The sequence below is a fragment of the Pseudomonas sp. B12(2026) genome, from assembly GCF_057767015.1.
The window spans coordinates 5537148-5649596 of the sequence record NZ_CM173430.1 but is presented as its reverse complement, the minus strand read 5'-3'; the positions used below and the strand labels follow the sequence as shown (position 1 = coordinate 5649596).

At 67.0% G+C, this 112449-nt stretch carries 101 protein-coding genes (2 of these 101 running past the window's edge); 60 read left to right on the top strand and 41 right to left on the bottom strand.

Translation table 11 applies throughout. The features are described from left to right. Positions 1 to 107 carry the 5' end (the start) of an MmyB family transcriptional regulator gene (locus AC3B6A_RS26195; protein ID WP_488400016.1) on the bottom strand. The gene continues 682 nt to the left of window position 1, outside the view, so the window shows 107 of its 789 coding nt (coding positions 1–107); its start codon is at positions 105 to 107; its stop codon lies off the left edge, out of view. A gap of 130 nt (positions 108 to 237) precedes the next feature. On the opposite strand from AC3B6A_RS26195, the gene AC3B6A_RS26190 reads away from it, so the two are divergent. Next, the gene (locus AC3B6A_RS26190; RefSeq protein ID WP_488400015.1) at positions 238 to 639 is read left to right on the top strand and encodes a hypothetical protein; all 402 of its coding nucleotides are present in this window, start codon (positions 238 to 240) and stop codon (positions 637 to 639) included. 254 nt (positions 640 to 893) lie between these two features. Here the strand turns inward: AC3B6A_RS26190 and AC3B6A_RS26185 are convergent, their stop codons facing one another. Together AC3B6A_RS26185 and AC3B6A_RS26180 are read right to left on the bottom strand one after the other, a co-directional pair. Next, a complete protein-coding gene (locus tag AC3B6A_RS26185) occupies positions 894 to 1484 on the bottom strand; it encodes a 2-hydroxychromene-2-carboxylate isomerase (protein ID WP_488400014.1) in 591 nt (196 codons plus the stop codon). 34 nt (positions 1485 to 1518) lie between these two features. After that, entirely contained in the window at positions 1519 to 2247 is a 729-nt protein-coding gene (locus AC3B6A_RS26180; RefSeq protein WP_488400013.1) for an SDR family oxidoreductase, read from the bottom strand. Positions 2248 to 2349: 102 nt separating this feature from the next. Here AC3B6A_RS26180 and AC3B6A_RS26175 point away from each other — a divergent pair, with 102 nt between their 5' ends. Further along, positions 2350 to 2931: a TetR/AcrR family transcriptional regulator gene (locus tag AC3B6A_RS26175; RefSeq protein ID WP_488400012.1), complete on the top strand. Its 582-nt coding sequence runs from the start codon at positions 2350 to 2352 to the stop codon at positions 2929 to 2931. A gap of 189 nt (positions 2932 to 3120) precedes the next feature. Here AC3B6A_RS26175 and AC3B6A_RS26170 read toward each other — a convergent pair whose 3' ends face one another. From AC3B6A_RS26170 to AC3B6A_RS26145, 6 genes are all read right to left on the bottom strand, one after another. Continuing rightward, the gene (locus tag AC3B6A_RS26170; protein WP_488400011.1) at positions 3121 to 4110 is read right to left on the bottom strand and encodes a sulfate/molybdate ABC transporter ATP-binding protein; all 990 of its coding nucleotides are present in this window, start codon (positions 4108 to 4110) and stop codon (positions 3121 to 3123) included. 14 nt (positions 4111 to 4124) lie between these two features. Next, positions 4125 to 4997 carry a sulfate ABC transporter permease subunit CysW gene (gene cysW / locus AC3B6A_RS26165; RefSeq protein WP_488400010.1) on the bottom strand — a complete coding sequence of 291 codons (873 nt, stop codon included), beginning with the start codon at positions 4995 to 4997 and terminating at the stop codon, positions 4125 to 4127. Positions 4998 to 5007: 10 nt separating this feature from the next. Then, the gene (gene cysT / locus AC3B6A_RS26160; RefSeq protein ID WP_488400009.1) at positions 5008 to 5826 is read right to left on the bottom strand and encodes a sulfate ABC transporter permease subunit CysT; all 819 of its coding nucleotides are present in this window, start codon (positions 5824 to 5826) and stop codon (positions 5008 to 5010) included. A 347-nt stretch (positions 5827 to 6173) separates the two neighbouring features. Next, a complete protein-coding gene (locus AC3B6A_RS26155; protein WP_488400008.1) occupies positions 6174 to 7184 on the bottom strand; it encodes a sulfate ABC transporter substrate-binding protein in 1011 nt (336 codons plus the stop codon). A gap of 144 nt (positions 7185 to 7328) precedes the next feature. Further along, positions 7329 to 7511 carry a sulfur starvation response protein OscA gene (gene oscA / locus AC3B6A_RS26150; protein ID WP_488400007.1) on the bottom strand — a complete coding sequence of 61 codons (183 nt, stop codon included), beginning with the start codon at positions 7509 to 7511 and terminating at the stop codon, positions 7329 to 7331. A 141-nt stretch (positions 7512 to 7652) separates the two neighbouring features. After that, complete coding sequence (locus AC3B6A_RS26145) at positions 7653 to 9926, bottom strand: putative bifunctional diguanylate cyclase/phosphodiesterase (protein WP_488400006.1); 2274 nt, start codon at positions 9924 to 9926, stop codon at positions 7653 to 7655. A gap of 167 nt (positions 9927 to 10093) precedes the next feature. Between AC3B6A_RS26145 and desA the strand changes: the two genes are divergently transcribed. From desA to AC3B6A_RS26060, 17 genes are all read left to right on the top strand, one after another. Beyond that, positions 10094 to 11275 carry a delta-9 fatty acid desaturase DesA gene (desA, locus tag AC3B6A_RS26140; protein WP_488400005.1) on the top strand — a complete coding sequence of 394 codons (1182 nt, stop codon included), beginning with the start codon at positions 10094 to 10096 and terminating at the stop codon, positions 11273 to 11275. Between the two features lie 138 nt (positions 11276 to 11413). Next, on the top strand, positions 11414 to 12385 hold the full coding sequence (locus tag AC3B6A_RS26135; protein WP_488400004.1) for a GGDEF domain-containing protein: 972 nt from the start codon (positions 11414 to 11416) through the stop codon (positions 12383 to 12385). Positions 12386 to 12960: 575 nt separating this feature from the next. Then, positions 12961 to 13452 (top strand): hypothetical protein, encoded by a 492-nt coding sequence (locus AC3B6A_RS26130; protein ID WP_488400003.1) that lies wholly within the window; start codon positions 12961 to 12963, stop codon positions 13450 to 13452. Continuing rightward, the gene (locus AC3B6A_RS26125; protein ID WP_488400002.1) at positions 13445 to 14857 is read left to right on the top strand and encodes a hypothetical protein; all 1413 of its coding nucleotides are present in this window, start codon (positions 13445 to 13447) and stop codon (positions 14855 to 14857) included. The genes AC3B6A_RS26130 and AC3B6A_RS26125 overlap by 8 nt, the downstream gene beginning before the upstream one ends. Positions 14858 to 14912: 55 nt before the next feature. After that, the gene (locus AC3B6A_RS26120; RefSeq protein WP_488400000.1) at positions 14913 to 16007 is read left to right on the top strand and encodes a DegT/DnrJ/EryC1/StrS family aminotransferase; all 1095 of its coding nucleotides are present in this window, start codon (positions 14913 to 14915) and stop codon (positions 16005 to 16007) included. A 10-nt stretch (positions 16008 to 16017) separates the two neighbouring features. Continuing rightward, the gene (locus tag AC3B6A_RS26115; RefSeq protein ID WP_488399999.1) at positions 16018 to 17538 is read left to right on the top strand and encodes a lipopolysaccharide biosynthesis protein; all 1521 of its coding nucleotides are present in this window, start codon (positions 16018 to 16020) and stop codon (positions 17536 to 17538) included. Positions 17539 to 17540: 2 nt separating this feature from the next. Continuing rightward, a complete protein-coding gene (locus AC3B6A_RS26110) occupies positions 17541 to 18470 on the top strand; it encodes a glycosyltransferase family 2 protein (protein ID WP_488399998.1) in 930 nt (309 codons plus the stop codon). Positions 18471 to 18501: 31 nt separating this feature from the next. Continuing rightward, positions 18502 to 20715 (top strand): polysaccharide biosynthesis tyrosine autokinase, encoded by a 2214-nt coding sequence (locus AC3B6A_RS26105; protein ID WP_488399997.1) that lies wholly within the window; start codon positions 18502 to 18504, stop codon positions 20713 to 20715. A 167-nt stretch (positions 20716 to 20882) separates the two neighbouring features. Further along, positions 20883 to 21389: a transcription/translation regulatory transformer protein RfaH gene (gene rfaH / locus AC3B6A_RS26100; protein WP_488399996.1), complete on the top strand. Its 507-nt coding sequence runs from the start codon at positions 20883 to 20885 to the stop codon at positions 21387 to 21389. A gap of 33 nt (positions 21390 to 21422) precedes the next feature. Next, entirely contained in the window at positions 21423 to 22421 is a 999-nt protein-coding gene (locus AC3B6A_RS26095; protein ID WP_488399995.1) for a glycosyltransferase, read from the top strand. Continuing rightward, positions 22418 to 23653, top strand: coding sequence for a glycosyltransferase family 4 protein (locus AC3B6A_RS26090; RefSeq protein WP_488399994.1), 1236 nt, complete (start codon positions 22418 to 22420; stop codon positions 23651 to 23653). Before AC3B6A_RS26095 ends, AC3B6A_RS26090 begins: the two co-directional genes overlap by 4 nt. After that, entirely contained in the window at positions 23622 to 26243 is a 2622-nt protein-coding gene (locus AC3B6A_RS26085; protein WP_488399993.1) for a GH39 family glycosyl hydrolase, read from the top strand. Before AC3B6A_RS26090 ends, AC3B6A_RS26085 begins: the two co-directional genes overlap by 32 nt. 27 nt (positions 26244 to 26270) lie before the next feature. After that, positions 26271 to 27353, top strand: a complete 1083-nt coding sequence (locus AC3B6A_RS26080; protein ID WP_488399992.1) for a glycosyltransferase family 4 protein — start codon at positions 26271 to 26273, stop codon at positions 27351 to 27353. Positions 27354 to 27393: 40 nt separating this feature from the next. Continuing rightward, the gene (gene rfbA, locus AC3B6A_RS26075; RefSeq protein WP_488399991.1) at positions 27394 to 28269 is read left to right on the top strand and encodes a glucose-1-phosphate thymidylyltransferase RfbA; all 876 of its coding nucleotides are present in this window, start codon (positions 27394 to 27396) and stop codon (positions 28267 to 28269) included. Positions 28270 to 28359: 90 nt separating this feature from the next. Further along, a complete protein-coding gene (locus AC3B6A_RS26070; protein ID WP_488399990.1) occupies positions 28360 to 29760 on the top strand; it encodes an undecaprenyl-phosphate glucose phosphotransferase in 1401 nt (466 codons plus the stop codon). A 44-nt stretch (positions 29761 to 29804) separates the two neighbouring features. Then, positions 29805 to 30929: a polysaccharide biosynthesis/export family protein gene (locus tag AC3B6A_RS26065; protein WP_488399989.1), complete on the top strand. Its 1125-nt coding sequence runs from the start codon at positions 29805 to 29807 to the stop codon at positions 30927 to 30929. 1009 nt (positions 30930 to 31938) lie between these two features. Next, the gene (locus AC3B6A_RS26060) at positions 31939 to 33300 is read left to right on the top strand and encodes an OprD family porin (RefSeq protein WP_488399988.1); all 1362 of its coding nucleotides are present in this window, start codon (positions 31939 to 31941) and stop codon (positions 33298 to 33300) included. A 243-nt stretch (positions 33301 to 33543) separates the two neighbouring features. Here AC3B6A_RS26060 and aguA read toward each other — a convergent pair whose 3' ends face one another. The 5 genes from aguA to AC3B6A_RS26035 form a co-directional block, all read right to left on the bottom strand. Further along, on the bottom strand, positions 33544 to 34653 hold the full coding sequence (gene aguA, locus AC3B6A_RS26055; protein ID WP_488399987.1) for an agmatine deiminase: 1110 nt from the start codon (positions 34651 to 34653) through the stop codon (positions 33544 to 33546). 54 nt (positions 34654 to 34707) lie between these two features. Continuing rightward, the gene (gene aguB, locus AC3B6A_RS26050; protein WP_488399986.1) at positions 34708 to 35589 is read right to left on the bottom strand and encodes an N-carbamoylputrescine amidase; all 882 of its coding nucleotides are present in this window, start codon (positions 35587 to 35589) and stop codon (positions 34708 to 34710) included. Between the two features lie 211 nt (positions 35590 to 35800). Next, on the bottom strand, positions 35801 to 36436 hold the full coding sequence (locus AC3B6A_RS26045; RefSeq protein ID WP_488399985.1) for a TetR/AcrR family transcriptional regulator: 636 nt from the start codon (positions 36434 to 36436) through the stop codon (positions 35801 to 35803). A gap of 55 nt (positions 36437 to 36491) precedes the next feature. Continuing rightward, positions 36492 to 37556 (bottom strand): polyamine ABC transporter substrate-binding protein, encoded by a 1065-nt coding sequence (locus AC3B6A_RS26040; protein ID WP_488399984.1) that lies wholly within the window; start codon positions 37554 to 37556, stop codon positions 36492 to 36494. Positions 37557 to 37801: 245 nt separating this feature from the next. After that, positions 37802 to 39178 carry a glutamine synthetase family protein gene (locus AC3B6A_RS26035; protein WP_488399983.1) on the bottom strand — a complete coding sequence of 459 codons (1377 nt, stop codon included), beginning with the start codon at positions 39176 to 39178 and terminating at the stop codon, positions 37802 to 37804. A gap of 278 nt (positions 39179 to 39456) precedes the next feature. On the opposite strand from AC3B6A_RS26035, the gene AC3B6A_RS26030 reads away from it, so the two are divergent. The 8 genes from AC3B6A_RS26030 (at position 39457) to AC3B6A_RS25995 (ending at position 48658) form a co-directional block, all read left to right on the top strand. Then, entirely contained in the window at positions 39457 to 40209 is a 753-nt protein-coding gene (locus AC3B6A_RS26030) for a gamma-glutamyl-gamma-aminobutyrate hydrolase family protein (RefSeq protein WP_488399982.1), read from the top strand. Between the two features lie 40 nt (positions 40210 to 40249). Next, a complete protein-coding gene (locus tag AC3B6A_RS26025) occupies positions 40250 to 41608 on the top strand; it encodes a glutamine synthetase family protein (protein ID WP_488399981.1) in 1359 nt (452 codons plus the stop codon). A gap of 61 nt (positions 41609 to 41669) precedes the next feature. After that, a complete protein-coding gene (locus AC3B6A_RS26020) occupies positions 41670 to 43034 on the top strand; it encodes an aspartate aminotransferase family protein (RefSeq protein WP_488399980.1) in 1365 nt (454 codons plus the stop codon). A gap of 116 nt (positions 43035 to 43150) precedes the next feature. After that, a complete protein-coding gene (locus tag AC3B6A_RS26015) occupies positions 43151 to 44251 on the top strand; it encodes a polyamine ABC transporter substrate-binding protein (RefSeq protein ID WP_488399979.1) in 1101 nt (366 codons plus the stop codon). Between the two features lie 234 nt (positions 44252 to 44485). Beyond that, positions 44486 to 45568: a polyamine ABC transporter substrate-binding protein gene (locus tag AC3B6A_RS26010; RefSeq protein ID WP_488403721.1), complete on the top strand. Its 1083-nt coding sequence runs from the start codon at positions 44486 to 44488 to the stop codon at positions 45566 to 45568. A gap of 69 nt (positions 45569 to 45637) precedes the next feature. Beyond that, entirely contained in the window at positions 45638 to 46792 is a 1155-nt protein-coding gene (locus AC3B6A_RS26005) for an ABC transporter ATP-binding protein (RefSeq protein WP_488399978.1), read from the top strand. A gap of 26 nt (positions 46793 to 46818) precedes the next feature. After that, on the top strand, positions 46819 to 47700 hold the full coding sequence (locus AC3B6A_RS26000; RefSeq protein WP_488403719.1) for an ABC transporter permease subunit: 882 nt from the start codon (positions 46819 to 46821) through the stop codon (positions 47698 to 47700). 82 nt (positions 47701 to 47782) lie between these two features. Beyond that, a complete protein-coding gene (locus tag AC3B6A_RS25995; protein ID WP_488399977.1) occupies positions 47783 to 48658 on the top strand; it encodes an ABC transporter permease subunit in 876 nt (291 codons plus the stop codon). 406 nt (positions 48659 to 49064) lie between these two features. On the opposite strand, the gene AC3B6A_RS25990 is transcribed toward AC3B6A_RS25995, so the two are convergent. Continuing rightward, complete coding sequence (locus AC3B6A_RS25990) at positions 49065 to 51452, bottom strand: penicillin acylase family protein (protein ID WP_488399976.1); 2388 nt, start codon at positions 51450 to 51452, stop codon at positions 49065 to 49067. A gap of 121 nt (positions 51453 to 51573) precedes the next feature. On the opposite strand from AC3B6A_RS25990, the gene AC3B6A_RS25985 reads away from it, so the two are divergent. Beyond that, the gene (locus AC3B6A_RS25985; protein ID WP_488399975.1) at positions 51574 to 52626 is read left to right on the top strand and encodes an AraC family transcriptional regulator; all 1053 of its coding nucleotides are present in this window, start codon (positions 51574 to 51576) and stop codon (positions 52624 to 52626) included. Positions 52627 to 52776: 150 nt separating this feature from the next. Here AC3B6A_RS25985 and AC3B6A_RS25980 read toward each other — a convergent pair whose 3' ends face one another. Together AC3B6A_RS25980 and AC3B6A_RS25975 are read right to left on the bottom strand one after the other, a co-directional pair. Then, the gene (locus AC3B6A_RS25980) at positions 52777 to 53277 is read right to left on the bottom strand and encodes a transcriptional regulator (protein ID WP_488399974.1); all 501 of its coding nucleotides are present in this window, start codon (positions 53275 to 53277) and stop codon (positions 52777 to 52779) included. Between the two features lie 83 nt (positions 53278 to 53360). Beyond that, positions 53361 to 53939 (bottom strand): DUF6436 domain-containing protein, encoded by a 579-nt coding sequence (locus tag AC3B6A_RS25975; protein ID WP_488399973.1) that lies wholly within the window; start codon positions 53937 to 53939, stop codon positions 53361 to 53363. Positions 53940 to 54103: 164 nt separating this feature from the next. Between AC3B6A_RS25975 and bipL the strand changes: the two genes are divergently transcribed. Beyond that, entirely contained in the window at positions 54104 to 55042 is a 939-nt protein-coding gene (gene bipL / locus AC3B6A_RS25970; RefSeq protein ID WP_488399972.1) for a phospholipase BipL, read from the top strand. Positions 55043 to 55049: 7 nt separating this feature from the next. On the opposite strand, the gene AC3B6A_RS25965 is transcribed toward bipL, so the two are convergent. Further along, positions 55050 to 55790, bottom strand: coding sequence for a hypothetical protein (locus tag AC3B6A_RS25965; protein ID WP_488399971.1), 741 nt, complete (start codon positions 55788 to 55790; stop codon positions 55050 to 55052). Between the two features lie 100 nt (positions 55791 to 55890). On the opposite strand from AC3B6A_RS25965, the gene AC3B6A_RS25960 reads away from it, so the two are divergent. After that, positions 55891 to 56514, top strand: a complete 624-nt coding sequence (locus AC3B6A_RS25960) for a 2OG-Fe(II) oxygenase (protein WP_488399970.1) — start codon at positions 55891 to 55893, stop codon at positions 56512 to 56514. Positions 56515 to 56522: 8 nt separating this feature from the next. On the opposite strand, the gene AC3B6A_RS25955 is transcribed toward AC3B6A_RS25960, so the two are convergent. Further along, on the bottom strand, positions 56523 to 57071 hold the full coding sequence (locus tag AC3B6A_RS25955; protein ID WP_488399969.1) for a DUF6160 family protein: 549 nt from the start codon (positions 57069 to 57071) through the stop codon (positions 56523 to 56525). A 253-nt stretch (positions 57072 to 57324) separates the two neighbouring features. Between AC3B6A_RS25955 and AC3B6A_RS25950 the strand changes: the two genes are divergently transcribed. Both AC3B6A_RS25950 and AC3B6A_RS25945 read left to right on the top strand, forming a co-directional pair. Then, positions 57325 to 57819, top strand: a complete 495-nt coding sequence (locus AC3B6A_RS25950; protein ID WP_488399967.1) for a 2-thiouracil desulfurase family protein — start codon at positions 57325 to 57327, stop codon at positions 57817 to 57819. Between the two features lie 132 nt (positions 57820 to 57951). Further along, positions 57952 to 58383 (top strand): DUF4399 domain-containing protein, encoded by a 432-nt coding sequence (locus AC3B6A_RS25945; protein ID WP_488399966.1) that lies wholly within the window; start codon positions 57952 to 57954, stop codon positions 58381 to 58383. Between the two features lie 105 nt (positions 58384 to 58488). Here AC3B6A_RS25945 and serA read toward each other — a convergent pair whose 3' ends face one another. Continuing rightward, positions 58489 to 59718 (bottom strand): phosphoglycerate dehydrogenase, encoded by a 1230-nt coding sequence (gene serA, locus AC3B6A_RS25940; protein WP_488399965.1) that lies wholly within the window; start codon positions 59716 to 59718, stop codon positions 58489 to 58491. 186 nt (positions 59719 to 59904) lie between these two features. Between serA and AC3B6A_RS25935 the strand changes: the two genes are divergently transcribed. The 4 genes from AC3B6A_RS25935 (at position 59905) to AC3B6A_RS25920 (ending at position 63605) form a co-directional block, all read left to right on the top strand. Then, positions 59905 to 61299 (top strand): D-2-hydroxyglutarate dehydrogenase, encoded by a 1395-nt coding sequence (locus AC3B6A_RS25935; protein WP_488399964.1) that lies wholly within the window; start codon positions 59905 to 59907, stop codon positions 61297 to 61299. A gap of 148 nt (positions 61300 to 61447) precedes the next feature. After that, entirely contained in the window at positions 61448 to 62113 is a 666-nt protein-coding gene (locus AC3B6A_RS25930) for a fumarylacetoacetate hydrolase family protein (RefSeq protein WP_488399963.1), read from the top strand. 84 nt (positions 62114 to 62197) lie between these two features. Beyond that, positions 62198 to 63118, top strand: coding sequence for an SdiA-regulated domain-containing protein (locus tag AC3B6A_RS25925; protein ID WP_488399962.1), 921 nt, complete (start codon positions 62198 to 62200; stop codon positions 63116 to 63118). A 112-nt stretch (positions 63119 to 63230) separates the two neighbouring features. Next, on the top strand, positions 63231 to 63605 hold the full coding sequence (locus AC3B6A_RS25920; protein WP_488399961.1) for a NirD/YgiW/YdeI family stress tolerance protein: 375 nt from the start codon (positions 63231 to 63233) through the stop codon (positions 63603 to 63605). Between the two features lie 164 nt (positions 63606 to 63769). Here AC3B6A_RS25920 and AC3B6A_RS25915 read toward each other — a convergent pair whose 3' ends face one another. From AC3B6A_RS25915 to AC3B6A_RS25885, 7 genes are all read right to left on the bottom strand, one after another. Beyond that, positions 63770 to 64801 (bottom strand): histone deacetylase family protein, encoded by a 1032-nt coding sequence (locus AC3B6A_RS25915; protein WP_488399960.1) that lies wholly within the window; start codon positions 64799 to 64801, stop codon positions 63770 to 63772. Between the two features lie 87 nt (positions 64802 to 64888). Further along, positions 64889 to 66274 carry an APC family permease gene (locus AC3B6A_RS25910; protein ID WP_488399959.1) on the bottom strand — a complete coding sequence of 462 codons (1386 nt, stop codon included), beginning with the start codon at positions 66272 to 66274 and terminating at the stop codon, positions 64889 to 64891. A 397-nt stretch (positions 66275 to 66671) separates the two neighbouring features. Continuing rightward, positions 66672 to 67721 (bottom strand): ABC transporter substrate-binding protein, encoded by a 1050-nt coding sequence (locus tag AC3B6A_RS25905; protein WP_488399958.1) that lies wholly within the window; start codon positions 67719 to 67721, stop codon positions 66672 to 66674. 43 nt (positions 67722 to 67764) lie between these two features. Then, positions 67765 to 68553, bottom strand: a complete 789-nt coding sequence (locus tag AC3B6A_RS25900; RefSeq protein WP_488399957.1) for an ABC transporter permease — start codon at positions 68551 to 68553, stop codon at positions 67765 to 67767. Next, positions 68550 to 69464 carry an ABC transporter permease gene (locus AC3B6A_RS25895; RefSeq protein WP_488399956.1) on the bottom strand — a complete coding sequence of 305 codons (915 nt, stop codon included), beginning with the start codon at positions 69462 to 69464 and terminating at the stop codon, positions 68550 to 68552. Before AC3B6A_RS25895 ends, AC3B6A_RS25900 begins: the two co-directional genes overlap by 4 nt. Then, positions 69461 to 70510 (bottom strand): ABC transporter ATP-binding protein, encoded by a 1050-nt coding sequence (locus AC3B6A_RS25890; RefSeq protein ID WP_488399955.1) that lies wholly within the window; start codon positions 70508 to 70510, stop codon positions 69461 to 69463. Before AC3B6A_RS25890 ends, AC3B6A_RS25895 begins: the two co-directional genes overlap by 4 nt. Before the next feature lie 344 nt (positions 70511 to 70854). Then, positions 70855 to 71871 carry an AraC family transcriptional regulator gene (locus AC3B6A_RS25885; RefSeq protein WP_488399954.1) on the bottom strand — a complete coding sequence of 339 codons (1017 nt, stop codon included), beginning with the start codon at positions 71869 to 71871 and terminating at the stop codon, positions 70855 to 70857. A gap of 138 nt (positions 71872 to 72009) precedes the next feature. Here AC3B6A_RS25885 and AC3B6A_RS25880 point away from each other — a divergent pair, with 138 nt between their 5' ends. Together AC3B6A_RS25880 and AC3B6A_RS25875 are read left to right on the top strand one after the other, a co-directional pair. Further along, positions 72010 to 72945, top strand: coding sequence for an SdiA-regulated domain-containing protein (locus AC3B6A_RS25880; protein ID WP_488399953.1), 936 nt, complete (start codon positions 72010 to 72012; stop codon positions 72943 to 72945). 55 nt (positions 72946 to 73000) lie between these two features. Further along, positions 73001 to 73774, top strand: a complete 774-nt coding sequence (locus AC3B6A_RS25875) for a CatB-related O-acetyltransferase (RefSeq protein WP_488399952.1) — start codon at positions 73001 to 73003, stop codon at positions 73772 to 73774. Here AC3B6A_RS25875 and AC3B6A_RS25870 read toward each other — a convergent pair. After that, complete coding sequence (locus AC3B6A_RS25870) at positions 73738 to 74070, bottom strand: YegP family protein (RefSeq protein WP_488399951.1); 333 nt, start codon at positions 74068 to 74070, stop codon at positions 73738 to 73740. The genes AC3B6A_RS25875 and AC3B6A_RS25870 overlap by 37 nt on opposite strands. A 91-nt stretch (positions 74071 to 74161) precedes the next feature. Then, positions 74162 to 74833 (bottom strand): ribose-5-phosphate isomerase RpiA, encoded by a 672-nt coding sequence (rpiA, locus tag AC3B6A_RS25865; RefSeq protein ID WP_488399950.1) that lies wholly within the window; start codon positions 74831 to 74833, stop codon positions 74162 to 74164. A gap of 202 nt (positions 74834 to 75035) precedes the next feature. Between rpiA and ilvA the strand changes: the two genes are divergently transcribed. The 3 genes from ilvA to AC3B6A_RS25850 all read left to right on the top strand — a co-directional run bounded on the left by ilvA (position 75036) and on the right by AC3B6A_RS25850 (position 77570). Further along, positions 75036 to 76550, top strand: coding sequence for a threonine ammonia-lyase, biosynthetic (gene ilvA / locus AC3B6A_RS25860; protein ID WP_488399949.1), 1515 nt, complete (start codon positions 75036 to 75038; stop codon positions 76548 to 76550). Between the two features lie 74 nt (positions 76551 to 76624). Then, positions 76625 to 77092 (top strand): DUF2269 domain-containing protein, encoded by a 468-nt coding sequence (locus AC3B6A_RS25855; protein ID WP_488399948.1) that lies wholly within the window; start codon positions 76625 to 76627, stop codon positions 77090 to 77092. A gap of 10 nt (positions 77093 to 77102) precedes the next feature. After that, positions 77103 to 77570 (top strand): DUF2269 family protein, encoded by a 468-nt coding sequence (locus AC3B6A_RS25850; RefSeq protein ID WP_488399947.1) that lies wholly within the window; start codon positions 77103 to 77105, stop codon positions 77568 to 77570. A 4-nt stretch (positions 77571 to 77574) separates the two neighbouring features. Here the strand turns inward: AC3B6A_RS25850 and AC3B6A_RS25845 are convergent, their stop codons facing one another. Next, positions 77575 to 78231: a histidinol-phosphatase gene (locus AC3B6A_RS25845; RefSeq protein WP_488399946.1), complete on the bottom strand. Its 657-nt coding sequence runs from the start codon at positions 78229 to 78231 to the stop codon at positions 77575 to 77577. A gap of 147 nt (positions 78232 to 78378) precedes the next feature. On the opposite strand from AC3B6A_RS25845, the gene AC3B6A_RS25840 reads away from it, so the two are divergent. From AC3B6A_RS25840 to AC3B6A_RS25830, 3 genes are all read left to right on the top strand, one after another. Next, entirely contained in the window at positions 78379 to 78858 is a 480-nt protein-coding gene (locus AC3B6A_RS25840) for an RNA pyrophosphohydrolase (RefSeq protein ID WP_488399945.1), read from the top strand. 33 nt (positions 78859 to 78891) lie between these two features. After that, complete coding sequence (ptsP, locus tag AC3B6A_RS25835) at positions 78892 to 81171, top strand: phosphoenolpyruvate--protein phosphotransferase (RefSeq protein ID WP_488399944.1); 2280 nt, start codon at positions 78892 to 78894, stop codon at positions 81169 to 81171. An 82-nt stretch (positions 81172 to 81253) separates the two neighbouring features. Next, on the top strand, positions 81254 to 82279 hold the full coding sequence (locus AC3B6A_RS25830) for a GGDEF domain-containing protein (protein ID WP_488399943.1): 1026 nt from the start codon (positions 81254 to 81256) through the stop codon (positions 82277 to 82279). Here the strand turns inward: AC3B6A_RS25830 and AC3B6A_RS25825 are convergent. Further along, positions 82276 to 83022: an NRDE family protein gene (locus tag AC3B6A_RS25825; RefSeq protein WP_488399942.1), complete on the bottom strand. Its 747-nt coding sequence runs from the start codon at positions 83020 to 83022 to the stop codon at positions 82276 to 82278. The two genes, AC3B6A_RS25830 and AC3B6A_RS25825, sit on opposite strands and share 4 nt — an antisense overlap. Before the next feature lie 115 nt (positions 83023 to 83137). On the opposite strand from AC3B6A_RS25825, the gene AC3B6A_RS25820 reads away from it, so the two are divergent. After that, on the top strand, positions 83138 to 83920 hold the full coding sequence (locus AC3B6A_RS25820; RefSeq protein ID WP_488399941.1) for a sulfite exporter TauE/SafE family protein: 783 nt from the start codon (positions 83138 to 83140) through the stop codon (positions 83918 to 83920). A gap of 20 nt (positions 83921 to 83940) precedes the next feature. After that, on the top strand, positions 83941 to 84741 hold the full coding sequence (gene lgt, locus AC3B6A_RS25815; protein WP_488399940.1) for a prolipoprotein diacylglyceryl transferase: 801 nt from the start codon (positions 83941 to 83943) through the stop codon (positions 84739 to 84741). A gap of 181 nt (positions 84742 to 84922) precedes the next feature. On the opposite strand, the gene tfpB is transcribed toward lgt, so the two are convergent. Both tfpB and AC3B6A_RS25805 read right to left on the bottom strand, forming a co-directional pair. Continuing rightward, positions 84923 to 86707: a type IV pilus assembly ATPase TfpB gene (tfpB, locus tag AC3B6A_RS25810; protein ID WP_488399939.1), complete on the bottom strand. Its 1785-nt coding sequence runs from the start codon at positions 86705 to 86707 to the stop codon at positions 84923 to 84925. Positions 86708 to 86858: 151 nt separating this feature from the next. Further along, positions 86859 to 88223, bottom strand: coding sequence for a CYTH domain-containing protein (locus AC3B6A_RS25805; protein WP_488399938.1), 1365 nt, complete (start codon positions 88221 to 88223; stop codon positions 86859 to 86861). A gap of 171 nt (positions 88224 to 88394) precedes the next feature. Here AC3B6A_RS25805 and argE point away from each other — a divergent pair, with 171 nt between their 5' ends. Both argE and argA read left to right on the top strand, forming a co-directional pair. After that, positions 88395 to 89534, top strand: a complete 1140-nt coding sequence (gene argE, locus AC3B6A_RS25800) for an acetylornithine deacetylase (protein WP_488399937.1) — start codon at positions 88395 to 88397, stop codon at positions 89532 to 89534. 148 nt (positions 89535 to 89682) lie between these two features. After that, positions 89683 to 90981: an amino-acid N-acetyltransferase gene (gene argA / locus AC3B6A_RS25795; RefSeq protein WP_488399936.1), complete on the top strand. Its 1299-nt coding sequence runs from the start codon at positions 89683 to 89685 to the stop codon at positions 90979 to 90981. A 42-nt stretch (positions 90982 to 91023) separates the two neighbouring features. On the opposite strand, the gene gshA is transcribed toward argA, so the two are convergent. From gshA to AC3B6A_RS25780, 3 genes are all read right to left on the bottom strand, one after another. Continuing rightward, positions 91024 to 92610, bottom strand: a complete 1587-nt coding sequence (gene gshA / locus AC3B6A_RS25790) for a glutamate--cysteine ligase (protein WP_488399935.1) — start codon at positions 92608 to 92610, stop codon at positions 91024 to 91026. Between the two features lie 164 nt (positions 92611 to 92774). After that, a complete protein-coding gene (locus AC3B6A_RS25785) occupies positions 92775 to 93164 on the bottom strand; it encodes a PaaI family thioesterase (RefSeq protein WP_488399934.1) in 390 nt (129 codons plus the stop codon). A 10-nt stretch (positions 93165 to 93174) separates the two neighbouring features. Further along, on the bottom strand, positions 93175 to 95511 hold the full coding sequence (locus AC3B6A_RS25780) for a Tex family protein (protein WP_488399933.1): 2337 nt from the start codon (positions 95509 to 95511) through the stop codon (positions 93175 to 93177). 300 nt (positions 95512 to 95811) lie between these two features. Here AC3B6A_RS25780 and ompR point away from each other — a divergent pair, with 300 nt between their 5' ends. After that, positions 95812 to 96549, top strand: a complete 738-nt coding sequence (gene ompR / locus AC3B6A_RS25775; RefSeq protein ID WP_488399932.1) for an osmolarity response regulator transcription factor OmpR — start codon at positions 95812 to 95814, stop codon at positions 96547 to 96549. A gap of 93 nt (positions 96550 to 96642) precedes the next feature. Beyond that, complete coding sequence (locus tag AC3B6A_RS25770) at positions 96643 to 97962, top strand: ATP-binding protein (protein ID WP_488399931.1); 1320 nt, start codon at positions 96643 to 96645, stop codon at positions 97960 to 97962. Here AC3B6A_RS25770 and AC3B6A_RS25765 read toward each other — a convergent pair. From AC3B6A_RS25765 to rimB, 3 genes are all read right to left on the bottom strand, one after another. After that, positions 97956 to 98888, bottom strand: coding sequence for a S66 peptidase family protein (locus AC3B6A_RS25765; RefSeq protein WP_488399930.1), 933 nt, complete (start codon positions 98886 to 98888; stop codon positions 97956 to 97958). The two genes, AC3B6A_RS25770 and AC3B6A_RS25765, sit on opposite strands and share 7 nt — an antisense overlap. A gap of 191 nt (positions 98889 to 99079) precedes the next feature. Beyond that, positions 99080 to 99985, bottom strand: coding sequence for a 30S ribosomal protein S6--L-glutamate ligase (rimK, locus tag AC3B6A_RS25760; protein WP_488399929.1), 906 nt, complete (start codon positions 99983 to 99985; stop codon positions 99080 to 99082). After that, positions 99982 to 100458 (bottom strand): retropepsin-like aspartic endopeptidase RimB, encoded by a 477-nt coding sequence (gene rimB, locus AC3B6A_RS25755; RefSeq protein WP_488399928.1) that lies wholly within the window; start codon positions 100456 to 100458, stop codon positions 99982 to 99984. Before rimB ends, rimK begins: the two co-directional genes overlap by 4 nt. 100 nt (positions 100459 to 100558) lie before the next feature. Between rimB and hslR the strand changes: the two genes are divergently transcribed. Beyond that, positions 100559 to 100951: an Hsp15 family ribosome-associated heat shock protein gene (gene hslR, locus AC3B6A_RS25750; protein ID WP_488399927.1), complete on the top strand. Its 393-nt coding sequence runs from the start codon at positions 100559 to 100561 to the stop codon at positions 100949 to 100951. Between the two features lie 45 nt (positions 100952 to 100996). On the opposite strand, the gene AC3B6A_RS25745 is transcribed toward hslR, so the two are convergent. Beyond that, positions 100997 to 101797, bottom strand: coding sequence for a phosphatase PAP2 family protein (locus AC3B6A_RS25745; protein ID WP_488399926.1), 801 nt, complete (start codon positions 101795 to 101797; stop codon positions 100997 to 100999). Between the two features lie 120 nt (positions 101798 to 101917). Here AC3B6A_RS25745 and hslO point away from each other — a divergent pair, with 120 nt between their 5' ends. From hslO to AC3B6A_RS25715, 6 genes are all read left to right on the top strand, one after another. After that, complete coding sequence (gene hslO / locus AC3B6A_RS25740; protein WP_488399925.1) at positions 101918 to 102811, top strand: Hsp33 family molecular chaperone HslO; 894 nt, start codon at positions 101918 to 101920, stop codon at positions 102809 to 102811. A gap of 168 nt (positions 102812 to 102979) precedes the next feature. After that, positions 102980 to 104521, top strand: coding sequence for a phosphoenolpyruvate carboxykinase (locus tag AC3B6A_RS25735; protein WP_488399924.1), 1542 nt, complete (start codon positions 102980 to 102982; stop codon positions 104519 to 104521). A gap of 174 nt (positions 104522 to 104695) precedes the next feature. After that, positions 104696 to 106621, top strand: a complete 1926-nt coding sequence (locus AC3B6A_RS25730; RefSeq protein WP_488399923.1) for a RecQ family ATP-dependent DNA helicase — start codon at positions 104696 to 104698, stop codon at positions 106619 to 106621. 109 nt (positions 106622 to 106730) lie between these two features. After that, positions 106731 to 108230 carry a flavin-containing monooxygenase gene (locus AC3B6A_RS25725; protein WP_488399922.1) on the top strand — a complete coding sequence of 500 codons (1500 nt, stop codon included), beginning with the start codon at positions 106731 to 106733 and terminating at the stop codon, positions 108228 to 108230. A gap of 133 nt (positions 108231 to 108363) precedes the next feature. Continuing rightward, a complete protein-coding gene (locus AC3B6A_RS25720; RefSeq protein WP_488399921.1) occupies positions 108364 to 108966 on the top strand; it encodes a nitroreductase family protein in 603 nt (200 codons plus the stop codon). A gap of 176 nt (positions 108967 to 109142) precedes the next feature. After that, positions 109143 to 109361: a hypothetical protein gene (locus tag AC3B6A_RS25715; protein ID WP_488399920.1), complete on the top strand. Its 219-nt coding sequence runs from the start codon at positions 109143 to 109145 to the stop codon at positions 109359 to 109361. Here the strand turns inward: AC3B6A_RS25715 and AC3B6A_RS25710 are convergent. After that, the gene (locus AC3B6A_RS25710) at positions 109358 to 110677 is read right to left on the bottom strand and encodes a sigma-54 interaction domain-containing protein (RefSeq protein WP_488399919.1); all 1320 of its coding nucleotides are present in this window, start codon (positions 110675 to 110677) and stop codon (positions 109358 to 109360) included. The genes AC3B6A_RS25715 and AC3B6A_RS25710 overlap by 4 nt on opposite strands. Between AC3B6A_RS25710 and AC3B6A_RS25705 the strand changes: the two genes are divergently transcribed. The 3 genes in view from AC3B6A_RS25705 to AC3B6A_RS25695 are tightly spaced (at most 25 nt apart) and all read left to right on the top strand, a layout consistent with a single transcriptional unit that may run on beyond the window. After that, positions 110676 to 110966: a hypothetical protein gene (locus tag AC3B6A_RS25705; protein ID WP_488403757.1), complete on the top strand. Its 291-nt coding sequence runs from the start codon at positions 110676 to 110678 to the stop codon at positions 110964 to 110966. The genes AC3B6A_RS25710 and AC3B6A_RS25705 overlap by 2 nt on opposite strands. Further along, on the top strand, positions 110935 to 111057 hold the full coding sequence (locus AC3B6A_RS25700) for a hypothetical protein (RefSeq protein WP_488403718.1): 123 nt from the start codon (positions 110935 to 110937) through the stop codon (positions 111055 to 111057). The genes AC3B6A_RS25705 and AC3B6A_RS25700 overlap by 32 nt, the downstream gene beginning before the upstream one ends. A 25-nt stretch (positions 111058 to 111082) precedes the next feature. Next, positions 111083 to 112449, top strand: partial view of a cytochrome ubiquinol oxidase subunit I gene (locus AC3B6A_RS25695; RefSeq protein WP_488399918.1) — the 5' portion only. The gene runs 220 nt beyond the window's last position; 1367 of the gene's 1587 nt are visible here — the first part of the coding sequence; its start codon is at positions 111083 to 111085; its stop codon lies off the right edge, out of view.

Genomic DNA, 112449 nt, shown 5'->3' with positions numbered 1-112449 from the left:
TGGCGCGTGGAAATCTCCGCGTCGCAGGCGAGGTCGAGCTGGCTGAGTCGGCGGCGCTGGCGCCATTGGCGGAGCAGGGCGCCGACGGGGAGGCTGGGGCTGTTCATGGGAACGAACGATAGACCCGGGCTGGCGGCCCGGCCATTACCTGGCAGGTAATCGACCGGCCGCGCCGCCGGGCGGAACCTGTGGTCGTGCGCCGCCAATCGGCGGCGCCCCGCCGAAGGAGGATTCGCCATGACTCTGCTGCAACCGTCCCCGCTGCTTCGCCGCACCCTGCAGGCCGATGCCCTGGCCAGTGGCACCACTGGCCTGCTGATGGCGCTGGCCGCCTATCCCCTCGGCGAATTGCTGGGCGTGCCTTTCGTGCTGTTGCTGGTGGCCGGCATCGTGCTGCTGCCCTTCGCCCTGGTGCTGGCGTGGATGGCCAACCAGCCGGCGCTGTCGCGCGCCGGCGTGTGGGTGGTGATCGCCGCCAACCTGCTGTGGGTGATGGAAAGCCTGCTCCTGCTGGTCGGCGGCTGGGTGCAGCCGACCAGCCTGGGCTACGCCTTCATCATCGGCCAGGCGCTGGTGGTCGGGCTGCTCGCCGAGCTGGAATTCTTCGGCCTGCGCCGTTCCGCCGTCCTTGCCCTGTAATGGGCAAGTGGTTCGCGAGCAAGCTCGCTCCTGCAGGCCTGCGCCGGCGTGCTCTTCGTAGGAGCGAGCTTGCTCGCGAACATTCCCGGCACCGGCCTCTCCGGCAGCACCGCCGTTTGGGACAGGCATCTTTGTCGGATGGGCGCAGCGATACCCATGCGGTCGGTGCGCTGAATCGATGGGTATCGCTGCGCTCCACGCCATCCTACGCAAGTGGTCACCGGTGCGGCTGTAGGCGCTGCCCGCGAATCGCTTTACGCCAAGGCTTCGCGGACGAAATCCAGGCGGTCCTGGCCGAAGAACATCTCGTCGCCGACGAACATAGTCGGCGCCCCGAACATGCCACGCCTGATCGCCGCCTCGGTGTTGGCCTTCAGCGCGTCTTTCACCTCCTGCTCGGCGGTCAGCGCCAGCAGCGCCTGCGGATCGAAGCCCGCCGCGGCCAGCAGCGGACCGAGCACCGCCGGGTCGCCCAGGTTCAGCGCGTCCACCCACATGCCCTTGAACACGCAGGCCAGCAGCGCCTCGAAGCGCTCCGGCTGGCGCATCTGCACGCCGGTGGCGGCGCGCATCAGGGTCAGGGTGTTGATCGGGAAGTGCGGGTTCATCGTCAGCGGCACGCCATAGCGGCGGGCGAAGCGGGCGATGTCGATCAGGGTGTAGCGGCCCTTGGCCGGGATGGCGATGGGCGAGGCGTTGCCGGTGGCCTGGAACACGCCGCCCAGCAGCACCGGGCGATAGACCAGCCCGGCGCCGGTTTCGGCGCAGATTTTCGGCAACTGGGTGTAGGCCAGGTAGGAAGTCGGGCTGCCGAAATCGAAGTAGAACTCGACGCTTTTGCTCATGGGTGGCTCTCTTCTTCTTGTGGTTATGGGCTTGTCACCAGCGTTCTATCCACGGACGCAGATCCAGTTCGAAAGTCCACGCGTCCCTGGGTTGGGAGTGCAGATACCAGTAGCTGTCGGCGATGTGCTCGGGGTCGAGGATGCCGTCCTGGTCCTTCAACGCGTAGCGCTCGGGGAAATTGTCGCGGATGAATTCGGTGTCGATGGCACCGTCCACCACCACATGGGCGACGTGCAGGCCCATCGGCCCCAGTTCGCGCGCCATGCTCTGGGCCAGGGCGCGGATGCCGTGCTTGGCGCCGGCGAAGGCGGCGAATCCGGATGCGCCGCGCAGGCCGGCGGTGGCGCCGGTGAAGAGGAGGGTGCCGCGCTGGCGCCCGACCATGCGCTTGGCCACCTCGCGGCTGGTGAGGAAGCCGGAGAAGCAGGCCATTTCCCAGATCTTGAAATACTTGCGCGCGGTCTCTTCGAGGATGCTGCACGGCACGTTGGCGCCGATGTTGAAGACGAAGGCTTCGATCGGGCCGATGTCGCGCTCGATGGTTTCCACCAGCTCGATCACCGCCTCTTCCTTGCGCGCATCCGAGGCGAAACCGTGGGCCTCGCCGCCTTCGGCGCGGATGGCGTCCACCAGCGGCTGCAGCTTGTCCGCCGAGCGCCGGGTGACGCAGGCGACAAAGCCCTCGCGGGCGAAGCGGCGGGCGATGGCGCCGCCGGTGGCGTCGCCGGCGCCGATTACCAGCACGACTTTCTTGTTCGACATTCTCGTTTCCTCTGCGGTACGCGGAATTGGGTAAACGGTCGTTAGGTAAACGAACGTTATGTTAACCTCCGCCGTATCGTCAACCGCTTCCGGAGGCGCCCGATGCGCTATTCAGCCACCCACAAGGAAGAAACCCGCCAGCGCCTGCTCGACAGCAGCGGCGCGCTCGCCAAGCAGGGCGGCTTCGCCACCACCGGCGTGGACGGGCTGATGAAGGCGGTGGGGTTGTCCGGCGGGGCGTTCTACAACCACTTCGGATCGAAGGACGAGCTGTTCGTCGCCATCGTCCAGCGCGAGCTGCAGCAGAGCGTCGAGCGCCTCGCGGCCAAGGGCAAGGTGCTCGACCGCGCGCGCCTGGAGCGCGGGCTCAAGCGCTACCTGAACGTCACCCATGTGCAGGACGCGGCGGCCGGCTGCGCGATTCCGGCGTTGGGCGCGGAGATCGCCCGCGCCGAAGAATCCGTGCGGCACAGCGCCGAGGAGGCGCTGCTGGAATTGCAGCAGGCCTGGGCCGAGGCGCTGGGTTCGCCGGAGGATGCCTGGGCGCTGCTGGCGCAGTGCGTCGGCGCGCTGCTGCTGGCGCGGATGGTCGCCAGCGGGAAGACGCAGAAGGCGATCATCGAATCGAGCCGGGATTTCCTCTTGCGCCATCTGGACGAAGAAGGGCGGGATCAGGACCTGTAGGAGCGAGCTTGCTCGCGAACAAACCCCGCTGCGGGGCCAGGTTCGCGAGCAAGCTCGCTCCTACAGGCGTTCAACAGGCTGGCTCTCGTAGGAGCGGAGCTTCTCCGCGATGCTCTTCAGCGGGGCTGACCTTTCGCGGACAAGGTCCGCTCCTACGAAAGCGCCGTTGCCCCGGCGCAGGGGCGCCGGTCAGACATTCGCCACCGGATGGAACGCCTTCGGCTTGAAATACAGCGTCTCGCCGCGCGCCAGGCCCGTCAGGCTGTCGTGGTCCTTCACCACCTCGGCCTCGATCAGCTCGTCCTGGCCTTCCACCTTGAGGGTCACCCGGGTGATCGCGCCCAGCGGGCGGATCTCGCGGACTTCGGCGGCGCGGTGCTCGGCCACTTCGGAGCGCGACAGGGAAACCTCGTGCGGGCGGAACAGCAGGTGCTCGTCGCCGCCGATGTGCAGGCGGTTGGAGTCGCCGAGGAAGTGGTAGACGAAGTCGCTGGCCGGGTTCTCGTAGACCTCGCCGGGCGAGCCGATCTGCTCGATCACGCCCTTGTTCATCACCACGATGCGGTCGGCGACTTCCATCGCCTCTTCCTGGTCGTGGGTGACGAACACGGAAGTCAGGTTGATCTCCTCGTGCAGCCGCGCCAGCCAGCGGCGCAGCTCCTTGCGCACCTTGGCGTCGAGGGCGCCGAAGGGTTCGTCGAGCAGCAGGATCTTCGGTTCCACCGCCAGCGCGCGGGCCAGGGCGATGCGCTGGCGCTGGCCGCCGGAGAGCTGTTCCGGGTAGCGGTCGGCGAGCCAGTCCAGCTGCACCATGTTGAGCAGTTCGTGGACCTTCTCGGCGATGCGCGCTTCGCTCGGGCGCTCTTTCTTCGGCTTCATGCGCAGGCCGAAGGCGACGTTGTCGAACACCGTCATGTGGCGGAACAGCGCGTAGTGCTGGAACACGAAGCCGACGTTGCGGTCGCGCACGTCATGCTGCGAGACGTCCTCGCCGTGGAACGCGATGCTGCCGGCGTCCGGGGTCTCCAGGCCGGCGATGATGCGCAGCAGGGTGGTCTTGCCGCAGCCGGACGGGCCGAGCAGGGCGACCAGCTCGCCGCTGTGGATATCCAGGTTGATGTCGTTCAGCGCCTTGAAGGCGTTGAAGTGCTTGCTGACGTTACGGATTTCGATGCTCATGGCGTGGCTCTCATTTATTCATCGTCAGCTTTGACTTTGCTGCGGGACAGGCGCGACTCGCTCCACTGCTTGAGCAGCAGGATGACCAGCGCCATCAGCAGCAGCAGGGTGGCGACGCTGAAAGCGGCGACGTGGTTGTACTCGTTGTAGAGAATCTCGACGTGCAGCGGCAGGGTGTTGGTGACGCCGCGGATGTGCCCGGAGACCACCGACACCGCGCCGAACTCGCCCATCGCCCGCGCGGTGCAGAGCACCACGCCGTAGATCAGGCCCCATTTGATGTTCGGCAGGGTCACGTGCCAGAACATCTGCCAGCCGTTGGCGCCGAGCAGGCGCGCGGCCTCTTCCTCCTGGGTGCCCTGTTCCTGCATCAGCGGGATCAGCTCGCGGGCGACGAAGGGGAAGGTGACGAAAATGGTCGCCAGGACGATGCCGGGCACGGCGAAGACGATCTGGATGTCGTGGTCGGAAAGCCACTGGCCGAAGTAGCCCTGGGCGCCGAACAGCAGCACGTAGATCAGGCCGGCGATCACCGGCGAGACCGAGAACGGCAGGTCGATCAGGGTCACCAGGAGGCTCTTGCCGGGGAACTCGAACTTGCTCACGCACCAGGCGGCGGCGACGCCGAACACCAGGTTCAGCGGCACCGAGATGGCCACGGCGAGCAGGGTGAGTTTCAGCGCGGCGATGGCGTCGGGCTCGGCGATGGCGGTGAAGAAGGTGCCCAGGCCCTCCTTCAGCGCTTCGCTGAGCACCACGAACAGCGGCAGCAGCAGGAACAGGGCGAAGGCCAGCCAGGCCAGGCCGATCAGGGCGCGGCGGCCCCAGACATTGCCCCGGCGGGCGGCGTTGGCGGCAGCCGCGGCGGAAAGGCTTGCGGTACTCATGGCGCGCTCCTCAGGGCGTTTCGATGCGGCGTTGCAGCAGGTTGATCAGCAGCAGCAGGACGAAGGCGACGACCAGCATCAGCACGCCGATGGCGGTGGCGCCGGTGTAGTCGTACTGGTCCAGCTTGACCATGATCAGCAGCGGCAGGATCTCGGTCTTCATCGGCATGTTGCCGGCGATGAAGATCACCGAGCCGTACTCGCCGACGCCGCGGGCGAAGGCCAGGGCGAAGCCGGTCAGCCAGGCGGGCAGCAGCGCCGGCAGCAGCACGTGGCGGAACACCTGCAGCGGTCTGGCGCCCAGGCAGGCGGCGGCTTCCTCGACTTCACGCGGGATATCCGCCAGCACCGGCTGCACCGTGCGTACCACGAAGGGCAGGACCACGAAGGTCAGCGCCAGGGTGATGCCCAGCGGGGTGTAGGCGATCTTCAGGCCGATCTCGGTGGCGAAGCGACCGACCAGGCCATTGGGCGCATACAGCGCGGTGAGCGCGATGCCGGCCACGGCGGTGGGCAGGGCGAAGGGCAGGTCGATCATCGCGTCGATGATCTTGCGCCCGGGGAAGCGGTAGCGCACCAGCACCCAGGCCAGCAGGGTGCCGATCACGCCGTTGATCAGCGCGGCGACCAGCGCGGTGCCGAAGCTCAGCTTGAGCGCGGCGATGACGCGCGGCGCGGTGATGATGGCCCAGAACTGATCCCAGGAGAGCTGGGTGGTCTTGAGGAACATGGCCCCCAGCGGAATCAGCACCAACAGGCTGAGATACACCAGGGTGTAGCCCAGAGTCAGCCCGAAGCCGGGTATGACCGGGGAGATGCGTCGTGACATGTTCTGTCCTTACTCTGCGTTGGAACGCTTGGTTTCTCTGGAGCTGGTAGCAGGGCGGAAGTCGATTTCTACTTCCACCATCGGCACCCGCACGGAGGCCGGTGGTGGATCGGTGAAGCGCGATCCACCCTACGTGCTGGAGTCCGATCCGGTCGTAGGGTGGAAGTCGCTTTTTACTTCCACCATCGGCACTCGTGGGGAGGCCGGTGGTGGATCGGTGAAGCGCGATCCACCCTACGTGCTGGAGTCCGATCCGGTCGTAGGGTGGAAGTCGCTCTTTACTTCCACCGTCGGCGCTCGTGCGAAGGCCGGTGGTGGATCGATGAAGCGCGATCTGCCCGACTTGCTCATTGCGCCTGGTAGATCCTGTCGAAGATGCCGCCGTCGTTGAAGAACCTGGGCTGCGCGACTTTCCAGCCGCCGAAGTCCTTGTCGATGGTCACCAGGTTGAGTGTCGGGAACTGCTTGGCGAACTCGGCGGCGACCTTCTCGTTGCGCGGGCGGTAGAAGTTCTGCGCGGCGATGCGCTGGCCTTCTTCGCTGTACAGGTACTTCAGGTATTCCTCGGCGACCTTGCGCGTGCCTTTCTTGTCGACGGTCTTGTCGACCACGGCCACCGGCGGTTCGGCAAGGATGGACACCGACGGGACGACGATCTCGAAGTTCTCGCCGCCCTGTTCCTTCTTGGCCAGGAAGGCTTCGTTCTCCCAGGCCAGCAGCACGTCGCCGATGCTGTTGTTGACGAAGGTGATGGTCGAGCCGCGGGCGCCAGTGTCCAGAACCGGCACGTGCTTGTACAGGTCCTGCACGTAGGCTTGCGCCTTCTCGTCGCTGCCGTACTGCTTCTTCGCCCAGGCCCAGGCGGCGAGGAAGTTCCAGCGGGCGCCGCCGGAGGTCTTCGGGTTGGGGGTGATGACTTCCACGCCCTGCTTGGTCAGGTCGCCCCAGTCCTTGATGCCTTTCGGGTTGCCCTTGCGCACCAGGAACACGATGGTCGAGGTGTAGGGGGTGCTGTTGTCCGGCAGGCGCGCCTGCCAGTCGGCGGGCAGCAGGTTGCCCAGCTTGTTCAGTTCGTCGATGTCGCCGGCCAGGGCCAGGGTCACCACGTCGGCCTTCAGCCCGTCGATCACGGCGCGGGCCTGCTTGCCGGAGCCGCCGTGGGACTGCTGCACGGTCAGGTCGTCGCCGCCCTGGGCCTTCCAGTGCTTGATGAAGGCGGCGTTGTAGGCCTGGTACAGCTCGCGGGTCGGGTCGTAGGAAACGTTCAGCAGTTGGGTCGCGGCCGAGACCGGGCCGGCAATCAGGGTAGAAGCCAGTGCGCTGGCGAGGGCGGCAAAGGCGAAACGGCGGATGGACATGTGCAGCTCCTGAAGAGTCATTGGCTTGGCAGGTCTTGTAAGGGCGTGCTCAGCTGCGCATTCGCGGCTGGCTGCTGCAGTACCGGTGGGGCATGGCGACGCTCCGGTTGTCCGGTCATGTCACGGGTTGAGTGCGCGCAGGTCTCAGGCTTGTTTGCCGGTGCTCTGTTGCAGGCGGAATTTTTCCTTGCGCTCGATCTGCACCACCTGGCCGTTGTGCACGGTGATCTCGACGGCGCCGAAGCGCAGGCCACGCAGGGCGCTTTGCACTTCGCGCAGGATGTTGGCTTCGTCCTGGCCGTCCAGGCTACGGAGGGGGGCGCTCATGGGGTGTCTGCTCCTGATGGGTTGACAGCCGGCTGTTTCAACGGACGGCCGCGCGGTGTGAGCGCATCTTAGGCAGGAGCCGATTATTCTTAAAAATACTGTTTAAGAATTTTTATATATCAGAAAGTTTTTACAGGGCTTTCACCGGATGTCGCGCGGCAGTTGCGGCAGCAGGGTGCCGGCCGGTTGCGGTGCGCCGTACCAGTAGCCCTGGCCGAGATCGCAGGCGTGGGTGAGGAGGAACGCCGCCTGGTCCGGGCGCTCGATGCCCTCGGCGACCACCTGCAGGCCCATGCTGTGGCCCAGGGCGATCACCGCGCAGGCGATGGCGGCATCCTCGGAGTCATCCGGCAGGCCGGCGACGAAACCCTGGTCGATCTTCAGCTTGTGCACCGGCATGCGCTTGAGGCGCATCAGTGAGGAATAGCCGGTGCCGAAGTCGTCGATGGCCAGGTGCACGCCGAGCAGGCGCAGCTGGCAGAGCAGTTCCAGGGCCTGGTCGAAGTTCTCCATCACCGCGCTTTCGGTGACTTCCAGCTCCAGGTGGTGCGGTTCCAGGCCGCTCTGTTGCAGGGCCAGGGCGACGCGCTCTTCCAGGCCGCCGCGGTCGAACAGCCGGCTGGAGACGTTGACCGCGATGAAGTCCAGGGTGATCCCGGCGTCCAGCCATGCGCGCATCTGCCGGCAGGCCTGCTCCAGGATCCAGGCGTCGATGGCGGTGATCAGACCGCTTTCCTCGGCCACCGGGATGAACTCGCTCGGCGGCACCAGGCCGCGCTGCGGATGCTGCCAGCGCACCAGCGACTCGACGCCGACCATGCGCCCGCTGGCCAGGTCGTGCACCGGCTGGAAGTAGATGCGCAGCTCGTCGTGGTCCAGCGCATGGCGCAGGGCGGCTTCCACCTGCACGTGGGAGCGCGCGCGGGCGGTCAGCTCGGGGGTGTAGAAGGCGTACAGGCTGCGGCCGCTGGTCTTGGCCTGGAACAGCGCGGCGTCGGCGTGCTGCATCAGGTGGTCGACGTTGTTGGCGTCCTCGGGGAACAGGCTCACGCCAAGGCTGACGGACATGTAGATGGTCTGCCCGCTGACCTCGAACGGCGCGTTCATCGCCTCCAGCAGGCGCTGGGCGAGGCTGCTGGCGTGCTGTTGCTGCAGGCTTTCGAGGATCACCGCGAACTCGTCGCCGCCCAGCCGCGCCAGGGTGCAGCGCTTGTCGAGGCAGCCCTGCAGGCGTTCGGCGATGGCCTTGATCAGCAGGTCGCCGGTGCTGTGCCCGAGGCTGTCGTTGATGTGCTTGAAGTGGTCCAGGTCGATGTTCAGCAGGGCGCCGCCGCCCTGTTCGCGTTCGGCGCGGGCCAGCGCCTGCTCGATGCGCTCGCGCAGCAGCAGGCGGTTGGGCAGGCCGGTGAGCGGGTCGTGGTGGGCGAGGAAATCCAGCTCGTGCTGCGAACGCTTGAGGCTGCTGAGGTCGGAAAACACCGCCACATAGTGGGTCAGCTCGCCCTGGTCGTTACGCACCGCGCGGATGTGCTGCCACTGCGGGTACACCTCGCCGCTCTTGCGGCGGTTCCAGATTTCGCCGCTCCACACGCCGTCGCGCTGCAGGGCGTCCCACATGCCTTGGTAGAAGGCGGCGTTCTGCCGCCCGGACTTGAGGATCGACGGCTGGCCGCCGAGCACGTCCCCGGCCGCGTAGCCGGTGATGCGCGAGAACGACGGGTTGGTGTGCACGATGATGCCCCGGCTGTCGGTGACCAGCAGGCCTTCCTGGGTCGCTTCGAACACCGCCGCGGCCTGGCGCAGGTGGTCTTCGTTGTTGCGCTGGCGGGTGATGTCGCGGTTGATGCTGGTCATGCGCAGCGTTTCGCCGCTGGCGCTGCGCTCGACGCGGCCGCGGGCGTGGATCCAGCGGTAGCCGCCGTCGCTGTGGAGGATGCGGTAGACGCAGTCGAGGCGCTCGCTGAGGCCGTCGATGTGGTCCCGGTAGGCGGCGAGGGTGGCGTCGCGGTCCTCGGGGTGCAGGCGGTTTTCCCAGAGCAGGAAATCGTCGCTCAGGTGCTCGGCGGGCAGGCCGATCAGGCTGGCGTAGCCCTGCGAGTAATGGACGCGCTGGCTGCGCAGGTCCCAGTCCCAGACCCCGTCCTCGGCCACGTTGAGCGCGCGGCTCAGGCGTTCCTCGCGGTCGGCCATGGCGTTGAAGGTCGCCTGCTGGTTGCGGAACTGCCGGTTCAGCAGGAGGAACAGCAGCAGCGCGCTGACGACCAGGAACGCGAACTTCTTGGCGGTCATCCAACGCAGGGTCTGGACCGGCTCGGTGAAGACCATTTGTAACCAATGATCACTCACCAGTATCCAGAGGGAAGCGAGCACCAGGTACAGCAGGCTGATGCGCAGGGCGCTAAGACGTGGGTTCATGCGGTGGCGAGGCGAAGGTATTGGCTGCGCAGTATAAAGGATGAGCAGAGGTGGGCGTTCATATCTAAAAGACCGGATGGTTTTCCGGACCCGCTTGGTGATAATGCCAGCTGACTTTGTCCGGCAAAGTCGCTCTTTCACACCACCCCCGAGGTTCATCATCGACCATGTGGTACAACGGTTTCCTTGACCTGTCGCCGTGGCAACTGGTGGCGGTCACCCTGCTCCTGACGCACGTCACCATCGTCAGCGTCACCGTGTATCTGCACCGCTATTCGGCGCACCGCGCGCTCGAACTGCACCCCGTGCTGCAACACTTCTTCCGTTTCTGGCTGTGGATGACCACGGGCATGAACACCCGCGAGTGGACCGCCATCCACCGCAAGCACCACGCCAAGTGCGAAACCGCCGAGGACCCGCACAGCCCGGTGTTCAAGGGCCTGGGCACCGTCCTGCGGCGCGGCGCCGAGCTCTATCGCGAGGAAGCGAAGAACGCCGACACCCTGCGCATCTACGGCAAGAACTGCCCGGACGACTGGCTGGAGCGCAACGTCTACGGCCGCTTCCCGCTGGGCGGCATCTCGCTGATGCTGCTGATCGACGTCGCCCTGTTCGGCGCCCTCGGCCTGACCGTCTGGGCCGTGCAGATGGCGTGGATCCCGCTGTGGGCCGCCGGCGTGGTCAACGGCCTGGGGCATGCGGTCGGCTACCGCAACTTCGAGTGCCGCGACGCCGCCACCAACCTGGTGCCCTGGGGCATCCTCATCGGTGGCGAGGAGCTGCACAACAACCACCACACCTACCCGAACTCGGCCAAGCTGTCGGTGAAGACGTGGGAGTTCGACCTGGGCTGGGCCTGGATCAAGCTGTTCAGCTTCCTGCGCCTGGCCAGGGTCGCCCGCGTGGCGCCGATCGCCCACCGCGTGGAAGGCAAGGGCAGCCTGGACATGGACACCGCCATGGCCATCCTCAACAACCGCTTCCAGATCATGGCCCAGTACCGCAAGCTGGTGATCGGCCCGCTGGTGAAGCAGGAGCTGGCCAAGGCCGACGCGTCCGTGCGCCACCTGTTCCGCCGCGCCAAGCGCCTGCTGTCCCGCGAGACCAGCCTGCTGGAAGAGCGCCACCAGGCGCGCATCCAGGACCTGCTGGCGCAGAGCGCGGCGCTGACGGTGATCTACGAGAAGCGCCTGGCGCTGCAGCAGATCTGGGTCAAGACCAGCGCCAATGGCCACGACATGCTGGCGGCCATCAAGCAGTGGGTGCAGGAGGCGGAAGCCAGCGGCATCCAGTCCCTGCGCGAGTTCGCCGAACAGCTCAAGACCTACTCGCTGCGCCCCGCCATGTAAACGTGAACTACCGTCCACGGACGATGTGAAGCCGTTTGCAAGAAAAGCCCGCCGTTCGGCGGGCTTTTCGTTTATTTTGCAACGGCCTGACGTAGTTTGCGGTCAGAGCCCCGGTCAATGAGCGGGAGGCGCCGACACATGGATGAACCCAACAAGATGCCTGTGGATCAGGATGAAGCCTTGCTGGCGCTGCTGCACAGCCGCGCCGAGGTGCAGCGGCTGAAGGAGCGCGAACAGCTCTTCAGCGCCCTGCTGGCCAGCATCAATTCGGTGCTCTGGGCCTTCGACTGGCAGGCCCAGCGCATGGTCTATGTCAGCCCCGCCTACGAACGCATCTTCGGACGCTCCGCGGCCCTGCTGCTGGCGGACTACAACGAGTGGCGCAACTGCATCTATCCCGATGACCTGGACTACGCCCAGAGCAGCCTGCAGGAAGTGCTCGAACGTGGCGCCATCGAGCAGCGCGAATACCGCATCCTGCGTGCCGACGGCGAGGTGCGCTGGCTCAGCGACAAGTGCTTCGTCAGCCAGCACGGCGAGGCCGGGCTGCCGCAGCTGATCGTCGGCATCGCCGACGACATCACCGACAAGAAGCACATGGAGACCGAGCTGCACCGCCTGGCCACCACCGACGTGCTGACCCAGAGCAGCAACCGCCGCTACTTCTTCGACAGCGCCGAGCAGGCGTTCCGCGACTGTAAGGCGAGCTCCACCCCGCTGGCGTTCCTCCTGCTGGACGTCGACGATTTCAAGAAGGTCAACGACGTCTACGGCCACCAGGTCGGCGACGTGGTGCTGCAGCGCATCGCCCAGAGCGGGGCGGGTGCGCTGCGCCGGGGCGACCTGTTCGGCCGCATCGGCGGCGAGGAATTCGCCGTGCTGTTGCCGGGCTGCAACGAGACGACGGCGCGGCTGATCGGCGAGCGCCTGCAGCGGGAAGTCCAGCGCCTGCGCTTCAACGAGGCCGAGCATTACTTCAGCGTGACCATCAGCCAGGGGCTGACCCTGCTGCAGCCGGACGACCAGAATCTGTCGGCCCTCTACAGCCGCGCCGACGCGGCGTTGTACCAGGCCAAACGCACCGGCAAGGACCGCATCGTTCAAGGATGAAACACTGCCAGCCGTTCCAGGCTGGCAGGATTAATACTTTTCGACTAATACCACTGTTACAGGGCGGAGAATAAGCCGCGCTGCCAAATCAACGATGACATTAAATTGGCGGCTTGATAATCAATGAGTTACAAGTGTGTGTCTGCCTTTTGTCGGATTATTGGCGGCTCGGTGCTTCATTGATTGACACGCATCAGGCCGCCCCACTATTACTAATCACATAGCAATATCGTGTGGTGTCTGGATGAGACACCAGGGGAGTTGTCCCACGAGCAGCGTGTCACGGAAGATTCGATTCACCCCCCTGTCTTCCCGTCACCTCCCGTTCCCAGTCCGAGCGCTTCCGTAGCTTTTGCCGCAACGGAAGCGAGGTATTTTTCACTGTCGTTTCCCGGAATTTCGGAGTTGGCCGAAGGGCGGTAGCTTTGCCCGGCGGAAAGCAGCGGCCATTTCAGGGATAGCAGTCTGATCAATCGCTGATCGAATCGGGTCATTCGAACTCGGGCGGTAGCTTTGTCTTCGAATTTCGCCAGAGGCCCGGCGCACGGCGATCTCCGCTAGCGGAGCCACTGTCGATGAGCGCAGAAGAAATGCCGGCCGGTGCAACTTCGGTTGCCGCCGGGGCAGACGCAAAAGCCTTGCTCGCAAACGTCCGGGTCATTGCGCGCAAGTGCATATCCGAGCGGCCTGTCCGAAAAACTGGCGCCAATACTTCGAAGTTCAAAGGGAAGTTTCATCCAGCCTTCGGATTCATGGCCGGATGTATTAACTCCGCTGTTCGAAGACTCACTTGCGCCGAACTTCCGACGGCACTTCAAAAGCACCATTCGCTATTTTCCTTATTGCTGAAACTGCAACTTTGTCCCCGTTCGGAAGTTTCCCCTCCGGCACTCGCCCGCGATGTGCCGTTCACGCATCCCGTCCCCGCCCTGACCGGGTACCCGAAGTGGGCGACGGAATTCCGGCGCGAACGCGCGCCCCATGCCGGCCGCAGGTGCCGGCATCACGACGAGAGCCGTGCGGCCCGCTGCGCCCCGCGCTCGCTAGGGAGTCAGGCTGATGACTGAACAATCCTTCCGCTCCAACTATGCCTGTGTGGTCGGTGGCGCAGGCCCGGCAGGCATGGGGTTCCTGTTCAACGCCTACAAGACCGGAGCGCTGGCCAGCCTGGCGCGCGCCGGCCTGCTGGTGGTGGACGCCGCGCAGGCGGTCGGCCGTGGCCGGCTGGGGGACTACCACATCACCGCCAACTCGGTGGGCGACGTATTCCTCGACTGCCTGCGCGATCCGGCGCTGCTGCCGATCTTCGCGCCGCTGGAGCATTCGGCGGCCTTCCGCCGCCTGCGTGAAGACCCCAACGGGGCGCCGATGCTCACCCAGGTCGGCGAGCTGCTGGCCCATGCCTCGACGCTGTTCATGCGCTACGTCACCCGCCATCTGGGGGTCGAGGTCGCGCTGGGCACCCGCATCGAGAAGATCACCGCCCACGACGACGGCGGTTTCCAGCTGGCCCTGCGCAGCGGCTCCTGCTCCTGGCAGGTGGAGGCGGGCGGGCTGGTGCTCAACCTCGGCGGCCGGCAGAACCGCGAGTACCTGCACTGGAGCCTGGCCGAGCAGGACCTGCACCTGGGCGCCGACGGCCCCATCGTCTATTCCTCCGACGCGCTGCTCAGCCTGAGCCCCGCCGAACTGGTGGAGCTGTTCGGCGACCGCGTGGCCCCGGACAGCCGCTTCACCGTGGTCGGCGGTTCCCACAGCGCCTTCTCGGTGCTCGACAACCTCGCCTGCGCCCTCGACTGCCTCGGTCTCGAACGCCTGACCCTGCTGCATCGCGCGCCGATCCGCCTGTTCTTCGAGAGCGTCGAGGAAGCCCGCGCCGCCGGCTACGTGGTGGACGAGGGCATGGACGTGTGCCCGGTGTCCGGCCGCGTCAACCGCTCCGGCGGGCTGCGCTACCGCGCGCACCAGGTGGGCACCGACGTGCTCGCCAGCGGCCACGTCAGCGGCACCCGGGTCAAGGTGGAGATGCTGCGCCTGGAGGACCGCTCGCCGGCCGTGCGCGAGCGCCTGGAGCAGTGCTGCAGCGAGCCGGGGGTGATGGTCCAGGCGATCGGCTACCAGCCCTGCCTGCCGGCGCTGCGGTATGCCAACGGCGAGCCGTTGCAGATACGCGAGAGCAAGGGCGGGCTGGATTCCGACGCCGCCGGCTGCCTGCGCGACATCAACGGGCGGCCGATCCCGGGGCTGTACAGCTTCGGCCTCGGCTCGGGGCTCGCGGCCAACCCGATGCTCGGCAGCGAGCGCTCCTTCGACAGCCGCATCTACGGCGTCTGGCAGTTCCACCACGATGCCAGCGGCCGGGTCATCGAGGCGCTGCAGGAACACCTGGCCAGCCGCGCGCAGCCGGCAGCGGCGCCGGCGCCGGACGTCCCGCTCGACGGCGCGCCCTTCGCGCTCTCCGCGCTGGGCTGAGCGGCGCGCCAGCCGCCATCAAGGGATTTTCCCCATCCATCAGAGGGATGCGACTGTGATCAATGTGACCAAGACGTATCTGGGCGACCTGGACAAGTTCAAGTCCTACGTGGAGCAGATCTACGCCAGCGGCTGGCTGACCAACCACGGCCCCTTTTCCACCGCGCTGGAGGAGCGGCTGCAGGACTACCTGGGCGTGCGCCACGTGATCCTCACCTGCAACGGCACCGTCGCCCTGCAGGTGGCCTACCGTGCGCTGGGCGTCACCGGCAGCGCGGTGACCACGCCGTTCAGCTTCGTCGCCACCAGCAGCACCCTGCACTGGGAGCACATCCGGCCGCGCTTCGCCGATATCGACGCGCGCACCTGGAACCTCGACCCGCAGCTGGTCGAGGCGAGCCTGGCGCCGGACACCACGGCCATCGTCGCCACCCACGTGTTCGGCAACCCCTGCGCGGTGGAGGAGATCCAGGCGCTGGCCCAGCGCAACCGCCTGAAGGTGATCTACGACGGCGCCCATGCCTTCGGCTCGCGCTACCGCGACCGCTCGGTGCTGGCCTGGGGCGACCTGAGCACCCTGAGCTTCCACGCCACCAAGCTGTTCCACACCATCGAGGGCGGCGCCATCGTCACCGCCGACGACGAGCTGGCCCGGCAGATCCGCCTGCTGTGCAACTTCGGCATCGCTGGGGTGGACCAGATCGTCGGCCCGGGGATCAACGCCAAGATGAACGAGTTCTCCGCCGCCATGGGGCTGTGCCTGCTCGACGACATCGACAGCATCCTCGCCCAGCGCGAGGAGATCGCCGCCCGCTACAGCGCCGCGCTCGGCGGCTACTACGACCTGCAGACCATCCAGGCCGGCGCGCGGCAGAACAACAGCTACTACCCGATCGGCCTGCGCAACGAGGAACAGGTGCTGCGCGTGCGCGACGCGCTGAATGCCATCGGGGTCAACCCGCGGCGCTACTTCTACCCCTCGCTGGACACCCTCGACTACCTCGCCCCGCAGCAGCCGCAGGCCATCTCCCGCGAGCTGAGCCAGCGCATCCTCTGCCTGCCGCTCTACCCGGGGTTGCCGCAGGAGGTGCAGCGCGCGGTGATCGAGGTGCTGCTGATGGAAAGCGGCCGGGTCGCGGTGGCGGTCTGAGGAGTCGATCATGCCGGCCAAACGCTCGCTGTCGATGATCCGCAATACCCTGCTCAACTATGCGGGGCAGGCCTACGCGATCGTCATCGGCATCCTGATCCAGCCGTTCTACCTCGGCCACCTGGGCGCCGAGGCCTACGGCCTGATCGGCTTCTTCGCGGTGCTGCAGACCTGGCTGCTGTTGCTCGACGTCGGTCTCTCGCCGGCGCTGGTGCGGCAGGTGGCGCACGTCCGCGGCGCCCACGGCGAGGCCTACGGCCAGGCGAGCCTGCTGCGTTCCTTCGAGCTGATCCTGCTGCCGCTGACCCTGCTCAGCTCGCTGGCGGTGTACGCCGGCAGCCCCTGGATCGCCGGGCGCTGGCTCAACGTGCAGGCGCTGAGCCCGGCGCTGGTGGCGCAGTGCATCAGCCTGATGGGCCTGCTGGTCGCCCTGCGCCTGTACGGCACGCTGTACCGCAGCGCGCTGCAGGGGCTGGAGCTGCACGGCTGGATCAACGGGATCAACGTCTTCGTCACCACCCTGCGCTACTTCGGCGGCCTGCTGCTGGTGGTCAGGGTCAGCCAGGACCCGCTGCTGTTCTTCGAATTCCAGGTGGCGGTGTCGCTGCTCGAAACCCTGTTGCTGGGCGCCAAGGCCTACCTGTGGATGGAGGTGCGCCTGCTGACGCGCTTCTGCTGGGACACCCTGCGGCCGGTGATTCCCTTCGCCCTGGGCATGAGCTTCACCTCCGGCCTGTGGATCATCCTCACCCAGCTCGACAAGGTGTTGCTGTCGAGCCTGATGCCGTTGCACGACTACGGCTATTTCTCCCTGGTGGCGCTGGTCAGCGGCGGCATCCTCAGCCTGGTCAACCCGCTGGCGCAGTCGCTGCTGCCGCGCATGACCATGCTGATCGCCGAAGGGCGCCACGACGACATGCAGCAGCTCTATCTGAAGGCGAACCGTTTCGTCTGTGTGCTGCTGTTCCCGATGGTCGCGGTGATCGCCGCCCATGGTCATGACCTGGTCCTGGCCTGGAGCGGCGATGCCGTGGCCGCCAGATGGTGCCAGCCGGTGCTGGTCTGGTACGTGCTCGGCGCCGGCCTGATGGCGGTGAGCAGCTTCCAGTTCTACCTGCAGTACGCCCACGGCCAGCTGCACCTGCACGTCTGGTACAGCGTGGTGTCGGCGCTGGTGAGCATTCCGCTGGTGGTCGCCAGCGCCTACCTGTACGGCGTGCTCGGCGTGGCGCTGTGCTGGTTCGGCCTGCGCCTGGTGTCCTTCCTGATCCTGCCGCCGATCGTCCACCACCGCTTCGGCGACGACCTGCACGCGCCCTGGCTGCGCGACACCCTGCAGATCGCCGCGCTGAGCGCCGCCGGCGTGCTGCTCGCCGAGCCGGTCTACGCGCTGCTGGCGCGTTCCGGCGAGCGCCTGGCGCTGCTGCTGGCGCTGGCCGCCTGCGGCCTGATCACCCTGACCCTGGTGGGCGTGGGCTCCGCCCCGGAGCTGCTGCGTCTGTTCAAACCCTCCCACAAGCCGAGTGTCTAGACATGGATATCCGCTCCGAGCTGCAGATCCTCTCCAACTGGCCGGAGGCCCCCGAACCGCTGCTGAGCGTGGTGTGCCTGGCCTACAACCAGGTGAACTACATCGGCCGCGCCCTGGACAGCTTCCTCGAACAGGTCACCGACTTCCGCTTCGAGGTGCTGGTCAACGACGACGCCTCCACCGACGGCACCACCGAGGTGATCGCCGACTACGCGGCGCGCTACCCGCACATCATCAAGCCGATCCTGCACAAGGAAAACCAGTACTCCAAGGGCGTGTCCCACGGCATGGCGGTGTTCCGCAAGGCGCGCGGCCGCTACATCGCCTACTGCGAGGGCGACGACTTCTGGACCGACCCGCGCAAGCTGCAGATCCAGGTCGACTTCCTCGAACGCAACCCGGACTACGTGATCACCTATCACGACGCCTACGTGTTCAACGAGGACGGCGTGATCAAGCCGCGCCAGCTCAGCGGCCGCTTCCGCCGCGACGCCAGCCGCCGCGAGCTGCAGCAGGCGCGGGCGATTTCCACCCTGACCGCCTGCTTCCGCAACGTCCTCGGCGAGATGCCCGAGGAGCTGCGCACCACGCGCATGGTCGACCTGTGCTGGTGGTCGCTGCTGGGCGCCTACGGCAAGGGCAAGTTCCTCGGCGAGATCCGCCCGGCCGCCTACCGCCGGCACAAGGGCGGGATCTTCTCCATGCAGGCCGAGCGCGTGCAGCAGCGGATGACCCTGCACACCTACTACTGCCTGTCGCGCTACTACCAGCGCATCGGCGAGCAGGCGCTGCACGAGTACTTCCTGGTCCAGGTCTGCCGCCTGTCGATGGCGGCGATTCCGGTGCCGCGCAAGATCGAGGCCTTCCTGCTGCTGCTCGGCAACCACGGCCTGAACCTGCTCAAGCGGCTGAACCCGGTCCACGCGCGCTGAGCCGCGCCATGTCAACGGAGGATGGATGTCCATGAGTATCATGTCCCGCTCGTCCCTGGAGAACTTCCAGGACACCCGTATCGACGTGGCCGGCCTGCTGCGCCTGCTCTTCGACCACAAGCGAATGATCCTCGTCGTCACCGGCCTGTTCGCCGTCCTCGGCCTGGGCTACGCGCTGACCGCCACGCCGATCTACGTCTCGGGGGCGATGATCCAGGTCGAGCAGAAGAAGAACGGCCTCAACGGCACCCCCGAGGTGATCAACCGGCCCGACTCGGTGTCCCTGGCGGCCACCGAGATCGAACTGCTGAAATCCCGCGCGGTGCTCGGCAAGGCGGTGGAGATCCTCAAGCTCTACATCGTCGCCAAGCCCCGGCACATGCCGCTGGTGGGCGACTACCTGGCGCGGCGCTTCCAGCCGACCCCGGCGCAGCCGCTGGCCGAGCCGCTGTTCGGCATGGGCGCCTACGGCTGGGGCGGCGAGCAGATCAAGGTGTTCCAGCTGGAAGTGCCCGACGCCTATCTGGGCGAGCCGCTGACCCTGGTCGCCGAGGGCGGCAACGCCTACGTCCTGCTCAACGCCGACGGCGAGCAGCTGCTGCGCGGCGAGCTGAACAAGCTGGTGGTCGACAAGGGCTTCAGCATCGAAGTCGACCAACTGGTGGCGCGCCCGGGCACCGAGTTCATCCTCACCCGCGACCGCCTGCTGAGCACCACCCTGGCCTACCAGAAGCTGCTCAAGGTGGTGGAGGCCGGCAAGGACTCCGGGATCATCTACATGACCCTGGAAGACCCCAACGCCGGCCAGGCCGACCTCATCCTCGACAAGATCAGCAGCCTCTACGTGCTGCAGAACGTCGAGCGCAGTTCCGCCGAAGCCTCCCAGCGCCTGCAGTTCCTGCGCTCGCAGCTGCCGATGGTGCGCATGGAGCTGGAACGCGCCGAGGCCGCCTACAACGCCTACCAGACCAGCGCCAAGTCCGCCGACATCAGCGTCGAGACCCGCGGCGTGCTGGACCAGGTGGTGACCATCGACAACCAGCTCTCCGACCTCAAGCTCAAGCGCGCCGAGTACGACCGCCTCTACGCCCCCGGCCACCCGACCTACCAGGCGCTGATGAAGCAGATGGCCAGCCTGGAGACCCGCAAGCAGGCGCTGCAGGGACGCATCCAGAACCTGCCGGCCACCCAGCAGGAACTGCTGCGCCTGAACCGCGACATGCAGGTCACCCAGCAGACCTACACCACCGTGCTGAACAAGGCCCAGGAGCAGGACATCCTGCGCGCCGGCACCATCGGCAACGTGCGGGTGATCGACACCGCCCAGGCCAACGTCGAGCAGCCGGCCAAGCCGATGCGCAAGATCATCGTGCTGCTCGCCACCCTGCTCGGCTTCTGCGTCGCGCTGGGCATCCTGTTCCTGCGCCAGGCCTTCTACCGCGGGGTGGAGAACCCCGAGGCGATCGAACAGCTGGGCCTCTCGGTGCTCGCCGCGGTGCCCTATTCCCGCCAGCAGGAGCGCCTGGAGAAGGAACGCAAGGGCGACATCGCCGCCCATGCGCCCAAGCTGCTCGCCGCCGCCAATCCGGGCGACCTGGCCAACGAGGCGCTGCGCAGCCTGCGCACCAACCTGCACTTCGCCCTGCTGGAAGCGCGCAACAACGTGGTGATGCTCACCAGCCCCGCACCCGGCGCCGGCAAGTCGTTCGTCTCCAGCAACCTGGCGGCGATCGTCGCCCAGTCCGGCCAGCGCACCCTGCTGATCGACGCCGACATGCGCAAGGGCTACCTGCACCGCGTCTTCGGCCTGACCCCGCGCCACGGCCTGTCCGACGCACTGAGCGCCCGCCGGCCGCTGAGCGAGGTGATCCTGCCCACCGAAGTGCCTGACCTGGACTTCATCTCCTGCGGCTTCGCCGCGCCGAACCCCTCGGAACTGCTGATGCACGACAACTTCGCCCAGCTGCTCAGCGAAGCCTCGGTGCTGTACGACCTGGTCATCATCGACACCCCGCCGGTGCTGGCGGTGACCGACGCGGCGCTGGTCGGCCGGCTGTGCGGCATCAGCCTGCTGGTGACCCGCTTCGGCCAGAGCCCGGCCAGCGAGATCGATACCGCCCGCCGCCGCCTGGGGCAGAACGGCATCCCCCTGCAGGGCGTGATCCTCAACGGGGTCAAGCGCAAGGCCTCGACCGCCGCCTACGACTACGGCGCCTACGCCTACCGCTACGACAACCGGGACTGAGCCCCGGCCCGGACACCCAACCCCCTGGCGCCTCCCGCCTGGCCCGCCGCTCATGACGGGCTGGGGTACGGATCGCCGGGCGCCAGCCAATCCTCGCGGGGCGGCGCTCCACGGAGCGCCCGGCCCCGTCCTCACTCATCGCCCGAAACGGCGTCGAGGCACGCATCATGAGTCACACCGACCCCCTTCACCGCTGGTACCTGATCCAGACCAAGCCGCACCAGGAGCTGCGCGCCGAGGAAAACCTGGTGCGCCAGGGCTTCGCCTGCTACCGGCCGGTGGTCGGCGAGGGCGCGCGGCCGCAGCCGCTGTTCCCCGGCTACCTGTTCATCCACCTCGATCAGCAGCACGACAACTGGTTCCCGATCCGCTCGACCCGCGGCGTGGCGCGCATCGTCAGCTTCGGCCCGCAGCCGCTGCCGGTGGCCGACGAGCTGGTGGAGGACATCCGCGCCCGCCTGCGCGCGCTGCCCGAGCGCCCGGCCGGCCGTTTCCGCCAGGGCCAGACGGTGTGCCTGCACTGCGCCGGGGACTGCGAAATGGAGGCGATCTTCCTCTGCGACGACGGCGCCGAGCGGGCGCTGATCCTGCTCAACCTGCTGCAGCGCGAACAGCGCGTGCGCGTCCCGCTGAGCCGCCTCTCGGCGGTGGGCGGGGAAAGGTGGCGGGCCTGAGCGCCCGCCGATCGACGAGGGAGACGCACCATCATGAGTGGATCGACCGTACTGGTGACGCTGACCTATGGCGACCGCCTGGAGTACCTGGAGGAACTGCTCGCCAGGGCCCTGCGCGAGCCCGACATCGCCCGCGCGATCGTCGTCAGCAACGCCTCGGTGGCGGAGCTGGACCGGCTGTTCAGGCTCTGGCCCAACCGCGTGCAGGTGATCGAGCTGGACAGCAACACCGGCTCGGCCAACGGCTACTGCGTGGGCATCGCCGCCGCGCTGAAGACCGGCTGCGAATACATCTGGCTGATGGACGACGACAACGCGCCGATGCCGGGTTCCTTCCCGCTGCTCCGGCAGCGCCTGCTCGACTGCATACAGCGCCACGGCGCGGACCGCACCGCGGTGCTGGGCTTCCGCCCGGAGCACCAGGCGGACGTGGTCGCCGGCGTGCCGACGCGCTTCATCGCGCCGCCGCGCTCCAGCTACTTCGGCTTCCACGTGCACCAGCTGCCCTACAAGCTCTGGCGCCGCACGCCCTGGGGCAAGCCCCGGCCGCGTCCGCTGGAGCCGCTGCTGGAGCTGCCGTTCGCCTACTACGGCGGGCTGCTGGCGCACCGCCGGCTGATCGAGCGCATCGGCCTGCCGCGCCGCGAGCTGGTGCTGTATGCCGACGACACCGAATACACCTTCCGCATCGGCGCCAGCGGCGGCCACCTCTACCTGGTGCCCGGCGCCGGCCTGGACGACCTGGAGCGCTCGTGGAACCTCAAGCAGCGCACCGCCAACATCTACGAGACCTACCTGCTCGGCAGCTCGGACCTGCGCGCCTACTATGCGGCGCGCAACCAGGCCTGGTTCGACAAGAACCTGTGGGTCGCCTCGCCACGGATGTACCGCTTCAACCGCTGGGTGTTCCTGCGCCTGCTGCACTTCTTCGCCCGCCGCCACGGCCGCCAGGGCCGCCTGCAGCTGCTGCTGCGCGCCATACGCGACGGCGAGTCCGGCGCGCTGGGCATGAGCCGGACGTATCCGCTATGAAACTGCTGTTCCTCAGCACCCTCTACGCCCCGCACATCGGCGGCGGTGCGGAGGTCATGCTGCAGTCCATGGTCGAGGGCCTGCAGGGGCGCGGGCATGCGGTGCAGGTGCTGAGCACTGGCCCGGACGCCGGCCTGCGCAGCGACTCGCACAACGGCGTGCCGGTGCTGCGCGCCGGCCTGCGCAACCTCTACTGGCCGTTCGCCGACCCGCGCCCCGGCCCGCTGCGGCGGCTCGCCTGGCACGCGCTGGACCGCTACAACCCCGCCATGCGCGACGTGCTGGCGCGGGTGCTGCAGCAGCAGCGGCCCGACCTTGTGGTGTGCCACAACCTGTCGGGCTGGTCGATCGCCGCCTGGGACGCGATCCGCGCCGCCGGCCTGCCCATCGTCCAGGTCCTGCACGACCAGTACCTCACCTGCCCACGCGGGATGCGCTTCAACAAGGGCCGGCACTGCGAGCGGCAATGCGGCACCTGCGCGCTGCTGCGGCGCTCCCATGCGCAGGCGTCGGCGCGGGTCGACGCGGTGGTCGGCGTCAGCCGCTACCAGCTGGCCGCCCTGGTCGACGCCGGCTACTTCGCCCACAGCCAGCGCTACGTGGTCTACAACAGCGCGCCCTGCGCCCACGCCCATGGCGAGCCGGCCGCGCCGGCGGGGCGCCGCCCGCTGCGCTTCGGCTTCATCGGCGCGCTGACCCCGAACAAGGGCGTGGAGTGGCTGATCGAGCAGTTCCAGCGGCAGGCCCTGGATGCCTCGCTGCTGATCGCCGGGCGCGGCGAGACGGCCTACGTGAACGCGCTGAAATCCCGCGCCGATCCGCAGCACGTGCACTTCGTCGGCTACCGCGAGTCCCGCGGGTTCTTCGCCGAAATCGACGTGGCGGTGGTCCCCAGCGTCGGCCCCGAGTCCTTCGGCCTGGTGGCGCTGGAGGCCTGCGCCCAGCACCTGCCGGTGATCGCCTCGACCCGCGGCGGCCTGGTCGAGATCGTCCGCGACGGGCTCAACGGCCTGCACTGCACCCCCGAGCGCCCCGACTCGCTGGGCGAGGCGCTGCGCCGCCTGGCCCTCGACGCGCCGCTGCGCCAGCGCCTGGCGGCCCGCGCGCGGGACAGCGTGGCGTCGATGCTCAGCGTCGAACGGATGCTCGACGAGTACGAAACCCTCCTGCGCCACACCCTGCTCAACCGTGGAGTCCACCATGGATCTGCAATCGCCGTATCCACGCCTTGAGCCCTCGCGCGGGATCGTCTTCGACCGCTCGCTGCTGGCGCTGTGGGTGGTGGTGGCGCTGCTGCTGGTGGAGACCTTCAGCGGGGCGCTGCGTTTCTACGCCGACCGGGTCGGGCTCTCCGCGCTGATCTACCTGCCGAAGATCGCCTGCGTGGCCGCGGTGGCCTGGGAGCTGCTGACCCGCCCGCAGCAGCGCGGCCTGTGGCTGCTGCTGGTGCTGGCGGCGGCCTCGCTGATGCTCGGCCGGCTGCACGGCGCGCAGTGGACGGCCGGGGCCTTCAGCGTGTTCATCTACGCGCCGCTGCTGTTCGGCCTGCTCTGCGGCCCGTACCTGGAGATGCACCGCAAGGCGGTGGGCTGGGCGATCGCCTTGTGCCTGGTCGCCTCGCTGGCGGGCATCGCGCTGGACATCCTCGGCAACGTGCCGTGGAAGGGTTACACCTACTCCATGGGCGGCGTCGAGATCAGCGGCAACCGCGCCTGGAGCGCCTACGGGCTGGACCGTATCGCCGGCTTCTCGCGGGTGTCGTCGAGCCTGGCGATCATGCTGGCGATCTTCAGCCTGTACCTGGGCTCGTTCCGCCTGCCGCTGCCGGCGCGCTGGCTGATCTACCTGGTGGCGCTGGCGGGCATCGTCCTGACCACCAACAAGTCCTCCGCCGTCGCCTTCGTCGTCGTCCTGCTGGTGATGAGCTTCGCCCGCAGCCGCCTGATCTTCCTGCTGGCCACCCTGGTGGTGGTGTTCGGCGCGCTGGCGCTGCCGCTCTACGGCCTGTTCGGCGGCGTCGAGCCGTACCTGGCCAGCTCCAGCGGCGACAACCTGATCGGTTCGATGGTGGATCGCCTGGTCAACACCTGGCCGGCGCTGATCAAGGTGATGGCCTACAACGGCTGGGCCTTCACCGGCGCCGGCCTGGGCATGACCGGCAGCGCCTACGGGGCCTACCCGGTGTTCGGCATCGAGCAACTGGCGGTGGCGGACAACTCGCTGCTCTACCTCTGGCTGCTGTTCGGCGTCGCCGGCGGCGCGCTCTACGTGCTGGCGATCCCGATGCTGATGCGCCTGCAGCGCCAGCCGGGGAGCGAGGCCCGCGCGCTGCTGGGCATCGCCTACTGCGTCCTGCTGGTCGGCTGGACCAGCGACGTGCTGGAGGCGCAGGTGCCCAGCCTGTTCCTCGGCCTGGCCATCGGCCGCGCGCTGCGCCCGCCGGAGGAGCTGGCCACGCCGCCGGCACCGCAGGCCTGGCGCCTGCAGGGCAACGGCCGGCTGCTGGGCCTGCTGCTCGCCGGGGTGCTGCTGGCCGGGGTGGGGCAGGCGCCGCGCGCGCTGGCCCGGGAAGTGCCGATCATCGAGGCGGGCCCGGCGGAGTTCATCGTCGGCGCCAGCACCCACCAGAACATCCGCGCCGGCAACCGCGACGGCATCAACCACCTGGCGCGGCAGGCCGGCATCGGGTCGTTCCGCGACGATGCCTTCTGGTCCAGCGTCGAGCGCGAGCCCGGCGTGCTGGCCATCGACGCCAGCTGGCGCGCGCAGCTGCGCAGCACCCGCGGCCTGGGCATCGACACCCTGCTGATCCTCGGCCTGGAGAACCAGTTCCACGGCAACGCCAAGCCGCGCGACGAGGCCTCCCGCGAGGCCTTCCTGCGCTACGTGCGCTACCTGGTGCGCAGCTTCAGGGGGCAGGTGGCGATCTACGAGGTGTGGAACGAATGGGACGTGGAAAACCCCACCGACAAGCATTTCAGCGACGACTACCTGACCCTGGTGCGTGCCACGGCCGCGGCGATCCGCGAGGAAGACCCGCAGGCCAAGGTGATCGCCGGCGCGGTGACGCTGCGCGGCATTCGCCAGGGCTTCGCCGAGCGCCTGCTGGCCGGCGGGCTGCTGGATGTGGTGGACGGCCTGTCGCTGCACCCTTCGGTGTATTGCGAGGGCGAGCTGGCGATGCCGGAGAACTGGCTGGCGTGGTTCACCGGCGTCAACCAGCGGCTCGAACAGGTCGCCGGCCGGCCGGTGCCGCTGTACTTCACCGAATTCAGCTGGCCGGCCCACGATGGCGCCTGCGGGATCAGCCGCGAGCGCCAGGCGGCCTACCTGGCGCGCGCCTACTTCCTGCTGCGCAGCCTGCCGAACGTGAAGGGCGCCTGGTGGTACGACCTGGTGGACGACGGCATCGACCGCCGCGACATGGAGCACAACTTCGGCCTGCTCACCGCCGACGGCAAGCCCAAGCCGGCCTACCAGGCGATGGCCAGCGTGGCCGGGATCATCGGCCACTACCGCTTCGTCGGCCGGGTGCCCAACGCCGACCCGAACGTCTACCTGCTGCGCTTCGCCAGGGCCGGCGACGAAGTGCTGGTGGCCTGGACCCTGGGCCACGGGCAGAACCTGAGGATCACCAGCCAGCCGGGCAGCTCCGACACCCTCTGGCGCCTGCGGGACTTCGACGGAGTGAGCGCCCGCCAGGGTGAAAAGGTGCCCTGGGCCTGCCCCGCGGGTGGCGGGCCGTGCCAGGCCGACATCCCCATCGATAACGCCCCGACGCTGCTGCGCAGCGCGCCGGGCTACCAACTGTCGCTGCGCTGAGCGCGCCGGCTTGCCGAGAGGACTTCCATGATCGTCATCAACGCGCGCTTCCTGTCCCAGGAAATCAGCGGCGTGCAACGCTTCGCCGAGCAGATCTCGCTGTCGCTGGCGCGCCTGCGCGGCGACGTGCTCTTCGTCGCGCCGCCCGGTCCGCTGCCACGGGAGGAGGTCGCCCGGCGCCTGCACGTCGAGCGCATCGGGCATAACCACGGGCACCTGTGGGAGCAGGTCGACCTGCCGCTGTGGCTGTTGCGCAACGGCCGGCCGCTGCTGGTGTCGCTGTGCAACACCGCGCCGCTGGCCTACGGCCGGCAGTTGGCGACGCACCACGACATCGCCTACGTGCGGCATCCCGAGAGCTTTTCCTGGCGCTTCCGCGCGCTGTACCGGACGCTGACCCCGCTGATGCTGCGGCGGGTGCTGGCGCTGGTCAGCGTCAGCGAGTTCTCGCGCCGGGAGATCGCCGCGCACTACCGCTTTCCGGCCGAGCGCATCCACGTGATCGGCAACGCGGTTTCCGCCGCATTCTGCCCCGGGCCCGTGCCGCTGGGCGAACGGCCCTACCTGCTGGCGGTGTCCTCGCCGGCGGCGCACAAGAACTTCGCCCGGATGATCGAGGCGTTCGACCTGCTGCACGACCTGGACGTCGACCTGCACATCGTCGGCTCGGCCAACCGCAGCTTCCGCCTGCAGTCCAGCGAACAGCACGAACGCGTGCACTGGCTGGGGCGCATCGACGACGACCGGTTGATCGAGGAATACCGCGGCGCGGCGGCCTTCGTCTTCCCCTCGCTCTACGAAGGCTTCGGCATCCCGCCGCTGGAGGCGCAGGCCTGCGGCTGCCCGGTGATCGCCGCGCGCAGCGCCTCGATCCCCGAGGTGCTGGGCGACTCGGCGCTGTATTTCGACCCCGCCGACACCCAGGCCCTGGCCACCGCGATGCGCCGCGTGCTGCGCGACGCCAAGCTGCGCGGCGGCCTGCGCAGCGCCGGGCTGGAGAACGTCCTGCGCTACTCCTGGGACCTCTCCGCGCTGCGCCTGTCCAGCCTGATCGACTCCTTTCTAGCCGAGCGCGCGGCCGAGCTGCCGCGCCTCAAACCGCTCGAATAGCCCGGTTCCCGGCTATTGATCGCGCCAAGGAGGCCACTGCATGAAAGGCATCATCCTCGCCGGAGGCTCCGGCACCCGCCTGCACCCCATCACCCTGGGGGTGTCCAAGCAACTGCTGCCGATCTACGACAAGCCGATGGTGTACTACCCGCTGTCGGTGCTGATGCTCGCCGGCATCGACGACATCCTGCTGATCTGCACGCCCACCGACCTGCCCAACTTCCGCGCCCTGCTGGGTGACGGCGAGCGCTTCGGCGTGCACCTGCAGTACGCCGTGCAGCCCTCGCCGGACGGCCTCGCCCAGGCCTTCCTGATCGGCGCGGATTTCATCGGCGACGACTCGGTGTGCCTGGTGCTGGGCGACAACATCTTCTACGGCCAGAGCTTCACCGCGCTCCTGCGCGAGGCCGCCGCGCAGGAGCGCGGCGCCACGGTGTTCGGCTACCAGGTGGCGGACCCGGGGCGCTTCGGCGTGGTGGAGTTCGACGCCGACGGCAAGGTGCTGTCGATCGAGGAAAAACCGCGGGCGCCGCGCTCCAGCTACGCGGTGACGGGGCTGTACTTCTACGACAACCGGGTGCTGGAGATGGCCCGGCAGATCCGCCCCTCGGCGCGCGGCGAGCTGGAAATCACCGACATCAACAACCTCTACCTGGAGCTCGGCGAGCTGCGCGTGAGTCTGCTGGGACGCGGCTTCGCCTGGCTGGACACCGGCACCCACGAGTCGCTGCTGGAGGCCGGCCACTTCGTCCAGACCATCGAGGCGCGGCAGGGGCTGAAGGTCGCCTGCCTGGAGGAGATCGCCTTCCAGCAGGGCTGGCTGTCCAGCGAGGCCCTGGCCCTGCAGGCCGAGCGCCTGGGCAAGACCGGCTACGGCCGCTACCTGCAGCAGTTGCTGCTGGACGCCCGCTCCTGAGATTGCCGGCCCCGGGCCGGCGCGTCACCGATCCATCTGCCGAACGTGGCAGCGGCGCCAGGATGGGCGCCGAGCGTTGCGAGGTTTTCCATGTCCATTCGATCGAAGGGAATACTGCGGGCCAACCAGTCCCTGCTGGCGCTGGCGCACCGCCTGCTCGATCTGCTGGTCATCGTCCTGTCCGGGGCGATCCTCCTGAGTGACGGCAGCGGTCTGCCGGACTCGCGGGTCTGGGTCTCGGTGCTGCTGTGCGTGATGCTGTTCCACTGGCTGGGCGAGCTCAACCGGCTCTACGGTTCCTGGCGCGGCGAGTCGCTGCTGCGCGAGTCGCTGATCGTCACCAGCTACTGGTCGCTGACCTTCTTCGCCGTGCTGCTGCTGGATGCGGCCGTGCGCCACGGCATCGTCGTCGACGCCCGGCGCTTCGCCTGGTTCGCCGTCGCGCTGCTGGTGATGTGCGCCTACCGCCTGCTGCTGCGCATCCTCCTGCGGGTGGCGCGCCGGCACGGCTTCAACAGCCGCAACGTGGCCATCTACGGCACCGGGGAGGTCGCCGCGCACCTGGCGTCGACCATCCTCGACGCGCCGTGGATGGGCCTGCGCCTGGTCGGCTTCTACGACGACCGCCCGCAGCAGATGGCGCTGGAGGCGCGGGTGCCGGTCAAGGGCGGGCGCCTGGCGCTGATCGAGGCGGCGCGCGGCGGGCAGATCGACAAGGTCTACCTGACCCTGCCGCTGTCCCGCGAGCCGCTGCTCAACGAACTGATTCGCGAACTCTCCGACACCACGGTGTCGGTCTACCTGATTCCCGACCTGTTCATGTTCGACCTGCTGCACGCGCGCAGCGAGAGCATCAACGGCCTGGAAACCATCAGCATCTTCGACACCCCCATGGACGGGCCCAACGCAGTGCTCAAGCGCATCGAGGACGTGGTCCTCGCCTCGCTGATCCTGCTGCTGGTGTCGGCGCCGATGCTGCTGATCGCCGTGGCGGTGAAGCTCACCTCGCGCGGCCCGGTGCTGTTCCGCCAGACCCGTTACGGGATGGACGGCAGGCCGATCCGCGTGTGGAAGTTCCGCAGCATGACGGTCATGGAAGACGGCGCGCAGGTGATCCAGGCCTCGCGCAACGACTGCCGCGTCACCCGCCTGGGCGCGTTCCTGCGACGTACCTCGCTGGATGAGCTGCCGCAGTTCTTCAACGTCCTGCGCGGCGACATGTCGGTGGTGGGGCCCCGGCCCCACGCAGTCGCGCACAACGAGCAGTACCGACGCCAGGTCAGCCACTACATGCTGCGCCACAAGGTCAAGCCGGGCATCACCGGCTGGGCCCAGGTCAACGGCTGGCGTGGCGAGACCGACACCCTGGAAAAGATGCAGAAACGCATCGAGTTCGATCTGGACTACATCGAGAACTGGTCCGTCTGGTGGGACCTGAAGATCGTTGGGCTGACCCTGTTCAAGGGGTTCGTTCACCGCAACGCGTTCTGAGCTGGTAGTCCCCTACCAACACCCTGCTTCAAGGAAGGATCGCCATGAAAACTCTGTACGTGATCGGCCTTGTCGTCGGCAGTCTGGCACTGCAAGGCTGTGTGTTCTCCCCCGGTCAGCACATGACGGATTCCGATGTCGAACGAGAAGCGCTGAAGGCGGGCATGCACGTCACCCTCGTGCCCATCACGCCGCAAGTGCTGCAAAACCAGGAAATGGCCCGCGCCAATGAGCCGGGCCTGCCGGCGGAGCTGTTGTCCTACCGGCCGCAGCAGGGTGAATACGTGATTGGCGCCGGCGACGTCCTGCTGGTCACCGTCTGGGATCACCCGGAACTGACCAGCCCCGGCTCGACGCAGCAGATGGAAGCCAACGGCCGCGTGGTCGGCGCCGACGGCAACATCTTCTTCCCCTACGCCGGCACCGTGGCGGCGGAGGGCCGGACGCCGACCATGCTGCGCGCCGAGCTGGCCCGCCGGCTGGCGAAGAAGGGCATCGTCGACCCGCAGGTGGACGTCACCGTGCTCACCTACGCGAGCCAGCACGTGGTGATGTCCGGGGCCTTCCAGAACGGCGGCCAGATGGAGCTGAACAACACGCCGACGACGCTGGTGCAGGCGGTGAGCAAGGCCGGCGTGGTCGCCGGCGAGGCTGACCTGTCCGGGCTCACGCTCAAGCGCGACGGGCGCGAGTACCCGATCGACGTCGACGCGCTGAACCGCAAGGGCTCCACCCTGAGCGGCATCTACCTGAAGAGCGGTGACCAGATCCACCTGCCCTACAACGACCGCAAGAAGGTCTATGTGGTGGGTGAAGTCCACCAGCCGACGGTGGTGACCTACCGCACCACCGGCCTGACGCTGCTGGAAGTGCTGGGCAACGCGGGCGGCCTCAGCCCGGAAACCGCCGACGGCGACTCGGTCTACGTGATCCGCGCCGGCGACCTGCAGCCGGGCGCCAGTGGCGACAAGACCGCCCTCACGGCGCAGGTCTTCCACCTGCAGGCGAAGCAGCCCACGGCCTACGCCCTGGCCCGCGATTTCGCCATGCAGCCCCAGGACGTGGTGTTCATCGGGCCGGCCAACATCACCCGGTGGAACCGCTTCATCAGCCAGCTGCTGCCGTCGGCCGCCTTCGTTGGCACCAGCGCCACGGTGGGACGCCCGTGACCTGATACCCGGTAGCCCTGCCAGCAGGAATCTTCGTACAGGTCTATCGGAAGGGCTGCATGGACGGCGGCTGCCCGGCCCAGGATCATCCGCGGGTCGCACGGACAGGTGCGACCTCTTGGACTGGCAGACGTCCGCTCCGGCGTTCTGCATTTCTTGGGCGAAACTCCACGATGCCCGTGGCCCGCCAGTGTTGCAGCACTGGCGGGCTTCTTTTTTTCTGCGCCGGGTACGTTGCGCGAGCGCCTTTGCGTCGCGGCGAGCCCCGGGCAAGAGCGCGACATGACGCCGCGTGGCAGCGGGAAACCTGTCGCCATCGCGCCGCTGCCCGGCGGGTATCCGGGGAGCCCGCCGCGCCCCGCAACCCGCGGCTGGCCGGGCTTCGCGCCAGTGCATCGCCCTGCCGCGCGGCTGCCGGGCAACCCTTTCAGCCGGGTCATCTGCCCAACGGAGGTACCTCGTCGGAGGTGCGGTTCCGGTGGAAACAGCGTGTTACCATATATTACTAAAGGAAATTACATAGTAATAATTAATTCTTTTTGGTTTTATAGAGCTTCTTCTATCGTTGCCCCAACGTCGTCACGAGGCCGGTTGGCCAGTGCGGTCGGGGTGGCGGTTTCCCGCCAGGATGAACGAGGTGATTGGCGGTTTCCCGCTCATGCGTCTGAGGCAATGGATCGGCCGGCAAGCCTGAAAGGCTCTGCTGGCGGGGGATCGGGCAGGCGAGGCCGGTTGGCCTGGGGTTTGCCTAGCAGTGGTGCCTGCCGGTGCAGCGCCACGACAACAAGACACGAGACCCGATCCATGCCGTCCCTGCCATCTTCTGCCTTCCCGCCTGCCTGCCTGCGCGTCACCCCTGCCTAGGGGCGCGTTGCATCACCACTGAATTCTCGCAGCTGTGCGTATCCGTACGCGCCGTGGCCGCTGCTTGCCGTTCGGCCGGGCTCCGGGGGAGCCAGCCGTCGTTCCGAATGGCCTGTTTTCAAGATCGATAAAATGGGGAAATCCAATGAAAAGAAGCACTCTCAAGCAATCGAGCCTGGCGCTCGCCATCGCTGCCGCGGGCCTGGCCCAGTCGGCCGTCGCCGGCGGGTTCATCGAGGACAGCAAGGCCAGCCTCACGCTGCGCAACTTCTACATCAACACCGATAACCGCAACGGCACCGCCGAGCCGAGCAAGCAGGAGGAGTGGGGCCAGGGCTTCCTGCTCAACTACGCCTCCGGCTTCACCGAAGGCACCGTCGGCTTCGGCGTCGATGCACTGGGCCTGCTCGGGGTTCGCCTCGACAGCGGCAAGGGCACACATTACAACCCGACCAGCTCGAACTTTTCCGGTACCGTCTTCCCCACCGATGGCGATGGCCGCGCGGTAGACGACTTCTCCCACCTGGGCGCCACCGGCAAGGTGAAGGTTTCCAGCACCGAGCTGCGCTACGGCACCCTCCTGCCGAAGCTGCCGGTGGTCACCTACAACGACGGCCGCATGCTGCCGCAGACCTTCGAGGGTGGCCAGGTCACCTCCAACGAGTTCAAGGACCTGACCCTGATCGGCGGCCAGCTGGAGCACGCCAAGGGCCGCAACTCGAGCAACAACGAGGGCCTGTCCATCGCCGGCGCGAACAACGCGCAGAGCGGCCAGTTCGTCAACAAGTTCTACTACGGCGGCGCCGACTACAAGCTGACCAAGGACCTGACGCTGCAGTACTACTACGGCAACCTGCAGGACTTCTACAAACAGCACTTCCTCGGCCTGCAGCACAACTGGGCGATCGGCCCGGGCGTGCTCAAGAGCGACCTGCGCTACTTCCACAGCAGCGACGACGGCAAGAACGGCCACGACAAGAGCTTCTACACCACCGGCTACTACGGTAACGGCGTGACCAAGGGCGAGGTCGACAACCGCGCCTGGAGCGGCCTGTTCACCTATACCCTCAGCGGCCACAGCATCGGCGCCGGCTACCAGCAGCTCAGCGGCGACAGCGACTTCCCGTTCATCAACAACGGCGATGGCGCCACCGCCTACCTGATCACCGACGTGCAGATCGGCAAGTTCCTGCACGCCGGCGAGCGCACCTGGCAGGTCCGCTACGGCTACGACTTCGCCCAGGCCGGCCTGCCGGGCCTGACCTTCCAGACCCTGTACCTGCGCGGCGACAACATCGACACCGCGCACGGCAACCAGAGCGAGTGGGAGCGCGACATCTCCCTGGCCTACGTGATCCCGGACGGCACCTTCAAGGGCCTGGGTTTCACCTGGAAGAACGCCGCCCTGCGCAGCGGCCTGCCGGCCGACGCGGTTTCCGGTTCCGCCGGGCAGCGCGACCAGGACGAGAACCGCCTGATCGTCAGCTACACCATTCCGCTGCTGTAAGCCGAGCGGGTTGAAGAAGGCCGCCGTCCCCGCAAGGGGCGGCGGCTTTTTCTTTTGGGATTTTCGTAGGAGCGAGGGGGACGCCTGGTCCTTGCTCGCGAACGGGTTCACCGGTTGGCGCCGGAGCCGATGCGGTTCGCGAGCAAGCTCGCTCCTACAGGGTGGCGTTCCGGCAGGGGCTTTTGCGGAATGCAAAAGGGCCGGCGCCCGGGAAGGCGACGGCCCTTTTTCAGCACCGGCGAATCAGCGCTTCTGCGGCGCCGGCTGCTGCTGGGTGATGCAGTGGATGTTGCCGCCGCCCAGGAGGATCTCGCGGCCCGGCACCATCACCACTTGGTGCCCGGGGAAGAGGCGCTTGAGGGTGGCCTCGGCCTCGGCGTCCGCCGGATCGTCGAAGCGCGGGGCGATGATGCCGCCGTTGACGATCAGGAAGTTGACGTAGGAGCCGGCCAGGCGGATCGACGGATCGCGCGGCTGGGTGCCGATCACCATGTCGATGCCCTGGCACTCGGCTTCGCTCGCGTGGATCGGGCCGGGGATGACGATCTTGTGCACGGTCAGCTGGCGGCCCCTGGCGTCGCGGGCGCTTTCCAGCACGCGCAGGGCGGCGTGGCAGCGCGCGTAGTTCGGGTCGTTGACGTCGTCGGTCCAGGCCAGCAGCACTTCGCCCGGGCGCACGTAGCAGCAGAAGTTGTCGACGTGGCCGTCGGTCTCGTCGTTGAACAGGCCGTCCGGCAGCCAGATCACGGTGTCGATGGCCAGGTGCTCGCGCAGGTTGGCTTCGATCTCTTCGCGGCTCAGGTGCGGGTTGCGGTTGTGGTTGAGCAGGCATTCCTCGGTGGTGATCAGGGTGCCTTCGCCGTCCACGTGGATGGAGCCGCCTTCGAGCACGAAGCCTTCGGTGCGGTAGCCGGCGCAGCGCTCGATGCCGAGGATCTTGCTCGCCACCTGGTCGTCGCGGTGCCAGGGGAAGTACAGGCCGCCTTCCAGGCCGCCCCAGGCGTTGAAGGTCCAGTCGACGCCGCGCACTGCGCCCTTGCCGTCGATGACGAAGGTCGGGCCGGTGTCGCGCACCCAGGCGTCGTCGTTGCTGATTTCCACCACGCGGATGTTGGCCGCGTCGGCCAGCTGGGCGCGGGCGTTCTCGTACTGGCCGGCGGAGACGCCGATGGTCACCGGCTCGAAGCGGGCGATGGCGCGGGCGACGGCGCTGAAGGCGGCCTGCGCCGGCTTGCCGCCGAGGCGCCAGTTGTCCGGGCGCTCGGGCCAGACCATCCAGGTCTGGGTGTGGGGTTCCCATTCCGCCGGCATGCGGAAGCCATCGGCGCGGGGAGTGCTGGTCAGAGTGGTCATGGGGTCACCAGGTTCGGCTGCTGGGGCGGAGGGGATCGCCATCCGCCGCGTGGGTTACTCGGAGAGGGTTTCGCCGTCGAGTGTCGCGATGGGCCAGTATAGGTTCGGCCGCCGGTCGCGGAACACACCCCAGGCGCTGCGGGTCTTTTCCAGGGCGTCGAGGTCGAAGCTGTGCAGCAGGATGCCTTCCTCGGTCTCGTTCAGTTCCTCGACCTTCCTGCCGAATTGGTCGGCGATGAAGGACGAGCCGTAGAAGGTGATGTCGTAGCCGTCCTGCTCCTCGCGGCCGATGCGGTTGGAGGCCACCAGCGGCATCAGGTTGGCGCCGGCGTGGCCCTGCTGGACGCGCTGCCAGTGGTCGCGGGAGCTGATGCTCGCATCGTGCGGTTCGCTGCCGATGGCGGTCGGGTAGAACAGCACCTCGGCGCCCATCAGCGCCATGCTGCGCGCGCACTCGGGGAACCACTGGTCCCAGCAGATGCCGACGCCGATGCGCGCGTAGGCGGTGTTCCAGACCCTGAAGCCGGTGTCGCCGGGGTTGAAGTAGTACTTCTCGTGGTAGCCGGGGCCGTCCGGGATGTGGCTCTTGCGGTACAGGCCGAGGTTGCTGCCGTCGGCGTCGATGATCGCGATGCTGTTGAAGCGGGCGCGGCCGGCACGTTCGAAGAAGCTGATCGGCAGCACGACCTTCAGTTCGGCGGCGACCTTCTGGAAATGCAGGATGGCCGGGTTCTCGTCCGCCGGGGTGGCCAGCTGGGTGTAGTCGGCGTTGGGCTTCTGGCAGAAGTAGGGGGTCTCGAAGAGTTCCTGGATCAGGATGATCTGCGCGCCCCTGGCGGCAGCCTGGCGGACCAGTTTCTCGGCATTGGCGAGGTTGGCCTGGACATCCCAGGAGCAGGCCATCTGGGTGGCCGCGACGGTCACTGTGCGGGTCATGGAGCACCTCTTGTTCGGATACTTATCGGTTATCCGGGCGCATTGGCGCGCCCGGCAAGGCCAGCAAGCGTGCTGAGGGACCACGGACGTGCGCGCCCGCGCCATGGTTCATCAGGGCTGAGGCGATTTATATCCGATAAAAATCGGTTTATGAAGCGCTGGTCGAAAATATTTCGCCCGTCTATCCGGATATTTACGGATAAAAATCGACTCAGGACAGGGGCGTGACCCGCTTTGGCAGGCAGGGCGGCAGGTACAGCGACAGGTAGGCATCGAACACCCGCATGCCTTCCTCGGCCAGGCGCTCGCTGATGTGCCCGTGACGCTGCACGGACAGGGCGTAGACGCGGTCGCCCAGCTCCATGGCCAGGCTGAACACCTCGATCTCGGCGGGCAGCGGCGGCAGTTCGAAGTGGCGCTCGAACAGCGCGCGCATGGCCTGGCCCAGCTGCACGTCGTGCTGGCTGTCGGCCTGGGTGACTTCGGCCAGGCCGTGGCTGGCGAGGATCAGCTGGCGCGCGGCGGCATCGTCGGCGTAGACCGCCAGCATGCGCTGTTCGACCAGCCGCGAGAGGTCGCGCCAGTCGCGCAGCGCGGCGTGCTCGACGGGCTGCTCCAGGCAGGCGCGGAAGGCGGCGTGGACGTCGCTGGTGAGGCCCTGGAGCAGGGCCGGCACGCTGGGGAAGAAGTGGTAGACGGAGGACGGCGGGATGCCGGCGCGCTCGGCCACCGCGTAGATCGACAGGCTCGCCGCGCCGCTGCCGGCCAGCAGCGCGCGGGCGGCGTCGAGGATCACGGCGATGCGCGCCTGGCTGCTGGCGCGGGGCTTGCGGGTGGGAGCGGACATGTCGACCTCCGGAGCTGGGCGGCTATTGGACGCCAGCTCCGGGGCGCTCGGCAAGTCAGCTGCCGCCGGCGCGCAGCTTGTCCCAGACCTCGGTGATCACCGGCGCGGTCTTCTCCGGCGCGGTTTCCAGGGTGAACAGGCGGCGCTTGGTCTCCTGGTCCGGGTACAGGCCGGGCTGGTCGCGCAGGGCGGCGTCGAGGAACTGCGCGGAGTCCTTGTTGCCGTTGGGGTAGAGGGTGGCGGCGGTGATCTGCGCGGCGACCTTGGGCTGCATCAGGTAGTCGATGAACCTGTGCGCGAGGTCCGGGTGTTCGGCGCTGGTGGGGATCACCAGGTTGTCGATGAACAGCACCGAGCCCTCCTGCGGCACCACGAAGCGCACCGGCTGGCCGGCGTTGGCGGCGCCCAGCGCATCGCCGACCCAGGCCATGGCGACGCACAGCTTGCCGCTGTTGAGGTCCTGGATGTAGCGCTCGCCGCCGTCGACGTAGAGCAGGCTCGGGCGCAGCTGGGCGAGCACCTCGCCGGCGCGGCGGATCTGCGAGGGGGCGCTGCGGGCGAAGTTGCGGCCCTGGTAGTTCATCAGCACCGAGAAGGTCTCGTCCGGCGCGTCCAGCAGGCTGATGCCGCAGCTCTTCAGGCGCTGGCTCTGCTGCGGGTCGAACAGCAGGCTCCAGCTGTCGGGCAGGGCACCGCCGAAGGCCTTCTCCGCCTCCGGGCCGTTGATCGCCAGGCCGACGGCACCCCACAGGTAGGGCACGGCATGCTGGTTGTTCGGGTCGACGGCGGCCAGCTTGCTCAGCAGTTGGGCGTCGAGGTGGCTGCGGTTGGGCAGCCTGGTGAAGTCCAGCGGCTGGATCAGCTTGTCCCTGATCAGCGCCGGCAGGTCGTTGTGCGAGGGCACCGCGACGTCGATGTGTTCGCCATCGCGCAGCGCTTTCTTGAGCTCGTCGGCTGCGCTGTAGGTGTGGTACTCGACGCGGATGCCGGTGTCCTTCTCGAAGTCCTTGAGCACTTCGGGGGCGATGTAGTCGTTCCAGTTGTAGACGCGGATAACCTGGTCGGCCCAGGCGGACAGCGGGCACAACAGCATCAGAAGCAAGGCGTACAGGCGTGGCATTGGCGATCTCCCTGAATGAACCACGTAATCAGCGGATGCGGCATTCACTCGCCGCTCGATGGCGCGACAGCAAGGACACGACAGACGCGATGGATGCCCGGGCGGGCGGATGGAGGCATCGCGGGCAGGCGGGAGCGGCGGGCATGGATCGCTGGCGCCCCTCCTCGCCGTCACGATGCCGCTGTCCCCGGATGTGCCAGAGGCACAAGGAAACGCCGGCACGGGGCCGGCGTTTCGTTTACCACTCAGACGGTGTGCAAGTACCAGTTGTACTCGAGGTCGGAGATCGAATACTCGAACTCCTGCATCTCATGCTCCTTGCACGCGACGAAGATGTCGATGTACTCGGGGCTGATGTACTTGTTCATCACGTCGCTGTCGTCCAGCTCGCGCAGTGCGTCGCGCAGGTTGTTCGGCAGGCTCTGTTCCAGCTGTTCGTAGGCGTTGCCTTCGATCGGCGCACCGGGCTCGACCTGGTTGCTCAGGCCGTGGTGGATGCCGGCCAGCACGGCGGACAGCAGCAGGTAGGGGTTGGCGTCGGCACCGGCGACGCGGTGCTCCAGGCGCACCGCTTCCGGCGCGCCGGTCGGCACGCGCAGGGCGACGGTGCGGTTGTCCAGGCCCCAGCTCGGTGCGTTCGGCACGAAGAAGGCGGAACCGAAGCGGCGATAGGAGTTGACGTTCGGGCAGAGGAAGGCCATCGACGCCGGCAGGGTCTCGAGCACACCGCCGATCGCGTGGCGCAACGCGGCGTTCTGCTCGGGATCCTCGCTGGTGAAGATGTTCCTGCCGTCCTTGTCGAGCAGCGAAACGTGCACGTGCAGACCGTTGCCGGCCTGACCCGGGTAGGGCTTGGCCATGAAGGTCGAGTCCATCTCGTGGTCGTAGGCGACGTTCTTGATCAGGCGCTTGAGCAGGACCGCGTAGTCGCAGGCCTTCAGTGCGTCGTCGACGTGGTGCATGTTGACTTCGAACTGGGCCGGGGCGCTTTCCTTGACGATGGCGTCGGCCGGGATGCCCTGGGCGCGGGCGCCGTCGATGATGTCCTGCAGGCAGTCGGCGTACTCGTCGAGGTCATCGATGGAGTAGACCTGCACCGATTGCGGACGCTTGCCGGAGATCGGCGAACGCGGCGGCTGCGGACGGCCGTTCACGTTCTCCTGGTCGATCAGGTAGAACTCCAGCTCGAAGGCCGCGACGATGGTCAGGCCCATGTCGGTGAACCGCTGCACCACCTGGCGCAGCACTTCACGCGGGTCGGCGAAGAACGGCTGGCCTTCCATCTCGTGCATGGTCATCAGCAGCTGCGCGGTCGGGCGCTTCTGCCAGGGTTCCATGGACAGGGTGTTGGGGATCGGGAAGCAGACGCGATCGGCGTCGCCAATGTCCAGGCCGAGGCCGGTGCTTTCCACGGTGGAGCCGGTGATGTCGAGAGCGAAGAGAGAGGCGGGGAGGTTGATGCCTTTCTCATAGACTTTGGGCAGGCTGGTGCGTTCGATGCGCTTGCCGCGAACCACACCGTTCATATCTGCAATAAGAAGGTCGACGAACTGGACCTCGGGATGTTCCTTCAGGAACTCACTCGCTTCTTCAAGCGAAACGGCACTCTGGGGTACCGACATGATGTAACACCTTTATTGTTAAAAATATCAATCATTCGAAGGCTGAGGTGTGAGTCAATCCGAATTGGCAAGGGTTGTCAATGTCGCACCAAAAAGGGGCACAAAAACCGCAATGTGCCATTTCTTGGGCGTTTCAGGTTGCTTCGGGCGAGCGGAGAGCCTTGGTTGGCGGGCTGTTCAGTAGGGCGTGTTTGATTTTTTACATTTCTGTTGTGTAAAAAAATGAACAAGGCTAAGCTCGGCCTCAAGCCCATAACACATACAAACACGGGTGCCTCATGTCTCGCCTGCCGTTAATCGGCGTGTCCGCCTGCGTCAAGCAGCTCGGTTCGAAACCCTACCACGTCACTGGCGACAAATACCTCAGAGCTGTGATCTCCGGGGCCGCCGGCCTGCCGGTGATCATTCCCTCCCTGGGCGAGGACATCGACCAGGAGGCCCTGCTGGCCGCACTCGACGGCCTGCTGTTCACTGGCTCGGCGTCGAACGTCGAGCCCTATCATTATAGTGGCTCCGCAAGCGAAGCCGGCACTCTTCATGATCCCGCGCGCGACAGCACCACGCTGCCGCTGATCCGCCGCGCCGTCGCGGCCGGGGTTCCGGTGCTGGGCATCTGCCGCGGATTCCAGGAAATGAACGTGGCCTTCGGCGGCACGCTGCACCAGAAGGTGCACCAGGTCGAGGGTTTCATGGATCACCGCGAGCCGGCCAACGAGCCGCTCGAGGTTCAGTATGGACTGCGGCACGCGGTAACCGTGCAGCCCGGCGGCGTTTTCGCCGGTATCGGGCTACCCTCGCAGTTCCAGGTCAATTCCATTCATGGCCAGGGCGTTGAACGTCTGGCGCCCGGCCTTCGCGTAGAAGCTCTGGCGCCCGACGGGTTGGTTGAGGCCTTCTGCGTCGAAGGTGCGCAGACCTTCGCGGTCGGTGTGCAGTGGCACCCGGAGTGGCAGGTCGAAACGAACCCCAACTATCTCGCTATCTTCCAGGCATTCGGCAAAGCCTGCAGCAAGAGGGCGGGGAACCGTTGAGCCTGGCGTTGGGGCCGGGCTCTCAAACCCTGAGGTCTTTATGACTAGCAAGTTAGACCAGCTGAGCAGCTGGCTGAAGGAACGCAAGATCACCGAGGTGGAGTGTCTGATCGCCGATCTGACCGGTATCGCCCGGGGCAAGATCGCGCCGACCAACAAGTTCCTCAACGAGCAGGGCATGCGCCTGCCGGAGAGCGTTCTGCTGCAGACCGTGACCGGCGACTACGTCGAGGACGAAACCTACTACGACCTGCTGGACCCGGCCGACATCGATATGGTCTGCCGCCCGGACGAGAATGCCGTGTTCCTCGTCCCCTGGGCCATCGAGCCGACCGCGATGGTGATCCACGATACCTACGACAAACTGGGCAACCCCATCGAGCTGTCGCCGCGCAACGTGCTCAAGCGCGTGCTCAAGCTCTATGCCGACAAGGGCTGGAAGCCGATTGTAGCGCCGGAGATGGAGTTCTACCTGACCAAACGCAGCGACGACCCCGACTACCCGCTGCAGGCCCCGGTAGGCCGTTCCGGCCGCCAGGAGACCGGTCGCCAGTCCTTCTCCATCGATGCGGCGAACGAGTTCGACCCGCTGTTCGAAGACATGTACGACTGGTGCGAGGCGCAGGGCCTGGATCTGGACACCCTGATCCACGAAGAAGGCACCGCGCAGATGGAAATCAACTTCCGTCATGGCGACGCCCTGGACCTGGCCGACCAGATCCTGGTGTTCAAGCGCACCATGCGCGAGGCGGCGCTCAAGCACAACGTGGCGGCGACCTTCATGGCCAAGCCGATGACCGGCGAGCCGGGCAGCGCCATGCACCTGCACCAGAGCATCGTCGACCTGAAGACCGGCAAGAACATCTTCTCCAATGCCGACGGCAGCATGAGCGAGCTGTTCCTGCACCATATCGGCGGCCTGCAGCGCCTCATTCCCGAAGCCCTGCCGCTGTTCGCCCCGAACGTCAACTCGTTCCGCCGCTTCCTGCCCGACACTTCGGCGCCGGTGAACGTGGAATGGGGTGAAGAGAACCGTACCGTCGGCCTGCGCGTGCCGGACTCCAACCCGGAGAACCGCCGCGTGGAGAACCGCCTGGCCGGCGCGGATGCCAACCCCTACCTGGCCCTGGCTGCCAGCCTGCTGTGCGGCTACATCGGCATGGTCGAAGGCATCAGACCCAGTGCCCAGGTCAAGGGCCGTGGCTACGAACGACGTAACCTGCGACTGCCGCTGACCATCGAGGCAGCGCTGGAACGCATGGAAGGCAGCAAGACCCTGGAGAGTTACCTGGGCGACAAGTTCATTCGCGGTTACGTCGCGGTCAAGCGCGCCGAACACGAGAACTTCAAGCGGGTGATCAGCTCCTGGGAACGGGAGTTCCTCCTGCTTTCCGTCTGATCGGCGTGGGGGCCGGCATCCTCGCCGGGCCCCGTGTTACTTAGAGAGAGGTTTTATCGAGATGACTAACCAGACCAGCGCCAAGACCCAGCATTGGCAGGCGCTCAGCCGCGAACACCACCTGGCTCCGTTCACCGACTACAAGCAGTTGAACGAGAAGGGCGCGCGCATCATCACCAGGGCCGAAGGCGTGTACCTGTGGGACAGCGAGGGCAACAAGATCCTCGATGGCATGGCGGGCCTGTGGTGCGTGAACGTCGGCTATGGTCGCAAGGAGCTTGCTGAGGCCGCCTACAAGCAGATGCAGGAGCTGCCCTACTACAACCTGTTCTTCCAGACCGCCCACCCGCCGGCGCTGGAGCTGGCCAAGGCCATCGCCGACATCGCCCCCGAAGGCATGAACCACGTGTTCTTCACCGGCTCGGGCTCGGAGTCCAACGACACCGTGCTGCGCATGGTCCGCCACTACTGGACCATCAAGGGCCAGCCGCAGAAGAAAGTGGTCATCGGCCGCTGGAACGGCTACCACGGCTCCACCGTCGCCGGCGTCAGCCTGGGCGGCATGAAGGCGCTGCACGAGCAGGGTGACCTGCCGATCCCGGGTATCGAGCACATCGCCCAGCCTTACTGGTTCGGCGAAGGCGGCGACATGTCGCCGGAAGAGTTCGGCGTCTGGGCCGCCGAGCAGCTGGAGAAGAAGATTCTCGAAGTCGGCGAGGACAAGGTCGCCGCCTTCATCGCCGAGCCCATCCAGGGCGCGGGCGGCGTGATCGTTCCGCCGGACACCTACTGGCCGAAGATCCGCGAGATCCTCGCCAAGTACGACATCCTGTTCATCGCCGACGAAGTCATCTGCGGCTTCGGCCGTACCGGCGAGTGGTTCGGCAGCCAGTACTACGGCAACGCCCCGGACCTGATGCCGATCGCCAAGGGCCTGACCAGCGGCTACATCCCCATGGGCGGCGTGATCGTGCGCGACGAGATCGTCAACACCCTCAACGAGGGCGGCGAGTTCTACCATGGCTTCACCTACTCGGGTCACCCGGTGGCGGCCGCCGTCGCGCTGGAGAACATCCGCATCCTGCGTGAAGAGAAGATCGTCGAGAAGGTGAAGGCCGAAACGGCACCGTATTTGCAGAAACGCTGGCAGGAGCTGGCCGACCACCCCTTGGTAGGCGAAGCCCGCGGGGTAGGCCTGGTGGCAGCACTGGAGCTGGTGAAGAACAAGAAGACCCGCGAGCGCTTTGACAAGGGCGTGGGGATGCTGTGCCGCGAGCACTGCTTCCGCAACGGTCTGATCATGCGCGCGGTGGGAGACACTATGATTATTTCGCCGCCGCTGGTGATCGAGAAGTCGCAGATCGACGACCTGATCACCCTGGCGCGCAAGTGCCTCGATCAAACCGCCGCAGTCGTGCTGTCTTGAGTCTTTCACCGGACCTTTGACAGACTGCGCCTGTGCGTTGGCCAGGCTCACCGGGTGGTGACGGATGGAACTGTCCACGCCACCCGGAACATCAAAAAAACAACGGAGCTACCCGCATGTTCAAAACCTTCGGCAAATCCCTGCTCGCTGTGACTCTGGCGGGCGCTGTGGCCGGTATGGCGCAGGCAGATGACAAAGTACTGCACGTTTACAACTGGTCGGACTACATCGCGCCGGATACGGCCGACAACTTCACCAAGGCAACCGGCGTCAAGGTCGTCTACGACGTCTACGACAGCAACGAAGTGCTGGAAGCCAAGCTGCTGGCCGGCAAGTCGGGTTATGACATCGTGGTTCCGTCCAACTCCTTCCTCGCCAAGCAGATCAAGGCCGGCGTCTACCAGCCGCTGGACAAGTCCAAGCTGCCGAACTGGAAGAACCTGAACCCCGACCTGATGAAGACCCTGGAAATCAGCGACCCGGGCAACCAGTACGCGATTCCGTACCTGTGGGGCACCATCGGCATCGGCTACAACCCGGACAAGGTCAAGGCCGTGCTGGGCGAGAACGCTCCGGTGGACTCCTGGGACCTGGTGTTCAAGCCGGAAAACATCCAGAAGCTGAAAGCCTGCGGCGTGAGCTTCCTCGACTCGCCGACCGAAATGCTGCCGGCCGCCCTGCACTACCTGGGCTACAAGCCCGATAGCCAGGACCCGAAAGAGCTGAAGGAAGCCGAAGCGCTGTTCCTGAAGATCCGTCCGTACGTCTCCTACTTCCACTCCTCGAAGTACATCTCCGATATCGCCAACGGCAACATCTGCGTGGCCATCGGTTACTCGGGTGACATCTACCAGGCCAAGTCCCGTGCGGAAGAAGCCAAGAACAATGTCGCCGTGAAGTACAACATTCCGAAGGAGGGTGCCGGTGCGTTCTTCGACACCGTCGCTATCCCGAAAGACGCCGAGAACCCGGAAGGCGCTCTGAAGTGGATCAACTTCCTGCTCGAACCGAAAGTCATCGCCGAGATCAGCGATACCGTCTCCTATCCGAATGGCAACTCCGCCGCGACTCCGCTGGTGAGCGAAGCCATCCGCCAGGACCCGGGCATCTACCCGACCGACGAAGTGATGAAGAAGCTGTACGCCTTCCCGGACCTGCCGGCGAAGACCCAGCGTCTGATGACCCGCAGCTGGACCACCATCAAGTCCGGCAAGTAATCGGGTAGTCGCCGGCGCGTCCGCGCGCCGGCCGATGTACCGGGTCGAGGGCAGGGGAGTGCGCTCCCCCGTCCGCTCCCGGCAGGAGATCCGCAGTTTCGATCAGTGGAATGGTCGCGCAAGTCGAGGCGCTCTCGCGCACCTGAAGGCTGTGGCGCTATCCACGGAACGGCCGTCGTCGCCAACCGACAGAAGAAACTAAAACAACGAGAGGACTCACGTGTGCGCACTCCTATCAGCAGAACCCTGATCGCAGCACTCTCCGTATTCGGCCTTTCCAGCATCGCCGAGGCGGCTCCGAGCGTGCATATCTACAACTGGTCGGACTACATCGGCGAGACCACCCTGGCCGATTTCGAGAAGGAAACCGGCATCAAGCCGGTGTACGACGTCTTCGACTCCAATGAAACCCTGGAAGGCAAGCTGCTGGCTGGCCGCACCGGTTACGACGTGGTCGTGCCGTCCAACCACTTCCTCGGCCGCCAGATCAAGGCGGGCGCGTTCCAGAAGCTGGACAAGAGCCAGCTGCCCAACTGGTCGAACCTCGACCCGGCGCTGATGAAGCAGCTGCAGGTGAACGACCCGGGCAACCAGTACGGCGTGCCGTACCTGTGGGGCACCAACGGCATCGGCTACAACGTCGACAAGGTCAAGGCCGTGCTGGGTGTCGACAAGATCGATTCGTGGGCCGTGCTGTTCGAGCCCGAGAACATGAAGAAGCTCAGCCAGTGCGGCGTCGCCTTCCTCGATTCGGGCGACGAGATGATGCCGGCCGTGCTCAAGTACCTGGGTCTGGATCCCAACAGCACCGACCCGGAAGACTACAAGAAAGTCGAAGCCAAGCTGATGGCGGTGCGCCCGTACGTCACCTACTTCCACTCCTCCAAGTACATTTCCGACCTGGCCAACGGCAACATCTGCGTTGCGGCCGGTTTCTCCGGCGACGTCTTCCAGGCCGCCAACCGCGCCAAGGAAGCCGGCAAGGGCGTGAACATCGCCTACGCGATTCCGAAGGAAGGCGCCAACCTGTGGTTCGACATCCTCGCCATTCCGAAGGATGCCTCCAACCCGAAGGCCGCCAGCGCCTTCATCAACTACCTGCTCAAGCCCGACGTGATCGCCAAGGTCAGCGATTACGTCGGTTACGCCAACCCGAACCCCAAGGCTGGCGAATTCATGGATGAGTCCGTGCGCAACAATCCTGAGGTGTACCCCCCTCAGGAGGTTCTCGACAAACTCTTCGTGCAGCATGAGCTGCCGCCGAAGACCCTGCGCCTCATGACCCGTTCCTGGACGAAGATCAAGTCCGGCAAGTAATCCGTAGACAGTAGTAATCCAAGCATGCCCGGCCGCATGGCCGGGCCTCCAGATTTGGGAGTTGTGGTAATGGCAATAGCCTCCGGTGCCTACAAGAAAGCCTTGAGTGGCGACCAGCAGCCTAAAGAGGTGCTGGTAAAAATCGACCGGGTCAGCAAGCAGTTCGATGAGACTCTGGCTGTCGATAGCGTGTCCCTGAACATCAAGAAGGGCGAGATCTTCGCCCTGCTCGGTGGCTCCGGCTCGGGCAAGTCGACCCTGCTGCGCATGCTGGCTGGTTTCGAGCGTCCCACTGAAGGTCGCATCTTCCTCGATGGCCAGGACATTACCGACCTGCCGCCCTACGAGCGGCCGATCAACATGATGTTCCAGTCCTATGCCCTGTTCCCGCACATGAGCGTGGCGCAGAACATCGCCTTCGGCCTCAAGCAGGACGGCCTGCCCAAGGCCGAGATCGACAAGATCGTCAACGAAATGCTCAAGCTGGTGCAGATGACCCAGTACGCCAAGCGCAAGCCGCACCAGCTGTCCGGCGGCCAGCGCCAGCGCGTGGCCCTGGCCCGCTCCCTGGCCAAGCGTCCGAAGCTGCTGCTGCTCGACGAGCCGATGGGCGCCCTGGACAAGAAGCTGCGCTCGCAGATGCAGCTGGAACTGGTGGAGATCATCGAGCGCGTGGGCGTGACCTGCGTGATGGTGACCCACGACCAGGAAGAGGCCATGACCATGGCCCAGCGCATCGCCATCATGCACCTGGGCTGCATCGAGCAGATCGGCAGCCCGATGGACATCTACGAGACCCCGGCCAGCCGCCTGGTCTGCGAGTTCATCGGCAACGTCAACCTGTTCGACGGCGACATCGTGGAAGACGTGCAGGACCACGCGGTGATCGCCTGTCCGCAGCTGGAAAACCCGATCTACATCGGCCACGGCATCAGCACCCGCGCCGAGAACAAGCGCATTACCTACGCGCTGCGTCCGGAAAAGGTCATGGTCAGCGCGAACAAGCCGGAGAGTCTGGAGCACGAAGGCTGCAACTGGGCCCAGGGCACCGTCTACGACATCGCCTACCTGGGCGGTCACTCGGTGTACTACATCAAGCTCGCCTCCGGCATGATCGTGCAAGCCTTCATGGCCAACGCCGAGCGCCACGTGGCTCGCCCGACCTGGGAACAACCCGTGTACATCAGCTGGTACGACGACAGCGGCGTGGTACTGCAATCATGAACATCGCCGCATCGTTCCTGAAACGCCTGCCCCGAGGGCGGCATGCCGTCATCGGCGTACCGTTCTTCTGGCTGTTCCTGTTCTTCCTGCTGCCCTTCGCCATCGTGCTGAAGATCAGCCTGGCGGCCGCCGACGTGGCCATTCCGCCGTACACCGAGGTGTTCCAGTACGCCGACCAGACGTTGCAAGTGGTGATGAACCTCGGCAACTACCTGATGCTGACCGGCGACCCGCTCTACATCGACGCCTACCTGGGCTCGCTGAAGATGGCGGCGATCAGCACCTTCCTGTGCCTGGTGATCGGCTACCCGATGGCCTACGCCATCGCCCGCGCCAGCAAGGAAATGCAGACCGTGCTGCTGCTGCTGATCATGATGCCGACCTGGACGGCGATCCTGATCCGCGTGTACGCCTGGATGGGCATCCTGTCCAACAACGGCCTGCTCAACAGCTTCCTGATGTGGCTGGGCCTGATCAACGAGCCGCTGACGATCCTCAACACCAACCTGGCGGTGTACATCGGTATCGTCTACTCCTACCTGCCGTTCATGGTCATGCCGCTCTACGCCAACCTGGTCAAGCACGACATGAGCCTGCTGGAAGCCGCCTCCGACCTCGGCGCGCGCAACTTCACCAGCTTCTGGAAGATCACCGTGCCGCTGTCCAAGAACGGCATCATCGCCGGCTGCATGCTGGTGTTCATCCCGGCGGTGGGCGAGTTCGTGATCCCGGAACTGCTCGGCGGCCCCGAGACGCTGATGATCGGCAAGGTGCTGTGGCAGGAATTCTTCAACAACCGTGACTGGCCGGTGGCTTCCGCTCTTGCCGTGGTGATGCTGGTGATCCTGATCGTGCCCATCATTCTCTTCAACAAGAACCAGGCTAAAGAGCTGGAGGGCAAGGTATGACCCACTTCAAGGCGATCTGCCCATCATCCCCTTCAACAGACTCTTCACCCAAGATCATGGCTAAAGAGCTGGAGGGCAAGGTATGAACAAGCGCTGGTCGTTCTCCAACATCATGCTGGTGTTGGGCCTGCTCTTCATCTACGTGCCGATGGTCATCCTGGTCATCTACTCCTTCAACGGCTCCAAGCTGGTGACCGTGTGGGGCGGCTGGTCGATCAAGTGGTACGTCGGCCTGATCGACAACCAGCAACTGATCGGCTCGGTGTTCCGCTCGCTGGAGATCGCCTTCTACACCGCGTTCTCCTCCGTGGCGCTGGGTACCCTGGCCGCCTTCGTGCTGACCCGCATCCCGCGCTTCCGTGGCCGTACGCTGTTCGGCGGAATGGTCACCGCGCCGCTGGTCATGCCCGAGGTGATCACCGGCCTGTCGCTGCTGCTGCTGTTCGTGGCCATGGCCCAGCTGATCGGCTGGCCCCAGGAGCGCGGCATCGTGACCATCTGGATCGCCCACACCAGCTTCTGCTCGTCCTACGTGGCGGTGGTGGTGTCGGCGCGCCTGCGCGAGCTTGACCTGTCCATCGAGGAAGCGGCCATGGACCTGGGCGCCAAGCCTTGGAAAGTGTTCATGCTGATCACCATCCCGATGATCGCGCCGTCGCTGGCGGCGGGCGGCATGATGTCCTTCGCCCTGTCGCTGGACGACCTGGTACTGGCCAGCTTCGTGTCCGGTCCCGGTTCTACCACCCTGCCGATGGAAGTGTTCTCCGCCGTGCGCCTGGGCGTGAAACCGGAGATCAACGCGGTTGCCAGCCTGATCCTGCTGACCGTCTCGCTGTTCACCTTCTTCGCCTGGTACTTCACCCGTCAGGCCGAGGAGCGTCGCAAGCGCGCGGTCCAGGAAGCCATGGAGTCCAACGCGACCGACTGGCAGCAGAAGAGTTCGACAGCCACCGCCTGACACCGTCTTGTCGGCCGGTTGCTTCCGGCGATTGTCGAACCACGGGCCACCTTCGGGTGGCCCGTGTCTTTTGTGCCCACGTTATTTCGAAGTGACTGGAAAATCAGGCTTTATCGGAAAATTCTGTAGATACAAAAGCCATTCTCCGGCGGAACCGCCAACTACTATTTAAAGCGTTCGGTGACGTCTACCGGCCTCCCCCCGAACCAGGGCCGGAAGCGTCAGCGGCAACTTCCAGTGAAACATTTGGCATACGTGCGGGAGAGGGCGCCCAATACAACACCCCGAGAGTTATCCCTAGGGGAAATAACGCGCCAGGGACGCTTCGGCATCTCCCGCAGCACTCTCTTTCAGGCTCCAGAAGAAAACCCCGCGAAAGCGGGGTTTTGTTTTTGGGGGCGGTGGCTCAGCGGCCTGCCGGCACCAGCTTGAGTAGCCCCTGGGTGCTGGCCTTCACCTCGGCCTCTGCGTAGTGCTCGGGCAGGTACTGGCCCTCGATGTAGGCCTCCGCCTGGTCGTCGTAGTGCCTGTCGAAGGGCACGCCGCTCTGGCCGACCGGGTTGATGCCCAGGGCGTGGGCGGGATCGGCGAAGTCGACCAGACGGCGGGTCGAGGGGCCGTAGACCACCTGCCAGGGCGCCGGGCCGACGCGATGCGACAGGTTGTTCGGCGTCTCGTGCCCGCCCGGCGCGGCGAAGGGGCCGACGTTGAACAGGCGGTCCAGCGGCTTCTGCTGCCCCAGAGGGTGGCCGTGGGTCAGGGTATGCGCCTTGCCCCACTGCCATTGCGCCGGATCCTCGCCGAGGGTGCTGCGCAGGTGCGCCAGGCTGGCCTTCCAGGCGGCCCTGACGGTATCGGCGCGGGTCTCCTTTTCCGGCGTCCTGCGGTTGTCCCACCAGGGCGAGCCGTCATCGGCGGCCAGGCGCGGCAGGGCGATATCCAGCACACGGGTCGACAGCAGGTTGTCGAAGAAGGCGTCGCCCATCTCGTCGCGCATCGCCGCGTCGGCGATCTGGTACAGCAGCTGGTTGAACAGGGTGGCGGCGACCGAATCGACCGGGTGATCGCCCTGCCAGGCCGCCAGTTGGTCGACCAGCGCCTTTTCCTCCGTGCTCGTGGCGGCCTCGCGCAGCAGCGGCAGCAGCGGCTCGAGGACATGCGGCCCGTAGCCGGTGGCGGTGTCCAGCTGCAGCGCCTGGCTGTTCTGCAGGTCCCACTTCACCGAGTCGTCGGACAGGCGCTGGTTCAGGCGCTGGCCGCGATCCGGCAGGTTGTAGTAACCCGGTATCGGCCGGCCATTGGCGGGGACCGGCTGGAAGTTGGCGGAGACGATGTAGCCGCGCGCCGGGTTCTCCTCCTGCGGGTTCGCGCTGAAGGGGTAATAGCCGCTCTTGTCGGCCTGCGCCGTGCTGCCGTCGAGCAGGAAATACGGCACCACGCCCTCCGGGCGCACCGGCAGTTGCGCCGCGGCCCACCAGCCGATGTCGCCGTGGGCGTTGGCCCAGATCACGTTGAGGCCCGGCGACTGGATCTTCGCCGCCGCGCTGCGGGCCTTGGCCAGGGTGTCGGCGCGGTTCAGCTCGTAGAAGCCGTCGAGGATTGGGTTCTGCGTCTCCAGGAACGCCCACCACATGGCCACCGGCGTCTTGCCCGAGGCGCTGCCGAGCGCGTCGTTGACCAGCGGACCATGGGGCGAGCTGCGCAGGGTGAGCTTCACCGGCGCCTGGCCCTTGACCGCGATGCTCTGCTCCTCGCTCGTCAGGTCGACCCACTGGCCGTGGTACCAGACCTGGTTGGGGTTGTCCGGATTGACCTTCTCGGCGACCAGGTCGACGTCGTCGTTCTGGAACATGGTCAGGCTCCAGCCGAAGCGCTCGTTGTGCCCCAGCGAGGCGAAGGGGTTGAGCGCCTGGTAGTGGCCGTAGAGCTCGAAGCCCGGGGCGCTGGCCTGGATCTCGTACCACACCGCCGGCACGGCGAAGCGGATGTGCGGATCGCCTGCCAGCAGCGGCTTGCCGCTTTTCGTGCGGCTGCCGGAGACGGCCCAGGCGTTGCTGCCCTCGAACTGCGGCAGGCCGGCTTCCTCCAGCGCCGCGTGGCTGATCCGGGCGATGGCGTTGAGGTCCTTCCAGTCGGCGGCGGCCAGCGGTTTCGGATTCAGTACGCCTTCGGGGTGCCAGTCGAGGTCGAAGACCTTCAGGTAATCCGCGCCCAGCTCGTCGCGCACGTAGGTCAGCACCGGCTCGGTGCGGAAGGCGGCGGCGAAGCTGTAGGCCATGTAGCCGGCGACGCTGACGGTGTCCTCGGCGGTGAACGGCCGCTTGGGAATGCCGAGGATGTCGAATTCCAGCGGGCGGGGATGGCTGGCCTGGAACTGGTTGACGCCGTCGAGGTAGGCCGCCAGCGCCTTCCACGCCGGGGAGTTCCTGTCCTGGCGGGCCACGTAGTCGGCGGCCTTGTCGCGGATGCGCAGGCTGCGGAACAGGCGGTCGGTGTCCAGCAGCTTGGGCCCCAGCACCTCGGCCAGCTCGCCACGCGCCAGACGCCGCAGCATCTCCATCTGGAACAGCCGGTCCTGGGCGTGGACGTAGCCGATCGCCCGATACAGGTCATCCTCGCTGCCGGCCTTGATGTGCGGCACGCCGCGCTCGTCGTAGCGGACCGAGACCTCGCTGTGCAGGCCGGCCAGGGGCAGCTGTCCGTCGCGGACCGGCTGCTTGCCGTGCAGGTACCAGCCTGCGCCCGCCCCGGCGGCGGCCACGAGCACGGCAAGGACAGTCAAAGTGCGTTTCATGCGTCAACTCCTTGTTGTTATCCGGGGGATTCTGCAAAGGAGGACTCGCCTCGCGCATTGACCCGATGTCCCGGCGCTGGAATTCTTTGGTCAAACTTCCTTGGTCAAACCATGAGCGCCCATGTCCGCCCCCGAGCTGAATTTCCCCGCCAGCCCCGCGCTGACCCAGTCCGCCACGCTGCGCCGGCTGCTGTACGAGTCGCTCGCCGACCTGGGCTTCGACCCCACCGACATCTACCGCCAGGCCCTGCAGAAGGTCCGCCTGCCGGCGCCGGCCCAGGGCGGCCGGCTGGTGCATGACGACGCGCCGCTGTTCTGGAGCACCCTCGACGAGATCACCGGCGACCGCGACATCGGCCTGCACCTGGGCGAGGTGATGAAGCCGCGCCTGCTGGACGTGGTCGGCTACCTGCTGATGGCCAGCGCCGACCTGCGCGAGGCGCTCGCCAGTTTCCTGCGCTTCCAGCACCTCCTCTCCGGGGGCTTCGCCGCGCAGATGCACGAGGAGGGCGAGCAGGTGCGGCTGATCCTCGACCTCAACTACCTGGGGGTGCCGAGCCTGCGCCAGCAGATGGAATGCGTGATGCTGCTGTTCCTCAAGCTGCTGGCGCTGATCACCGACGGCGAGTTCCGCGTCGCCGCCATCGAGTTCCGCCACGCGCCGCCGCGCCGGCTGACCGAGCACCGCCGGCTGTACGGGCTCGTCCCACGGTTCGGCCAGCCCCACGATGCGCTGCTGTTCGATCGCGTGCTGCTGTCGCGGCCGTCGCGCACCGCCAACCCGGTGCTGCACCACCTGCTCGGCGAGCACGCCCGCGAGCAGCTGGGCACCTTCGACGAGAACGACCTGCTCAACCGTCTGCGCTATCTGATCGACATGCGGCTCGGCGCGGGGGAGTGCTCGCTGCGCAGCTGCGCGGGCGAACTGGGGGTGCGTCCGGGGCTGCTGCAGCGCAGCCTGGCGGCGCGGGCGCAGACTTTCAGGGATGTCCGCGAGGAGGTGCGCAGGCAGCGCGCCGCGCGGATGCTGGAGCAGGGCGCGGCGATCCGGGAGGTGGCGCGCGCCTGCGGTTTTGCCGAATTGTCGCCCTTCTACCGGGCGTTCCGGCGCTGGTACTCGGCGCCGCCGGAGCGCTACCGGCAGCGGTTGCACGGGGGCGGCGCCGAGTCCTGAGAACCTGTTTACGATCTCGCGAGCTAGAGCAGAACAAGGCAGAAACAGGCGAGGACGCGGAGTTTACGAGCTGTAAATGAGCAAGTCCGAGCCTGTTTCTAACGCAGTTATGCCGACGCGCAGCAGATCGCAAACAGGTCCTGAGCGCGGTCAGTCAGCCAGCGGTATCTCCCGAGTCACTTCGAGCAGGGCCATGGCGTCGAGCTGGTCCTCGATCTGCAGGAAGCGCAGGGCGCGGGTGGGCGAGACGTCCTTGGCGATGCGCTTGACGTACTTCTCCTTCAGGTCCTGCTTGTCGTCCTGCAGGTCGAGAATCTGCTTCTGCAGCTTGGTCGCGTCGTCGTTGCTGACCGCGCCGGTGTTATAGCTGCCCGCGTAGTCGATGATGATCGCCAGCGTCTTCTTGCTCAGCTTGTCGGCCTCGGTGCGGTAGGTGTTGTAGATCGGCCAGAACTTCTCGCCTTCCTGCGAGTTGAGCTGCATGTTGGCTTCGACGATGCGCTTGCGCTTGTAGTCGATGTCCGCGATGCGATTGTTGATGGCCTGCTTGTGCTGCTCCATGACCTGGCTGCTGCTGGGCGTATCGTCGGCGTGGGCGGCCAGGGGCAGGGCAAGAGCGGCGCACAGGGCGAGGGCGGGATGAAGACGCATGTTAACTCCTTGATGGCGAGCGGCCCTTCATGGGCCGGCGCTGCAAGTGTAGTCACGGATTGGCGATCCTTTGCGGCGTTGCGTCATGACTTCGGCGCGCTGCTCCAGGGGCAGTAGCAGCCGACCGCCAGGGTATGGGTCGCCTGCACGCGGCGGCCCTGCACCAGCGCATCGAGGATCGGCTCGATGAAGCTGTTGGCCGAAGTGCATACCGCGCCTTCGCTGTAGGGGCCGAAGTAGGCGAGGTTGCCCTGGGCGTCCCAGATCGCCACGGCCGGGCTGGCGGGCAGTTGCTCGGAGCCGGGCAGCACCGCCAGCGTGCGCATGGACTTGAGGGTGTCGGGCAGTTGCCCGTGGCTGCCGGGCTGCTGCACGGCATAGAAGTCCACGCCTTGCGGGGCGAAGCGCGCGATCAGCTCGGCGAGGTGCTGCTGGTTGCCGACGTTGCACGGACAGGCCGGGTCCCAGAAATGCACCAGGCGGATGCGCCCGGGGCCGGCCAGCTCCGCCGGCAGCATCAGGTGGTCGCCGGAGAACAGCTGCGGCTGCTGGCTGAATGGCCGGATGAAGCGCTTCTCGTACCACCCGTAGGTGGCGAGCAGGCCGGCGAGGCAGAGGGCGGCGATCAGCCAGCCGATGAGCGTTTTGCGGCGGGTGGACATGGCATTTCTCGGGAACGGGGCGTCAGGGGCAAAAGGCCGGAAACAGGCGCCGGCAACAAAGGCCGGTAAGATAGCCGCCAAGCTTGCCACGCGCGCGGCCGCGGCTGAATATCCCTGCAACGCGCCGTGCTTCCCGTCCACCTTCCGTCGATAAGCGAATCGCCATGCCCCAAGCCTTCCAGCCCGATCTGCTGCGTTCGCTCCTGCGACCCCTGGCCGCAGCGGAGAACGAGGGCAGCATCGCGCTGTACCAGCACTTCTACGGCCTCGACCTGGACGTGCGCCATCCGGGCCTGCGCAGCCGCCTGGGCACCTTCGAGGCCGGCGGCTACCTCATCGCCGCGCAGTACTGGCGGCCGGTGCTGGCGCGCGGGACCCTGGTGCTGCTGCACGGCTATTACGATCACATGGGCCTGTACCGCCACGTGATCGACTGGGCCCTGGGCATGGGCTTCGCAGTGCTGGCCTGCGACCTGCCGGGGCACGGCCTGTCGGAAGGCAAGGCGGCCAGCATCGGCGACTTCTCCGAATACCAGACGGTGCTGGCCGGGCTGCTCGACCAGGCCCAGGCGCTGGACCTGCCCAAACCCTGGCACCTGTGCGGGCAGAGCACCGGCGGGGCGATCCTGCTGGATTACCTGCTCAACGGCGCGACGCGGCCGGAGCTGGGCCGCACCATCCTGCTGGCGCCGCTGGTGCGGCCGCGCGCCTGGGGCTGGTCGAAACTCAGCTACCAGATGCTGCGGCCGTTCGTGGACTCGATCCCGCGGCGCTTCAGCGCGAATTCCAACGATGCGGAATTCCTCGCCTTCCTGCGCGAGCGCGACCCGCTGCAGCCGAAGACGCTGCCGACCGCCTGGGTCGGCGCGCTGGCGCGCTGGATTCCGCGCATCGAGGCGGCCGGCCATGGCGCGCAGAGCCTGCTGGTGGTGCAGGGCGACGCCGACGAGACGGTGGACTGGCGCTACAACCTGAAGGTGCTGGAAGAGAAGTTCGAGAAGATCGAATGCCTGCTGCTCACCGGCGCGCGGCACCATCTGGCGAACGAGAGCGAGACGCTGCGCCGGCGCTACTTCGAGTTTCTCAGCGAGCGGCTGGGCTAGCGGGCGATCACTGCTCGCCGGACGAAGCCGCCAGCCCGGCGCGCACGGCGGTCAGCGCGGCACGGTAGTAGTCGCGCCCGGCCGGCGATTCGCTGAAGGCGGCGAACTGGGCCAGTTCGGCGTCGCTCAGCTCGCGATAGACGTAGAGCAGGGTGTTGTCCAGGTCGGCGCCGATCTGCCCCATCAGCTTCTGCCGCTGTCCGTCGAGCATGCCCTGGGTCTGTCCGGCGCCGAGCAGGCCGGGGAGCATCTGGCTGAGGCTGTCGGCGGCGACGCTGGCCAGCGCCAGGCTGACCTCCGCGCCGGCCTCGCGGGCCGGCAGCACCCGGCCCAGGCGCTGCACCAGCTGGCGCCGGGCATCGCTGGCCTGCTGGCGCGGCAGGCCACGGGCGTACTTGAGCAACTGGTCGTTGCGGGTGGCGAAGGTCTCGGCGGCGGTGACCTTGCGCCCCAGCGGGGATTCGAAGAAGTTCAGCGCCGGGGTGCTGTCGGGCAGGTTCTGGCGCAGGCTGCCCAGGGCGCGCTGGTCGATGTCGGCGGCGGCGAAGCGGCGGTTGCTGTTGTCCACCAGGGTCTGGTAGAGCGCCGGCGGGAGGTTGCCCTGGTAGCGCTGCTGCGCGGCGTGCAGGGCGTCATTGAAGTGCGCGCGCTGCTCGGGCCAGCCGGCGGCCTGGTAGAGGCGCTGGTAGTTGTCGGCCAGGGCAGGCATGCCCAGTAGCAGAAGAGAGAGGGCCAGCAGTACGCGCATTGCAACTCCTTGTGGGCGGCAGGGTTCGCTCGCCGGGGGCTATTGTCGGCAAGGCTTGCCCCGCTTGTCGAGCCACTGGCGTCGGACGTTACAATGCGCCATGGACCTCGATATCGACGCTCTCCCCCTGCAGCGCATCGTTGACGACCTCGCCGACAAGGGCTGGTCGCAGCAGGATGCCTTCCTTCCCGATGCCCTGATCGCCGCGCTGGCGGGGGAATGCCGTGCCCGCGACTCGGCCGGCAAGCTGGCCGCCGCCGCCATCGGCCGTGGCGAGGGGCAGGCCGTGCGCGAGGGCATTCGCGGCGACCGCATCCAGTGGCTCGAGCCCGGCCAGTCCGGGGCCTGCGACCTCTACCTGCAGGTGCTGGACGAGCTGCGCCGGCAGATCAACCGCTCGCTGTACCTCGGCCTGGAAGACTTCGAGGGGCACTTCGCCCTCTATCCGCCCGGCGCCTTCTACCAGAAACACCTGGACCGCTTCCGCGACGACGACCGGCGCACGGTGACGGCGGTGTTCTACCTCAACCGCGACTGGCCGGAGGCGCAGGGCGGCGCCCTGCGCATGTACCTGGCCGACGAGCGGACGCTGGACCTGCCGCCGCTGGGCGGGCGCCTGCTGGTGTTCCTCTCCGGCGACTTCCCCCACGAGGTGCTGCCGGCCAGCCATGAGCGGCTGTCGCTGACCGGCTGGTTCCGCCGGCGCGGTGATTCGTCCTTCTGAGCCCCGGCTCAGTGCCCCCAGACCTTCAGGGTGCCGCTGATGTCGCGGATATCGCGGACCTCCAGCGTGCCCAGGCGTCCGTCGCCGATGTAGAGATCGCCCTTCACCCGCACGCGGATGGTCTGCGCCGGCAGGCCGCTGGCATTGAGCTGCTGGTTGATGGTGGTGAGGTCCGGCAGCGTCAGGGCCAGCTGCTGGGTGCCGCCGGCGTTGCGCACCACGTCGATCTTCAGGGTCGGCTGCTCGACGCCGAAGATCGGCAGGCTCAGGCCCAACTGCGCGGCGCCGTAGGGCAGGCTGCCGCCACGGCCGTTCGGGCAGTCGGCGGCACTCAGGCAGCCGTTGTCGATATACACGTTGCGCAGCGAGACGCTGCCGCCCTCGTCGTTCCAGGCGGCGCTGCCGATGTGCGCCAGCAGGTCGGCGCGCAGGCTGAGGCCGTCCTGGCCGGCGACCGCGCCCAGGCTCTCGTTGTCGAGGGCTTCGAGGGCGGCCTGGCTGGCCGGCAGGTGGAAGAGCGCCGCGACGGCCGCGGACAGGATGAGCAGGCGGGACATGCTGGAACTCCGAGGCGATTGGCCGGTGCGCCAGTCTGGTCAGGCGCCGCCCGGACGGCCAGTGGCGCACGGCGGTTCCCGCCAAAGGTTGTGCCGTGGAATCGCGCCGACGGGCGGTGGCAGCCGCGCGTCCAGACTTTCGGCGGGCCTGGAAGCGCCACCGGCGGGTCGGCGATGAACATCCTGTTACCCCGCGTGACCCGGGGAAGTCGAGCGGCTAGTCTGTGACGATTCGAAATGGAGTGATTGGCCCATGCAGAAGGTTCTCGTCAGCCGTTGCCTGCTCGGACACCGCGTTCGCTACGACGGTGGCGCGCACGGCCCGTTCGACCTGCTGGCGCGCTGGCAGGCCCAGGGCCGCGTGGTGGCGCTGTGTCCGGAAGTGGCCGGGGGCCTGCCGACGCCCCGCGCGCCGGCGGAGATTCCCGGCGGCCAGGGCGTGGCCGTGCTGGAGCGCGCCGCGGCGGTGGTGACCGTCGATGGCCTGGACGTCAGCCGTGCCTTCCTGATGGGCGCCGAAGAAGCGGTGGCGCTGGTGCAGCAGCACGACATCCGCCTGGCGGTGCTCAAGGCGCGCAGCCCGTCCTGCGGCCACCGCGAGAACTACGACGGCAGCTTCAGCGGCCGCCGGGTGCTGGGCGAGGGCGTCACCGCCGCCGCGCTCAAGCGCATGGGCGTGCTGGTGTTCAGCGAGGAGGAGCTGGACGCCGCTGCGGTCTGCCTGGCCGGGCTGGAGGCCGGAGGCTAGGACCTTTCCGAAAAGGCGCGGTTTTCCTTGAGCCGCCCGCCCTGGCGCCTATGCTTGTTCGTTCCATGCGGGAGGCGGACCCGGCCTGAGCGGGCCGTTCGCCTTCCGAATCCCGTGAAGAAGGAGACACACATGAGAACCAAGCTGCCTTGCCTCGGCCTCGCCGCGCTGCTCGCCGCTGCATCCGCGATTGCCGCCGACCTGCCGCGCACCCCGGCCCCGGAAGGCGCCAAGGTGTACTTCATCGAGCCGGCCGACGGCGCCACCGTCGACAAGACCTTCGTGGTCAAGTTCGGTCTCAAGGGCATGGGCGTCGCCCCCGCCGGGGTGGACTCGCCGGCCACCGGCCACCACCACCTGCTGATCGACCTGAAGGAGCAGCCGGCGATGAACCAGCCGCTGCCGGTGACCGACCACATCAAGCACTTCGGCAAGGGCCAGACCGAGACCGAAGTGACCCTGCCGCCGGGCAAGCACACCCTGCAGCTGCTGGTGGGCGACAAGAGCCACGTGCCGCTGGAGCCGCCGGTGGAGTCGCAGACCATCACCGTTATCGTGAAGTGATCTTCGTAGGAACGAACTCGCTCGCGAATGGGCCGCGCGCCGACACGGGCGGGGCACCATGAAAAAAGGGAGGCCGAGGCCTCCCTTTTTCGTTGCCGCCGGCTCTTAGAACAGGACGCGGCTGCGGATGGTGCCGTTGACGTGCTGCAGCTTCTCCAGCGCCAGGTCCGAGTACTCGGCGTCGACGTCGATCACCACGTAGCCGACCTTCTCGTTGGTCTGCAGGTACTGGCCGGAGATGTTGATGCCGTTGTCGGCGAACACCTTGTTGATCTCGCTCATCACGCCCGGGATGTTGGCGTGGATGTGCAGCAGGCGGTGCTTGCCCGGGTGCGACGGCAGGGCCACTTCCGGGAAGTTGACCGAGGACACCGAGGTGCCGTTGTCGCTGTACTTGACCAGCTTCTCGGCCACTTCCAGGCCGATGTTGGCCTGGGCCTCGGCGGTGGAGCCGCCGATGTGCGGGGTCAGGATCACGCGGTCCAGGTTGCGCAGCGGGCTTTCGAACTCTTCGTCGTTGGACCGGGGCTCGACCGGGAACACGTCGATGGCGGCGCCGATCAGGTGCTCGTCCTTGATCGCGGCGGCCAGGTGGTCCAGCTCGACCACGGTGCCGCGCGCGGCGTTGATCAGGATGCCGCCCTTCTTGATGGCGCGGATTTCCTTCTCGCCGATCATCCACTGGGTGGACGGCAGTTCCGGCACGTGCAGCGAGACGATGTCGCTCATGCCCAGCAGGTCGTGCAGCGAGCCGACCTGCTGCGCGTTGCCCAGCGGCAGCTTGGTGACCACGTCGTAGAAGTAGACCTGCATGCCCAGGGCTTCGGCGAGGACCGACAGCTGGGTGCCGATGGAGCCGTAGCCGACGATGCCCAGCTTCTTGCCGCGGATCTCGAAGGAGTTGGCCGCCGACTTGATCCAGCCGCCACGGTGGCAGGACGCGTTCTTCTCGGGGATGCCGCGCAGCAGCAGGATGGCCTCGGCCAGCACCAGCTCGGCCACCGAGCGGGTGTTGGAGTAGGGCGCGTTGAACACCGCGATGCCGCGCTCGCGGGCGGCGTTCAGGTTCACCTGGTTGGTGCCGATGCAGAAGCAGCCGACGGCGATCAGCTTCTTGGCGGCGTCGAAGACTTCTTCGGTCAGCTGGGTGCGGGAGCGGATGCCGACGAAGTGCGCATCGGCGATCTTTTCCTTCAGCTCGTCACCGGACAGCGCGGTCTTGAGGTACTCGATGTTGGAGTAGCCGGCGGCCTTGAGGGTGTCGACGGCGTTCTGGTGCACGCCTTCAAGAAGAAGGAATTTGATCTTGCTCTTGTCGAGAGAAGTCTTGCTCATCTGCTTTGAGTCCCGGGATGTGGCGAGAAAATGAACAGCCCTGGCCGTGCCGGCCGGTGCCAGGCAGCTCGGCGCCAAGTGGCGATCTGCGTGGGGTGCGTATGCTAGCATGTTCTCCCTTTTCCTTGCCCGGTTGCGACCTGAGCTGTTCTCAGGACGACCATGAATCCTTTGAGAGTTCCCCCGATGACCCGCGAAGCCCTGATCGAATCGCTCAAGCCCCTGCTGGAGCCCGGCAAGCTGCTGACCGACGCCGATTCCCTCGAGACCTACGGCAAGGACTGGACCAAGCATTTCGCCCCGGCACCGCTGGCCATCGCCTTCCCCAGGAGCACCGAGCAGGTCCAGGCCATCGTGCGCTGGGCCAATGAGCACAAGGTCGGCCTGGTACCCTCGGGCGGCCGCACCGGCCTCTCCGCCGCCGCCGTCGCCGCCAATGGCGAGGTGGTCGTGGCCTTCGACTACATGAACAAGGTGCTGGAATTCAACGAGTTCGACCGCACCGTGGTGTGCCAGCCGGGCGTGATCACCAAGCAGCTGCAGACCTTCGCCGAAGAGCACGGGCTGTACTACCCGGTGGACTTCGCATCCTCCGGCTCCAGTCAGATTGGCGGCAACATCGGCACCAATGCCGGCGGGATCAAGGTCATTCGCTACGGCATGACCCGCAACTGGGTGGCCGGCCTGAAGGTCGTCACCGGCAAGGGCGACCTGCTGGAGCTGAACAAGGACCTGATCAAGAACGCCACCGGCTATGACCTGCGCCAGCTGTTCATCGGCGCCGAAGGCACCCTGGGCTTCGTGGTCGAGGCCACCATGCGCCTGGAGCGGATGCCCAAGAACCTCACCGCGATGGTCCTCGGCACCGCCGACTTCGACTCGATCATGCCGGTGCTGCACGCCTTCCAGAGCAAGCTCGACCTGACCGCCTTCGAGTTCTTCTCCGACAAGGCCCTGGCCAAGATCATGGCCCGTGGCGACGTGCCGCCGGCCTTCGACACCGACTGCCCGTTCTACGCGCTGCTGGAGTTCGAGGCGACCACCGAGGAAGTGGCCAACGAGGCCCTGGCGGTGTTCGAGCACTGCGTCGAGCAGGGCTGGGTGCTGGACGGCGTGATGAGCCAGAGCGAGCAGCAGCTGCAGAACCTGTGGAAGCTGCGCGAGTACATCTCCGAGACCATCTCCCACTGGACCCCGTACAAGAACGACATCTCGGTGACCGTCGGCAAGGTCCCGGCCTTCCTCAAGGACATCGATTCCATCGTCGAAGCCAACTACCCCGACTTCGAGGTCGTGTGGTTCGGCCACATCGGCGACGGCAACCTGCACCTGAACATCCTCAAGCCCGAGAACCTGACCAAGGACGAGTTCTTCGCCAAGTGCGCGACCGTCAACAAGTGGGTGTTCGAGACCGTGCAGAAGTACAACGGCTCGATCTCCGCCGAGCACGGCGTGGGCATGACCAAGCGCGACTACCTGGGCTACTCTCGTTCCGAGGCTGAAATCGGCTACATGAAGGCGGTCAAGGCGGTGTTCGATCCGAACGGGATCATGAACCCCGGCAAGATCTTCGCCGAGTAAGGCGTCTTATCCAGAAGGGCCGGTCATTCCGGCCCTTCGCACGTTCAGCGCCCACGGACCGGGTGTGCGGCACCGCCGGGATGCGGGCGCCGCGCGGGGCCGCGAGCCTTGCGCGGGTCATCTCTTCCATCCGTTGCAGGAGTCGGTCATGAGTTACCAGCATCAGTATGTCGATGGCACCCCGATCCATTTCACCCTGGGCAAGGTGGTCTGCGTCGGCCGCAACTACGCGGAGCACGCCAGGGAGCTGAACAACCCGGTGCCGACCGAGCCGCTGCTGTTCATCAAGCCCGGTTCCTGCGCCGTGCCGCCGGCCGGCGGCTTCGCCATTCCCGAGGACCGCGGCGCGGTGCACTACGAGGCGGAGATCGCCGTGCTGATCGGCAAGCCGCTGTCGCGCAAGCCCAGCGCCGAGGAAGTGCTGGACGCCATCTCCGGCTACGCCCCGGCGCTGGACCTGACCCTGCGCGACGTGCAGGCCAAACTGAAGGAGAAGGGCCTGCCCTGGGAGCTGGCCAAGTCCTTCGACGGCGCCTTCGTGCTGGCGCCCTTCGTCAGCGCCGACCACTTCCCGGACCCGACCGACATCGGCATCCGCCTGAGCATCGACGGCGAAGTCCGCCAGGACGGCAACAGCCGCGACATGCTCAACCCCATCGTGCCGCTGATCCAGCACATCTGCGGGCACTTCTCGCTGCAGCCGGGCGATGTGGTGTCCACCGGCACCCCGGTCGGCGTCGGCCCGCTTTCCAGCGGCAATGAGCTGGTGCTGGAACTTCCCGGCGCCAGTCGATTCGAAAGCCGCGTGCTTTAAACCGTTGTCCCGCCGAAGGCCGCCGTTTGTGCGGCCTTCGTGTATCGCGGGATGCCTTGTCCGTGCCTGCCAACAAGAGTCGCCATGACCATTTCCCCGCTTCGTCCCCGCTGGCTGCTGCTGGCGCTGCTGCTGCTCCTGATCGTGCTCGCCGTGCTGACCCAGCGCTTCCACTGGGACGAGCGCGCCCGTCTCTGGCTGCGCGAGCAGGACGCCAGCACGCAGGAGCGCACCGAGAGCGTCTGGCTGCCGGGCTACCGCGCGGTGATCCAGGCCAAGCAGCTCACCGGCGGCCTCGAAGGCCAGGAAGCCTCCGACCTGGCCTACAACCCGGTGACCGGCACCCTGTTCACCGTCACCGGCAAGAAGCCGCTGCTCGCCGAGCTGTCGCTGACCGGCGACGTGCTGCGGGTGATCCCGCTGCTGGGCATGTCCAACCCCGAGGGCGTGGCGGTGCTGGAGAGCGGCAATGTCGCCGTGACCGACGAACGACAGAATTCCCTGACCATCTTCCAGGTCGACCCGCAGACCCGCGAGCTGAGCACCGGCAAGCTGTCCAGCTTCGACCTGGGGCCGCGCGGGACCAAGAACAAGGGCATCGAGGGCATCGCCTGGGACCCGCGCCAGCACCGCCTGCTGTTCGGCCAGGAGCGTGGCCCGCTGGCGCTGTTCAGCCTGCCCAGCGATGGTGGCCCGGGCCTGAGCGGCGCCCTGCGGCCGCTGCCCAGCGACCTGCCGATGACCAACCTGTCGGCGCTGAGCATCGATCCGCGCACCGGCCACACCCTGGTGCTGTCGGCGGAGTCGCACCTGCTGCTGGAGCTGGACGAACAGGGCGAGCCGGTCAGCTTCATCAGCCTGCTCGGCGGCCTCAACGGCCTGCACGAGCGGATTCCGCGCGCCGAGGGCGTGGCCATCGACGGCCAGGGCACCATCTACATGGTCAGCGAGCCGGACCTGTTCTACGTGTTCAAGCGCGAGCCGGAGCAAGCCGGGGGAAATTGACCTGAAGCAGGGGGCGTGGGGCGTTTAAGCCTGGGTTCAGCCTGAATTCAGCGTCGGTTCAGGCAGGCAACACTATGCTGAGCCCATCGAAAACGCCCCAGGAGGCTCCTTCATGAAACTTCGTCATCTCCCCCTGATCGCCGCCGCAGGCCTGTTCTCCACCCTCACCCTGGCCGCCGGCTACACCGGCCCGGGCAGCGACGCCGCCCGTCCGGCGCCTGCCGGCCAGGTGACCACCGTGAAGGACGCCATGGCGGCCCGCGATGACACCCCGGCGGTTCTCGAAGGCACCATCGTCAAGCGCCTGCGCGGCGAGCACTACGAGTTCCGCGACGCCACCGGAACCATTCAGGTGGAAATCGACGACGACGACTGGCCGGCCGGTGCTTCGGTGTCGGAAAGCACCCGGGTGCGCCTGACCGGCGAAGTGGATCACGAGCGCAAGGGCGTCGAGATCGACGTGGACCGCGTCGAAGTCCTGCAGTAAGCGACAGCCATGAAAAGGCCGCGCGGGGAGCGATCCCGGCGCGGCCTTTTTGTTTTGCGCTTTTCTGTAGGAGCGAGCTTGCTCGCGAAAGATCGTCCCGGGCGCACCGGGGCATCGGCGGATTGCCGGGGTTCGCGAGCAAGCTCGCTCCTACAAGAGCTGCGTCAGCCGATGCTTTCGAAACCCTGCAGCACGTTCACGGCGTTGATGCCGATCTCCTCCACCGCGTAGCCGCCCTCCATGACGAACAGGGTCGGCAGGCCGAGCCTGCCGATGGCTTCGCCCATGCGCAGGTAGTCCGGGCTGTCCAGCTTGAACTGGGAGATCGGGTCGTCCTTGAAGGTGTCCACGCCCAGCGACACGACCAGCACGTCCGGCCTGTAGGCGGAGATCTGCCGGATCGCCGCCTGCAGCGCCAGGCTCCACACCGACCAGTCGCTGCCCGAGGCCAGCGGGTAGTTGAAGTTGAAGCCTTCGCCCACGCCCTGGCCCTTCTCGTCGGCGTAGCCGAGGAAGTAGGGGTATTCGAAGCGCGGGTCGCCGTGGATCGAGGTGAACAGCACGTCGGCGCGGTCGTAGAAGATGTCCTGGGTGCCGTTGCCGTGGTGGTAGTCCACGTCGAGGATGGCCACGCGGCTGGCGCCCTGGTCGAGGATCGACTGGGTGGCGATGGCGGCGTTGTTGAGGAAGCAGTAGCCGCCCATGAAGTCCGCCGAGGCATGGTGTCCCGGCGGGCGGCAGAGGGAGAACACCGAGCGCGCGCCCTTGGCCAGTTCGGCCTGGCCGGTCATGGCGACGTTCACCGAGCTGGTGATCGCCGCCCAGGTGCCGGCGGTGATCGGCGCGCCGGCGTCGAGGGAGTAGTAGCCCAGGCGGCCGTCGATGCTGTCGGGCTCTTTCTGCCGCAGGCGCCGGGTGGGCCAGGCGATGGGCAGCATGTCGTGGGTCCGGCCGGTGGCCAGCCAGTCGCGCCAGGCGTGCTGCAGGAAGCGCACGAAGCCTTCGTCGTGCACCCGCAGGATCGGCTCCAGCCCGAAGTCGCGCGGGGCCTGGATGTCGCCGAGGCGCACCGCCTTGACCCGGTCCAGCACCATGTCGGCGCGGCTGGGCTTCTCGAAGCAGGGGGTGAACTGGCCGCCGATCAGCTCGTGCTGACCGTGGTGCAAGCGATGGTCGTCGGTGTAGATCGTCAACATCACGCGCTCCTCATGGCGCCGGGTGGCGCCCGCTGGGTTCCGGTTTTCGGGGCGGGTCCGCCCCCCGGCCGGGGGACGGACAGCGGGTCAGGGGTTTTCCTCGAAGTTCACGCTCGGCGCCTTGCGGCGGAAACCGCCGGTATGCACCGCCAGGTAGGCGAAGCCGACGGCGAACCAGCCCAGGCCGACGATCAGGGTCAGCTGCGACAGGCTGGTCCACAGCCACAGGGTCAGGCACAGGCCGACGAAGGGAACCAGCCCGTACTTCAGCAGGTTGGCCGCGCCGCGGCGGCGCTCGACGCCCAGGTAGGTGCGGATCACCGCCAGGTTGACCACGGAGAAGGCCACCAGGGCGCCGAAGCTGATCATCGAGGCCAGGGTGGTGAGGTCCAGCACCACCGCCAGCAGGGAGATCACCGAGACCACCAGGATCGCCACCACCGGGGTCTGGAAGCGCGCGTGCAGGGTGCCGAACAGGCTGCGCGGGAGGATGCCGTCGCGGCCCATGGTGAACAGGATGCGCGACACCGAGGCCTGCGAGGCCAGCGCCGAGCCGATGCAGCCGGCGATGTAGGCGGCGGTGAAGACGTTGGCGAGGAACTGTCCGCCGGCCTTGAGCATCACCTCGTTGGCCGCCGAGTCGGCGTTCTGGAACACGCTGCCGGGGAACACCAGCTGGCTGATCACCGCCAGCAGGGTGAACAGCAGGCCGGCGATCACCGTGGTGATGATGATCGCGCGCGGGATGTCGCGGCGCGCGTCGCGGGTTTCCTCGGCCATGGTCGAGACCGCGTCGAAGCCGAGGAACGACAGGCAGAGCACCGCGGCGCCGGCCATCAGCGGGGCGAAGCCGGGCTTGCTGCCGTCGCCTGTGAAGGCCACCGAAATGTCCAGCGCGGGGCCGCCGGCGAGGCTGTTCAGCGACATCGCCACGAACACCAGGATGAACACCAGCTGGGCGCCGACGATCAGGTTGCTCATGCCGGCCACCTGGCTGATGCCGACCACGTTGAGCACGGTGACCAGGGCGATGGAGGCGACCACGAAGACCCAGGCGGGGATTTCCGGGAAGGCGATGTTCATGAACAGGCCGATGAGCAGGTAGTTGATCATCGGCAGGAACAGGTAGTCGAGCAGCAGCGACCAGCCGGACAGGAAGCCGACCGCCGGGCCGAAGCTCAGGCTGGTGTAGGAGTAGGCGGAGCCGGCGATCGGGTACTTGCGCACCATGAAGCTGTAGGAGGCGGCGGTGAACAGCATCGCCAGCAGGGTGATCAGGTAGGAGGTGGCGGTGCGCCCGCCGGTCATCTCGGTGACCACGCCGTAGGTGGTGAACATGGTCAGCGGGACCATGTAGACCAGGCCGAAGAAGACCAGGGCGGGCAGCCCCAGTACGCGTTTCAGGCGGGCGTCGGCGAAGGCCGCGTCACCCTGGGTGGTGTGTGTGGTGCTGGCGCTGTATTGGCTGGCCATGGGGGATTCCTCGCGATTGTCGTGGCGCTTGCAGGGCGCGCGATGGGCCGGCGGTCGGTGGCCGTCCGGCGGTCGTCGGGCGGCGGATCAGCCGCTGCGGTGACGACGGGCGAGGAATGAAGGGCTGTGCTGCGGGGTGACGCAAAAACTGGTCATGGGCGCTCTCGGGATATTGTTCTTGTGGATGACGCGCTCGCGTTCCCTCGGGGTCTTCCGCGCCACTTGCGGTGGCGCCGGAGCTGGCCGCCTTGCCAGCCGGCCCCTGCGCGAGCCATCCGACTCTAGCAACCGGCGGTGGCCCCGCAGAACCTCGCAAAGGGTCAAAAAGGGATCGAGATGGCCAGCTTTCCTGTCAGGGAACACCCGGCGCGCACCGCCGCGCCGGGTGTCCTGCGGGTCACTTCTTCAGCTTGGTCCACACCTTGGAGCGCAGTTGCAGCGCCTTGGGCGAGCACAGCTGGAAGGCCTTCAGGCGGTCGAGCTTCTCGGCCGGGGTGTTGATCGCCGGGTCGTCGAACAGCTCCTTGTCCATGTACTTGTCCGAGCCTTCGACGGCGTTGTTGTACTTGGCGAAGTTGGAGGCCAGGGCGATGTTTTCCGGCTGCATCATCCAGTTCAGGAAGGCGTGGGCTTCCTTGATGTTGGTGGCGTCCTTGGGGATGGTCAGGTTGTCGATGAACAGGCGCACGCCTTCCTTGGGATAGACGTAGACCAGGCTGCCGCGCTGGGCGTGGGCGCGGTGGAAGGCGCCGTTCCACTGCTGGTGCATGGAGACTTCGCCGGCGGCCATGCGCTCGATGGTGCCGTCGCTGTTGTACATGGCCAGCATCGGTTTCTGCTTGAGCAGCAGGTCCTGGATCTTCGCTGCTTCCTTCGGGTCCTCGGTGCATTCGTTGACGCCCAGGTAGTAGGACGCCGGGGCGTACAGTTCCTCGATGGAGTTGAGCGCCACCACCTTGCCCTTCAGCTCGGCCGGCGGCTCGAAGAACGGCTTCCAGCTTTCGTCCAGCTTGCCGCCGGGGACCTGGGCGCTGTCGTAGCTGTAGCCGGTGGTGCCCCACAGGTAGGGCACGGAGTAGTCGTGGCCCGGGTCGTAGCTCAGGTTGCGGAACTTCTCCTTGAGGTTGGCCAGGTTCGGCAGCTGCGCCTTGTCGAGCTTCTGCAGCAGGTCTTCCTTGACGAAGATCTCGATGAAGCTGTCCGACGGCACCACCACGTCGTAGGCGCCGCCGCCGGCCTTGAGCTTGGCCAGCAGGGTTTCGTTGCTGTCGTAGGAGTCCAGGGTGGCGTGGATGCCGGTGTCCTTCTCGAATTTCTTCAGCAGGTCCGGCGGGAAGTAGTCGGACCAGTTGGCGAAGTGCAGCGTGCCCTCGGCATGGGCACTGCCGGCCAGCAGCAGGCTGGCGGCGAGGATCGTGCGGGCGATGGGGGTACGGCGGAATTTCATCGGTGAAGCTCCTTGCAATGTTGTTTTGATTGGCGGCAGGAGGTCAGCGGCGACGCTGGCCGACGTAGTACGACAACGCAACGAACGCGATGGAAATCAACAGTATTATTGAGGATATGGCGTTGATCTTCGGGGAAATGCCCATGCGGATGGAGCTGAAGATGTACACCGGCAAGGTGGTGGCGCCGGCGCCGGCGACGAAGTAGGTGATGACGAAGTCGTCCATCGAGATGATGAACGCCAGCATCGCGCCGGAGAGGATGCCCGGCATCAGCAGCGGGAAGGTCACCTTCCAGAAGGTCTTCCAGGGCGAGGCGTAGAGGTCCGCCGCCGCTTCGGCCAGGCGCGGGTCCATGCCTTCGAGGCGGGCGCGGATCGGCAGGTAGGCGAAGGGGATGCAGAACACGATGTGCGCCAGCAGGATGGTGAACAGCGACAGCTTCAGGCCGATGAAGGCGAAGAACATCAGGGTCGCCACCGCGGTGACGATCTCCGGCACCAGCAGCGGCAGGCCGAGCACGCCGCTCATCAGCGTCTGCCCGCGGAACCCCCGGCCGCGCATGCCCAGTGCGGCAAGGGTGGCCAGGGTGGTGGCGATGACGGTGGCGAGGCTGGCGACGATCAGCGAGTTCTTCGCCGCGCGGAGGATTTCCGGGTCGTCCGCCACCACCGCGTACCATTTCAGGCTGAAGCTCTCCCACAGCGTCGCCGACTGCCCGCTGTTGAAGCTCAGCACCACCAGCACGATGATCGGGATGTAGAGGAAGGCGAAGAACAGCCAGGCGGCGGGCCTGACCCCGGTGAAACTCCAGAGCGGGTTGGCCGACTTCATGGATGACCTCCATTGGCGCCCTGCTTGAACCTCATGCTGTAGATCAGCATCGCCAGCAGCACGAAGGCCAGCAGGGCGAAGGACAGCGCCGCGCCGAACGGCCAGTTGTGCGCCGTGCCGAACTGCAGCTGGATCAGGTTGCCGATCATCAGCGACTTACCGCCTCCCAGCAGCTCGGGAATGATGTAGCTGCCCAGCGAGGGGATGAACACCAGGATGCAGCCGGCGACGATGCCGGGCATGGACAGCGGGATGATGATCCGCCTGAGCGCCTTCCAGCGGTTGGCGCCGAGGTCGAAGGCGGCCTCCACCAGGCGCCAGTCCATCTTCTCCAGGCTGGTGTAGATCGGCAGGACCATGAACGGCAGGTAGGTGTAGAGCAGGCCGATGATCACCGCGTTGTCGGTGTAGAGGATGCCCAGCGAGGCATTGGAAAAGCCCAGCCCGTGCAGCCCCTCGTCGATCAGCCCGCCGTTGCGCAGCAGCAGCATCCAGGCGTAGACGCGCACCAGCAGGTTGGTCCAGAACGGCACCGTGACCAGGAACAGCAGCAGGTTGCGCCGGCGCTCGTCCTGCAGCGCCAGGTACAGCGCGGTGGGGAAGCCGATCAGCAGGCAGCCCAGGGTGGTCAGGATCGACAGCCAGAACGAGCGCTGGAAGATGCCCAGGTAGTCGGCGTTGAACGCCAGGCTGTCGTCCAGGTCGCGTTCCCAGAGGAAGTTGATGTAGGCCTCGACGGTGTGCTGGCCCCATTTCACGCCGCCGTAGTCCCCCGGTGCCTGGATCGACACGGCGAACATGATGCCCAGCGGCAGCACGAGGAGGACCACCAGCATGATCATCGCCGGGCTGGTCAGGGCCAGGCGGTTGAACAGCGATCTGCGCTCGGCCTGGGCGCGCAGCGTACTCATTCGGCCAGCACCCGGATGGCGGTGGCGGGAACGCGGACCCGCACCCGCGCGCCGGGCGCGTGGGTGGAAAGGGCGCCGTCGCGGTTCTGCTGGCGCACCCGGAAGCCGCCCTGACCGGCGACGTTGAGGTGGTACACGGTGTCGGTGCCGACGTAGACGATGTTCTCCACCACGCCTTCGAGCTGGCCGTCGTGGGCGAGCTCGGTGCGCTCCGGGCGGATCGCCAGGGTCACCTTGCCCGGCACGGTGGTGGCGGCCGGCAGCAGCTGGCCGTCGGGCAGGCGCACGTTGTCGCCGCTGGATTCGCCTTCGAGGAAGTTGGTCTCGCCGATGAAGTCGGCCACCAGGCGGTTGACCGGCGCCTCGTAGATTTCCGTCGGCGTGCCGATCTGCATGACCTTGCCACGGCTCATCACCGCGATGCGGTCGGACATGGTCAGGGCTTCTTCCTGGTCGTGGGTGACGAAGATGAAGGTGATGCCGGTCTCGTGCTGCAGGCGCTTGAGCTCGATCTGCATCTCCTTGCGCAGCTTGAGGTCCAGCGCCGAGAGGGATTCGTCGAGCAGCAGCACCTTGGGCCGGCTGGCCAGCGCGCGGGCCAGGGCGATGCGCTGCTGCTGGCCGCCGGAGAGCTGGTCGGCGCGGCGCGAGCCGACGTCCGGCAGGCGCACCAGGTCGAGCATCTTCTGCACCGTGGCGTCGATGTCGCCGCGGCTCTTGCCCTGCATTTCCAGGCCGAAGGCGATGTTCTGCGCCACCGTCATGTGCGGGAACAGGGCATAGCTCTGGAACACGGTGTTGACCGGGCGGCGGAAGGGCGGGAGGCCTTCCATCGCATCGCCGTAGAGGCGGATGCTGCCGGAGGAGGGTTGTTCGAAACCGGCGATCAGTCGCAGCAAGGTGGTCTTGCCGCAGCCCGAAGGCCCGAGGAGGGTGAAGAACTCGTTGGCGCGGATTTCCAGTGACACGTCGTCCAGGGCCTTGAGGCCTTGTCCGGGTGTACCGAACTCCATGCATATCCGCTCGATGGTGATCGCGCTGGTCATGCTGGTACCATGCAGTTAAGCAGTTGTTATTGTTGAGGTTTTACGGTTTCTTGGGCCGTTTCACCTAGCTGCGGATTGATAATGACCAAGCGCCGGGACGCGCAGAACGATAGATCAGGCCAATAAGGGATAAATCAGGCCAAGTTGAAAATGCCCTCTGGAAGGTCGGATTTCGGGCGTCGGGGGATCGCTGTTTGCAACGGCTCAAGGCGCGCGCGCAGGCAGGAATGACCGGTTCTGGCACGCTCGTAGGATGGGTGGAGCGAAGCGATACCCATGCTGTCGGTGCCGGGCTGATGGGTATCGCTTCGCTCCACGCCATCCTACGAAAAGCACTCCAGGGATCAGCCCCGATACAGGCTCGGACTCGCCCCGCTCCAGCGCTGGAAGGCATGGCGGAAGCTGGCCGTCTCGCTGTAGCCCAACTGCTCGGCGATCAGGTAGATCGGCAGGTCGGTGTCCTTGAGCAGCTGCCGCGCGCGGTCGAAGCGCACCTCGTCGAGCACCTGCTGGTAACTGGTGTTGTGCTGCTGCAGGTGGCGGCGCAGGGTGCGGGTGGAGCGGTGCAGGTGGCGCGCCACGGCGTCCAGGCTGGCGCTGTCCTGCAGGTGGCTGGTCAGGTGCTGGCGCAATTGTTCGATCACGTCGCCGCGGCTGCTGAGCGTCGCGCTCATGCGCAGGCACTGCTGCACGCCGTGGTGGCAGCTCACCGGATCGGCCAGCGGCAGCGGGCGGTCGAGCAGCGCCGGACTGAAGCACAGCGCGCTGGTCGGCGCGCCGAACTCCACCGGGCAGCCCAGGCGTTCGGTGTAGGTCGCCGCGTGCAGCGGCGGCCGGTAGGCCAGCAGCAGGCGGCGCGGGCGCACCGACTCGCCGAGCAGGTCGCGGATCACCGTGAGCAATGACGTCAGGCACAGCTCGGTGTTGAACACCGTCAGCTCCGGCGCGTAGCGGTAGCCGTCGGCGGTCAGCCGCACCTCGTCGCCGTGCGGCGCCAGGGCCAGGCGGAAGTAGGTGCCGAGCAGGTCGGGCAGGGCCAGTGCCAGTTGCAGCGCATCGCGCAGGGTCGGGCTGGCGAGCATGCTGTAGCCGAGGATGCCGTAGGCCGAGACATGCATGCGCAGGCCGAGGTAGAGGCCCAGCGCCGGGTCGTGGTGGCAGCCCAGGGCGTTGGCGAAGACCCGCAGTTCCTGGGCATGGGTGATGAGCTTCTGTGGGGTCAGCAGGTCCGCCTCGTCGATGCCGCTGCCCTCCAGCAGCCGCTGGCGCGGTATGCCCGCGTGATGCAGCACCTCGGTGGCCAGCACCACGGTGTGCAGGGTGGCTTGCGCGCGTTGTTCGGGAAGCAGGGACGTGGCCATCGGATAACCTTTCGCAACGGTCGACGGGGCTTGCGCTTAACTCACTCTAGCTTGCAGAAAAGTCCTACGCAGCCGTTAAGGTAGGCTTCAGCGGCTCCCGCGAAACTCCACTGTCAGACTGATCCTATCGAGCCATCCATGCGCCGCCTGCTCAAACCCCGTCGCCTTGTTCTGCTTCTGTCGTTGATTGCCTTGGCCATGTTGATTGCCCTGGAGCAGAGCTTCCATGTCTACGAGCGTGGCTGGTTCATATTCAAGGAGTGGCGCCATGCCGCTGAGTGGCAGGAAAAGTCTCTCTGGCTACCTGATTACCGCGTCGTGCTGGAGGCTCAGCCCATTCATGGGTTGGACGATGATGTCTCGGCGCTGACCTTCGACCCGGACCGCCAGACACTGTTCACCGTGACCAATCAGCCTGCGCAGATTATCGAGCTATCCCTCGAGGGGGCTGTGCTGCGCAAGATCACCTTGGAAGATTTTGGCGACACCGAAGCTATCGAGTACATCAGCAAGGGTGTCTACGTGCTCAGTGATGAGCGCCGCCAGCGCCTTTTCCGGGTTGTCCTGACCGACGAAACGCTGCATCTCGACGCCAGCCAGGCCCAGCAGTTGTCCCTGAAGTTGGGCAAGGCCGGTAACAAGGGCTTCGAGGGACTCGCCTATGACTCAGTCGGCAAGCGCCTCTTCGTTGCCAAAGAACGCGACCCGGTCCGAATCTACGAGGTCCGCGGCTTTCCTCAGGTGCAGGAGGGACAGCCCTTTGCCGTCCATGTCGTGGATAGCTCGGAGTACAACCGCAACCTGTTCGTCCGCGATCTCTCCAGCCTGCAATACGACGAGCGCAGCGGCCACCTGCTGGCGCTCTCCGATGAATCCCGGCTGGTGCTGGAGCTGAGCGCCGATGGTGATCCGATCAGTTCGCTGTCCTTGCTGCGCGGCATGCAGGGCTTACGGCGCAGCGTGCCGCAGGCCGAGGGCATCGCCCTGGACGACAGCGGGACGCTGTATCTGGTCAGCGAACCGAACCTCTTCTACGTGTTCCGCAAGCCGGTGGCGGACATGGAGTCGGAGTGACAAAAGGGATACAGTTGCCGCCCCCAAAATCAGTGGCGTTACCTCGGGAGCGGCCATGAACATCATCAAGGAAGCCCTGATCAACCGACGCCTCAAAAAGGCGCTCGACAGCCACCAATGCCGCCTGGCCGGCGGCATCAAGTCACTGCGCGACGGTGCGCGGCTGATCCTGGAGCCGGGCGTGAAGATCGGCAAGGCGGCGATCTTCTCCCGGGAGCTGGAAATCGGCGCCTACACCGATATCGTCAGCGGCGTCGAATTCCGCCATGTGTCGCGTATCGGCCGTTATTGCTCGATCGCCACCAAGGTGGTCATCGGCCAGGCGCGCCAGTCGCATCCCATCGACTGGCTGACCACCCACCATTTCGCCTCCAACCCCAAGCTGATCAAGCGTCCGATCAAGCGCGACCATCCCTGCCGCCCGACCGTGATCGGTCATGACGTCTGGATTGGCCGTGATGTTCTGATCCTCGACGGCGTCGAGATCGGTACGGGGGCGATCATTGGCGCGCAATCCCTGATCAATCGCGATGTACCGCCCTATGCCATCGTCGCTGGAACACCGGCACGGGTGATCCGCTACCGCTTCGAACCCGAGATGATCGAGAGGCTGCTGGCCAGCCGTTGGTGGGAATTGCCCCTGGGCGTGCTGGGCGAGCTGCCGCTGGACGACCCGCAGGCCTGCCTGGAGGCATTGGCGCATCAGGCGCCGGAGGCATCTTCGGCCCCGCGGCGCCTGCAGCTCGACTCCAGGCCGTTTCGCACGAGCCTGTTGCCGGTTTCGCGGCCGCCTCAGGCCTCGTCGCTGAGCACAGCCTCCGGCGCATAGCGCTTCACCGCCGCCACGCCGGCCTCGGCGCTGGCCTGGCTGGCGTACATCTGGCTCTGGCCGACGACCTGGCCGTTGGTGGCCTTGAGCACGAAATAGTGCTTGCCGTTGCTGGACGGCTTCACCTCGAAGGCGCCGTCGCGCTGGGAGTTCTTGCGCACCGATTCGATGCCGTCCAGCGCCGAGGCCTTGGCCTTGTACAGCTCGCTGGTCAGCACGATCTCGCCGTTGCTGGCGTGCAGGTTGAAGTGGAACTGGCCATCACTGGCCTTCTTGAGATGGTACTTGCCGGCCATGCCGTTTCTCCGCTGGGTTGAAGGTAACCACCAGCGTAGACGGTCGCGCGCGAAATGCAGGGCGTCATCGGGCGGATGGCGCCCCGGCGGTTCAGGCCTTGAGGGTCTTCACGCCTTCGGCGGTGCCGAGCAGCAGCAGGTCGGCCGGGCGCGCGGCGAACAGGCCGTTGGTGACCACGCCGACGATGTTGTTGATCGCCTCTTCCAGCTGCACCGGGCTGTCGATGCGCAGGTTGTGCACGTCGAGGATGATGTTGCCGTTGTCGGTCAGCACGCCCTCGCGGTACACCGGGTCGCCGCCCAGCTTCACCAGCTGGCGGGCCACGTGGCTGCGGGCCATGGGGATGACTTCCACCGGCAGCGGGAAGGCGCCGAGGATCGGTACCAGCTTGCTGGCGTCGGCGATGCAGATGAACTGCTTGGCCACCGCGGCGACGATCTTCTCGCGGGTCAGCGCGGCGCCGCCGCCCTTGATCAGCTCCAGGCGCTCGTTGGTCTCGTCGGCGCCGTCGACGTAGAACTCCAGCTCGCTGACCGTGTTCAGGTCGTAGACCGGGATGCCGTGGCCCTTCAGGCGCGCGGCGGTGGCTTCGGAGCTGGCCACGGCGCCGTCGAATTCGGCCTTGTGCTTGGCCAGCAGGTCGATGAAGAAGTTGGCGGTGGAGCCGGTGCCCACGCCGACGATGCTCTGGCTGTCGAGGTGCGGAAGGATGTGGTCGACGGCGGCCTGGGCCACTGCCTGCTTGAGCTGATCCTGGTTCATGGCGGACTGTCTTCTGGATGGTCGGCGCGGCGGGCGCCCGGGAAGGTGGGAAGCGACGAATTATAGCGGCCGCGGGCGCCTCGGTGTTGCGCCGCCGGGCAACTGTTATGGTCATCTGCGCGCGGATTGTTCGGTGGCCCGCCCGGCGGTGCCTGGAGTAGACTCGCAAATCCTCGAAAAAGCCGCCGATGTAGCCCTCCCGATGCTCGAACAATACGTCAAGAAGATCCTCACCTCGCGCGTCTACGACGTTGCCGTGGAAACGCCCCTGCAGCCCGCCCGCCAGCTCTCCGAGCGCCTGGGCAACCAGATTCTGCTCAAGCGCGAAGACCTGCAGCCGGTGTTCTCCTTCAAGATTCGCGGCGCCTACAACAAGCTGGCGCAACTGACCCCGGAGGAACTGGCGCGCGGCGTGGTCACCGCCTCGGCCGGCAACCATGCCCAGGGCGTGGCGCTGGCGGCGCGTGAGCTGGGGGTCAAGGCGACCATCGTGATGCCGCGCACCACGCCGGAGCTCAAGGTGCAGGGCGTGCGCGCCCGCGGCGGCAAGGCCGTGCTGCACGGCGATGCCTTCCCCGAGGCGCTGGCGTATTCGCTGAAACTGGTGGAAGAGAAGGGCTACGTCTACATCCACCCCTACGACGATCCGGAAGTGATCGCCGGCCAGGGCACGGTGGCGATGGAAATCCTCCGCCAGCACCCGGGGCGCCTGGATGCGATCTTCGTCCCGGTCGGCGGCGGCGGCCTGATCGCCGGCATCGCCGCCTACGTCAAGTACCTGCGCCCGGAGATCAAGGTGATCGGCGTCGAGCCGGACGACTCCAACTGCCTGCAGGCCGCCATGGCCGCCGGCGAGCGCGTGGTCCTCGGGCAGGTCGGGCTGTTCGCCGACGGCGTCGCCGTGGCGCAGATCGGCCAGCACACCTTCGACCTGTGCAGGGAGTACGTCGACGAGGTGATCACCGTCAGCACCGACGAGATCTGCGCGGCGATCAAGGACATCTACGACGACACCCGCTCGATCACCGAGCCGGCCGGCGCGCTGGCGGTGGCGGGGATCAAGAAGTACGTCGAGCGCGAGAGCGCCAGCGGGCAGACCCTGGTGGCCATCGACTCGGGCGCCAACATCAACTTCGACCGCCTGCGCCACGTGGCCGAGCGCGCCGAGCTGGGTGAGAAGCGCGAGGCGATCATCGCGGTGACCATCCCCGAGCGTCCGGGCAGCTTCAAGGCCTTCTGCGAGGCCATCGGCAAGCGCCAGATCACCGAGTTCAACTACCGCTACAACACCGACCGCGAGGCGCACATCTTCGTCGGCGTGCAGACCCACCCGGAGAACGACCCGCGCGCGGCGCTGGTGCAGCAGCTGCAGGAGCAGGGCTTCCCGGTGCTGGACCTGACCGACAACGAGCTGGCCAAGCTGCACATCCGCCACATGGTCGGCGGCCACTCGCCGCGGGTCAGCGGCGAGCAGGTGTTCCGCTTCGAGTTCCCCGAGCGGCCCGGCGCGCTGTTCAACTTCCTCAACCGCCTGGGCGGGCGCTGGAACATCACCCTGTTCCACTACCGCAACCACGGCGCCGCCGACGGCCGCGTGGTCGCCGGCCTGCAGGTGCCGGAAGACGAGCGCCACCTGGTGGCGGCCGCGCTGGAAGAGATCGGCTACCCCTACTGGGACGAGACGGACAACCCGGCCTATCGCCTGTTCCTCGGCTGACGCCGGGGCGCGGGGCCGCCGCGGCGGGTGCTAGTCTTCGCTGAACGCAGGATTGTTCACAGGAACGCATGACCATGGAAAGCTACCAGACCTTCCGAATCCTCCACGGCGTCGCGGCGGTGCTGCCGTTCCTCGCCATCATCGGCCTGGCCTGGTACGGCTGGCGCAGCTGGCGCGGCGGCGACGCCGGAAAGATCGCCACGGCGCTGCAGCGCATCGGCCTGGCCGGCTGGGTGCTGGTCGCCGGCAGCATCGCCAGCCTGCCGGTCACCGGCTGGCAGATGGTGCATGGCGCAGGCCTGCCGCTGGGGCAGAGCTGGCTGCTGGGCAGCGCCTGCCTGCTGATCGTCGCGACCGTCTTCTGGCTGCTGTTCACCACCCGCCTGTGGCGCATCCGCGAGCTGGCCCTGGCCGCACAGGGCGGCGGCGAACCGATCGCCGCGCGTGCGGGGCGCGAGTGGAAGTTCGGCCTGGCCTTCTTCGTCCTCGCGCTGCTGTGCGTGATCGCGATCCTGGCGCTGATGATCGGCAAGCCGGTGTGATGCGCGTTTCGTGAGCTTCTACCTGCTGCTCAAGACCCTGCACATCCTTTCCTCCACGCTGCTCTTCGGCACCGGCCTGGGCTCGGCCTACTACGCCTGGCGGGCGTGGCGCAGCGGCAGCCTGGAGGCGATCCGCGTCACCTTCCGCCACCTGGTCACCGCCGACTGGCTGTTCATCGCCACCACGGCGGTATTCCAGCCGCTGAGCGGCATCGCCATGGCGCATATCGCCGGCTGGCCGCTGGATTCGGGCTGGCTGCTCGCGAGCCTGTCGCTGTATGTCTTCGCCGGCGCCTGCTGGCTGCCGGTGGTCTGGCTGCAGATCCGCGTGCGCGACATGGCCGAGGCGGCGCACCGCGACGGTGCGGCGCTGCCGCCGCGGGCCTTCCTCTATATGCGCTGGTGGTTCGTCCTGGGCTGGCCGGCGTTCCTGGCCTTCCTGGCGATTTTCCAGCTGATGGTGAGCAAGACGCTCTGAGGGCTCAGTCGCGCAGGCTGATCACCGGCCAGCCGCGCTCGATGGCGGTGGCGCGCAGGGTGTCGTCGGGGTCGACGGCCACGGGGTTGGCCACCAGCTCCAGCAGCGGCAGGTCGTTGCGCGAGTCGCTGTAGAACCAGGAGTCGTCCAGCGTCAGGCCGGTCTCGCCGAGCCAGCGCTGCAGGCGGGTCACCTTGCCGCCCTGGAAGCAGGGCACGTCGCAGGTCTGGCCGGTGTAGCGGCCGTCCTGCATCCCGCACTCGGTGGCGATCAGCGTGTCCACCCCCAGGCGTTCGGCGATGGGGCCGGTGACGAAGCGGTTGGTGGCGGTGATGATCACCAGCTTGTCGCCGGAGGCGCGGTGCTCGGCCAGCAGGGCCTCGCCCTTGGCCAGGATGATCGGCTCGATGACCTCATCCATGAACTGGCGATGCCAGATGGCCAGCTGCTCCAGGCTGTTGCGGCCGAGGATCGCCTGGGTGAAGGCCTGGTAGGCGAACACGTCCAGGGTGCCGGCGACGTAGTCGGCATAGAAGGCGTCGTTGCGCGCCTGGTACTCGCCGGTTTCGACCAGGCCGCGCTGGCACAGCCATTCGCCCCAGCTGTGGTCGCTGTCGCCGGCCAGGAGGGTGTTGTCGAGATCGAAGAGAGCCAGTCGCACGTCGGATTACCCAGGGTTGCCAATGCTGGAAAGCCGCCTAGAGTAACGGCTTTTGCCGGCCCTGCCCATGATGCCGCGCCTCGCGTTGCCGCTGTCACGAGCTTTGTGGAACAATGCGGGCACACGCGATTTCGAGGATGTACCGCCGTGATCGATCCCGATGGTTTTCGCCCCAATGTCGGCATCATCCTTTGCAACGATGTCGGACAGGTACTGTGGGCACGGCGCATCAACCAGGAAGCCTGGCAATTCCCGCAGGGGGGCATCAATGCCCGTGAGACCCCGGAGGAAGCGCTGTTCCGCGAGTTGAACGAAGAGATTGGCCTGGAACAACAGGATGTGAAGATCCTCGCCTGTACCCGTGGCTGGCTGCGTTACCGCCTGCCGCAACGCCTGGTGCGGACCAACAGCCAGCCGCTGTGCATCGGGCAGAAGCAGAAATGGTTCCTCCTGCGCCTGACCGGCGAGGAGAGCCGGGTGCGCATGGACGTGACCGGCAAGCCGGAGTTCGATGGCTGGCGCTGGGTCAGCTACTGGTATCCGCTCGGACAGGTCGTGACCTTCAAGCGCGAGGTCTACCGCCGGGCCCTGAAGGAATTGGCACCGCGCCTGCTGGCGCGCGACTAGCGAACGCGAGATCAAGGAGTTAGACCCCGAGCCATGCTCAACACGCTGCGTAAGATCGTCCAGGAAGTGAACTCCGCCAAGGATCTCAAGGCGGCGCTGGGCATCATCGTGCAGCGCGTGAAGGAGGCCATGGGCACCCAGGTGTGCTCGGTCTACCTGCTGGACGCCGACAGCAACCGCTTCGTGCTGATGGCCACCGAGGGCTTGAACAAGCGCTCCATCGGCAAGGTGAGCATGGCGCCGAACGAGGGCCTGGTCGGCCTGGTCGGCACCCGCGAGGAGCCGCTGAACCTCGAGAACGCCTCCGAACACCCCCGCTACCGCTACTTCGCCGAGACCGGCGAGGAACGCTACGCCTCCTTTCTCGGCGCGCCGATCATCCACCACCGCCGGGTGATGGGCGTTCTGGTGGTGCAGCAGAAGGAAAAGCGCCAGTTCGACGAAGGCGAGGAAGCCTTCCTCGTCACCATGAGCGCGCAGCTCGCCGGCGTGATCGCCCACGCCGAGGCCACCGGTTCGATCCGTGGCCTGGGCAAGCTCGGCAAGGGCATCAGCGAAGCCAAGTTCGTCGGTGTCCCCGGCGCGCCCGGCGTGGCCGTGGGCAAGGCCGTGGTGGTGCTGCCGCCGGCCGACCTGGAAGTGGTCCCGGACAAGCCGATCGACGACGTCGAGGCCGAGGTCGAGCTGTTCAAGCAGGCGCTGGAAGCGGTCCGCGTGGACATGCGCAACCTCTCCAGCAAGCTGGCCACCCAGCTGCGCAAGGAAGAACGCGCGCTGTTCGACGTCTACCTGATGATGCTCGACGACGCCTCCATCGGCCTCGAGGTCAAGCGCATCATCCGCTCCGGCCAGTGGGCCCAGGGCGCCCTGCGCCAGGTGGTGATGGAGCACGTGCAACGCTTCGAACTGATGGACGACGCCTACCTGCGCGAGCGCGCCTCGGATGTGAAGGACATCGGCCGGCGCATCCTCGCCTACCTGCAGGAAGAGCGTAAGCAGACCCTTTCCTACCCGGACCAGACCATCATCGTCAGCGAGGAGCTGTCGCCGGCCATGCTCGGCGAAGTGCCCGAGGGCAAGCTGGTGGGCCTGATATCGGTGCTCGGCTCGGGCAACTCCCACGTCGCCATCCTCGCCCGCGCCATGGGCATCCCGACCGTCATGGGCGCGGTCGACCTGCCGTATTCCAAGGTCGACGGCATCGACCTGATCGTCGACGGCTATCACGGCGAGATCTACACCAACCCGTCGCCGCAACTGGTCAAGCAGTACGGCGACGTGGTCGCCGAGGAAAAGGAACTGAGCAAGGGCCTGGCCGCGTTGCGTGAGCTGCCCTGCGAGACGCTGGACGGCCATCGCATGCCGCTGTGGGTCAACACCGGTCTGCTGGCGGACGTGGCGCGCGCCCAGGAGCGCGGCGCCGAAGGCGTCGGCCTGTACCGCACCGAAGTGCCGTTCATGATCAACGACCGCTTCCCCAGCGAGAAGGAACAGCTCGCCATCTACCGCGAGCAGCTCTCGGCCTTCCATCCGCTGCCGGTGACCATGCGCACCCTGGACATCGGCGGCGACAAGTCGCTGTCCTACTTCCCGATCAAGGAAGACAACCCCTTCCTCGGCTGGCGCGGCATCCGCGTTACCCTCGACCACCCGGAAATCTTCCTGGTGCAGACCCGTGCCATGCTCAAGGCCAGCGAGGGCCTGGACAACCTGCGCATCCTGCTGCCGATGATCTCCGGCACCCACGAGCTGGAAGAGGCGCTGCACCTGATCCACCGCGCCTGGGGCGAAGTGCGCGACGAGGGCGTGGACATCCCCATGCCGCCCATCGGCATGATGGTGGAGATCCCCGCGGCGGTGTACCAGACCCGCGAGCTGTCGCGCCAGGTGGACTTCCTCTCGGTCGGCTCCAACGACCTGACCCAGTACCTGCTGGCGGTGGACCGCAACAACCCGCGCGTCGCCGACCTCTACGACTACCTGCACCCGGCCGTGCTGCAGGCGCTGAAGAAGGTGGTCGACGACGCCCACGCCGAGGGCAAGCCGGTGAGCATCTGCGGCGAGATGGCTGGCGATCCCGCGGCCGCCGTGCTACTGATGGCTATGGGCTTCGATTCGCTGTCGATGAACGCCACCAACCTGCCCAAGGTGAAGTGGCTGCTGCGGCAGATGACGCTGTCCAAGGCGCGCGAACTGCTCGGCCAGTTGATGACCTTCGACAACCCGCAGGTCATCCACAGTTCGCTGCACCTCGCCCTGCGCAACCTGGGCCTGGGCCGCGTGATCAACCCCGCGGCCACCATCCAGGCCTGACGCCAGGCTCCAATCCTCCCGGATCCGTGCATGACCGGGGCTCGAAGACGGTGAGGCCGGCGCGCCGGCCAAGGCGAAGCTTATGGAAGAGCTCGACGTCGGCCCCGGCACAGACCCCTACGAAAGCGCCCGCACCTTGCGCTATGCGCTGGACATCGTCAGCGATGGCATCTGGGACTGGCACATCCGCAGCAACCACGTCAGCCGCAGTCCCGGCTGGTACACCATGCTCGGCTACGGCGCGGACAGCCTGCCGGAAAACGTCGCCACCTGGCATGAAGTGATCCACCCGGAAGACTTCCAGCGGGTGATGGACGGCTTCAATGCCTACATCGAGGGACGCAGCGCGTGGTACGCCGAGGAATACCGCTGCCGCTGCCGCGATGGCGGCTACCTGTGGGTCAGCGATCACGGCCGCTTCGTCGAGTTCGACGAGGCCGGTCGGGCGACCCGGATGATCGGTGCGCACCGCAATATCCACGAGCGCAAGCTGGCCGAGCTGGCGCTGCAGCAGAAGAACCTCGAACTGCAGGAACTCAACCAGCAGCTGGAAGCGCTGGTGGAGGCGCGCACCGAGGCGTTGCGCCGGGCCAACCAGGCGCTCGCCGAGCAGGCCGCGATAGCGCTGCGCCTCTCCGAGATCGACCCGCTGACGCAGATCGCCAACCGCCGCCGCTTCGAACAGCAGATGCACGCCGAGTGGCAGCGCCTGCAGCGCCACGGCCATGCCTGCGCGCTGATGATGTTCGACCTCGACCACTTCAAGCGCATCAACGACAGCCTCGGCCATCCGGCCGGCGACCGGGTATTGGTGGCCGTGGCGGAAACCGTGCGGCGGCGGCTGCGCGAGGAAGACTGCTTCGCCCGCTGGGGCGGCGAGGAGTTCATCGTGCTGCTGCCGGAAACCAGCTGCGAAGAGGCGCGGGAACTGGCCGAACGGCTGCGCCTGAGCCTGCGCCGCGCGGACACCTCGCTGCCGGTGCAACTGACCGCCAGCTTCGCGGTCACCGCCATGCGCCCCGCGGAGGACCTGATGCTGCTGCTGCGCCGGCTGGACGACGGGCTCTACCGCGCCAAGCAGCAGCGCGACTGCATCGTGACCTGCTAGAGGCTCAGACGCACATCGCCCAGGCGCGCGCCGCTGGGGCCGAAGCTGCGCTCCAGCAGCTCGCGGCGGCCGTCCGCGTGGACGATCAGCGCCGTGCTGGCGCGGGTGCCGTAGTTCGGGCTGGCGATGAACACGCTCGACAGCAGCTTCTCGGTGGCCAGGCCGACGCCGGTTTCGGGCAGCTCCGCGTCGCCGGCCTGGTGCCCGTCGGCCAGCAGATCGACCAGCGTTCCGGCATCCGGCCGTTCCAGCTGTGTCTCCAGGGACGTGCGGGCCCTGAGCAGCTTCGGCCAGGGCGTGTCCAGCGCGGCATTGGACAGGCCGTGCACACCGGGCGCCACGGCCGTCGGCGGGCCGACGCGCGGGTTGAAGTAGCAGAGCTGCTGCGCATTCCCGACCAGCAGGTTGAAGCCGCTGTAGTCGCTGGCGCGGCGTGCGACCTGCTGCAGGTACTCCAGCGGCGCCTGCCGGCCCTGCAGGAAGGCGGCGACCAGCTCGCCCCGCGAGCGCGGCCCCAGCGGCTGGCCGGGATCACGGACGTTGGTCAGCGCGGCGAAGCGCCCGCCGGGAGCGACGCCCATCCAGGTGCCGCCGGCCTCCAGGTCGCGGCCGGCGTACAGGCCGGGAAAATCCTCCCACGCCGCCAGCGGCAGGGTGGGGCGGGCGTAGAACTCGTCGCGGTTGGCCGCGACGATCAGCGGCGTGGCGTGCTCGGGGCGCCAGGCGAAGACGATCAGGCACATGGGGCGAACTCCGTGGTGTGTCGGCAGTCTATCAACATCCGCCGATGTCCCGGAGTGGCTGGAGCGCCCGGGAGGCATCGGCTACCATGCCCGCTTTGTTCACGGAAGGTTGCCCATGGAGTTCGTGCTCTACCTGGTGCTGGGCGCCTGTGCCGGCGTGCTGGCGGGTCTGTTCGGCGTCGGCGGTGGGCTGATCATCGTTCCGGTGCTGGTCTTCAGCTTCACCGCCCACGGCTTCTCGCCCGAGGTGCTGACGCAGATGGCGGTCGGCACCTCGCTGGCGACCATCGTCTTCACCTCGGCCAATTCGATTCTCGAGCATCACCGCCGTGGCGCGGTGCGCTGGCCGCTGTTCGTCTGGATGACCGTCGGCATCCTGCTTGGCAGCGCGCTGGGCGCGATCACCGCGTCGAAGATCCAGGGGCCGGTGCTGCAGAAGATCATCGGTGTGTTCGCCATCCTGGTGTCGATCCAGATGGCGCTCGGCCTGCAGCCCAAGGGCGACGGCACCCCACCCGGGCGCACCGGCCTGGGTCTCGCCGGCGTGGTGATCGGCTGGGCCTCGGCGATCTTCGGCATCGGCGGCGGCTCGCTGACCGTGCCTTTCCTGTCCTGGCGCGGCGTCTCCATGCAGCAGGCGGTGGCGACTTCCGCCGCCTGCGGGCTGCCGATCGCCATCGCCGGTGCGATATCGTTCATCGCCGTCGGCTGGCACAACGCCCAGTTGCCGGAAATGAGCGTCGGCTTCGTCTACCTGCCGGCGCTGCTGGGCATCGCCGTGACCAGCATGTTCTTCGCGCGCATCGGGGCGCGGCTGGCGCACCGCCTGCCGGCGAAAGTCCTGAAGCGCCTGTTCGCCCTGCTGCTGTTCAGCGTGGGCTTGAGTTTCCTGATCTGAGTTTTTGCTAGGAGAAGCGGATGCTGCCTTATCCACAGATCGACCCGGTTGCGGTAGCGCTCGGGCCGCTGAAAATCCACTGGTACGGCCTGATGTACCTGATCGGCATCGGCGGCGCCTGGCTGCTGGCGTCGCGCAAGCTCGCGCAGTTCGATCCGGCCTGGACCAAGGAGAAGCTCTCCGACCTGGTGTTCTGGGTGGCCTGCGGCGTGGTGCTGGGCGGTCGCCTGGGCTACGTGCTGTTCTACAACCTGGAGGAATACATCGCCAATCCGACGCTGATCTTCGAGGTGTGGAAGGGCGGCATGTCGTTCCACGGCGGCCTGATCGGCGTGATGCTGGCGACCTGGTGGTTCGGCAAGCGCAATCACAAGAGCTTCTTCCAGCTGATGGATTTCATCGCGCCGCTGGTGCCGATCGGCCTGGGTGCCGGGCGTATCGGCAACTTCATCAACGGCGAGCTGTGGGGCAAGGTGACCGACGTGCCCTGGGCGATGATCTTCCCCACCGGCGGCCCGGAGCCGCGCCATCCGTCGCAGCTGTACCAGTTCGCCCTGGAAGGCGTGGCGCTGTTCGCCGTGCTCTGGCTGTTCACCCGCAAGCCGCGTCCGACCGCCTCGGTCTCCGGCCTGTTCGTGCTGTGCTACGGCATCTTCCGCTTCATCGTCGAGTTCGTCCGCGTGCCGGACGCCCAGCTGGGCTACCTGGCCTGGGGCTGGCTGACCATGGGCCAGCTGCTGTGCGTGCCGATGGTCCTCGGCGGCATCGCGCTGATGATCTGGGCCTACCGCCGCGCACCGGCGCAGCCGGCGGCGAACTGAGCATCGCCTGAATGAAAGAGCCCGCCGATTGGCGGGCTTTTTCATTGGCGGCTTTTCGCAGGAGCGGACTCCGTCCGCGATGCTCCCGGGCGCAGCCGATCGCGGATGAATCAACGCCTGCGGGAGGCTCCGGCGACTCCGGCCAGCTCCATCGGGAGCCGCACGCCGTCCTGCCCGGCGCTTACTTCTGCTCGCTCTGCGGCGTGACCCGCAGCACCTCCTCGATGGTGGTCAGCCCGGCGGCGACCTTCTGCGCGCCGGACAGGCGCAGGCTGCGCATGCCTTCCTTGAAGGCCTGGCGGCGCAGCGGGATCAGGTCGGTGTCGGCGCTGATCTGCTCCTTCACGGTTTCGCTCAGCAGCATGATCTCGTAGACGCCGGCGCGGCCGCGGTAGCCGGTGTCGCGGCACTCCAGGCAGCCGACGGCGCGGTGGGCGTTGGTCGGCAGCGGGGCGTTCCACGGCCGGGTCAGTTCCTGCCAGTCCGACTCGTCCAGCTCCATCGGCGCCTTGCAGTGCGGGCAGAGGGTGCGGACCAGGCGCTGGGCCATGACGCCGAGCACGGTGGCGCGGATCAGGTAGTAGGGCACGCCCAGTTCCAGCAGGCGGGTGATGGCGGTAGGCGAGTCGTTGGTGTGCAGGGTGGAGAGCACCAGGTGGCCGGTGAGCGCCGCCTGGATCGCCATCTCGGCGGTCTCCAGGTCGCGGATCTCGCCGACCATGATGATGTCCGGGTCCTGGCGCAGCAGGGCGCGCACGCCGCTGGCGAAGGTCAGGTCGATGTTGTGCTGCACCTGCATCTGGTTGAACGAGGGCTCGATCATCTCGATCGGGTCCTCGATGGTGCAGACGTTCACCTCGTCGGTGGCCAGCTGCTTGAGCGTGGTGTAGAGCGTGGTGGTCTTGCCCGAACCGGTGGGGCCGGTGACCAGGATGATGCCGTTGGGCTGGCCGGTCATGCTCTCCCAGCGGCGCAGGTCGTCCGGCGAGAAGCCGAGCTGGTCGAAGGTCTTGAGCAGCACCTCGGGGTCGAAGATACGCATCACCATCTTCTCGCCGAACGCCGTGGGCAGCGTCGACAGGCGCAGCTCCACCTCGGCGCCGTCCGGGGTCTTGGTCTTCACCCGGCCGTCCTGCGGCTTGCGCTTCTCGGCGACGTTCATCCGGCCCAGGGACTTGAGGCGGCTGACCACCGCCATCGCGACCTGCGGCGGGAACTGGTAGACGTTGTGCAGCACGCCGTCGATGCGGAAGCGCACCGTGCCCTGGTCGCGGCGCGGCTCGATGTGGATATCGCTGGCGCGCTGCTGGAAGGCGTACTGGAACAGCCAGTCGACGATGGTGACGATGTGCGCGTCGTTGGCGTCGGGCTCCTGGTCCGCAGCGCCGAGGTTGAGCAACTGCTCGAAGTTGCCCACGCCGCTGATCTTCTGGTCCTTGGCGGTCGCCCCGCTGACCGACTTGGCCAGCCGGTAGAACTCCACGGTGAAGCGCTGGATGTCGGCGGGGCTGGCGACCACGCGCTTGATCGGGCGCTTGAGGACGTGGATCAGGTTGCTTTCCCAGGCCTGCACGAAGGGCTGCGCGCTGGCGATGGTGACTTCGTCCGGCGCCACTGCCACCGCGAGGATCTGGTGGCGCTGGGCGAAGGCGTAGGACATCAGCGGGGTGACCGCGGCGACGTCGATCTTCAGCGGGTCGATGCGCAGGTAGGGTTGCCCCGAGTAGTCCGACAGCCAGTGCACCAGGGTGTCGAGGTCGAGCTTGCGGCCGCTGCGCTGGCGGTCCTCGACCTGCTGCGCGGCGAGGAATTCCAGCGGGTGCTGCTGGTTGTTCACCGCGCTGCGGCGGATGGCCAGGCACTGCTCGGCGTCATCCTGGGCCACGCGGCCCTGGCTCACCAGTTCGCGCAGAATGTCGCCCAGATCGAGCAAGCGGTCCTGGGCGGATGGGGCAAAGGCGGACATCGGGACTCCTGTTGGTCGTGGCGTGGGCGACGGGCAAGGGCGGGGCTCATGCAGGACCGAGGGGACGCCTGGTCGTTGCTCGCGAACCGGGTTGGCACGGTGTCGGGCCTGGTTCGCGAGCAAGCTCGTTCCTACGCAAAGCTGCCCGAGCTTATTTCAAAAGCGCCTTCCACGGCTTGAGGGTGAGCACAGTATGGGCCTGGGCCGCCAGGGCATCCAGGCGACCCTCGGCCTCCGGGCTGGCCAGCAGCTCTTCCAGCTTGGCCAGCTCGCCGTACAGGCGGTCGGTTTCCGGCAGCTCCAGCACACCGCGCGCCGGGCGCAGCCAGACCAGCATGCGCTGCAGGCGCGGCAACTGGTCGGCGAGCACCTCGGGCAGTTGCTGGGCGCGTTGCAGCGGCATGGCCTGGGCCTCTTCGGCGAGCATGCGCTGCAGCCACTTGCCGAACGCGGCGCCGCCCAGGCGGTTGGCGCGCTCGTTGCGGCCTTCGGTCCAGGCCTTGGCCAGCAGCCAGCGCGAGGTGTTCAGGGAGAACTGACCCCAGCGGGTGTTGGCCAGTTCCGTGCGGAAGGCTTCCGGTGCCTGTTGGCGCACGGCTTCGTCGTCGCGGCCCTGTTCGATGCGCGGCAGCCAGTCGGCGATCAGCGCATCGAGGGCGCCGCGCAGCTCGCGGGTGCTGGCGCGCGGCACGGCCTGGCCGAGGCTGCCAAGCAGGGCGCGCAGGTCCATCAGCTGGCGCAGCCAGTCTTCCAGCAGGCGCCAGTGGCCGTTGAAGCGGTATTGCTCGGCCAGGCGCTGGCTGCTGCCCAGCAGCGCCCAGGCCAGCGCGGCGAAGGCGCCGTCGAGCGGGGTTTCCGCCAGCAGCTTCTGGGTGTCGGGCTGGATGCTGTAGCTGGACGGGTCGAACAGCCGGTAGCCGCGCTCGGCCTTGCTGATGTCGCAGGGCATCAGCGGCAGGTCGGCGGCCAGTTCGAGGGCCAGCTCCAGCAGCGCGGCGGGTTCGCCCTGGCGCAGTTCCAGTTCCAGCTCGCAGATTTCCTCTTCCTGCTTGCCGGCGATCACCTTGCCCAGGTCCAGCGCGGCCTCGATGACCACCTTGGCCTTGCCGCGACCCCAGGCGATCTCGGCGCGCTGGCGGGTGAAGTCGGTGCTGAAGATCGGCTTGAGCTGCTTCTTGTCCAGGTCGGCCAGGGCGGCCGGCCAGCACTGGTCGTCGAGCTTCTTCAGGTCGAGCTTGTTCTTCTCCAGGTACCAGTCCCACTCGTTGCGCTCGGACAGCCCGGCGACGCTCTGGCCGCGGGTCTTCAGGGTCTGGATGAACTGCTCGCCGTCGCGGCGCATGCGCAGCGCGACGCGGGCGCGGGCCAGTTCGCGGGTCGGCGTGTCGTAGTACTGGTTGAACAGCTCGCGGGGTTCCCAACCGGACTTGTTGCGCTTCTTCAGCGCCGGGTGATCGCGCAGGGCGTCGAGGGTTTCGCGGCTGGCGCGCAGTTTGATTTCGGTTTCTTTCTGCATGGCGGTGTCCGGGTCAGAGCGGCTGCGCCCGTCCGGCGGAAGGCCGGCGGGCGCGGAAAAGACATCAAGGCTGTGCAGTCTACAGGGAGTTCGGCGCGGCTGCCGGGCGGCGCGAGGTTTTACCGCAGGCCGGCATGGTCCATAGTGGGGACGACGCCCCCGGAGGACACCATGCCGCTGCCGCCCCTGAAACAACGCTTCGCCGAGCTGATCGCCCTGCCGTCGGTGAGCTGCACCCAGGCCGCCCTGGACCAGTCGAACCTGCCGGTGATCGAGCGGCTGGCCGGCTGGCTGGACGACCTGGGCTTCACCTGCGAGCTGCAGGAAGTTTCACCGGGCAAGTTCAACCTGATCGCCGTGCTCGGCAGCGGCCCCGGCGGCCTGGTGCTGGCCGGGCACACCGACACCGTGCCCTGTGACGAAGCCCTGTGGAGCAGCGATCCGCTGCGCCTGGACGAGCGCGACGGGCGCTGGTTCGGCCTGGGCGCCTGCGACATGAAGGGCTTCTTCGCCCTGGCCATCGAGGCGCTGCTGCCGTTGCTCGGCCCGCCGCTGAAGCAGCCGCTGATCCTGCTCGCCACCTGCGACGAGGAAAGCTCCATGGCCGGCGCCCGCGCGCTGGCCGGCAGCGGGCGCACGCTGGGCCGCGCGGCGGTGATCGGCGAGCCGACCGGGCTGCGGCCGATCCGCCTGCACAAGGGCGTGATGATGGAGCGCATCGACATCCTCGGGCAGAGCGGCCACTCCTCCGACCCGGGCCTGGGGCATAGCGCGCTGGAAGCCATGCACGCCGCCATCGGTGAACTGCTGGCGCTGCGCGGCGAGTGGCAGCGCGAGTTCGCCAACCCGCAGTTCAGCGTGCCGCAGCCGACGCTCAACCTCGGCTGCATCCACGGCGGCGACAATCCCAACCGCATCTGCGGCCAGTGCGCCCTGGAGTTCGACCTGCGCCCGCTGCCCGGCATGCAGCCGGAGGCGCTGCGCCAGGCGATCCGCGAACGCCTGCGGCCGGTCGCCGAGCGCCACGCGGTGCGGCTCGACTACCGCCCGCTGTCCCCCGCCGTGCCGGCTTTCGAGGAGGCCGCCGACAGCGAGCTGGTGCGGTTCGCCGAAAGTCTGACCGGGCATCGCGCGGAAGCGGTAGCCTTTGGCACCGAAGCGCCGTATCTTCAGCAGCTCGGCTGCCAGACCCTGGTGCTCGGCCCCGGCGACATCGCCTGCGCCCACCAGCCGGACGAGTATCTCGCCCTCGAGCGCATCGAGCCGACCGTGGAATTGCTGCGCGGCCTGATCCGCCACTATTGTTTGTGACACTTGCCTGTATAACGCCCGAAACAGGGCCTAACGTACTGTAGAGGAGAAGCCTGTCGATGTTCCTGCGACGACGATAACCGCGCCGCCCGGCCCCCGGCCGCATTCGACAGACTTCCGCCCACCCGCACGACAGGCTTTTCAAGCAATGCACGACTACGTCAACTGGCTGCGCCACGCCTCGCCCTACATCAACTCGCACCGGGACTGCACCTTCGTGGTGATGCTCCCCGGCGAAGGCATCGAAGACTCCAATTTCGGCAACATCGTCCACGACCTGGTGCTGCTGCACAGTCTGGGCGTGCGCCTGGTGCTGGTGCACGGTTCGCGCCCGCAGATCGAGGCGCGCCTGGCCTCGCGCGGGCTGGCGCCGCGCTTCCACCGCGGGCTGCGGGTCAGCGATGCGCCGACCCTGGAATGCGTGATCGATGCGGTGGGCAACCTGCGCATCGCCATCGAGGCGCGCCTGTCGATGGACATGGCCGCCTCGCCCATGCAGGGCTCGCGCCTGCGGGTGACCGCCGGCAACTTCGTCACCGCGCGGCCGATCGGCGTGGTCGACGGCATCGATTACCACCACACCGGCGAAGTCCGCCGGATCGACCGCAAGGGCATCAACCGCCAGCTCGACGAGCGCAGCATCGTGCTGCTCTCGCCGCTGGGCTATTCGCCCACCGGGGAAATCTTCAACCTCGCCTGCGAGGACGTGGCCATGCGCGCGGCCATCGACCTGGGCGCCGACAAGCTGATCCTCTACGGCGCCGAGCGCGGCCTGCTGGACGATACCGGCAAGCTGGTGCGCGAGCTGCGTCCGCAGCAGGTGCCGGCGCACCTGGAGCGCCTCGGCGCGAGCTACCAGGGCGAGCTGCTCGACGCCGCCGCCCAGGCCTGCCGCGCGGGCGTGCGGCGCAGCCACATCGTCAGCTTCACCGAGAACGGCGCGCTGCTCTCCGAGCTGTTCACCCGCACCGGCAACGGCACCCTGGTGGCCCAGGAGCAGTTCGAACAGCTGCGCGAGGCGGGCATCGAGGACGTCGGCGGCCTGCTGGAACTGATCCGTCCGCTGGAAGAGCAGGGCATCCTGGTGCGCCGCTCGCGCGAGGTGCTGGAGCGCGAGATCGAGCAGTTCAGCATCGTCGAGCGCGAGGGGCTGATCATCGCCTGCGCGGCGCTCTATCCCATCGCCGATTCCGATGCCGCCGAGCTGGCCTGCCTGGCGGTGAACCCGGAATACCGCCACGGCGGACGTGGCGACGAGCTGCTCGAACGCATCGAGCAGCGCGCGCGCAACCTGGGGCTGAAGACCCTCTACGTGCTCACCACCCGCACCGCCCACTGGTTCCGCGAGCGCGGCTTCCAGCCCAGCAGCGTGGAACGCCTGCCGGCGGCGCGCGCGTCGCTGTACAACTACCAGCGCAATTCGCAGGTGTTCGAGAAGACGCTCTGATGTCGCGCAGCGGCGGCGACCGGGTGTCGCCGCCGGCTCGGGTCAGACGCTGAGCAGTCCGAGGATGCTGGCCTGGTAGGCGGCGACGAAGGTGTCGAAATCGCCTTCGGGCTGCTCTTCCAGTTCCGCCTGTTCCTCCAGCGACTGGTTGACCATCTGCTCGAAGCGCGCCCGCTCCCCGCTGGACAGCGGTTGCGCGCGCAGGGTGGCGGCGTGCTCGCGGCTGTGGCGCAGGGCGAAGGCTTCGAAGCTCTCGCCGCGCTCGCGCATTTCCGCCAGGACTTGCGCCGAGGGCGTCAGGCTGGCGTCGGCGAGCTTGGCGCGCTGCTGCGCCAGGCTCTCGGCGTGCAGGCTGCCGCCACGGGCGCGGTCGAGCAGTTCGATGATCGGCGCGATGCCGTCGAGCAGGGCAGTGGCCCAGTCCTTCATTTCGATCTGCTGGCCGCCGCGCTCCAGTTTCAGGCCGGGGCGACGGCCTTCCTTGACCACCTTGTGGAAGTTGCTGGTGGCCGCGCCGCACTCGCAGCCGCCCAGCGGCGGGCTGTCGGAGAGCGCGCAGTAGAGCAGGAAGGCGTCGAGGAAGCGCGCTTCGGCGACGTCGATGCCCAGCGGCAGGAAGGGGTTGATGTCCAGGCAGCGCGCCTCGACGTACTGCACGCCACGGGCGATCAGCGCCTGGATCGGGCGCTCGCCGGTGTAGGTGATGCGCTTGGGGCGGATGGTCGAGTAGTACTCGTTCTCGATCTGCAGGATGTTGGTGTTGAGCTGCATCCACTCGCCGTTGACCTTGGTGCCGATCTTCTCGTACGGCGCGTAGGGCGTGCTCACCGCGCGGCGCAGGCTGTCGATGTAGCTGTCGAGGTCGTTGTAGCAGGGCGTGAGGCCGGCCTGGGCGTTGTTCTGGTAGCCCAGGTCGCTCATCCGCAGGCTGGTGGCGTAGGGCAGGTAGAGGGTGTGTTCGTCGAAGGCTTCCAGACCGTGCGGGCGGCCGCGCAGGAAGCCGGCGTCCAGCGCCGGGGAGGCGCCGAACAGGTACATCAGCAGCCAGCTGTAGCGGCGGAAGTTGCGGATCATCGCGATGTAGCGGTGCGACTGGAAGTCCCGCGCGCTCTTCTCGCTGCCTTCGGCCTGGCGCAGCAGTTCCCACAGCCCTTCGGGCAGGGAGAAGTTGTAGTGGATGCCGGCGATGCATTGCATGGTCTTGCCGTAGCGCAGCGCCAGGCCCTTGCGGTAGACGTACTTCAGGCGGCCGATGTGCGAGCTGCCGTAGCGGGCGATCGGGATGCTCTCCTCGTCCGGCAGTTCGCAGGGCATCGACGGGCTCCACAGGTATTCGCCGTCGAGCTTGTCGTAGGCGAAGCGGTGGATCTCGCCCAGGTCCTCCAGGGTCTTCTCGACGCTGTTGGCGGTCGGCGTGATGAATTCCAGCAGCGATTCGGAATAGTCCGTGGTGATCTGCGGGTTGGTCAGGGCCGAGCCCAGGGCGCGCGGATGCGGGGTCAGCGCCAGCTTGCCGTGCTCGTCGACGCGCAGGCATTCGCGCTCGATACCGTGCAGGCATTGGGTGAGCAGGGACAGGTTGGCGGCATCGCCGAGCAGCGTCAGGCGGCGGGAGAGTTGGTCGCTCAAGTTGGAAGTCCTTCACACGGCAGTCGCCCCACTATGGGGGTGGACTGGTCGGTCTACAAGGGGAGAACACCACCGGCGTGGTCGCCTGGCTGGGCGAAAGGTGCGCCGGCGCCCGCCATCCGCGGGCTCCGGCGTACAGCATAGGTCGGATGCGGAGGCGCGGGTTACAGCTGGGCGAAGGTGCCTTGTCCCTTCGCGACCAGCTTGTCGCCCTGGTGGATGTCGGCCTCGACCACCAGTGAGCGGCGCCCGGCGTGCAGGACCCTGGCCACACAGCGCACTTCGCCCTCGGCGACCGCGCGGATGTAGTTGATCTTGCACTCCAGGGTCACGCTCTGCCGGTCGAAGCCATGGGCGCCGGAGCAGGCCAGGCCCATGGTCACGTCCATCAGCGAGAACAGCGCGCCGCCGTGCATCATGTTGCCGCGGTTGCGCAGGTGCTCGCCCATCCGCAGGCTCACCTCCGCCACGCCGTCGCCGATGCTGACCGGCTCCAGGCCGACCATGTCGCTGAAGGCGCTGATCAGCGTGTCGCGGCTGGGTATCTCGCTCATCGGGCCTTCCTCACTTCTTCTTCAGTTGCTTGGCGTTGGCGAACAGCGAGGCCATGGCGTTGTTCGCCGGGGCCTTCTCCTGCTGGCGCGGGGCGCCGCGCTCGGCGCGCTGGCCACCCTGCGGACGACCGCCGCCACGCGGGCCTTCGACCTTCTCGCCGGGGGTGTCGCCCATGCGCATGGACAGGCCGACACGGTTGCGCGGGATGTCCACTTCCATGACCTTGACCTTGACGATGTCGCCGGCCTTGACCACTTCGTACGGGTCCTTGACGAACTTCTCCGACAGCGCGGAGATGTGCACCAGGCCGTCCTGGTGGACGCCGATGTCGACGAAGGCGCCGAAGTTGGTGACGTTGGTCACCACGCCTTCGAGCACCATGCCGGGCTTGAGGTCCTTGAGGCTCTCGACGCCGTCCTGGAACTCGGCGGTCTTGAACTCCGGGCGCGGGTCGCGGCCGGGCTTGTCGAGTTCCTTGAGGATGTCGGTGACGGTGGGCAGGCCGAACTGCTCGTCGGTGAACTTCTTCGGGTCCAGGCGCTTCAAGAAGCCCGAGTCGCCGATCAGCGAGCGCACGTCGCGGCCGGTGCCTTCCGCGATGCGCTGCACCAGCGGGTAGGTTTCCGGGTGCACCGCGGAGGCGTCCAGCGGGTTGTCGCCGTTCATCACGCGGAGGAAGCCGGCGGCCTGCTCGAAGGTCTTGTCGCCCAGGCGGCTGACCTTGCGCAGGTCGTCGCGGGTCCTGAAGGCGCCGTTGGCGTCGCGGTGCGCGACGATGTTCTGCGCCAGGGTGCTGTTGAGGCCGGAGATGCGCGCCAGCAGGGCGGCGGAGGCGGTGTTGACGTCCACGCCGACGGCGTTCACGCAGTCTTCCACCACCGCGTCCAGGCTGCGCGCCAGCTGCAGCTGGGAGACGTCGTGCTGGTACTGGCCGACGCCGATGGACTTCGGCTCGATCTTCACCAGCTCGGCCAGCGGGTCCTGCAGGCGGCGGGCGATGGAGACGGCACCGCGCAGCGACACGTCGAGCTCGGGGAATTCCTTCGCGGCCAGCTCGGACGCCGAATACACCGAGGCACCGGCTTCGCTGACCATGATCTTGGTGCACTTGAGCGCCGGATACTTTTTGATCAGCTCGGCGGCCAGCTTGTCGGTCTCGCGGCTGGCGGTGCCGTTGCCGATGGCGATCAGTTCCACCTGGTGCTTGGCGCACAGCGCGGCGAGCACGGCGATGGTCTGGTCCCACTGGTTCTTCGGCACGTGCGGGTAGACGGTGGCGGTGTCCAGCAGCTTGCCGGTGGCATCGACCACGGCGACCTTGACGCCGGTGCGCAGGCCCGGGTCCAGGCCCAGGGTGGCGCGCGGGCCGGCCGGGGCGGCCAGCAGCAGGTCGTGCAGGTTGCGCGCGAAGACGTTGATCGCCTCGGCGTCGGCGCCTTCGCGCAGCTCGCCCAGCAGGTCGGTTTCCAGGTGGGTGTAGAGCTTGACCTTCCAGGTCCAGCGCACCACTTCGCTCAGCCACTTGTCGGCGGGGCGGCCCTGGTTACTGATGCCGAAGCGCTCGCCGATCATGGTTTCGCACGGGTGCGCGGTGCCCGGCAGCTCTTCGCCGACCTTCAGCGCGACGCTCAGCACGCCTTCGTTGCGACCGCGGAAGATCGCCAGTGCGCGGTGCGACGGCGCGTTCTTCAGCGGCTCGTCGTGCTCGAAGTAATCGCTGAACTTGGCGCCTTCGCTTTCCTTGCCCGGCACCATGCGCGCGGTCAGGGTGGCGTTGTCCTTGAGGAACACGCGCAGGCGGTCGAGCAGGGTGGCGTCCTCGGCGAAGCGCTCCATGAGGATGTACTTGGCGCCTTCGAGCACGGCCTTGGTATCGGCGAAGCCCTTCTCGGCATCGACGAAGCGCGCGGCTTCGGTTTCCGGGGTCAGGCCGGGGTCGTTGAACAGCGCGTCGGCCAGCTCGCCGAGGCCGGCTTCCAGGGCGATCTGGCCCTTGGTGCGGCGCTTCTGCTTGTAGGGCAGGTAGAGGTCTTCGAGGCGGGTCTTGGTGTCGGCGAGCCTGATCTCGCGGGCCAGCTCGGGGGTCAGCTTGCCCTGTTCCTCGATGCTGGCGAGGATCGCGGTGCGGCGCTCGTCCAGTTCGCGCAGGTAGCGCAGGCGCTCTTCGAGCAGGCGCAGCTGGGTGTCGTCCAGGCTGCCGGTGACTTCCTTGCGGTAACGGGCGATGAAGGGAACGGTGGAGCCTTCATCGAGCAGTGCGACGGCAGCGGCGACCTGCTGCGGTTGAACGCGGCCGGAGGGCAGTGCGGAAAGCTCTTCGGCGATACGGGAGTTGATGCTGTCCATGAATCTACCTGGCAAGACAATCGAAAACGGGGCGCATGATCTGCTGCGCGTCGGCACAACGGCGTTGGGGCCGGCGCGCGGGATCATGAACAAGCTCATATCGAGCAGAGGGCGGGGAATGCTGGTGCCGGCCCCGCGACTGCTTCTGTGACAGCGCCCCGCCGCAAAAGCGCCGCATTATACCCACGACAATTTCACCCCGTGGGCGGCCGGTCGGGGAAAAATCTGCTAACAATGGACAGGCCGTGCCCTCCGCCCGCTGGGCGATAATGCACGCCGAATCAGATTCTGGGAGTTTCCATGAGCAACGCTGCCACCCTGCCCGAAGGCGAAAAGATTCTCGTGGTCGACGACGACGCGCGCCTGCGCCGTCTGCTGGAACGCTTCCTCGATGAACAGGGTTACCGCGTCCGCGCCGTCGAGAACACCGAGCAGATGGACCGCCTGCTGGCCCGCGAGCTGTTCCAGCTGGTGGTGCTGGACCTGATGATGCCGGGCGAGGACGGCCTCTCCGCGTGCAAGCGCCTGCGCGAGGCGAACAACCAGATCCCGATCATCATGCTCACCGCCAAGGGCGACGAGTCCAGCCGCATCTCCGGCCTGGAGCAGGGCGCCGACGACTACCTGGCCAAGCCGTTCAACCCGCGCGAGCTGCTGGCGCGGATCAAGGCCGTGCTGCGCCGCCAGGCGCCGCTGGTGCCGGGCGCGCCGGCGGGCGAGGACGAAGTGGTCAGCTTCGGCGACTACGAACTGCACCTGGCCACCCGCGAGCTGAAGAAGGGCGAGGAAGTGCACATGCTCACCACCGGCGAGTTCGCCGTGCTCAAGGCCCTGGTGAAGCACGCCCGCGAGCCGCTGACCCGCGACAAGCTGATGAACCTGGCACGCGGCCGCGAGTGGGACGCCCTGGAGCGTTCCATCGACGTGCAGATTTCCCGCCTGCGCCGGCTGATCGAACCCGACCCGTCCAAGCCGCGCTACATCCAGACCGTCTGGGGCGTGGGTTACGTCTTCGTTCCGGATGGAGCCAAACGTTAAGCTGCAAGCGATAAGCCTCAGGCTGCAAGCGGTGCCATGCTCCGGCAGCGCTTTTGCTTGAGGCCTGTGGCTTGAAGCTTGTCGCTTCAAAGCATGAAAACGCCCCTCTGGTTCCCGCAAAGCTTCTTCTCCCGCACGCTGTGGCTGGTGCTCATCGTCGTGCTGTTCTCCAAGGCGCTGACCCTGGTCTACCTGCTGATGAACGAGGACATGCTGGTCGACCGCCAGTACAGCCACGGCGCCGCGCTGACGGTGCGCGCCTACTGGGCGGCGGACGAGCGGTCGCGGGAGGCCATCGCCCAGTCCGCCGGGCTGAAATGGGCGCCCCACGAGCAGGGCCAGCCGGAGGAGCAGCACTGGCCGTACACGGAAATCTTCCAGCGGCAGATGCGCATGGAACTGGGCATCAACACCGAGACCCGCCTGCGCATCCATCACCCGTCGATGCTCTGGGTGCGCGCGCCGACCCTGGGTGACGGCTGGATCGGCGTGCCGCTCTACCCGCACCCGCTGCGCGGCCAGCAGATCTGGAGCGTGCTCGGCTGGTTCCTTGGCATCGGCCTGCTCTCCACCGCGGCGGCGTGGATCTTCGTGCGCCAGCTCAGCCAGCCGCTCAAGCGCCTGGTGGCGGCCTCGCGGGAGTTCGGCAAGGGCCGCAGCGTGCGCCTGCCGCTGGGGCCGGAAACGCCCAGCGAGATGGCCGAGGTGTACCGCGCCTTCAACCAGATGACCGACGACGTCGAGCAGGTCGGGCGCGAGCGCGAGCTGATGCTGGCCGGCGTCTCCCACGACCTGCGCACGCCGCTGACGCGCCTGCGCCTGTCGCTGGAGCTGATGCCCGAGAGCGACCGCGAGATGGTCGAGGACATGGTGCGCGACATCGAGGACATGGACGCCATCCTCGACCAGTTCCTCGCCTTCATCCGCGACGGGCGCGACGAGCCGGTGGAGGAGGGCGACCTGGCCGACCTGATCCGCGAAGTGGCCGACGCCTTCAACCAGAACGAAAACCGCGTGCGCCTGTGCCTGGAGACGCTGCCGCCGTTCCGCTTCCGCCGGGTGTCGATCAAGCGGATGCTCGGCAACCTGATCGACAACGCCCTGAACCACGGCGGCGGCAAGGTGGAGGTGGCGGCGCACGTGGCCGGTGGCGGCGGCGCGCCCTACGTGGTGCTCAGCGTGCTCGACCGCGGCGCCGGCATCGACCCCGAGGAGCTGGGCAGCATCTTCAATCCCTTCACCCGTGGCGACAAGGCGCGCGGCGGCAAGGGCACCGGCCTGGGGCTGGCCATCGTCAAGCGCATCGCCGCGCAGCACGGCGGCAGCATCGAGCTGCGCAACCGCGAGGGCGGCGGCGTGGAAGCGCGGGTCTGCCTGCCGCTCGGGTTGCTGCTGCCGCGCGACGCTCACTGATCCCAGCGCAGGGCCTTCCCTTCCAGCAGCGCCCGGCGTCCGTAGGGCCAGGCGCGGTTATGCGCGCCGTGGCCGCTGGGCAGGCCGTGGTAGAGCGGAACGCCCAGTGTGGCGACGTACTCGGTGATGATCTCTTCCAGGCTGTGCGCCACGCCCTTGCGCGGGCAGTCGGTGAAGCCGCCCAGGCACACCGCGCCCAGGCGCGCTCCGCCGAGGCTGTTGAGCAGCTGCCAGAGGCTGCGTTCGAGGCGGTAGTAGGGTTCGCCGACGTCTTCGAGGATCAGGATCGCCCCGTCCGGTACATGCAGCGCGCCTTCGGTGCCGGCCATGCAGGCCAGCGCGGTGAGGTTGCCGCCGATCAGCTCGCCGTCGACGGCCCCCTTCGGCCCGGCCAGGTGCCGCACCGCCAGCTTGCCGGGCGCGCCGGCCAGCACATGGCTGACCGAGGCCAGCGACGCCAGGCGCTCGTGCTGTTCGCTGGGCGCGCTGAGTGGTTGCAGGCCGAGGGCGGTGGCCACCGGCCCGTGGATCGCCGGCAGGCCGTGGCGGTGGAAGGCGCTGAGCAGGATGGAGATGTCCGAGAAGCCGATCAGCGGACGCGGCGAGGCGGCGCGCAGGCGCTTCCAGTGCAGCTGCGGGATGAGTTGTCCACAGCCGTAGCCACCGCGCAGGCACCAGACGGCGCTGACGCCGTCCAGCTCGAAGGCGGCGTGGAAGTCCTCCAGGCGCTGCTGCGGCGTGCCGGCCAGGTAGCGGTAGCGCGCGTCGGCGTGTTCGCCCAGGTGGTAGTCCACGCCCAGCACTTCCAGCTGGCGCAGGGTCGCCTCCAGCACCTCCTCGGCGATGGCCGAGGCCGGCGCGACCAGGGCGACGCGGCCTTCGATAGGCGACCATTTGAGTTCGGCGTGGGGGCGGGAAGCGGGCATGGGCTGAATCCGATGGTTGCAGGAGCGCTTGTAGGAGCGAGCTTGCTCGCGAAGGGTTCAGCGCGGCAATGCAGGCGGAAGGTTCACGCCCGCCGACCGAACGCGCGGACCCGAGGGGACATTCCGACCCTGCCTGGCCATCCTCGGCCGGGCGTTCGCCGGCGCAAGGCATGGGTCGCGAAAGCCCCGGCTCACCCCTTGCCCTGCGTCCGCGCCAGGTGCGGCCCGCCATTCTTCTCCAGGTACTCGATGATCACCCCGGCGATGTCCTTGCCGGTGGTGGTCTCGATGCCCTCCAGGCCCGGCGAGGAGTTCACCTCCATCACCAGCGCGCCGTGGTGGGAGCGCAGGATGTCCACGCCGGCGACCTTCAGGCCCATGATCCGGGCCGCGCGGATGGCGGTCATGCGCTCTTCCGGGGTGATCTTGATCAGGCTGGCGCTGCCGCCGCGGTGCAGGTTGGAGCGGAACTCGCCGGGCGCGGCCTGGCGCTTCATCGAGGCGATCACCTTGTCGCCGACCACGAAGCAGCGGATGTCGGCGCCGCCGGCTTCCTTGATGTACTCCTGCACCATGATGTTGTGCTTGAGCCCCATGAAGGCTTCGAGCACCGACTCGGCGGCCTTCTCCGTCTCGCAGAGGACCACGCCGATGCCCTGGGTGCCTTCCAGCAGCTTGATCACCAGCGGCGCGCCGCCGACCATCTCGATCAGGTCCGGCACATCGTCGGGGGAGTGGGCGAAGCCGGTGATCGGCAGGCCGATGCCCTTGCGCGACAGCAGCTGCAGCGAGCGCAGCTTGTCCCGCGAGCGGGCGATGGCCACCGATTCGTTGAGCGGGAACACGCCCATCATCTCGAACTGCCGCAGCACGGCGCAGCCATAGAAGGTCACCGAGGCGCCGATGCGCGGGATCACCGCGTCGAAGCCTTCCAGCGGCTGGCCGCGGTAGTGGATCTGCGGCTTGTGGCTGGCGATGTTCATGTAGGCGCGGAGGGTGTCGATCACCACCATCTCATGGCCGCGTTGCTGCCCGGCCTCCACCAGTCGGCGGGTGGAATACAGGCGCGGATTGCGCGACAGCACAGCAATTTTCATTGATCACCTGGAAGGGTGGCGGGAACCATGATGAGGGGTTTGTCTTGCACGTAGGTGAGGCCGGGGTTGACCACCAGCTGGCCATGCACGAGGGCCTTGGAACCCAGCAGCACGCGGTAGCGCATGGTCTTGCGGCAGGCCAGGGTGAATTCCACCGGCCAGGCGCGGTCGCCCAGGGCCAGCAGGGTGCGGATCACGTAGCGGGTCTGGGCCTGGCCGTTGGAGCTCTTGATGGTCTTCATCGTCACCAGCGGCGCCTCGCAGCGATGGCGGCGCTGCACCTGGGTGCCGAGGTGGGCGACGAAGCGCACCCAGTCCTGCCCGTCGCGCCGGAACGGCACGATGTCGCTGGCGTGCAGGCTGGAGGTGCTGGCGCCGGTGTCGATCTTCGCGCGCAGGCCGACCATGCCCAGTTCGGGCAGGGCGATCCACTCGCGCAAACCAATCACCGACAGGTGGTCGAATGTCTTCAAGGCAGGCGTCCCCGGCGTTTGCCGGCATTCTAGTCAGGCCGGTTGTGCCCCGCCAGCGGGCGCACGGTACACTCTCAGACCCGTATGACGAGGTTGTGAAGTGAGCGAGAAAGACGACGACAAGGTCCGCCTGGACAAGTGGCTGTGGGCGGCGCGCTTCTACAAGACTCGCTCGCTGGCCAAGGATGCCATCGAGGGCGGCAAGGTGCATTGCCGGGGCGAGCGCTGCAAGCCGGGCAAGGAGCCGAAGGTCGGCGAGGAATACGTGATCCGCACCGGCTTCGACGAGCGCACGGTGGTGGTCAAGGCGCTGTCCATGGTCCGCCGTGGTGCCCCGGAGGCCCAGCTTCTCTATGAGGAAACCGCCGACAGCGTGAAGCGCCGCGAGGACGCCGCCGCGATGCGCAAGGCCGGCGCGCTGGGCCTGCAGACCGACGGCCGGCCGACCAAGAAGCAGCGCCGCCAGCTGTTCAGCTTCCGCGAGCGGGAATGATCGACGGGCGAGGGCCGCAGGCGCCTCGCCGTGACCGGCTGCCGCTCAGGCCGCGATGACGCTCAGGCGGTTGAGCAGCGGAATCTTCGCCATCAGGTCGAACAGCGGTTCGGTCCAGCGCACCAGCGCGGCGCTGCCCGTGGCGGCGAACGGGGTGAAGCAGCTCCAGGCCAGGGCCACCAGCGCCATCTGCACGCCGCCGATGTAGTCGTCCTGGCCCCAGTGCGCGCCAGCCACCAGGCGCGGCAGCATGAACAGCAGCGCCAGGCCCCAGATCACCAGCCACTGCAGGGCGGTGCGGGCGAACAGGGTGAGGAACAGCGCCCAGATCAGCAGCACCGAGGCGTGGTCGCCGGGGAAGCTGCGGGCGGAGTCGTCCTTCACTTCGAAGGGGGTGTTGTCCCACTGCTGGAAGAACTGCTCCAGGCGCACGGCATCCGGGGCGACCGTCGAGATGCTCGGATGCTGCCAGCCCAGCTTGTGGGCGATCCTGGCGTAGAGCACACGCACCACCACCAGCAGCGCGGCCGCGCAGAGGAAGCCGAAGGTGGCCGCGCGGGCCTGGGCGGCCTTGAAGATCCAGTCGCCGCGGATCAGCAGGAGCAGCAGGATCACCCCCACCAGCAGGTCGAACACGCGGGTGCTGGCCACGGCCCAGACCAGGCGCCAGGCGGTATCGCTCGCCAGCGGCCCGTTGAGCAGGTGGAACAGGCCGAAGTCGAAGCGGTCCATCGCCGCCCGGGCGGGTTCCCAGAGCCACAGCAGGAGCAGTGCGAGGGCGAACAGGTGGCAGGCGATGAAAGGCTTCCAGGACCAGGTGGCTTGGAACGGATTGGCTTTATCCATAAAATCGAGACCCCTTACGAATCCATCCGGATACGGCTGGATACTGCAAAGCGCGCTCTATATAGACCTTTGCCATCAACTTGTCATTTATTTGTGCCTTCTCCCAGCGTTGTGCCCTGCATGTCTCAGATCGATCAAAGTCAGCGTTTCCTGTTCGACAACACCGATGTCCGCGGTGAACTGGTGGAGCTCGAACGCAGCTACGCCGAGGTGCTGGCCAAGCACACCTACCCGCAGCCGGTCGCCCAGCTGCTGGGCGAAATGCTCGCCGCCGCCGCGCTGCTGTGCGGCACCCTGAAGTTCGACGGCCTGCTGGTGCTGCAGGCGCGCTCCAACGGCGCGGTGCCGCTGCTGATGGTGGAATGCTCCAGCGACCGCGAAGTGCGCGGCCTGGCCCGCTACGACGCGGAGGCCATCGGCGATGCCGCCGGGCTGGCCGAGCTGATGCCCCACGGCGTGCTGACCCTCACCGTCGATCCGCGGAACGGCAAGCGCTACCAGGGCATCGTGCCGCTGGAGGGCGCGAGCCTGGCCGACTGCCTGTCGACCTACTTCGCCACCTCCGAGCAGCTGCCCACGCGCTTCTGGCTCAGCGCCGACAGCCGCCGCGCCCGCGGCCTGCTGCTGCAGCAGCTGCCGGCCGACCGTCAGCGCGACGCCGAATCCCGCGCCGCCAGCTGGCAGCACGTGACCACCCTGGCCGACACCCTCACCGCCGAGGAACTGCTGGGCCTGGACAACGCCACCGTGCTGCATCGCCTGTACCACGAGGACGACGTGCGCCTGTTCGATTCGCAGCCGCTGGTGTTCCGCTGCAGCTGCTCGCGGGAACGCTCGGCCAATGCGCTGGTCAGCCTGGGACAGACGGACGCCGAACACCTGCTGGTCGAGCAGGAGGGCGAGATCGTGATCGACTGCCAGTTCTGCAACCAGCGCTACCGTTTCGACAGCTCGGACGTTGCCCAACTGTTCTCCGGCGGGGGTAGCCAGGCACCGTCAGAAACCCGCCATTGACCGCCGCTATCCGTCCGATAGCCGTACCGATGACGCTCCTGCCGGATCAGGGGCTGCACGAAAACAGTTCTTTTCTGGCATAATTCCGCGACTTTTTCCCGTGGTAGTGGGAATTTGAAGTCACTACGCAATGTTTGGAGGACTCGGCTCCGGCCGATGGGGACCCACATGACGCAAGCCAATAAAGCCGTGTACACCGATATCAGCATTGCCCAACTGGTCGAGGAAGCCATTCGCCGCGGCGAAGGTCGCCTGGCCGACAACGGCTCGCTGGTCGTGGAAACCGGCCACCGCACCGGCCGCTCGCCTGCCGACCGCTTCATCGTCGAAGAGCCCGGCAGCAAGGACTCCATCGCCTGGGGCGCGATCAACCGCCCGTTCCCGGCCGACAAGTTCGATGCCCTCTGGGAACGTGTCCAGGCCTTCAACAATGCCCAGGACCACTTCGTTTCCCACGTCCATGTAGGTTCGGCCGCCGATCACTACCTGGCCGTCAGGATGACCACCGGCACCGCCTGGCAGAACCTGTTCGGCCGCGCGCTGTTCATCGAGCCCGAGCAGTACAACCCGGCCGGCCGCGACGAGTGGGAAGTCCTCAACGTCGCCAACTTCGAGTGCGTGCCCGAGCGTGACGGCACCAACTCCGACGGCTGCGTGATCCTCAACTTCGCCCAGAAGAAAGTGCTGCTCGCCGGCATGCGCTACGCCGGTGAAATGAAGAAAGCCATGTTCTCCGTGCAGAACTACCTGCTGCCGGAGAAGGACGTGCTGCCGATGCACTGCGCCGCCAACATCGGCGAAGAAGGCGACGTCACCCTGTTCTTCGGCCTGTCGGGCACCGGCAAGACCACCCTGTCCGCCGACGAAAGCCGCTACCTGATCGGCGACGACGAGCACGGCTGGGGCGAAGGCGTCGTCTTCAACATCGAAGGCGGCTGCTACGCCAAGTGCATCGACCTGTCCGAGAAGAACGAGCCGGTGATCTGGAAGGCCATCAAGTTCGGCTCCGTGCTGGAAAACGTCGTCCTCGACGACAACCGCACCCCCAACTACGCCGACGACAGCCTGACCCAGAACTCCCGCGCGGCCTACCCGCTGGAGCACGTCGAGAAGCGTTCCGAGAAGAACCTCGGCGGCGAACCGAACGCCGTGATCTTCCTGACCTGCGACCTGACCGGCGTTCTGCCGCCGGTGTCGATCCTGAACAACGAGCAGGCGGCCTACCACTTCCTGTCCGGCTACACCGCGCTGGTCGGCTCCACCGAAATGGGCTCGGGCAGCGGCATCAAGTCGACCTTCTCCACCTGCTTCGGCGCGCCGTTCTTCCCGCGTCCGGCCGGCGTCTACGCCGAGCTGCTGATCAAGCGCATCAAGTCCTTCGGTTCCAAGGTCTACCTGGTCAACACCGGCTGGACCGGTGGCGGCTACGGCGTCGGCAAGCGCTTCAACATCCCGACCACCCGTGGCGTGATCGCCGCCATCCAGAGCGGCGCCCTGGTCGGTGCCGAGACCGAGCACCTGGACATCATCAACCTGGACGTGCCCAAGGCCGTTCCGGGCGTCGAGACCGGCCTGCTCAACCCGCGCAACACCTGGGCAGACAAGGCCGCCTACGACGAAGCCGCCAAGGGCCTGGCCGGCAAGTTCATTGAGAACTTCAAGAAGTTCGACGTGAGCGACGCCATCAAGAACGCCGGCCCGCAGCTGTAAGCGCGCCCGTTCTCGAAAGAGCCGCCTTCGGGCGGCTTTTTCATTTGCACGGCTTTTTTGTAGGAGCGAGCTTGCTCGCGAACAGCCGGCTTCCGGTTCGCGAGCAAGCTCGCTCCTACAGTGGACACTCATAGGCTCAAGGGTCCGTCCACGACAGGCAAGGGAGATACCCGCATGCTCGACACCCTCGAACGCGTCTTCGGTTTCCGCCAGTTCCGCCCCGGCCAGGAGGCGGCGGTCAGCGCCGTGCTGGCCGGACGCCCGGCGGCGGCGATCTTCCCCACCGGCTCGGGCAAGTCGCTGTGCTACCAGCTGCCGGCGCTGCTGCTGCCGCACCTGACCCTGGTGGTCTCGCCGCTGCTGGCGCTGATGCAGGACCAGCTCGCCTTCCTCGCCCGCCACGGCATCGCCGCCGCCAGCATCGATTCGGTGCAGAGCCGCGAACAGGTCGCGCAGAGCATGGCGCGGGCGCGCAGCGGCGAGCTGAAGGTGCTGATGATTTCCGTCGAACGCCTGAAGAACGAGCGCTTCCGCAATTTCATCAGCGAGGTGCCGATTTCCCTGCTGGTGGTGGACGAGGCGCACTGCATCTCCGAGTGGGGCCACAACTTCCGCCCCGACTATCTCAAGCTGCCGGACTACCAGAAGCAGTTCTGCATCCCCCAGGTGCTGCTGCTCACCGCCACGGCCACGCCGGCGGTGATCGCCGACATGCGCGCCAAGTTCGGCATCGCCGAGACCGACGTGATCACCACCGGCTTCTACCGCGCCAACCTCGACCTGCAGGTCGAGCCGGTCTCCAGCGCCGACCGTCGCGCGCGGCTGGTGGAATGGCTGCAGGCCCGCGCCGGGCAGCCGACCATCGTCTACGTCACCCAGCAGAAGACCGCCGAGGAGATCGCCGCGCACCTGGCCGGGCGTGGCATTCCCGCCTGCGCCTACCACGCCGGGATGGAGCACCTGGAACGCGAAAGCATCCAGCGCTGCTTCATGGACGGCGCGCTGAACTGCATCGTCGCCACCATCGCCTTCGGCATGGGCATCGACAAGAGCGATATCCGCCAGGTGGTGCACTACGACCTGCCCAAGTCGCTGGAGAACTACAGCCAGGAAATCGGCCGCGCCGGGCGCGACGGCCAGCGCTCGGAATGCCTGGTGCTGGCCAACCGCGACAGCCTCAACGTGCTGGAGAACTTCGTCTACGGCGACACCCCCGAGCGCGAGGGCATCCGCAACGTGCTGGAGGAAATCGCCCAGGCGCCGAACGGCCAGTGGGAGCTGATGCTGACCGCGCTGTCGGACCAGTCGAACATCCGCCAGCTGCCGCTGAAGACGCTGCTGGTGCAGCTGGAGCTGCGCGGCATCATCGCCCCGCGTTTCGCCTATTTCGCCGAATATCGCTACAAACTGCTCATCGATTCCGCCGAGCTGCTGGGGCGTTTCGAGGGCGAGCGGCGGCAGTTCGTCGAGGCCATCCTCAACACCTCGGCCCGCGCGCGGCTGTGGGCCACCCTGGATTTCGACACCCTCTACAGCCGCCACGGCGCCGAGCGCGCGCGGGTGGTGAAGGCGCTGGACTACTTCCAGGAACGCGGCTGGATCGAGCTGGAAAGCAAGCAGATGACCGAGGTCTATGCGGTGCGCGATGCGGCCTTCGATGTGGATAAGCTGAGCGAAGAGCTGCACCGCTACTTCAAGCGCCACGAGCAGAGCGAAATCGCCCGCATCGGCGCCATGCTCGACCTGCTGGCCAGCGCGGACTGCCTGAGCGGGCGCCTCGCCCGGTATTTCGGCGACCAGCAGGCGCCGCGGCAGTGCGGGCACTGCTCGGTGTGCGCCGGCCGCGTCGCCCACCTGCCGGAGCCACCGGCGCTGCCGCCACTGGACGGCCAATCGCTGCCCAACCGCTGCGCCGCCTTCCTGGAGAAATACCGCGCCGCCCGTGGCGCCGCGCCCAGCGCCGACTGCGTGACGCGCTTCCTCTGCGGCATCAGCGTGCCGGTCTTCGCCCGCCTGCGGGCGCGCACGCTGCCCGGCTACGCGACGCTGGAGGATTACCCCTACGCCCGGGTGCGCGACTGGGTGCAGGCCCAGCTGTAACGGCGCCGCGCACGACTAAAGGTCGGCGTGGCGCCGGGGCTGCCTTGTAGGGTGTGGGGAAGCATTCCCGCCTAGACTCATCAGGGCGTTGCAGCAAGGAGCCCCGCGCATGTCCGTCGAGCATCTGGATGTACTGATCATCGGCGCCGGCCTGTCCGGCATCGGCGCCGCCTGCCACCTGCAGAAGCAGTGCCCCGGCAAGTCCTACGCCATCCTCGAAGGCCGCGAGGCGATGGGCGGCACCTGGGACCTGTTCCGCTACCCCGGCATCCGCTCCGACTCGGACATGTACACCCTGGGCTACAACTTCAAGCCCTGGACCGATCCCAAGGCCATCGCCGACGGTCCGTCGATCCTCCGCTACATCCGCGAGACCGCCCGCGAATACCGCGTCGAGGACAAGGTCCGCTACCGCCACCGCGTGCTCAAGGCCGACTGGGACAGCGCCAGCGCGCGCTGGAACCTCAGCGTGCAGCGCGGCGACGAGGCCGAGCCGCTGCGCATGAGCGCGCAGTTCCTCTTCATGTGCACCGGCTACTACCGCTACGACGCCGGCTACACCCCGGACTTCGCCGGGCGCGAGCGCTTCGCCGGGCAGATCATCCACCCGCAGCTGTGGCCCGAGGACTTCGACTACAGCGGCAAGCGCATCGTGGTGATCGGCAGCGGCGCCACCGCCGTCACGCTGATCCCCTCGCTGACCGACAAGGCCGCCCACGTCACCATGCTGCAGCGCTCGCCGTCCTACGTGATCAACCTGCCGGAGAAGGACCCGATCTCCAACTTCCTGCGGCGCTTCCTGCCGGATAAGTGGGTCTACCGCCTGGCGCGGGCGCGCAATGTGACCCTGCAGATGATCTTCTTCATGGCCTCCCGGGCCTTTCCCGGCGCGGTGCGCAAGTTCCTGCTGAAGATGGCCAGCCTGCAACTGGGCAAGGACTTCGACATGCGCCACTTCAGCCCGCGCTACAAACCGTGGGACGAGCGCGTGTGCTGCGTGCCCGACGGCGACCTGTTCAAGGCGCTGCGCCAGGGCCGCGCCTCGGTGGTCACCGAGCACATCGAGCGCTTCTGCGAGAAGGGCATCCTGCTGAAGTCCGGGCAGGTGCTGGAGGCGGACGTGATCGTCACCGCCACCGGCCTGGACCTGGTGATGTTCGGCGGCGCCGAGCTGGCCGTCGACGGCGCGCCCTTCGACGTGACGAAAAGCATGGGCTACCGCGGCATCATGCTGCGCGACCTGCCCAACCTCGCCGCCATCGTCGGCTACACCAACGCCAGCTGGACGCTCAAGGCCGACCTTTCCAGCGAATACTTCTGCCGCCTGATCAACCACCTCGACGCCATCGGCATGCGCCAGTGCACGCCGCGCCAGAGCCACGGGCCGGTGAAGGAGGAGCCCTTCCTCAACCTCAACTCCGGCTACATCCGGCGCGCCGCCGGGCGCATGCCCAAGCAGGGCGACCGCACGCCGTGGAAGCTCTACCAGAACTACGCGCTGGACCTCGCGCTGCTGCGCTTCGGCAAGGTCGAGGACGGCTACCTGACCTTCACCTCGCCCAAGCAGCGCCAGGCCCCGCCAGCGCCGGCCGGAGCGCTGGAGGGCTGATCCCTCGCGGGCGTGCGCCCGCGCCATTCCATCGAAATGCTGGATGAACACTATCGATACGCCGTTCTATAACGGGCCTTCCGCTCGGCTTACCATGCGCGCCTTTTCGCCCATGCATGCCAGAGGAAATTCCATGCATATCGATGACGCCATCCGCAGCCGCCGTTCCATCCGTGGTTTCGACACCTCCTACGTGATGAGCCGGGAGGAGAAGGACGAGCTGCTGCAACAGGCGCTGCTCGCCCCCACTTCCTTCAACCTGCAGCACGTGCGCCTGGTGGACGTCAGCGACCCGCAGCTGCGCGCGCACATCCGCGAGGTGGGCTGGGACCAGGCGCAGATGACCGAAGCCTCGATGCTGGTGGTGGTCTGCGCGCAGGTCGACAGCTGGGAGCGCAACGCCAAGCGCGTGTGGGACGGCGCCCCGGCCGAAGTGCAGGACTTCATGGTCGGCGCCATCGACGGCTACTACCGCGACAAGCCGCAGACCCAGCGCGACGAAGCCATGCGCAGCTGCGGCCTGGTGGCCCAGACCCTGATGCTCGCCGCCCGTGGCCGCGGCCTGGACAGCGTGCCGATGGTCGGCTTCGACTTCGACGCCGTGGGTAAGCTGATCAACCTGCCGGCCAACCACGTGATCGGCCTGATGATCGCGGTCGGCAAGCAGGCCGTCGAGGCCAGGCCGCGCATCGGCCGGCTGCCGGCGGACGAGACGATCCTCCGCGATCGCTTCTGATTCCCACGAAAAACGCGCCTCCGGGCGCGTTTTTCGTTTTCCGCTTTTCGTAGGAGCGAGCTTGCTCGCGAACCGCCCGGCACTGGTGTGCCGGGTCGAATCTGTTCGCGAGCAAACTCGGGCCTATAGGTTTGGCCATTGGCGCGCGGCCGGAGCTCGCCGGGTTGGCGGAAACCGTGCATCAGCGCCCGCTGGAGTGGCGCAGCCTCACCAGCGAGATGATCGCCGCCTGCCACCGCGACCCGCAGAAAATCGGTGCCACCTCGGTGGACTTCCTACAGTACTGCTACGCGCTGCTCAGCGGCCGGTGGCTACAGGCGGCGTGCGAGGGTGATGCGGACCTCTACTGCGCCGAGTTCTATCTGAAGCGCATCCAGCCGCGCGCCGGGGCTTAGTCCGTCGTCTTGTTCAGCTTGCGATACAGGGTACGGGGGCTGACCCCGAGAATGCGCGCCGCTGCATTCACCTCGCCGCCGACCTTCGGCATCAGCCAGGCCAGGTAGCGCGATTCCAGGGTTTCCAGGTCCACCCGTTCGCCCAGCTGGAAATATTCGCCGCTGGGCACTGGGCTGGATGGGCTGCATTGCGCTTCGTTCTGGAAGTCGACGAGGGTGATTTCGCCGCCGTCGGCCATCAGGCTGGCGCGTTCGATCAGATTGCGCAGTTCGCGGATATTGCCCAGGTAGCGTCGCCCGGCCAGCCAGGCCAGGGCTTCGGCGCTGATGCTGCGATTCTTGTGGCGATCCACACGCTTGAGCAGGGAGCGGGCCAGCAGGGGGATGTCGCTGGCCCGTTCGTGCAGCGACGGAGTGTGGATGGGGAAGGTGTTGATACGGTGATAGAGGTCGCGGCGGAAACTCTCCGCTTCGACCATCTCATCGAGTGCCCGGTGGGTGGCGCTGACCAGGCGAAAGTCGGCATGCAGGGTTTCGAGACCGCCGACGCGGCGGAAGGTGGCGGTCTCCAGCAGGCGCAGGAGTTTCACCTGTAGCGACAGTGGCAGCTCGCCGATCTCATCGAGGAACAGGGTACCGCCCGAGGCGGCTTCCACCAGGCCATGCTTGCGGTGGTTGGCGCCCGTGAAGGCGCCTTTTTCGTAGCCGAACAGTTCGCTTTCGAAGAGGCTCTCCGTCAGGCCACCGCAGTCCACGGTGACGAACGGCCCGTCACGGCGTTCACTGGCCTCGTGGATCGCCTGGGCCACCAGCTCCTTGCCGGTGCCCGTCTCTCCCAGCAGCAGGACCGAGGCGTCGGAAGCGGCGACGCGCTGAATGCGTTCGAGCATCTTCCTGAAGCTTGGCGCGCGTCCGACCAGGCCGCGCGCGGCTTCCTGGCTGCTGGCCTGGCGCAGTACGCGCATGGTTTCGACGAAATAGCGAATCTGCCCCTTGCTGTCGGGGATCGGCACCATCTCCACGGCCACGTGTTCCTCGCCGCGCGGCGTGTGGTGCAGGTGCAGGACTTTCTCCGGCGTGCCCTTCTTCCGGCAGCGTCCCAGCGGACAGGCTTCGCCTGCCTGGTCGCACGGTACGGTGAAGTGGTGCGAGACCTCGTAGCAGGTGCGCCCAATCAGCGCTCCGCCGGAGGAAAACTCATCCAGGTAGGCGCGGTTGGCGGCGACGATGCGGTAGTCGCGATCCATGATGATGCGCGGTTCGGGCAGGCAGTCGAGGAAGGCGACCAGCTCGCCCAGGGCGGCATTCGAGGTCATGACGGAACCTCTGACAAAATTGTCGGAAGATTTTGCCATATATGGCGAGAAAGACGGGATTATCCCTTGGTTGCGTCTTGGAATTTTTATTATCTATTTGAAATATAAGAATATTTATAAGTTTCAGGTTGATGGCACGTCTCTTGTAATGACTTGTTCAGAAGTAGGAACCCTGGTTGTCCGAGATGAAGGCACTCCGTCCATCCACGTCATCGCTGGCTTGCAAGCTGGCCCTGGCCATCATCCTGAAAACACTGTTGCTCGGTTTGCTCTGGTGGGCGTTCTTTGACCAGCCCAGGCTGGCGCAGGACGTTCAGACGATTTCCGCGGGTCTGCTTGACAGGGTTCCTGCTTCTTCCTTCCCCGCCCTTTCGCAGTAACGCCCCTGCAAGGAGTCTCGCGCAGATGCTCAGCGACCATCTGGTGGATCTGTCACGGCTGCAATTCGCCGTGACGGCTATGTACCACTTCCTATTCGTCCCGCTCACCCTGGGCCTGACTTTCCTGCTGGTGATCATGGAGACCAGCTATGTCCTCACCGGACGCGAGGTCTACAAGGACATGACCCAGTTCTGGGGCAAGCTGTTCGGTATCAACTTCGCCCTGGGCGTCACCACCGGCATCACCATGGAGTTCCAGTTCGGCACCAACTGGGCGTACTACTCCCACTACGTCGGTGACATCTTCGGCGCGCCCCTGGCCATCGAGGGCCTGATGGCGTTCTTCCTCGAGTCGACCTTCATCGGCCTGTTCTTCTTCGGCTGGGAGCGCCTGTCGACACGGCAGCATCTGCTGGTCACTTTCCTGATGGCCATCGGCTCGAACCTATCGGCGCTGTGGATTCTCATCGCCAACGGCTGGATGCAGGATCCGGTCGGCGCCGAGTTCAGCTACCAGACCATGCGTATGGAGCTGACCGATTTCTGGGCGATGGTGTTCAACCCCACGGCCCAGGCCAAGTTCGTGCATACGGTCTCCGCCGGCTACGTGACTGCTTCGGTGTTCGTCCTGGCGATTTCCAGTTTCTACCTGCTGCGCGGGCGCGACGTGGATTTTGCCAAGCGCTCGTTCCGTATCGCCGCAGCGTTCGGTTTTGCCTCGGCCTGCTCGGTGATCGTTCTTGGCGACGAATCCGGCTATACCGTCACCGCTTCGCAGCAGACCAAGCTGGCGGCTATCGAAGGCATGTGGGAAACCCACCCGGCACCAGCACCCTTCACGCTGTTCGCCATACCCGACGACGAGGCGCGTGCCAACCACTATGCCCTTCAGGTTCCCTGGCTCATGGGGTTGATCGGCACCCGTTCGCTGAGTACGCAGATTCCGGGCATCCACGACATTCAGGCGCAGAACCGCGCGCGCGTGCTCTCCGGTATCCAGGCCGTGCGGGCGCTGGAAGTGTTGCGAAAGCGTGACGCCGACCCGGCTGCGCATGCTGAGGCCCGGGCTGCATTTGATGCGCACAAGGCCGATCTCGGTTTCGGCCTGTTGTTGAAGAAGTACATCCAGGATGTCGGCCAGGCCACGCCGCAGATGATCGACCAGGCTGCGCGCGACACCATTCCCAGGGTCTTCCCGTTGTTCTGGGCATTCCGTGGCATGGTCGCCCTGGGCGTGGGCTTCTTCGCTCTATTTGCCTGCGCGCTGTACTTCAGCCTGAAGGACAGCTTTGCCGACAAGCGCTGGTTGTTGCGCTGGGCGGTGCTCTTCCTGCCGACACCCTGGCTGGCCAGCGAACTGGGCTGGTTCGTCGCCGAGTATGGCCGCCAGCC

Coding starts and splice junctions, on each gene's coding strand:
- AC3B6A_RS25905 (WP_488399958.1), bottom strand. CDS start 67,721: ATGAAATTCCGCCGTACCCCCATCGCCCGCACGATCCTCGCCGCCAGC.
- AC3B6A_RS26135 (WP_488400004.1), top strand. CDS start 11,414: ATGGATGAACCCAACAAGATGCCTGTGGATCAGGATGAAGCCTTGCTG.
- AC3B6A_RS26035 (WP_488399983.1), bottom strand. CDS start 39,178: ATGTCGGTACCCCAGAGTGCCGTTTCGCTTGAAGAAGCGAGTGAGTTC.
- AC3B6A_RS25820 (WP_488399941.1), top strand. CDS start 83,138: ATGGAGTTCGTGCTCTACCTGGTGCTGGGCGCCTGTGCCGGCGTGCTG.
- AC3B6A_RS25960 (WP_488399970.1), top strand. CDS start 55,891: ATGGACCTCGATATCGACGCTCTCCCCCTGCAGCGCATCGTTGACGAC.
- AC3B6A_RS26155 (WP_488400008.1), bottom strand. CDS start 7,184: ATGTCCATCCGCCGTTTCGCCTTTGCCGCCCTCGCCAGCGCACTGGCT.
- argE (WP_488399937.1), top strand. CDS start 88,395: ATGCCGCTGCCGCCCCTGAAACAACGCTTCGCCGAGCTGATCGCCCTG.
- AC3B6A_RS26105 (WP_488399997.1), top strand. CDS start 18,502: ATGAGTATCATGTCCCGCTCGTCCCTGGAGAACTTCCAGGACACCCGT.
- ptsP (WP_488399944.1), top strand. CDS start 78,892: ATGCTCAACACGCTGCGTAAGATCGTCCAGGAAGTGAACTCCGCCAAG.
- AC3B6A_RS25920 (WP_488399961.1), top strand. CDS start 63,231: ATGAAACTTCGTCATCTCCCCCTGATCGCCGCCGCAGGCCTGTTCTCC.
- AC3B6A_RS25980 (WP_488399974.1), bottom strand. CDS start 53,277: ATGCGTCTTCATCCCGCCCTCGCCCTGTGCGCCGCTCTTGCCCTGCCC.
- AC3B6A_RS26175 (WP_488400012.1), top strand. CDS start 2,350: ATGCGCTATTCAGCCACCCACAAGGAAGAAACCCGCCAGCGCCTGCTC.
- AC3B6A_RS26020 (WP_488399980.1), top strand. CDS start 41,670: ATGACTAACCAGACCAGCGCCAAGACCCAGCATTGGCAGGCGCTCAGC.
- AC3B6A_RS25930 (WP_488399963.1), top strand. CDS start 61,448: ATGAGTTACCAGCATCAGTATGTCGATGGCACCCCGATCCATTTCACC.
- AC3B6A_RS25770 (WP_488399931.1), top strand. CDS start 96,643: ATGAAAACGCCCCTCTGGTTCCCGCAAAGCTTCTTCTCCCGCACGCTG.
- AC3B6A_RS26170 (WP_488400011.1), bottom strand. CDS start 4,110: ATGAGCATCGAAATCCGTAACGTCAGCAAGCACTTCAACGCCTTCAAG.
- AC3B6A_RS25730 (WP_488399923.1), top strand. CDS start 104,696: ATGCTCGACACCCTCGAACGCGTCTTCGGTTTCCGCCAGTTCCGCCCC.
- AC3B6A_RS25705 (WP_488403757.1), top strand. CDS start 110,676: ATGACGGAACCTCTGACAAAATTGTCGGAAGATTTTGCCATATATGGC.
- AC3B6A_RS25985 (WP_488399975.1), top strand. CDS start 51,574: ATGTCCGCCCCCGAGCTGAATTTCCCCGCCAGCCCCGCGCTGACCCAG.
- AC3B6A_RS26145 (WP_488400006.1), bottom strand. CDS start 9,926: ATGAACCCACGTCTTAGCGCCCTGCGCATCAGCCTGCTGTACCTGGTG.
- AC3B6A_RS26095 (WP_488399995.1), top strand. CDS start 21,423: ATGAGTGGATCGACCGTACTGGTGACGCTGACCTATGGCGACCGCCTG.
- AC3B6A_RS25830 (WP_488399943.1), top strand. CDS start 81,254: ATGGAAGAGCTCGACGTCGGCCCCGGCACAGACCCCTACGAAAGCGCC.
- cysW (WP_488400010.1), bottom strand. CDS start 4,997: ATGAGTACCGCAAGCCTTTCCGCCGCGGCTGCCGCCAACGCCGCCCGC.
- AC3B6A_RS26080 (WP_488399992.1), top strand. CDS start 26,271: ATGATCGTCATCAACGCGCGCTTCCTGTCCCAGGAAATCAGCGGCGTG.
- ompR (WP_488399932.1), top strand. CDS start 95,812: ATGAGCAACGCTGCCACCCTGCCCGAAGGCGAAAAGATTCTCGTGGTC.
- hslO (WP_488399925.1), top strand. CDS start 101,918: ATGTCTCAGATCGATCAAAGTCAGCGTTTCCTGTTCGACAACACCGAT.
- AC3B6A_RS25870 (WP_488399951.1), bottom strand. CDS start 74,070: ATGGCCGGCAAGTACCATCTCAAGAAGGCCAGTGATGGCCAGTTCCAC.
- AC3B6A_RS26045 (WP_488399985.1), bottom strand. CDS start 36,436: ATGTCCGCTCCCACCCGCAAGCCCCGCGCCAGCAGCCAGGCGCGCATC.
- AC3B6A_RS26110 (WP_488399998.1), top strand. CDS start 17,541: ATGGATATCCGCTCCGAGCTGCAGATCCTCTCCAACTGGCCGGAGGCC.
- AC3B6A_RS25965 (WP_488399971.1), bottom strand. CDS start 55,790: ATGCGCGTACTGCTGGCCCTCTCTCTTCTGCTACTGGGCATGCCTGCC.
- AC3B6A_RS25990 (WP_488399976.1), bottom strand. CDS start 51,452: ATGAAACGCACTTTGACTGTCCTTGCCGTGCTCGTGGCCGCCGCCGGG.
- AC3B6A_RS26070 (WP_488399990.1), top strand. CDS start 28,360: ATGTCCATTCGATCGAAGGGAATACTGCGGGCCAACCAGTCCCTGCTG.
- AC3B6A_RS26130 (WP_488400003.1), top strand. CDS start 12,961: ATGAGCGCAGAAGAAATGCCGGCCGGTGCAACTTCGGTTGCCGCCGGG.
- AC3B6A_RS26060 (WP_488399988.1), top strand. CDS start 31,939: ATGAAAAGAAGCACTCTCAAGCAATCGAGCCTGGCGCTCGCCATCGCT.
- AC3B6A_RS25780 (WP_488399933.1), bottom strand. CDS start 95,511: ATGGACAGCATCAACTCCCGTATCGCCGAAGAGCTTTCCGCACTGCCC.
- aguB (WP_488399986.1), bottom strand. CDS start 35,589: ATGACCCGCACAGTGACCGTCGCGGCCACCCAGATGGCCTGCTCCTGG.
- AC3B6A_RS25735 (WP_488399924.1), top strand. CDS start 102,980: ATGACGCAAGCCAATAAAGCCGTGTACACCGATATCAGCATTGCCCAA.
- AC3B6A_RS26180 (WP_488400013.1), bottom strand. CDS start 2,247: ATGTCGAACAAGAAAGTCGTGCTGGTAATCGGCGCCGGCGACGCCACC.
- rfaH (WP_488399996.1), top strand. CDS start 20,883: ATGAGTCACACCGACCCCCTTCACCGCTGGTACCTGATCCAGACCAAG.
- AC3B6A_RS25950 (WP_488399967.1), top strand. CDS start 57,325: ATGCAGAAGGTTCTCGTCAGCCGTTGCCTGCTCGGACACCGCGTTCGC.
- AC3B6A_RS26125 (WP_488400002.1), top strand. CDS start 13,445: ATGACTGAACAATCCTTCCGCTCCAACTATGCCTGTGTGGTCGGTGGC.
- AC3B6A_RS25895 (WP_488399956.1), bottom strand. CDS start 69,464: ATGAGTACGCTGCGCGCCCAGGCCGAGCGCAGATCGCTGTTCAACCGC.
- AC3B6A_RS25925 (WP_488399962.1), top strand. CDS start 62,198: ATGACCATTTCCCCGCTTCGTCCCCGCTGGCTGCTGCTGGCGCTGCTG.
- AC3B6A_RS25975 (WP_488399973.1), bottom strand. CDS start 53,939: ATGTCCACCCGCCGCAAAACGCTCATCGGCTGGCTGATCGCCGCCCTC.
- AC3B6A_RS25935 (WP_488399964.1), top strand. CDS start 59,905: ATGACCCGCGAAGCCCTGATCGAATCGCTCAAGCCCCTGCTGGAGCCC.
- bipL (WP_488399972.1), top strand. CDS start 54,104: ATGCCCCAAGCCTTCCAGCCCGATCTGCTGCGTTCGCTCCTGCGACCC.
- AC3B6A_RS26005 (WP_488399978.1), top strand. CDS start 45,638: ATGGCAATAGCCTCCGGTGCCTACAAGAAAGCCTTGAGTGGCGACCAG.
- rimK (WP_488399929.1), bottom strand. CDS start 99,985: ATGAAAATTGCTGTGCTGTCGCGCAATCCGCGCCTGTATTCCACCCGC.
- rpiA (WP_488399950.1), bottom strand. CDS start 74,833: ATGAACCAGGATCAGCTCAAGCAGGCAGTGGCCCAGGCCGCCGTCGAC.
- AC3B6A_RS25785 (WP_488399934.1), bottom strand. CDS start 93,164: ATGAGCGAGATACCCAGCCGCGACACGCTGATCAGCGCCTTCAGCGAC.
- AC3B6A_RS26190 (WP_488400015.1), top strand. CDS start 238: ATGACTCTGCTGCAACCGTCCCCGCTGCTTCGCCGCACCCTGCAGGCC.
- AC3B6A_RS25710 (WP_488399919.1), bottom strand. CDS start 110,677: ATGACCTCGAATGCCGCCCTGGGCGAGCTGGTCGCCTTCCTCGACTGC.
- AC3B6A_RS25945 (WP_488399966.1), top strand. CDS start 57,952: ATGAGAACCAAGCTGCCTTGCCTCGGCCTCGCCGCGCTGCTCGCCGCT.
- desA (WP_488400005.1), top strand. CDS start 10,094: ATGTGGTACAACGGTTTCCTTGACCTGTCGCCGTGGCAACTGGTGGCG.
- AC3B6A_RS25875 (WP_488399952.1), top strand. CDS start 73,001: ATGAACATCATCAAGGAAGCCCTGATCAACCGACGCCTCAAAAAGGCG.
- AC3B6A_RS25880 (WP_488399953.1), top strand. CDS start 72,010: ATGCGCCGCCTGCTCAAACCCCGTCGCCTTGTTCTGCTTCTGTCGTTG.
- cysT (WP_488400009.1), bottom strand. CDS start 5,826: ATGTCACGACGCATCTCCCCGGTCATACCCGGCTTCGGGCTGACTCTG.
- argA (WP_488399936.1), top strand. CDS start 89,683: ATGCACGACTACGTCAACTGGCTGCGCCACGCCTCGCCCTACATCAAC.
- AC3B6A_RS26185 (WP_488400014.1), bottom strand. CDS start 1,484: ATGAGCAAAAGCGTCGAGTTCTACTTCGATTTCGGCAGCCCGACTTCC.
- lgt (WP_488399940.1), top strand. CDS start 83,941: ATGCTGCCTTATCCACAGATCGACCCGGTTGCGGTAGCGCTCGGGCCG.
- AC3B6A_RS25995 (WP_488399977.1), top strand. CDS start 47,783: ATGAACAAGCGCTGGTCGTTCTCCAACATCATGCTGGTGTTGGGCCTG.
- AC3B6A_RS25825 (WP_488399942.1), bottom strand. CDS start 83,022: ATGTGCCTGATCGTCTTCGCCTGGCGCCCCGAGCACGCCACGCCGCTG.
- AC3B6A_RS25915 (WP_488399960.1), bottom strand. CDS start 64,801: ATGTTGACGATCTACACCGACGACCATCGCTTGCACCACGGTCAGCAC.
- oscA (WP_488400007.1), bottom strand. CDS start 7,511: ATGAGCGCCCCCCTCCGTAGCCTGGACGGCCAGGACGAAGCCAACATC.
- AC3B6A_RS26090 (WP_488399994.1), top strand. CDS start 22,418: ATGAAACTGCTGTTCCTCAGCACCCTCTACGCCCCGCACATCGGCGGC.
- AC3B6A_RS25725 (WP_488399922.1), top strand. CDS start 106,731: ATGTCCGTCGAGCATCTGGATGTACTGATCATCGGCGCCGGCCTGTCC.
- AC3B6A_RS26115 (WP_488399999.1), top strand. CDS start 16,018: ATGCCGGCCAAACGCTCGCTGTCGATGATCCGCAATACCCTGCTCAAC.
- AC3B6A_RS25885 (WP_488399954.1), bottom strand. CDS start 71,871: ATGGCCACGTCCCTGCTTCCCGAACAACGCGCGCAAGCCACCCTGCAC.
- AC3B6A_RS25855 (WP_488399948.1), top strand. CDS start 76,625: ATGGAAAGCTACCAGACCTTCCGAATCCTCCACGGCGTCGCGGCGGTG.
- AC3B6A_RS25720 (WP_488399921.1), top strand. CDS start 108,364: ATGCATATCGATGACGCCATCCGCAGCCGCCGTTCCATCCGTGGTTTC.
- AC3B6A_RS26015 (WP_488399979.1), top strand. CDS start 43,151: ATGTTCAAAACCTTCGGCAAATCCCTGCTCGCTGTGACTCTGGCGGGC.
- AC3B6A_RS26030 (WP_488399982.1), top strand. CDS start 39,457: ATGTCTCGCCTGCCGTTAATCGGCGTGTCCGCCTGCGTCAAGCAGCTC.
- AC3B6A_RS26085 (WP_488399993.1), top strand. CDS start 23,622: ATGGATCTGCAATCGCCGTATCCACGCCTTGAGCCCTCGCGCGGGATC.
- AC3B6A_RS26040 (WP_488399984.1), bottom strand. CDS start 37,556: ATGCCACGCCTGTACGCCTTGCTTCTGATGCTGTTGTGCCCGCTGTCC.
- AC3B6A_RS26025 (WP_488399981.1), top strand. CDS start 40,250: ATGACTAGCAAGTTAGACCAGCTGAGCAGCTGGCTGAAGGAACGCAAG.
- serA (WP_488399965.1), bottom strand. CDS start 59,718: ATGAGCAAGACTTCTCTCGACAAGAGCAAGATCAAATTCCTTCTTCTT.
- AC3B6A_RS26065 (WP_488399989.1), top strand. CDS start 29,805: ATGAAAACTCTGTACGTGATCGGCCTTGTCGTCGGCAGTCTGGCACTG.
- AC3B6A_RS25955 (WP_488399969.1), bottom strand. CDS start 57,071: ATGTCCCGCCTGCTCATCCTGTCCGCGGCCGTCGCGGCGCTCTTCCAC.
- rfbA (WP_488399991.1), top strand. CDS start 27,394: ATGAAAGGCATCATCCTCGCCGGAGGCTCCGGCACCCGCCTGCACCCC.
- AC3B6A_RS25900 (WP_488399957.1), bottom strand. CDS start 68,553: ATGAAGTCGGCCAACCCGCTCTGGAGTTTCACCGGGGTCAGGCCCGCC.
- AC3B6A_RS25765 (WP_488399930.1), bottom strand. CDS start 98,888: ATGCCCGCTTCCCGCCCCCACGCCGAACTCAAATGGTCGCCTATCGAA.
- aguA (WP_488399987.1), bottom strand. CDS start 34,653: ATGACCACTCTGACCAGCACTCCCCGCGCCGATGGCTTCCGCATGCCG.
- AC3B6A_RS25805 (WP_488399938.1), bottom strand. CDS start 88,223: ATGCAGAAAGAAACCGAAATCAAACTGCGCGCCAGCCGCGAAACCCTC.
- AC3B6A_RS25745 (WP_488399926.1), bottom strand. CDS start 101,797: ATGGATAAAGCCAATCCGTTCCAAGCCACCTGGTCCTGGAAGCCTTTC.
- ilvA (WP_488399949.1), top strand. CDS start 75,036: ATGCTCGAACAATACGTCAAGAAGATCCTCACCTCGCGCGTCTACGAC.
- AC3B6A_RS25910 (WP_488399959.1), bottom strand. CDS start 66,274: ATGGCCAGCCAATACAGCGCCAGCACCACACACACCACCCAGGGTGAC.
- tfpB (WP_488399939.1), bottom strand. CDS start 86,707: ATGTCCGCCTTTGCCCCATCCGCCCAGGACCGCTTGCTCGATCTGGGC.
- AC3B6A_RS25890 (WP_488399955.1), bottom strand. CDS start 70,510: ATGACCAGCGCGATCACCATCGAGCGGATATGCATGGAGTTCGGTACA.